Below are 112,399 nucleotides of genomic sequence, written 5' to 3'. Positions count from 1 at the left end.
TCGGCCTGGCATTTGTGGGCTTGGACTTTACGGATTACCTCAAGAGGCTCAAAGACACGATCCGGGCCATGAAGATCGGCAACTCCGGGTACTTCTATGTGCTCGATGCACGCCCGGGCGCCAACTACGGCAACCTTATCGTGCACCCCGCATCGGAAGGCAAAAACATTCTGGATTCCAAGGACCCGGACGGACGGGAGTTCATCAAGGACATCCTTGAGCAAAAGTCCGGGACTATCCGCTACCCGTGGATCAATGCCAGCATGGGCGAAACCAAAGCACGCGAAAAAGTGGTGGCATTCACCTTCCTGAAGCCTTGGAACTGGGTAGTTGCGGGCGGTACCTATGTGGATGAATACACCAGCGAAGTCCGCTCAGTACGAAACATCTTTGCGATGTCGGGGCTGGTGGTGGTCGTCTTCACGGCCATGGTTCTGTTCTACATGGTCAAGCGCACAGTGACCCAGCCTTTGAAAGAGGTGCAAAGCGCCGCGAGCCGTATTGCCGGTGGTGACCTTACAGTGCAACTGAGCAAACGCAGCAATGACGAAATCGGCCAAATGGTGGATGCCATCAATCAGATTGGTTCAGGACTGGCCAGCGTGGTCGAGTCCGTGCGGGAGGGCTCAGAAAGCGTGGCCAATGCCAGCTCAGAAATTGCCCAAGGTAACCAGGATCTGTCCATGCGCACCGAGCAGCAGGCGAGTGCTTTGCAGCAAACCGCTAGCAGCATGGCCACCCTGAGTGGTACGGTGAGCCACAACGTGGACAACGCGAAGCAAGCGAACCAGTTGGCCATCAGCGCGTCGGATGTAGCCATGCGCGGCGGACAGGTGATGGAGCAGGTGGTGGAGACCATGAAGGGCATCAACCAGTCTTCCGCCCGCATTGCCGACATCATCGGCGTGATCGACGGGATTGCCTTCCAGACCAACATCCTCGCACTCAATGCGGCGGTGGAGGCAGCCCGGGCCGGCGAGCAGGGGCGTGGATTTGCCGTGGTGGCCAGCGAGGTGAGGTCATTGGCGGGCCGAAGTGCAGAGGCCGCCAAAGAAATCAAAACCCTGATCAGCGACAGCGTTGGCCGCGTGGAGCAGGGCACGCAACTGGTCAATCAAGCGGGCGAGACCATGACCGAGGTGGTGGCATCCATTCGCCGGGTGAACGACATCATGGGCGAGATCACAGCGGCCAGTTCAGAACAAAGCAGCGGGGTCAGTCAGGTCAGCGAGGCGGTCAACCAGATGGACCAGACCACCCAGCAAAACGCTGCGCTGGTCGAAGAAATGGCCGCTGCCGCGAGCAGCCTGCGCACCCAGGCCGGGGAGCTGGTGAACACGGTCTCGGTGTTCCGCACCGGCAGCGGAGACGGCAGTGCGTCCCCGCGTCTACTTGCGCATTAAGGTGCTCTTGCCAAAAAGCGACTCGATCAGGTCCACCGCCACCTCCGCGGTACGGTTGCGCTCATCCAGCGCGGGGTTGAGCTCAAACACATCGAGGCTGGCCATGCGACCGGTGTCGGCAATCATCTCCATGCACAGCTGCGCTTCGCGGTAGGTGGGCCCCCCGCGTACGGTGGTACCCACGCCGGGGGCGATGTCGGGGTCCAGAAAGTCCACGTCAAAACTCACATGCAAGTGGGTGTTGCTGTCAATCAGGGCCAAGGCCAGCTCCATCGCGGCGCGCATGCCCATCTCATCGATGTAACGCATGTCAAAGACCTCCAGGTCCTGCTCATGCACAAAGCGCTTTTCGCCCTCGTCCACGCTGCGGATGCCGATCTGGCGCACCCATTTGGGCGAGATGGCGGGCACCTGCCCGCCGATCTCAATCAGCTCTAGCGGCCCGAAGCCACACAGACAGGCCACCGGCATGCCGTGGATATTGCCGCTGGGCGTGAGCGTGTTGGTGTTGAAGTCAGCGTGGGCGTCCAGCCACAGCACCCGCAGTTTTTTGCCGGTATCGCGGCAGTGACGTGCCACCGCGCTGATGGACCCTATTCCCAGGCAGTGGTCCCCGCCCAGCACGATGGGCAGTCGGCCGTCCTGCAGCTCGGCGTACACCGCGTCATGCAGGCTGCGGTTCCAGGCAGTCACTTCGGGCAGGTGGCGGTAGCCGTTTACCGGCGGTTGCCAAGGGTTACTCGGGCCGCTCAGGTTGCCCTTGTCCAGCACCTCCAGACCGTGGCTTTGCAGCACGCTGGTGATGTTGGCCACGCGCAGGGCTTCCGGGCCCATGCTGGCGCCACGGCTGCCCGCGCCGATGTCGGTAGGTGCACCTATCAGGCTGATCTTGTGGTTCATGGTGTTTGCAACTGGAATACGGGGAGTCGCTCGCCCACCAGCAGGCCGCGTGCGTTGCGGATTTCGGCGGCTCGCCAGGGTTTCAGTGCGGCGCGTTGTACATCATCCAGCCAACCCAGTTGGTCCAGCACCTCGACGCTGGCGGCAAACAGGGCGGGTTTGTTGCCGTCAATGATCTTGAGTGCAAATGCCTCGCCACGACTTTTGCTGCCGACCACCTGCACACCGTCGGCCCCGACCTTGCTGACCCAGTCGCCCCGGCCCACGCGCATAAAGTCCAGGTCGTTGCGGCCGGTACCGCTCACCATCTCGGGGTAGGCTGTCATGGCCTCGCTCAGAAGGGCAAAGCTGGTACCAAACTCCGGGTCTTGTGCGCCACTGGCCAAGCGTGCATAACCACGCGCCAGCTTGGAGAGGGGCATGGCGAAGTTGGGGGCGGAGCAGCCGTCGATGCCTCGCGGCATGTCTTGTACATCCATGCCCACTGCGCGTGCCACATCGCGGGCGATGGCCTGCTGCAAAGGGTGCTCAGGTGCGGTGTAGTCGTCCAGTGGCAGGTCATGCTGCTCGCAGTACGCCACAAAACCCGCATGCTTGCCGCTGCAGTTGTTATGGGCCTCGGTGTAGGTGGCGCCTTCGGGCGCGCCCTTGTCAAAGTAGCTGAAGAGCAGCGGCACATGGCAGCCGCAACGCAAGGTTTTGTAGCTGTGCCCGGCCTTGGCCAGCATGCTGTTGGCGGCATCCACATGCATGGCTTCGCCGTTGTGGCTGGCGCAGAGCAGCGCGTTCTCGGCCTGGCTGAAGCCGAACTGGGCAGGCCCGCCGGCTTCCACAAAAGGCAAGGCTTGCAAGGCCTTGAGCGTGGAACGGGTGAAGGTCACCAGATGCGGGTCGCCGGCAAAAGCTTTGAGGCTGCCGGCGCGGTCGGTCACGGCGACGGCGCCGAAGTGCAAACATTCGGGCGTGCCGCCACGGGTGAGTTGGATCAGGGGTGTGAGGTTCAAGGGCGTTGCTCTCCTATGCAGAGCGTAGCCGAATTCGCTTCCACAGGCCCACACCCTGTCTATACTGAAACGCTATTGCCACTGCCAACATTTGCATAGCCCATGCTGACACCCGAACAGAAAACCCGCTACGCGCAGGACGGCTACATCATCCTGTCCGATTTCAAGCCTGCTGCCGAGATTGCTGCCTTGCGCGCGCGGGCCGAGGCCATCGTCGAGGCCTTTGACCCCGCTGAGAGCAAGACGATCTTCACCACCAACGATCAGGTGCGCAAGGTGGACCGCTACTTCCTGGACTCCGCCGAGCGCATCAGCTGTTTCTTTGAGGAAGAGGCGTTCGGTCCCGATGGTGAACTGCGCCAAGCCAAAGCCCTGTCGATCAACAAAATCGGCCACGCCATGCACGACCAGGACCCGGTGTTCGAGGCCTTTTCGCATGGCCCGGCGCTGGCGGAGGTCGCCGCGGATGTGGGGCTCACCCGCCCGCAGGTGTGGCAGTCCATGTACATCTTCAAGCAGCCCGGTATCGGCGGTGAAGTGGGCTGGCACCAGGACGCCACCTTTTTTGACACCACGCCCATCAGCGTGACCACCTTCTGGTTCGCACTGGAAGACGCCACCCTGTCCAATGGTTGCTTGTGGACCGAACCCGGTGGTCACCGTGGCCCCCGGGGGGTGCTGCGCGAGCGCTTTGAGCGCCATGGCGATGTGGTCACCATGAACAAACTCGATGCCACCCCGTGGCCTGCCAGCAATGTGAATGCAATTCCACTGGAGGTAAAGGCCGGTGCGCTGGTGGTGTTCCACGGGCTGTTGCCGCACTACAGCGCGCCCAACCGATCTGCGGTTTCGCGCCATGCCTACACCCTGCATGTGACGGACGCTGGCACCGAGTACGCCGCCACCAACTGGCTGCAACGGAATGCAAATCAGCCGGTACGCGGTTTCTTGATCTGATTGCTATGAATTGGATAGCTGCTAGCGCATATTACATGGGCGCTAGTGGCTTATTTGTTGCCTGAAGTTCGGCGGGGCGTATCCAAGGCTATAGGGGGCTGGGGTCTACAAACTGTTGCATTCAGCGGGCTTTTTCTGCTTTTCAAGCCGGCAGGCTTGTGCCACAGTGGGGCCCTGAGTGTGTCGGGAGTGCGCCATGAAAGCCCTAGCCTTCGCGTTCCTAAGCTGTGCCGTGCTGGCGGGGCCTGCGTGCGCCCAGGAGCTGATTTCACTCACGCGCCTGCCATCCGGTGCAGCGCCCTCCCTCCATCAGTCGGACCGCAACCTCTTGGCCAAGTCGGACTCCGACCGCAAATCCATCGAAGCGACCCTGCAGAACACCCTGGTGGCATATGACACCCGCCACGACGGGGCCCGGAAAAAACTGGGTGTGGCACTGACTTCATTCAGCAGCATCCCCTTGGAACTGGCCTACGACCCCAACGGCAAAAACCTGATGGCCCAATGGCGTTCGGTGTACACCACCGCCGCGGGACAGTCCTTTCAGTACCAGGCCTTTGTGGGCGAGTCCGGCACCATCAACTTCGTGATCAGCTCGAAGTTCTGATGGCGATCCCCATCGGCGGTCAGCGGAAAAACAAGGGCATCAGCAGCGACGCCAGCACCACTTGCAGGCCCAGCGCCAGCCCCGCGTAGGCGCCGGCATCCGCATTCACCTGGAGCGCGCGTGCCGCGCCTATGCCGTGCGAGGCGGTGCCCAGCGCAAAGCCGCGTGCGGCCCAGCCGCTGCCACTGTAGGGAAGGCGGAGCAGGCCAAAAATGAGCTTGCCGCTCAGTGCCCCGATCAGGCCGGTGAGCACGGCAAACACGGCTGACAGCGCAGGAATACCACCTATCTTTTCAGCGATGCCCATCGCCACGGGCGCAGTCACGGACTTGGGCGCCATGGACAGCAGCACATCGCCGGGCAAACCCAGGGCCCAGCCCAATGCCAGTGCGGATCCGCAGGCCGCCGTGCCGCCGACCAAGGCGGCCACGAGCAAACGCCCCCAACGTTTTTGCACTTCGGCCCTGCGTTGCCACAGGGGCCAGCCCAAGGCAACGACCGCCGGTCCCAGCAAAAAGTGGATGAACTGCGCACCCGAGAAGTACCCTGGGTAGCTCACCCCGGTGGCCAGCAAGAGGCAGGCTAGGGTGAACACGCTCCAGAGTACCGGGTTGGCCCAAGCGGCTTGGCCGGTGCGCTGGTACACAGCGTGCGCCAGCACATAGGTCACCAGGGTGGCCGTCAAGCCGAAGAGTGGTGTGGCCGACAGGTAGACCCACAGAGCCACTACCTCAGCCATGGGGAGCCTCGTCTTCTATGTCCCGGCGGCTCAGGGTGTACAGGGTCAGTGCCGTGACGGCAAGACCTATCCAGGTGGACAGCACCAGCACCACCAGCATGCGCCCGCCATACTGGCTGAGCAGGGCCAAGTGGGTCATGACGCCCACCCCGACCGGTATGAATAAAAGCGAGAGATGACTGAGCAGAAAGTCCGCGCACTGGCTGACGGGCTCACGCACCAGGGGCCACCGAAGGGCCGGAATCAGCAAGACCATGCCGACCACCGGGCCAGGAAACGGCAGGTGCAGACCGCGGGCCAGCAACTCACCGGCGCTTTGCAGCGCCAGGAGCCAGGCCAAGCCGCGCAAGCCTTGCATGGCGGCTAGAACCGGGGCAGGTCCGGGTGCTTGATCTTGCCGCCGCGCACCAGTTCCTTGCCGTACTCCGCGCAGCGGTGCAGGGTTGGAATGACCTTGCCGGGGTTGAGCAGGCCCTTGGGGTCGAACGCCTCTTTGAGGGCGAACATCTGGGCGTTCTCCTGGGCGCTGAACTGCACGCACATGCTGTTGAGCTTTTCCACGCCCACGCCATGCTCGCCGGTCACGGTGCCGCCCATGGCGACGCTGGTTTCCAGAATTTCGGCGCCAAACAGCTCGCAGCGGTGCAGTTGGTCAGGGTCATTCGCATCGAACAAGATCAGCGGGTGCAGGTTGCCGTCCCCGGCGTGGAACACGTTGGCACAGCGCAGCTGGTATTTCTTCTCCATTTCTGCAATGGCCAGCAGGATGTCGGCCAGCCGGGCGCGGGGAATGGTGCTGTCCATGCACATGTAGTCGGGGCTGATGCGGCCGCTGGCGGGGAACGCGTTTTTGCGCCCGCTCCAGAAGCGCAGGCGCTCGGCCTCGCTGTTGCTCACCGCAATGCCGGTGGCACCGGCGGCGCGCAGCACTTCGCTCATGCGGCCGATTTCTTCTTCCACCTCTTCGGGCGTGCCGTCGCTCTCGCACAGCAGAATGGCTTCCGCGCTCAGGTCGTAGCCCGCATGCACAAAGTCTTCCACGGCGGCGGTCATGGGCTTGTCCATCATTTCCAGCCCAGCGGGGATGATGCCGGCGGCGATCACCGCAGCCACCGCATCGCCCGCTTTGCGCAGGTCGTCAAAGCTGGCCATGATGCAGCGGGCCAGCTGGGGCTTGGGCACCAGCTTGACAGTGACCTCGGTGGTCACGGCCAGCATGCCCTCGCTGCCGACTACCACGCTCATCAGGTCGTAGCCGGGGGCGTCGAGCGCGTCGCCACCAAATTCGATGGGCGCGCCTTCCATGGTGAAGCCGCGCACCTTGAGCACGTTGTGCAGCGTCAGGCCGTATTTCAGGCAGTGCACGCCACCGGAGTTCTCGGCCACGTTGCCGCCAATGGTGCAGGCAATCTGGCTGCTGGGGTCCGGCGCGTAATACAGCCCATAAGGCGCGGCCGCTTCGCTGATAGCCAGGTTGCGCACGCCGCACTGCACCACCGCCGTGCGGCTGCGTTTGTCTACTTTCAGAATCTTGTTGAACTTGGCCAGAGAGAGTGTGACCCCCATGGCATGGGGCATGGCACCACCGGACAGGCCGGTGCCCGCGCCGCGAGCCACCACCGGCACATTCAAGCCATGGCACACCCGCAGCACCGCAGCCACTTGGTCTTCGGTTTCCGGCAGGGCCACCAGCAAGGGGCGCTGGCGGTAGGCAGTCAGGCCGTCGCACTCATAGGGCGTAGTGTCTTCCGTCTGGTAGAGCAGCGCATGCTTAGGCAAATAAGCCTCTAGCGCCGGCAGAATCAGCGCGAGCAGCTCTCTTTTTTGTAGCATTTCCCGGGCGATTGGATCAAGTGGGGCGTTCATGGGGGAGTCCGGTGCTGAATGGGCAATGACGGAAAGCCCCACTCTAAAAGAAAGCGAAGCCTCGTGGTGTGAAGAAACTTGCAGCGCTGCGTGAAAAAGGGCTAGTCAAAGGCCGCTGGGGCGACTAACCCACGGCTTTTTTGAGCCACTCGGCAAAGGCCGCCACTTCCCAGCGGTCCATGGCGCCGGTGCGCCAGCACAGGTAGTGCGCGTGGGGGCTGGGTGCATTGTGGGCATACAGCCGCACCAGCGAGCCGTTGTCCAGCCAAGGCGAACCCAGCTTCAGGCGGATCAGGCCCACGCCCATGCCGGCGGCGGCACCATCGCACATGAGGCCGATGTCGTTGAACTGCGAACCCTCTACAGGCTCCGGCCAGTCCAGCCCGTTGGCGGCAAACCAGGTGCGCCAGGGCTCCAGCGGGCTGCGCAAAAGGGGCAGGTTGGCCAGGTCTTGCGGGGTTTCGAACGGGCCGTGTTCCCGTACAAAAGCGGGTGAAGCCAGGGGCGTGATCTCGTCTTTCATCAGGCACACATGCTCCATGTCGGCATAGCGGCCTGCGCCGAAGCGCACCATCAGGTCGGCATCTTCAGCCACCACGTCGAGCAGGGGAATGGACACCTGCAGTGTCAGGTCGATCTCGGGGTAGGCGTCGGTGAACTGGCGTAGGCGCGGAATCAGGATGGAGCGCGAAAACGTGGGCGTGACCGCCAGGCGCAGCTTGCGCTTGCCCGGTGCCGCAGCGGCGCTGGGAAACTTCTGCAGGATGGTGAGTCCTTCACGCACATGGGCCAGGTATTCGCTGCCCTCGGTGGTCAGCGAAAAGTCCGCGCGGCCGAACAGCTTGGTACCGATGATTTGCTCCAGCTGCCGCACCCGGTGGCTCACGGCGCTGGGGGTGACAAAGAGCTCTTCTGCCGCCAGGGTGACCGAGCGCAGGCGCGCCAGGGCTTCAAAGGTCAACAGGCACTGAATCGGGGGGATGCGGGAGGCACTCATGGCGGGGATGATGCCACTGAACTCTCCCGCCCTTCCAGACGGAGTTACCCCGTGTGCTCAGAGGTAGGTCGAGGCCAAGCCACCATCCACCGGGATGTTGACACCACTCACCCAGCGCGCTGCGTCGCTGCACAGCCAGGCAATGACCGAGGCCACTTCATCCGGGAACGCCGGACGTGCCATGCGGTGGGCATCGGCCTGCACACGGTCTGCGCCCAGCATGGTGACGAAATCTCCGAGGATGGGCGTGAACACCGGTCCCGGAGCCACGCAGTTCATCCGCACCCCGGTTTTCAGGAACCACTCTTGCGACTGCACCGTGTTCCACACAATGAGGGCTTCCTTGAAGTACTGGTAGCAGGTCTCCTGGGGTACCGGATTTTTTTCTAACCACTTGGCCCCCGCGTCAAAGCCTTGGACTGCGGCCAGCGCTTTGTGAACATCCAGCCGCAGCGGCCATTCGGCCCCGAGAATGGACGCCACGTTGACGATGCTGCCGCCACGAGGGATACGGGGCAAGACCTGCTCCGTCAAGTGGCGCAAGCCCAGATAGTTCACCCGCGCCACCAGATCGCGATCGGCGGTACCGGGCACGCCGGCGATGTTGCAGAGTGCGTCGATCTGCGCCGGCAACTGGGCCACTGCGGCATCGATGCCAGCCACGGTGCTCAGGTCCGCTTTGACAAAGCCCTCCATCGAAATGCTGGCGTCATTGCGGTCTACGCCGATCACTTGGGCGCCTTCAAAACGGGCCAGTCGCGCGACTTCGGCCCCGATGCCGGACGACACGCCGGTCACGACTATGGTTTTTCCGTGCAAGTTCATCATGCTCTCCAGGTGTTCAAAACGGGTAGGCGGTGGCGTGGTCTTTGATGGTGACCCACTGCCACTGGGTGTATTCCTCCCAGTCAGCCGGGCCGCCCACACTGGTGCCGTTGCCGGCAATGCCGGGGCCGCCGAAAGGGTTGACGCATTCGTCGTTCACCGTCTGGTCGTTGATGTGGACCATGCCGGACTTGAGCTGGCGGCCCACCGCCATGGCGCGGCCGACCGATGCAGAAATCACTGCGGACGCCAAGCTGCCTTGGTGCTGGTTGGCCAGCGCAACGGCTTCCGCATCGCTGCGGTAGCTGATGATGTTGGCCACCGGGCCGAAGGTCTCTTCGTCAAACACCCGCATGCCGGGGCGTACACCGGAAAGCACGGTGGGCTGGTAGAACAGGCCGTCAAACGTACCGCCGGCCTCCAGTTTGGCGCCAGCGGCAATGCTGTCTTGTACGATTTGGTGAATGCGATCGCGCTGTTTGGCATCGATCACCGGGCCCAGTGCCACCTGGCCGCTGGCACCGTTGCCGACTGGCAGGTGCGTTGCCTTGGCCACCATCTTTTCAATCAGGCCTTGCACCATGCTCTCGTGCACCAGAATCCGGTTGGAGGCCATGCAAATCTGCCCCTGGTGGAAGAACGCGCCCCAGGCCGCATTGCTGGCCGCGATGTCGAGGTCTGCGTCATCCAGAATGACCAGGGCATTGCTGCCGCCCAGCTCAAGCGACACCTTCTTCAAATGGCGGCCGGCCAGCTCGCCGATGCGTCGCCCCACTGCGGGGGAGCCGGTGAAGGCAATCATGGGCACTAGCGGGTCGGTGACCAGCGCTTCGCCGGCCTCCGCATCGCCCGGTAGCACTTGCAACAGCCCGGCGGGCAGACCGGCTTGGGCGAATACGCTGGCAAGCATCAAGCCGCCGCTCACAGGCGTGCGGGTGTCCGGCTTGATGATCACGGCATTGCCGGCCGCCAGGGCGGGTGCCACGGCGCGAATGGCCAAAATCAGGGGGAAGTTGAAGGGCGAGATCACGCCCACCACCCCATGCGGTACGCGGCGCGCCAGGCTGGTGCGGCCGTGCTGGCTGGGCAGCACCTGGCCTTGGGCTTGCAAAGGCATGCCGGCTGCCAAGTTGCACAGCAGGGCCGCTTCCCGGATTTCATGCTGGCCCTTGGGCAGGATGCCGCCCGTCTCGCGGGCGACGAACAGTGCCAGGGTGTCAAAGTGTTTTTCAAACAGGCTCGCAGCGCGGCGGAAAATGTCGGCTTTTTCGCGGGGATGTACGCTCACCCACTGGGCCTGTGCGGCGGCAGCCACCGCTGTGGCGTTGGCAACGTCTGCGGCATTGGCGATACCTACAGTGCACAACACCTCGCCCGTGGCGGGCTCCATCACTTGGCGTACACCGTGGCCGAGTGCAGCCGGAGGGGTGGCCGAAAAATCCAGCCAAGCATTGGTCTCAGTCGTTCCCATGGGAAAGCATCCTTTCAATCGGTTGATCAATTCGCCACTTCGCGAGTGGTTGATCCATGAATTGCAAGGCGCAGACCACCGGTGGATGTGCACTGCACCGAAGTGCAATGTCGCTACCCGGATTTCATTCGGGAGTTACGGACTTTCCCTAGGTGCGGCTTTGGCACTTGGCAAAGGGTTAACCCCTGCCGAGAAATTGCTCAAATGATTAAATAATATAACTAAATTTCACCATTTGATCATTCAAAAACGCCATGCCATCCAGGGCTTCACGTATCTCACTCGCGGATGTTGCACGGGCTACCGGCAGTGTGTTGGGGCAGTCTGCGCAGGTGCCCACCCCCGCGTTCGGTGACGGCTTTGCCAGCTCCTCCGTCAGCGGCGATGCGCACCCGAATCTGGCCGACATCAGTGAATGTTTGTTTTTCTCGCCCGGTGACGGTCGCATCTGGCTGCAAGACCAGCGCGTGGTGCTGATGCACTCCGAGGCGCTAGGCTCGCTGCGCCGCGAGATGGTAGACAGCCTCGGCCTCAAGCAAGCGCGCGGCTTGTTCACCCGCGCGGGCTATGTGAGTGGTGCTCGTGATGCGCAGCTGGTGCGCAAGCAATGGCCCGACGCGGAGCCCCTGGCCTCTGCGATTGCCGGAACCCGCCTGCACGCGCTGGAGGGCATGGTGCAGGTGGAGCTGGTGCATGTGGCTTATGACGCCAAGACCGGCAGCTACGAGGGTGAGTTCCTGTGGCACAACTCCAGTGAAGACGATGAGCACATTGCGGCTTATGGGGTCGGCGGGTCACCCGCCTGCTGGATGCAAGTGGGCTACGCCACCGGCTATGTGAGCACGCTGTTCGGGCGCCTGATTGTGTTTCGGGAGCTTGAATGCCGTTCCATGGGGGATGCGCATTGCCGCGTGGTGGGCAAATCCGCCCATCAGTGGGATGGCGTGGAAGAGGACCTTCGCTACCTGAATGCCCACGAGTTCGTGGATGTGGCCGCATACGACCAAGCCGGGGAAGAGGCTGCCGATTTGCCCAGCCCGGAGCGCAGCGCAGGCGATGCCATGGTGGGCGCGTCTTCAGCCTTCAAGGCGGCTTGCCAGCAGCTCAGTCGGGTGGCCCGGACGTCGGCCACCGTGTTGTTTACCGGTGAGTCCGGTGTGGGCAAAGAAAAGTTCGCCAGCATGCTGCACCGGATCAGTCCACGCGCGAAGCAGCCATTCATTGCGGTGAACTGCGCGGCCATTCCGGAAACCCTGATCGAGTCAGAACTCTTCGGGGTAGAGCGGGGCGCCTTCACCGGCGCTAGTGTGGCGAGGCCCGGCCGGTTCGAGCGTGCCAGTGGCGGCACCTTGTTTCTGGATGAGATCGCCACCCTGAGTTTTGTGGCCCAAGGCAAGCTCTTGCGCGCCCTGCAGGAGGGCCAGATTGAACGCGTGGGCGGCACCCGCAGCATCGCGGTCGACGTGCGGGTGGTGGCTGCTACCAACGAGGCGCTGCGCGAGGCGGTGCGCAAAGGGACATTCCGGGAGGATTTGTTTTTCCGGCTGAATGTGGTGCCCATCCATCTTCCACCCTTGCGTGAACGCCGGGACGACATCCCACTGCTGATGAACCATTTTCTCCACCATTACCGCCGCAAACACGATTGCGATGTCAAAGGCTTCAGCCAGGTGGCCGTGCGTCACCTGCTGAACTATGACTTTCCGGGGAATATCCGCGAACTGCAAAACCTGGTGGAGCGTGCCGTGATCCTCGCGGACGCGGGGGGGCTGATTGACGTCCACCATCTTTTCACCGGCGGGGAGGTTCATCGCGCGGAGGTACTGACCTTGCACGCTGCCGCCGCAAGCGGAGTGTTGAATTTGGCGGGCAAAGCAGCCGCTGCGGCGCAAGCGCCATCTGCCCCACGTGCCATGTCTCTGGATCAAACGGAGCAGTCACTGCTCCAGAAGGCCATTGCTGCCTCAGGGGGCAATTTGTCGGCCGCAGCACGGCTACTCCATACCAGCCGCGCCAAACTCGCCTATCGGGCACGAAAGCATGGGCTGGTCTGAGGGGGGCCTGCGCAGCTGCCAGCTTGCGGCAAGGTTCACCCGTTAGGATTCAGCATCTTCCGCAATACGTCAGATGTGCCCCGGCATTCCAAATGCTCTCTTTTTGATAGCTTTCCGCGCACATTTAGCGGGCGCCAGACCCTGATTAAGCACTCAATCCTTTGAAGAAAAACGCTACCACTGCCCCGTCAGCCGCCGCCAAACCCAAGGCAGTGCCGACCCGCGTGCGCAAAGTTGCTGTGCCTGAGGCTGCTCCGGTAGAACCTGTAGACACAAGCTATTTGCGTACGCTGGTGGGCTACAACGCCCGCCGCGCGTCCCTTGCGATCATCGAGTCATTTATGGTGCGCATGGCGCCCTATGACCTGAAGGTAGTGGACTTCTCGGTGCTCTCGCTGGTCGCCCACAACCCGGGCATCACCTCTCGCCAGTTGTGTGCAGCGCTCAGCGTGCTACCGCCCAACCTCGTGGGTTTGATCGCGACACTGGAGCGCCGGGGCCTGATTGAGCGGCTGCCGCACCCGAGTGACGGCCGGGCCATGGGGGTGCACCTCACGCCCCAGGGGGTAGAGCTGATGGTGCAGGCTGAGCAAACGGCCTTCGACCTGGAGATGGATGCCACCTCCCGTTTGACGGATGCCGAGCGCAAAACCCTGATCCGTCTGCTGCAAAAGGTCTACACCCCGGCCGACTGAGCGGCGCTTTACTCGCCGGCTACCGCGGTGGGGTCCAGGCGCAGCAAACGCACCGCGTTGTCTTTCAGGATGCCGGGCATCACCTCGGGCTTGAAGCCCGCTTCCTGGAAGTCTTTCATCCAGCGCTCCGGGGTGATGAGCGGGTAGTCCGAGCCAAACAATACGCGGTCTTTGAGCAAGGTGTTGGCGTATTGCACCAGTTGCTTGGGAAAGTATTTGGGGCTCCAGCCCGACAGGTCGATCCAGACGTTCGGCTTGTGGGTGGCCACACTCAAGGCCTCGTCTTGCCAGGGGAAGCTGGGGTGGGCCATGACGATCTGCATGTCCGGAAAATCAATAGCTACATCGTCCAGGTGCATGGGGTTGCTGTACTCCAGACGCAGTCCGCCGCCACAGCGCATGCCGCTGCCGATGCCACTGTGGCCGGTGTGAAAAATGGCCGGCATGCCGTATTCGGCAATCACTTCATAGATGGGCCAGGCCATCTTGTCGTAGGGGTGATAGGCCTGCACCGTGGGGTGGAACTTGAAGCCCTTGATGCCGTGCTCCTCGATCAGCTTGCGCGCCTCGCGCGCGCCCATCTTGCCTTTGTGCGGGTCGATGCTGGCAAAGGCGGTCATCATGTCGCTATTGGCTTTGGCGGCTTCGGCAATCTCTTCGTTGGGAATGCGGCGGCGGCCCATTTTGGACTCCGCGTCTACGGTGAACATGACCAAGCCGATTTTCTGTTCCCGGTAATACGCCACGGTTTCCGCAATCGTGGGGCGTCGCCCGTTCTTGAAATATTTGTCGGCGGCCCGGTCGTATTCCTCGCCGTAGTTGTCAAACGGGTTCCAGCAACTCACTTCCGCGTGGGTGTGGATATCGATGGCGCGCAGGTTTTTGTAGTCCATGGTTGTCTCCTGTGGGTTGTCTTCGGACGCACGGAGGCAGCCTCCCTCATGGCGGTCTTCCGGGGAAGAGAGTCGAGGGAAACTACCTAGAAAAAGAGCTTTCAAGTGTCTTGATTTGGTTATTAACTATAACCAAAATTGCGCCATGATGAAAACTTTTATGCAACACCCCGATATCCATTTCGAACGCCTCGGTGAGAAACAAGAAGTGGCGGTGATCCGCCTGACCCGCGGTGCCAAGCGCAACGCCCTGAACGACGGACTCATCCTCGCATTGCGGGATCTGTTCGAAAACATGCCCGAGGGCGTGCGCGCCGCGGTGATCGCCGGCGAGGGCCCGCATTTCTGTGCAGGCCTGGACTTGAGTGAACTCAAAGAGCGGGACGCCGGCCAGGGCTTGCACCATTCCCGCATGTGGCACGCCGCGCTGGAGCGTGTGCAATACGGGCCCGTTCCTGTCATCGCAGCTCTGCAAGGTGCTGTGGTGGGCGGAGGCTTGGAGTTGGCAAGCGCTTGCCACATTCGTGTTGCGGATGCATCCACGTTCTATGCCTTGCCGGAAGGTTCCCGCGGCATTTTTGTGGGCGGCGGCGGTGCGGTGCGCATTCCCAAATTGATCGGTGCGGCCCGCATGACCGACATGATGCTCACCGGCCGTGTGTACAACGCGCAGGATGGGGAGCGCATTGGTCTTGCGCAATACTTGGTGCCGGAAGGTGCTGCCTTCGACAAGGCGCTGGAGCTGGCGGTACGCGTGGCGCAAAACGCACCCCTGACGAACTACGCCTTGATGCACGCCTTGCCGCGCATTGCAGAGCAGCCGGCCGACCAGGGTTTCTTCACCGAGGCCATGATGGCGGCCATCGCCCAGAGCGCACCGGAAGCCAAGACACGGTTGAATGACTTTCTGGAGGGGCGCGCCGCCAAGGTGCGCAAGCAGGACTGAGGTCATGAGCGACATGCAACTCCCCACCATCCGCTACCGCGCCACCAAGTTTGGCGTCACTCGCATTACGGTGACAGATGGCGCCCCCGGTGTTCGCTATCTGCAGGCTGATTTGGCATTGGGTGCCTACGCCCGCCGGATAGCCGACTACCTCGTGCATTGGGCAGAGACCACACCGGACCAGACCTTTCTGGCCCGACGCCAGCAGTTGCCGGATGGCACGACCGGCGAATGGCAGCACATCACCTATGCCCAAGCGCTCGCAAGTGCCCGCAGCATCGGGCAGGCGCTGTTGGACCGGGGCTTGAGCGCTGAGCGCCCTGTCGTCATCCTCAGCGAAAACAGTCTGGAGCACGCCATGATGGCCTTGGGTTGCTTGTATGCCGGGGTACCCTACTGTCCGGTGTCTCCCGCCTATGCCACCCTGAGCCAGGACTACGAAAAGCTGCGCCATGTGATGGATACCCTGACCCCGGGGCTGGTATTCGTGGCGGATGCCACTCGCTATGGCGCGGGAGTTGCCGCCACCGTCGATCCGGATGTTGAGGTGGTGGCTGCAGCCGGGCACCTGCAAGGGCGGGATGCAACCTCTTACGCCTCCTTGTTGGTCACACCAGCCACGCCTGCCATCGATGCGGCCATGCATGCCACCGGCCCAGGAACCATCGTCAAGTTCTTGTTCACTAGCGGTTCCACCAAGCTGCCCAAACCGGTCATCAACACGCAGCGCATGTGGTGTGCCAACCTGCAGCAGATTTCCTTGTCCTTGCCCGTTTTTGCCGAAGCACCACCTGTCTTGTTGGACTGGCTGCCCTGGAACCACACCTTCGGGGGCAACCACAACTTCGGGCTCACGCTACAGCATGGCGGCACCCTCTACATCGACGACGGCAAGCCCACCGCGGCCCTGATCGGGGAGACGCTGCGCAACCTGCGCGAGATTGCGCCGACGGTGTACTTCAACGTGCCCACCGGCTTCGAGATGATTGCATCTGCCATGGAGTCGGATGCGACATTGCGCACGACCCTGCTGTCGCGCCTTAAGGTGTTTTTCTATTCCGGTGCAGGTTTGTCCCAGGCCGTGTGGGACAAGTTGCATGCCATCGAAGAGTCTGCCATCGGCGAGCGGATTGTGATGGCCACCGGGCTGGGCATGACCGAGTCTTCGCCCTCTGCCATGTTCGTCAACAGCCCGGATGTGGCGTCCGGCGACATCGGCGTGCCGGTGCCCGGCATGACGCTCAAACTGGTGGATGTGGATGGAAAAACCGAGGTGCGCTACCGCGGACCCAACGTGACCCCGGGCTACTGGCGCTCCGATGCGGCTACGCGGGATGCGTTTGATGAGGAAGGCTATTTGTGCACCGGGGATGCGGTGAAGTGGATCAGCGAGGCTGATATTCACCGGGGCCTGCGTTTTGACGGCCGGATCGCGGAGGACTTCAAGCTCTCTACGGGCACGTTTGTGAGCGTGGGGCCCATGCGCGCCAAGATCGTGGTGTCGGGTGCTCCCTACATCCAGGATGCGGTGATTACCGGACTGAACCGCAAAGAGGTCGGTGCCTTGCTTTTCCTGTCCGCGGCCTGCCGCGATGTAGCCAACCTGCCTGCAGATGCTCCCTGGGCTGATGTGGTTCAAAGTGCCGCAGTACGCCAGCGCATAGAAGCCATCGTCGACCAGCTGGCCCGTGAGGCCACTGGCAGTGCAAGCCGCGTCGCCCGCGTGCTTTTAATGGTGGAGCCACCTTCCGCAGAAAAGGGCGAGATCACTGACAAGGGCTCCCTGAACCAGCGCGCGGTGCTGAAACATCGTCACGCACTGGTCGAAGGCCTGCACGACGACACCCTCCCTTTCATCATCAAGCCCACGGTCTGAGCGCGTAGCGTCGAAGGAACACACATGAACATTCAAGGGCAAACCGCACTGGTGACCGGTGCAGCATCGGGTTTGGGGGAGGCGACTGCCCGTGAACTGGCGAGACTGGGAGCGAGAGTCGCCGTGCTGGACATTAATGAGGCACAAGCAGAAGCCGTGGCGTCCGCGATCAGGGCAGAGTTCGGGGAAGACCGAGCCATCGCGCTGCGCTGCGACATCACGCAGACCGATAGTGCGCAAGCCGCCCTTGCCGCATCGGAGCAAGCACTGGGTGCTGCCCGCATCCTCATGAATGTGGCCGGCATCGGCAGCGCCAAGCGCGTGGTCCAACGGGATGGAACAGCAGCGCCCCTAGAGGACTTTGCGCGTGTGGTCTCTATCAACCTCATTGGCGCCTACAACATCAGTCGCTTGTTCGCAGCAGCGTGTAGCAAATTGACGCCTCTGGAGAACGGCGAGCGTGGCGTGATGATGTTCACGGCATCCGTGGCGGCTTTTGACGGGCAGGTGGGCCAGCAGGCCTACAGCGCGTCCAAGGGCGGTCTGGTCGGTATGACGCTGCCCATGGCCCGAGACCTCGCGCAGCACGCGATCCGGGTGTGCACGGTGGCGCCGGGCTTGTTTGCCACCCCCTTGATGAAGGAGTTGCCGGAAGCCGTGCAGCAGTCCCTCGCGGCCAGCATTCCCTTTCCGCCACGTCTGGGCAAACCACAAGAGTTCGCCGAGTTGGCCTGCCACATCGTGACCAATGGACACCTCAATGGCGAAGTGATCCGGCTCGATGGCGCATTGCGCATGGCCCCGCGCTGAGCACCGCTACATCTTTCCCTCAGCAACCTGCAAACCAAAAATAGGAGACAACCATGTTCACTCGCAGGCAACTCATCCAGGCCTTGGGCAGCAGCGCTGCTTTGGGCGCGCTATATCCACTCACCGCGCAAGCGCAGGTAGACCAAGTCAAGGTGTACTTCGGCTTCCCGCCGGGCAGTTCCGGCGACACGGTAGCCCGCCGTGTAGCTGAGAAATGGGCGGGAACCCCGTTTAGCAAAAACGCAGGCATTGTGGAAAACAAACCCGGCGCTGGCGGACGCATCGCCTTGGAGGCTCTCAAGAACGCGCCCGCTGATGGATCAGTGCTGGCGCTGTCACAGGTGTCGGCCCTGGCGAGCTATCCGCACATCTTCAACAAGATGCCTTATGCAGACAAGGACTTCGCACCTGTCTCCATCGCAGCCATCATGCACCATGGGCTGGCGGTCGGCCCCATGGTGCCTGCCAATGTCAAAACGGTGAAGGATTTTCTGGCATGGGCCAAGGCCAACCCGAAAGATGCGAGTTATGGATCACCCGGTGCCGGTTCCACACCGCATTTCATCGGGGCATTGCTGGGCATCAACAGTGGGGTAGAGCTCCGGCATGTGCCTTACCGTGGTTCAGTGCCCGGGGTTACCGATCTGGTGGGTGGGCAGGTAGCTGCCATGGTGACGCCCCATGGCGACTACCTGGCCAACTACAAGGCCGGCAAATTGCGGATCCTGGGTACTTCCGGCCCCAATCGCTCACCTTACGCACCTGAAGTGCCCACATTCGCAGAGCAGGGCTTCCCGGAGCTCACGACAGAAGAATGGTTCGGCTTCTATGCCCCCGCCAATACCCCCAAGCCGGTCGTAATGGCCGCCAATGCAGCCATCAATGCCGCGTTGAAGGAAAAATCGGTGATCGAAAGTCTTGCATTGGTAGGCTTGATTCCCCGCGGCTCCACACCCGAAGAACAGGCGCGCTGGCAAAAGGCAGAGTTCGATACTTGGGGGCCGCTGATCAAAAAAATCGGATTTACCGCTGATTCTTGAGACGCCAACAAGGCTAATTGGTACTTTTTCCTCTGTCGAGCGCCAAGCAGGCACCGTCTGCTGCGCCTAGGGGGAAACGCTCTATGGAGAAAAAGAAGCGTCAGTAGAATGGCCCTCTTTTTCTCTCGGGAGCCCCCCTGTGTCCGACGCCCTCGCTGTACTCCCGCAATACCTTCTCCCCAAAAAAGCACTGACCGCCTTTGCAGGGGTGATTGCCGGTGCACGGGGCGGCAAAGCCACCACGGCACTGATCCGCTGGTTCATCGGGAAATACAAGGTAAACATGGCCGAAGCGGCCAACCCCGATCCCGCGGCCTACCCCACATTCAACGAATTCTTCACGCGGGCCCTGAAACCGGGTGCCCGTCCGCTGGCCAACGTGCCTTTTGTGTGTCCTGTGGATGGCGCCATCAGCCAGTTCGGCGCGATCGACAAAGACCAAATTTTTCAAGCCAAAGGTCATCGCTACAGCAGCACCGCACTGGTCGGAGGCGATGCCCAATTGGCGGCGCAGTTTGACAACGGAACTTTCGCCACCATCTATCTGAGCCCACGGGACTACCACCGCATTCACATGCCGTGTGATGGTGAGTTACGCCGCATGATCTATGTGCCGGGCGATTTGTTCTCGGTCAACCCCACGACTGCGCGTGGCGTGCCGGGCTTGTTTGCCCGCAACGAGCGAGTGGTGTGCGTGTTTGATTCACCTTATGGCGAATTTGTGCTGACCCTGGTCGGCGCCACCGTGGTGGGCAGCATGGCTACCACCTGGCACGGGGTGGTGAATCCTCCGCGCTTGCCGCAGGTGACCGAGTGGCGCTATGACGCTGGCAAGGTAGTGTTGAAACAGGGCGAAGAGATGGGCCGGTTCTTGCTTGGATCGACCGTGGTCTTGCTGTTCCGCAAGGACGCACTGAATTTCAATCCGGATTGGGCGCCGGCCAAACCTGTACAGCTGGGTGAAAGTATGGGTATTTAGGCGAGCAAAAGGGGCTGAAATTCAGTATCCTGAGTTTTTTGAAACCCCAAAGAGGGAAAGTATGAATAACGTTGCCATCGTGAACGAATCACCCGTTTCCGTCGTTGGAGAGAGTGGCGTCCCCGAGCCCGCGCCGTATCAGCGCACTCGCATCACCGCGCTGGAAAACATGACGGTGCGCTCCAGCTTGTGGCTCGCATTCGCCAGTGTGTTGTTGGGGGCGGTGGTCATTGGCGTGTTTTCCCTGTTCCAAATGGGCCGCTTGAATGCGTCCACCAAGGCCATTTATGAACAGGAATACGCAGCCGGCCAAGCTGCCGAAGAGGCGCGCGGCCTGATCTTACGTGCTAGTCGCGCCCAGACCCAGTTGCTAACAGCCACCACTGCGGCTGAACGCAACACCTTGGGTGCCGCCATTGAAACCAGCCTGGGTGATATTGCAAAGCGCTTGGACATCATCAAGGGCTTGTCGACCTCTGAGGAAACCATTGCAACCAGCCAGGAATTGATTGAGGCCATGGGCAAGTGGGCTAAACGTCAAAGCGCCTATATCGCTCTCGTGAAGGAGCAACCGCTGGACTTGATGCAGATGAGCACCGACGTTCCTACCGAAGACGCCCGTTTGCTCAATGATACCCGCAAACTGGAAAAACTGGTCGATACCTTGGTGGAGCAGCGCGCACAGTCTGCCAAGGCCACCATTGAAAATGCCGGCCAGATCTACAAGTCCTCCCAGATGTGGGTGGTCGGCATCATGGTGCTGCTGCTGATTCTGTCGCTGGTCATCAGCGCGTGGGTTACGGGGCGCCTCTCCCGCCAACTGGGCGGTGAACCAGCTTACGCCAAGTCCATTGCCAGCCGGATCGCGGATGGCGATCTGACGATGCAAATCCAGCTCGCACCCAAAGATAACGACAGTTTGCTCTATTCGCTGCGTGACATGCAGATGAAGTTGTCTGACACCATGCGTGACATTGCAGACAGCTCCAAGCAAGTGGCGAATGCCTCACGCGAGATCTCCATGGGGAACCTGGACTTGTCACAGCGGACGGAGCAACAAAGTGCATCGCTCGAAAAAACAAGCACCAATGTGGAGCAAATGGCTGCGCTTACCCGGCGCTATGCAGAAAGCGCTGCGGAGGCTGCACAACTTTCCGGCAATGCCAGCCGCTCAGCCCGTTTGGGTGGCGAAGTAGTCGCTGACGTCGTCAGCACCATGGAGAAGATCAGCAAGAGCACCCAGGCCATCCACGGCAACATCAGTGTGATCGAGGGCATTGCGTTCCAGACCAATATCCTGGCGCTCAATGCAGCGGTCGAGGCTGCACACGCCGGGGAGCAGGGGCGTGGTTTCGCGGTGGTGGCGCAAGAGGTGCGCTCGCTCGCGGAACGCAGTGCCAAGGCGGCCCGTGAAATCAATGCACTGATCGAAGAGTCCACGCGCCAAGTGAAAGAAGGTGCAGAGCTGGCGAGCAAAGCCGGCCAGACCATCAGTGAAATGGCGGACACCGTTCAACAAACCAGCGCGGTGATGGAAGAAATTTCCGGTGCCTCGGCCCAGCAGAGCCACGGAATTGAAGAGATCAACCGGGCGGTCGCGCAGTTGGACGACAGCACCCAGCAGAACGCTGCACTGGTCGAAGAAGCTGCCGCCGCAGCGCAATCGCTGGATGAACAGGCGCAGTCTCTGGATCAGCTGGTCGGGCGCTTCCACTTGCGCAGTTAAGCCCACCGTAGGTATCAACAAAAACGGCGGCCTTGGGCCGCCGTTTTTGCATCCGATGATTCCTTACCGGAAGATCACGGTCTTGTGGCCATTCAAGAGCACGCGGTGTTCGCTATGCCATTTGACTGCGCGAGCCAGCACCTGGCTTTCGGTGTCGCGGCCCAGTGTGGTCAGGTCTTCCACGGTACGGCTGTGGTCCACGCGGGCAACGTCCTGCTCAATGATGGGACCCTCATCCAAGTCTGCCGTCACGTAATGGGCGGTTGCACCAATCAACTTCACACCGCGGTCATGGGCCTGGTAGTAGGGCTTGGCGCCTTTGAAGCTGGGCAGAAAGCTGTGGTGGATGTTGATGGCGCGGCCGTTTAGTTGCCGGCACATGTTGTCGCTGAGGATTTGCATGTAGCGGGCCAAAACCACCAGTTCTGCACCTTCTGCTTCAATGATTTCCAGCTGTTTGGCTTCGGCCTGTTCTTTGGTGGCTGCAGTCACCGGAATGTGGTGGAAGGGCACGTTGTAGCTGGCGGCGAGTTGGTAAAACTCGCGGTGGTTGGACACGATGGCCCGGATGTCCAAGGGCAGCAGGCCGCTCTTCCAGCGGAATAGCAAGTCATTCAGGCAATGGCCTTCTTTGCTGACCATGATGACCGTGCGCATGGGCTGCGCCACGGACTGCAGGTTCCACTGGAGCTTGAGAGGTTCGGCAAAAGTGCCCAGTTGGGACTTCAGCTCTGCGTGACTCATTTGACTGCAGCTGAATTGCACCCGCATGAAAAACAGGCCCGTGTCGTGGTCGTTGTACTGGGCTGCTTCTTCAATGTTGCCACCGCGTTCCAGCAAAAAACCCGAAACAGCGTGGACAAGCCCCAAGCGGTCGGGGCAGGAAAACGTAAGGATGTAGGTCTGGCTCATCCCCCGATTGTCGCAGTTCCTCGCAACGGGGGCAGGCCGTGAGCCGCTTGCCCGTTCAGTGCACCTGGACAGGCGTCTGCGCGAGCTCGGCGTACTGTTCGAGCGTGTCTTCCACCTCTTCCTGGGTCGGAGTATTCACCTGCCAGGCCATGATGTGTTGCTGAAAGAGTTCGGCCCATGAGCCGTCCAGGTACACCTCTTTGTTGGAGCGTTTGTCCACGATTTCAAAGCCATGGCGGGCCAGGCTGGGTACGCCCAGAGGATAGCGCTCGGTTTTTTCCGGTGCCTGATCCTCGGCTTCGCCGTTGGCGAGCATGTGCGTGACGGAGAAAGAATCGGATTCGTAGAGCGTATGCATAGGTGATTTCAGAGAGATGATCCGTAAATAGATGCCATCTGCACCGATTCAAGAGTAGCAGCAAAAATGCGTGTCCGTGCAAATCTCAACGGTTATGGCTATTTGCCCACACTAAATCCAGGTAATCGCCGTTGGATTCCGTAATGCGGATGCGAACCGGCAAAAACTGCAAATTCGGTGCGTACCAGAGCTCCAGTCTTTGTTTGCGTTCTGCACTGGGTTCATGCGTGAACTTGATGGCCGATACAGGCCCGTTAGCAAGCTTGACCATTTCCGGAGCGCCCGCTTTGAAGGTCCATTGCTCGGCATAGCGGTCCCCGATGGCCTGCAGGCTGATGCTTTTCCCTGCAGCACCCTGTGCGCTGTTGCCCGCCAGCAAGCTGGCCAATTGCATAAACACACTCAGCTGATCCTGGGCGCCGGCCTGTAAGAGCGCATCGGGGGTTCCCTCGCTGAAGGAAATCCGTCCGGCGCTGCGCTGAAAGCGTGCATTGATTTCAGATTGCCCCAGGCGCTTGCTGGTGAACTTGTCAGGCTCCAGGCCGCGCTCCGTCAAGGTGCCTTGACTGGTCCACGCCTGAAGGGTGAGGCCGAATTTGCGGATCAGCAATTGCGATTGGTAGGTCTTGCCGTCGTGTGACCAGACTAACTCGGCCGTGCCGGTGTAAGCGGATGAGATCACGCCCTCTACGTCGTAGGCCATGCGAACCGGGGCCGGCGCCTTGTGGGTCATAGCGACATCCGTGGCTGCCGTTTGTGCGGCCAGCGGCGAGCAGGTAAAGGCGAAAGCCATTGCCCATGCTGCAAGTGGTTTTGTCAGACCAAGTTGGATTCTCTGTGTCATGCTTATTGGGGGATTTGGCTGTCTGTCCAAACCATGTCCAGCACATTGCCGTTGGGTTCGGACAGCCGGATGTGGGCAGGCAAGTAGGCCAGTTGAGGCGCGAGCCAGATTTCGGCTTTGGTGCTGTAGTCGCCGGTCGCCTCACGGGTCAGTTTGATGGCCTGCATGTTGCCGCCTGGCACTGTGACGCGCTCTTCGGGCGACACCACAAACATCCAGCTTTCTGCCTGCCGGGGGCCTATGGTCTGGAACGATAGGGTGTCACCGGCGGTCAGCCGGCTGGGTTCGCCCGCCCAGAGGCTGGCAAGTTGTATGAATACGCTCAAATAGTCCTGCGCCCCCGGCAGCAAAGGGGCCGGCTCCGAATTGGCGCTGAAAATCACCCTGCCCTCATCGCGCACAAAGTGGGATGCCACCTCTGCCCTGCGGAAGCCTTTTTCACCAAAGCGTACCGGTGCCAAGCCGGCGGCTGTCAGTGCGCCTTTGCTTGTCCATTGGCGCAAGTTGATCAAAAACTTGGTTACCACCAGACTGGCTTGGTAGTTCTCGCCGTCATGCTTCCAGGTGATGGCCGCGCCCACCACATTTTGTTGACCATCGCTCATGCCAAACACGTCGTAATTCAATACCACGGGCGGGGGGAAGGCAAACCGGGGCAATCGGTCGCTGCTGGCTACCGGTTCCGCGACCGGAGGCGCCGGTTCTGCCGGTGGTGCAAGCGTCGCGCTTTCTGTGGCAGGGTGATTAACGGGCGGAGGGTCTGCCGCCGTGCCGGATGATTGCGATTCAGGCACCAATGCCGGCTGTACCGGTCCGCCCTCTGCTGTCCCGTTGGGTTGCGTGGGAACGGATTTCACCGCAGGGGCGGTGGGCTCCGGTGCCGACGGAACGGGCGGCGGTTGTGGTGCCGGACTATCCTGCGGGGCCGCAATCATGCGGGTACTTAGGGGGGCTACCGTTTCACCGGCACTATCGGACTCACCCGGCCATAACCCGAGCCGAAAACCGCCGAGCAGCCACCAATGCAAGGCGAGCACAGCCGCCAGCACCGCCATAAAGCTTCGCAAGGACAGAAGGGTCAAAGATGGGCGCAAAGGAGTCCCGGATAAAGCCGCAGCCATGTTCCATAGAACGCAAAAGGCCAGTGTACGGTAGACACTTGTAACCGTCTGGCGCCCAAACCCAGCGAAAATGCCGGCATGAAACTCGCAACCTATCAGGACGGTTCCCGTGATGGCCAGCTGGTCGTCGTCTCCCGGGATCTGAGCCAGGCGCATTACGCCACCCACATAGCCAACCGCCTGCAACAGGTGCTGGACGACTGGAACTACCTTTCCCCCGCGCTGCAAGACATCTACCACCAGCTCAACCAGGGTAGGGCGCGACATGCATTTCCGTTTGACCCTGCGCAATGCATGGCACCTTTGCCGCGTGCTTACCAGTGGCTAGACGGCTCGGCCTACCTCAATCATGTGGAGCTGGTGCGTCAGGCACGGGGTGCTGACATGCCCGAGAGTGCCCAGACCGACCCCTTGATGTACCAGGGTGGCAGCGACGACCTCGCCGGGCCTCATGCAGAGATCGTTTGCGCCAGCGAGTCATGGGGCGTGGACTTCGAAGCTGAGTTGGCAGTGATCACAGGCGACGTACCCATGGGTTGCGCGTCGGACCGCGCGCTGGACGCTGTGCGCCTGCTGGCCTTGGTCAACGACGTGACCCTGCGTAATCTGGTGCCGGATGAACTGGCCAAGGGTTTCGGCTTTGTAAAAAGCAAACCTGCCACCGCGTTTGCCCCGGTGGTCGTCACACCCGATGAGCTGGGCGAGGCTTGGGCACGTGGCCGGGTGCACCTGCCGGTGCAATGCGTCTGGAACGGTCGCAAGGTCGGCATGTGCGAGGCCGGAAGCGACATGCACTTTCACTTCGGTCAATTGATTGCCCATGCGGCCAAAACCCGCCGTTTGCGGGCAGGCACCATTGTCGGTTCCGGCACCGTCAGCAACAAAGGCGTGGCCCGCAAGAACCGCACGGAATGGCCCCATGGCTACAGCTGCATTGCGGAAAAGCGCGCGATGGAAACCCTGCAGGATGGCCAGCCCAGCACTGAGTACATGAAGTTCGGTGACACCATCCGCATCGAAGTCAAAGGCCGGGACGGAGGCAGCGTGTTCGGCGCTATCCATCAGGAAGTGGTGCCTCTGGACGTGCGGTCCCGCGGTACCGCGGCCCCATCCGTTCCCGAGGCCGGTCCGGCCCAAGACGTGACCCCTTAATTTGCCCATGGCGCCCGTATTGATTGCGCGAGCAGCTCTACTTTTAATAGCAAATCATGTCTGATTCCTCTTTTGAACTGCAAAGCGAGCACGCTTGCTTTGGTGGTGTGCAACGGTTTTACAAACACATGTCCGAGGAAATCGGCCTGCCCATGCGGTTCGGGGTGTTTCTGCCGCCGCAAGCGTCCGTAGGCCCGGTGCCTGCGCTGGTGTACCTGGCCGGCCTGACCTGTACCGAAGAAACCTTTGCCTTCAAGGCGAGTGCCCAGCGCTTGGCTGCCGAGCTGGGGCTGGCGCTCATCACCCCGGACACCAGCCCGCGTGGTGCGGGGCTGGTGGGCGAGGCGGACCATTGGGACTTCGGAGTGGGCGCCGGCTTTTACCTTGACGCCACGCGAGCGCCCTGGAGCGGGCACTGGTGCATGGAGAGCTACCTGATCAAAGAGTTGCTGCCGCACATTGCGCGCGACCTGCCCGTGGATGCGGCCCGGCTGGGGCTGTTCGGCCACTCCATGGGCGGGCATGGCGCATTGACGCTGGCCCAGCGGCACCCCGGTGTGTTTCAGACCCTGTCTGCCTTTGCCCCCATTTGTGCGCCTACCCAGTGCCCTTGGGGCAAAAAAGCGTTCACCGGCTATTTCGGTCAGGACGAGAGCCTGTGGGCGGCTCATGACGCAGTGGCCTTGATGGAGGCGCAAACCAGTGCGCCATTCCCTGGCGGCATTCTGGTGGACCAGGGGCTGGCGGACAAGTTTTTGGAGGAGCAGTTGCACCCGCACCTGCTGGAAGCGGCCTGCGCCAAGGCCGGGCAGCCGCTCACGTTACGGCGCCATGCGGGCTACGACCATGGCTACTATTTCATCAGCACCTTCATGGACGACCACCTGCGCCATCATGCGCGGGGACTCGGGCTGACGAGTTAAGCGGCAGCGTCAGGTGGCAGCCGCCACCTGCTGCACAAAAGTCTTGATGCCGCGCAGCATCATCTCAATGGCCACAGACACCAGCACCAAGCCCATCAACCGCTCGGCAGCGACCACCAGACGGTCGCCGATGATGCGCTGAATCCGCTCTGCCGACACCAGCACGACGGCGCTGACCAGCATGGTGACGCACAGCGCGCCTATCCACTCCATGCGGCGGTCCGGTTGCTGGGATACCAGCAGCAGCACGGTCGCCAGCGCAGAGGGGCCCGCCACCGCTGGAATGGCAAGGGGGACAATCAGCGGTTCGGTCTTGATCTCTGTCTCTGCGGTGGCGGCCGGCGGGAACACCATGCGCAGGGCAATCAAAAACAGGATCACGCCGCCGCCGATCTGCAAGGACAGTTCGCTCAGGTTCATGACCCGCAAAAAGCTCTCGCCCACAAACATGAAGGTGAGGAGCAGCGTGAATGCGATCAGAATTTCCCGCAGGATTACCTTGGGCCGGCGCTCAGGTGCTACATGCTTGAGCGCGTTGGCAAAAATCGGGATGTTGCCGACCGGGTCGGTAATCAGGATCAGCAGGATGGTCGCAGAGGCGAAGGTGTAATTCATCATGGCGCGTAACGCCGGTGTTGGCGGCGTGTTCGGGAGAGAGCGGCAGAGAATACCAGCCCGCTGACCCGGCATGCATGGACCTCAGGCGTCTTCCAGCGCGCTTTGGCAGTCCATGCAGCGCTCAGCGTCCGGGGTGGCGCGCAGCCGGTCTTCAGGGATGGTGGTGCCGCAGGCCACGAAATGGCCGTAAGTGCCGGTCTCCACGCGCTGCAGCGCGGCATCGATGCGACGCAGTTCGGCCGTTTCGTGCTCGTCCAGTGCCAGCTCCAAGTCGCGCTCGGTGTTGGCCTGGGCGGGCGTATCTTCGTGCCCGCTGAAATGCGCCGCCGAGGCCAAAGCCCGGCTGGGTTCGCCTCCGCGCAGTTGGTTCAGGCGGGCGCGCAAGGCATCGCGTTGCTGGAGCAGTTGTTTCTGGTAGCTGTGAAGGTCGGGGTGTGTCATGGTGTTTCCTGTGGTTTGCACCTGTCATGTTCTACCTTCGGGATACAAAAGCTTTGATGCGGGTCAAGTTCCGGGCGATGACCGGGGGCGCGCTCGTCGGCTCGTCCATAATCGCCCTCCATGGCCTCCCTCCAATCCCTGCGCGAAGCACGCTCCATCGTCCGTTGGATGCTGGTGTTGTTTGCTTTGTCCATCGGGGTAGCGGTGGCGGCCCCTGCGGTTAACCCGCAGGCATTGACGCTGATTTGCACGACCGCAGGCAAGGTCACATTCGTCGCCGAATCGGTCGGCGGCAACGCAGACAGCGCACCCTCGGGCATGCAGACCCACGCGCTGGACTGCGTCTTGTGCCTGCCCGCCGGCGCACTGCCGGTGGCTATGGCGGCGCTGCATGCCGGCCCGGCAGCGCGTAGCCCGCAACCGGCAGCGCTGCCCGAGCGTGTTCCGGTCCGCTTCGCCAACGCAGCATCTGCCCGCGGCCCGCCTGCGCAAGTCTGAGCGCCGCTGACAGCGCTTGGCGCTGGCTGTGCGGTCGCGTCAGTTTTTTCTTCTTTTCCGGATTTTGTATTTCTGCTCTGGTGCGCCTGTACGTAGCGGCCGGGCGATTGTTTTGAGGTTGTCATGAATCGTTTTGCTATGCAATTGATAGCTGTTTGCGCAATTTCCATGAGCGCTAGCGCCGCTTTTTCTCATGTAACGCTGGAGGACCAGGCTGCGGCAGCAGGTGCCGGCTATCGGGGGGTACTGCGCGTGGGCCATGGCTGTGCCGGCGCGCCCACCACATCCATCACGGTCACCATCCCTGCGGGATTTAACGGCGCGCAGCCCTTGGTGAAAGCCGGTTGGACGGTGAGCACCAAGGTCGGCAAGCTGGACCAACCCTATGAAATGCACGGCACCAAGTACACCGAAGGCGTGCAGGAAATCACCTGGACTGCTAAGGGCGCTGAGAACGCATTGCCTGACGCATTTGCCGATGAATTCGTGTTCCGCGGCACCACGCCCAAAATGCCCGGTACCCTGTGGTTCAAGGTCGTGCAAGCTTGCGACAAAGGCACTAACGCCTGGGTCGAGATTCCTGCTGCCGGGCAGGATGCCCACAGCCTGAAGTCTCCCGCCGCCCGTTTGGATGTGCTGGACGTTCAGGCCTCCGGCGGTCACGCCCATTGATTTTTTACGAGGAGTTTTTATGACTTTTTCCCGTTCGACCTTGTCGGCCGCCTTGGCTGCCGGACTCTCTGTGATGGCCTCGGGCGCTTGGGCCCAAGCCGTGGATGTACAAAACGCCTGGGCCCGCGCCACCGTGCAGGGCCAAAAGGCGACTGGTGCCTTCATGACGCTGAAAGCGTCGACGGACGCCAAACTGGTGAGCGTGAGCTCGCCCGTGGCGGGGGTTGCCGAGGTGCACGAGATGAAGATGGAAGGCGATGTCATGAAAATGCGCGCCTTCGCCGCGGGTCTGGACTTGCCGGCGGGCAAGTCCGTTGAGCTCAAGCCCGGCGGGTACCACATCATGCTGATGGACCTGAAATTGCCTCTGCAAAAAGACACCACCATTCCGCTCACCCTGACGTTCAAAGACGCCAAGGGCGTGGAGACCAAGAAAGAGCTCAAGGTAGCGGTGTCTCAGACAGCACCTGCTGGTTCGGCTCCTGCAGCTTCGCACGGCGAGCACAAGCATTAAGCCGTAAAACCTGCGCAAACACGCTGCTCAGCCGCCGCAGCTTGGAGTAAGCTGTGCGCAGGGCCCTTTGTGCAAGCCTTTAGGAGCATTTATGAGCGATTCAGACACCTCCGGTTTCGGCAAATTCGTTCCCGGGTTTGACTTTCTGCAGAACCTGGCCAAGGGCGCCAGCACCAGCATCCCCCAGATGCCTAACTTGGGCAACTGGGTGGCGCCCACCTTGAATGTGGAAGAGCTGGACAAGCGGATTGAAGAGCTCAAAAACGTGCACTTCTGGCTGGAGCAAAACTCCCGCGCGCTAGGCGCCACCATCCAGGCGCTGGAGGTCCAGAAAATGACGCTGGCCACCCTGAAGGGCATGAATTTCAACATCGGTGACATGGCCAACGCGATCAAGCTCAAAGCCGCGGATTCGGTCTACAGCGGCGTGCAAAAAGCCACCGAAAAAGCCGCGGCGACGGCCAAGACCATCAGTGATGTTGCCACCGGCAAGTCAGACGACAAGGCTGCCAAAACCACGGCGACCCCATCGCTGGTGGACCCGCTGCAGCTCTGGGGTTCGCTCACTCAGCAGTTCCAGAACATTGCTGCCAGCGCCTTGAAAGAAGCCACCAGCAAGACGGCCGCCGACATCACCAAAAACATGGCCACCGGTCTGGCCAAAGACGCCATCAAGACGGCCAAGGCGGCAACCAAAAAGGCAGTGGCCAAGCGGGCGGCGCCCCGCAAAGCGCCTGCCAAGAAATCAACCGGCCGTTAGCGCCCAACCCCTTTCCGGACGGCATTTTCGCCACCTCTCATGCGAATGTTTCCTTATGCCCATGCCACGCATCCGCAGTGGCAGATGGCTGCTGCTTTGGTGCTCGCGCAGCTGCGGGCTCAAATGGCCTTGGCTGACTATGCGGCCAACCCGACGCTGGCATTGCTGTATGTCACGGACCATTACGCCGCGCATGCCAAAGACATCCTGGAGCACCTGAGTGGCGAGCTGCCCTTGGTTACCGATTGGTCCGGCACCGTGGGGGTGGGAATTGCGAGCAACAACGTGGAATATTTCGACGAGCCCGCCATGGCCGTGATGCTGATGGATGTGCCGTCTGACCAGTACCGGGTGTTTTCAGGGGTAGCGCCTTTGGGCCTGGGCTTTGAGGCCCACACAGCACTGGTGCATGCCGATGGCAGCACGATTGAGTTGGCAGAGCTGGTCCGCGAGATGGCCGGGCGCACCAGTGCAGGCTACCTGTTCGGGGGGCTCACCAGCAGTCGTGGCGACAGCGTGCAGTTTGCCGTGGCGGCAGACGGCAACCTGAGTGGGCATGGGTCCGCTAGCGGCGTGTTTTCGGGTGGCTTGAGCGGGGTTGCTTTCTCGGAAGACGTGGCTTTGGTGTCGCGTGTCACACAAGGTTGCAGCCCGGTATCCAAGGCGCGCACGGTGACCGATGCTGACCACAACGTGGTGGTAACGCTGGACGGAGAGCCTGCGCTGGACGTCATGCTGCGCGACCTCCAAATTTCGCTTGACCAGCCCCAGGAGGCTCTGGAGGTGGTTCGTGCCACCTTGGTGGCATTGGCGGAGCCTGCGCAGGACAAAGCCCCGGGCATGGTGCGCAACACCGGGAATCTGGGCAGCGAGGTGACGGTGCGCCACATCATCGGGCTGGACCCGGGGCGCCGCGGTATTGCCGTGGCCGAGGTGGTGGAGCCCGGTGCGCAGTTGGCCCTCTGCAAGCGCAACCGGGAGGCTGCCAGAGCCGATCTGGTGCGCATTTGTGCCGAAATCCGCGAAGAACTGGAGCCCCAGGAGCTGAGCCTTGAATTGGCGGTCGCCCTGCAGCCCGATGAGGCTCAGGCTGCCCCGCACCCCGCTCGGCGCATTGCCGGCGCGGTGTATGTGAGCTGCTCGGGCCGTGGTGGCCCTCACTTTGGCAGCGCAAGTGCCGAAATGCAGATAGTGCGCCGCGCTTTGGGCGATGTGCCGCTGGTCGGGTTTTTTGCCGCCGGGGAGATTGCGGCCGACCACGTCTATGGGTATACGGGTGTTTTAACTGTTTTTACTGAATAACATAAAAAATCATTATTCGGGTTATATTTGGCCTTTATGGCTGGCCGACTTGGAGACACGCATGGGTAACTTGAAAATCAGCACTCGCCTGTACGCAGGCTTCTCCTTACTGATCGCTGTCATGGTGGGGATCGTGTCGGTGGCATTCGTGGAAATGAATTCTTTACGTGCAGCCTCCAACGAGATTGCAACAAATGCTTTGCCGAGTGTGCAGGAAACAAACAGGCTCAATACGCTGATTTCTGATTTCCGTATTCTCGAAATGCAACATGCGCTGTCGATTGAGGAGGGTGCCAAGCAAGATTTGGAAAAGCGGCTGGACAAGACCCAGGAAGCCATCAAGGAAGCGAGAGCGCGTTACGAGCCTCTGATCAGCAGCCCCGAAGAGCGGGCAGGGTACGAGGAGTTCAACAAATACCGCAAGCTCTACCTCGACTTGCACAAAGACATCAAGGACTATTCGCGCCGTAATGACGCTGTTGGCGCTGCCATGCTCCTGGAATCCGAATCCAAGGCCATGTTTGAGCGCTCGGGCGCGGCACTTGAAAAGCTGATTGACATGAACCGAAAAGGTGCCGATGAGTCTGCAGCTCAAGCGGAGCGGGCGTATCACACTGGGCGCAATGTGTTGCTGGGCTCTTTGGTCGCGGCTGTGCTGCTCGCGGTATTCGCTGCTACTTACATCACCCGCTCCATCACCAAACCTCTGGACGACGCATTGACAGTGGCTACCAGTGTGGCGGCAGGTGATTTGACAGGCCGCATTGAAAGCCAGAGCAACGATGAGGTGGGCAAGCTCTTGCAGGCCATGCGGGGCATGCAGGAGAGCTTGGTCCGGGTCGTATCGCAAGTGCGAAACGGGTCTGACAGTGTGTCCAACGCCAGCGCTGAAATTGCCCAGGGCAACAATGACCTGAGTGCCCGCACCGAACAACAAGCCAGCGCTCTGGAAGAAACCGCGGCCAGCATGGAAGAGCTGAACTCCGCCGTGAAGCAGAACGCGGACAACGCCCGCCAAGCCAACCAATTGGCCATGAATGCCTCCACGGTCGCGGTGCAGGGCGGCGAAGTGGTGGGTGAAGTGGTAAACACCATGAAAGGCATCAACGAGGCGAGCCGCAAGATCAGCGACATCATCAGCGTGATCGATGGCATCGCCTTCCAAACCAATATTCTGGCCTTGAATGCAGCGGTGGAAGCCGCACGTGCCGGGGAGCAGGGCCGTGGCTTTGCGGTGGTAGCCACTGAGGTCCGCTCACTCGCAGGCCGCAGCGCTGAAGCTGCCAAAGAAATCAAGAGCCTGATCAACGCCAGCGTAGAGCGCGTGGAGCAGGGCACTGCTTTGGTCGACAAGGCCGGTGAAACCATGACCGAAGTGGTCAGCAGCATCCGCCGGGTGACTGACATCATGGGCGAAATCAGCGCGGCCAGCAACGAGCAAAGTGCCGGTGTGGCGCAGGTGGGTGAGGCGGTCGCCTCTATGGACCAGACCACCCAGCAAAACGCTGCTCTGGTGGAAGAAATGGCCGCCGCAGCCAGCAGCCTGAAGAGCCAGGCCCAAGACCTGGTGCAAGTGGTGTCGGTCTTCAAACTCACGGCCGGTCAGGAGCCCAGCAAGGCGGCTGCACCCGTCCTGACAGCGTCGGTGCCCAAAGCCATCAGCAAGCCTGCGGCCGCCCCGGCTGCAAAGCCTGCCGCTTCATTACCTCCGGCCACCAAAGCGCCGGCTCCGTCCCCTGCCTCCAAGGTGGCCTCGCTTCCCAAGCCGGCACCGCGGGTAACGCCAGCAGGCGGGGACGATGACTGGGAAACCTTTTGACGCCAGACCCGGTTCAGTTCTTGTGGGTTTGGTCGAAATTACGTAAATTGATATCGTTTTTCATACAAATGCGCGTTGGAAGCGTTAGCCACCGAGGAAACACATGAACCTGAACCGTCTGGGCATTCGCGCACGCATCACCTTGGGCCTGGCCATCATTCTGGCGCTGGCCATTCTGAGCGCGGCCAACTCGCTCTACCGCAATGTGTCGGTGAAGTTTGAGTCGGGCGAAGTAGCCACCTCCTGGATTCCGGCCATTGAGAACCTCGGCAATATGAAGGGCTACGTGGCAGACCACTACCTGCTGGTCAGCGACCGTGTGGGTGGGCGTGATCTGGAAGACGCAGCCGCCTTCAAAAAGCGCTTGAAAGAGAACGGCGAAGCTTTGACCAAGGCCACCGAGGTGTATGCCGCGACTCTGCTTACGTACGAGGCTGGAGACCCTCAGGCGGATGCGGAAAAAGCGCTTTTTGCGGACTACCAGGCCAAGCGTGACACGTATTTCAAGGTGGTCAGCGTGGGACTGGATGCGGTGGAGGGTGCTGGCGGCGCGGAAGAAATGCTGACTTTGGCGCGCAAAGACTTTGCCGAAAAAGCACCAGCGGCATTCCATCAGGCCTACGCGGCGATGGAGAAAATCCTCAAGTTCAACCTGGACGGCACCGCCAATGCGGCCCTCAAGGTGAAAGATACAGTGGCATCGGCAGAGCGCGCGATGTTGGGCGCCCTGTTGGTTATTGTGGTCGTGGGCTTGGCGCTCATTTGGATTATTCCCACCAGCGTGATCCAGCCGGTACGTCAGGCCATGGAACTCGCCGGCCGCATTGCCGATGGCGACTTGAGCGGCCAGGTGTTGACCAAAGGCTCGGACGAGCTGGGGCGGTTGTTGAGCAGTCTGGAGCAAATGCAGTCCAAGCTGGCTCATGTGGTGTCCCGCGTTCGGGAAGGCTCCGAATCCGTCGCCACCGCCAGCGCCGAAATCGCCCAAGGCAACAACGACCTCTCCGCCCGCACCGAACAACAAGCCAGCGCTCTGGAAGAAACCGCAGCGTCCATGGAAGAACTCGGCTCCACCGTCAAACAAAACGCCGACTCCGCCCGCCAGGCCAATCAGCTGGCCATGAATGCCTCTACCGTGGCTATTCAAGGTGGAGAAGTCGTCGGCCAGGTCGTGGAGACCATGAAAGGCATCAATGAGTCCAGCCGAAGAATTGCAGACATCATCAGCGTCATTGACGGCATTGCCTTCCAGACCAACATCCTGGCCCTGAATGCAGCCGTAGAAGCCGCTAGAGCAGGAGAACAAGGCCGGGGCTTTGCCGTGGTGGCATCCGAAGTCCGTAGCTTGGCAGGACGCAGTGCCGAAGCCGCCAAAGAAATCAAAACCCTGATCAACGCCAGCGTAGAGCGGGTAGAGCAAGGCAGTAGTCTGGTAGACAAAGCTGGTGAAACCATGACCGAAGTGGTCAGCAGCATCCGGCGGGTGACAGACATCATGGGAGAAATCAGTGCCGCCAGCTCAGAACAGAGTGCCGGAGTCTCTCAGGTTGGAGAAGCAGTCACCCAGATGGACCAGGCTACCCAGCAGAACGCCGCCCTGGTGGAAGAGATGGCAGCGGCTGCCAGCAGCCTGAAGAGTCAGGCCCATGATCTGGTGCAGGTGGTGGCAACCTTCAAGCTGTGAGCAGAATCAGGCTCCAATCGGGCTCTGGCGCGCGTTTAGTATGCGCGAGCAGCTACGAAATAAATAGCAAAATAAAACGGGGCCTGATGGCCCCGTTTTATTTTCTGCAAGCGTTCGGGCGCTACTTACACCCCGCGTGCCCGGTCGGCGTGGAACTGCTGCACGAATGCGCCAAAGCGGCCTGCGTCCAGCGCGTCGCGCACTTCCTGCATCAGGTTCAGGTAGTAGTGCAGGTTGTGCACGCTGGCCAGCATGGGGCCCAGCATTTCGCCGCAGCGGTCCAAGTGGTGCAGGTAGGCTCTGGAGAAGCCTTCGCGTCCGCCGTTGGCCCATGACAGCCCTGACGAACCGGCACAGGCGTAGCAGGTGCAGGTCACGTCCAGTGGCTGCTCGTCGCTCTTGTGGCGGGCGTTGCGGATCTTCAGGTCGCCATAGCGGCTGAACAGGGTGCCGTTGCGCGCGTTACGGGTGGGCATCACGCAGTCGAACATGTCGATGCCGTTTTGGACGCCGGCAATCAGGTCTTCTGGCGTGCCCACGCCCATCAGGTAGTGGGGCTTGTGCTTGGGCAGCTTGGGGCCGATGTGCTTCAGGACGCGCATCATGTCGTCCTTGGGCTCGCCCACCGACAGGCCACCCACGGCAATGCCGGGGAAGTCCAGCGCTTCCAGTCCCGCCAGCGATTCGTCACGCAGGTGCTCAAACATGCCACCCTGCACGATGCCGAAGAGCGCGTTGGGGTTGTTCAGCCGGGCGAACTCGTCCTGGCAGCGCTTGGCCCACCTCAAACTCAACTCCATGGAGCTGCGGGCCTCGCGCTCGGTGGTGATCTGGCCTTTGGTTTTGGGCTCCACCGACAAATAGGGCGTGCACTCGTCGAACTGCATCACGATGTCGGAGTTCAGCGTGGTCTGGATCTGCATGCTGATCTCGGGCGTCAGGAACAGCTTGTCGCCGTTCACAGGAGAAGCGAACTTCACGCCTTCTTCGGAAATCTTGCGCATTTCACCGAGGCTCCAGACCTGAAAGCCGCCGCTGTCGGTGAGGATGGGCTTGTCCCATTTTTCGAACTGGTGGAGGCCGCCGAACTTTTGCACCACGTCCAGGCCGGGACGCATCCACAGATGGAAGGTGTTGCCCAGAATGATCTGGGCATTCATGTCATGCAGGCTGCGCGGCATCACGCCCTTGACGGTGCCGTAGGTGCCCACGGGCATGAAGATGGGGGTTTCGACCACGCCGTGGTTCAGCGTGAGGCGCCCGCGGCGGGCGTGACTGCCCAGGTAGCTGCCATCGGCACTGGCGGGGTCGTTTGTAAGCAAATCAAATTTCAGCATAGGTATATTGTCGGTGAAGCGCTCCGCAGAGAGCCAAGTCCACGTTGGAGAACTCTCATATGTCCTGGTTCCAGTCCGTCGCAGTCCGCAGTTTTCTAATTGCGTTTGTCGCCACCCATATCCCTTTGCTGTGTCTGATTGCGCTGGTAACGCTGAAGCCTGCGTGGCTGACCCCTGTGGGCGTGTTGGCGGCCACGCTGGTCGCCACCCTGCTCGCTACTACTTTGGTGCTGCTGGTGCTGTGGCGCATGTTCCGACCTTTGCGCGATGCGGCGGACGGGCTGCAAGCCCTGATGACTAAAGGTATCCCTCTGCGCTTGCGTGCAGGGGGTGAAGATGAGATCGCTCGCCTCGTACGGGTCTTGACACAAGCGCTGGCACACATGGACCGGAGCCGTTTACCCTTGTTGCAGTCAGGCGCCAACCAGTTGGAAACCCGTGCCGCCGCATTGCGGCACCGGGGCGGTGAGTGATTGCAGCAACTGGTGCTGCTGGAGATCGACGGGTGGGCAGACATCTGCGCTGAAGCCGACCTTGAATATCTGGAGGAGCTGCAAATGGCCCTGGCGGAACACCTGCATGGCGTGCTAGAAAAAGCGGAGCTCTTGATGCCGTGGGGCCAGGGGCGGGTGCTGCTTGCATTGGCTCCGGTGTACGGCAACGCCTACGAAAGGGTAACTGCCATGTGCCAGCCCTTTGTGATGCCCGGCGAATTTCGAAGATTTCACTGCAGCGCGGTAATCGAATCCCGCTCCGGCACTAGCGTTGGCTCGGCCAGCGCCCTGCAGCGCTTGGAGCAAAAGCTCTTCGGCTTGCGGCAGCAGGGGCTGGTGCGGCAGGTGGTCTAGCTTTCAGCCAGGGCGGCGAGTCAGCAGCATGGAGTCGCCATAGCTGAAGAAGCGGTAGCCTCTGGCGATGGCGTCGCGGTACAGGCCCATCACATAGTCGTAACCCGTGAAGGCGCTCACCAGCATCATGAGGCTGCTTTTGGGCAGGTGGAAGTTGGTCACCAGTACATCAACCAGCTTGAAGTCAAAACCGGGCGTGATGAAGATGTTGGTGTCGCCACTGGATACACCTGTTTTGGCCCAGCTCTCCAGGGTGCGCACACTGGTGGTGCCCACCGCGACGATGCGCCCGCCCCGTGCCTTGCAAGCAGCAATGGCTTCTTGAGTCTCCAGCGGCACGTTGTACCACTCGCTGTGCATCTGGTGCTCGGCGATGTTCTCGGTCTTGACCGGCTGAAAAGTGCCTGCGCCCACGTGCAGCGTCACGTGCGCGCGCTCCACGCCCATGGCGTCTAACTGGGCAAACACCCCTTCGTCAAAATGCAAGGCGGCGGTCGGAGCGGCCACAGCGCCGGGGTTCTTGGCAAACACCGTCTGGTAGCGTTGCACATCCTCCGGTGAGTCGCTGTGGGTGATGTAGGGCGGCAGGGGCACATGGCCGTGGCGCTCCATCAGGGTGTAGGGGTCGTCGCCGCGGTCGTTGCTGAGCACAAAACGGTAGATGGGCCCGTCCACGTTGGGCCAGCGGCCCAGCAGGGTGGCGCTGAGGCCGTCTTCCTGGCCGGGGGCACAGGTCATCTTGATGGTGGCGCCCACCTCAGGTTTTTTGCTGACGCGCATGTGGGCAGCCACCTGGTTGCCGCCCAGCACGCGCTCAATCAGCAGCTCCACCTTGCCGCCGGTGGACTTTTCCCCATAGAGCCGGGCATTGATGACCTTGGTGTCGTTGAACACCAGCAAGTCACCTGCACGCAGCAGGCCGGGCAAGTCTTTGAAGATGCGGTCTACAGACACATCGCCTGTGCCGTCCAGAAGGCGGGAGGCACTGCGTTCTGCGGCGGGGTGTTGGGCAATCAGCGCTTCGGGAAGCTCAAAATCGAAATCGCTGAGGGTGAAGACGCGTTGCGCGTCAGGGGAAGGCAAAGACATGGTGCTTGAGGGCCGGACAGGCCCGTTCCAAGGAATAAGAAAGGCAGTGATTTTCCCACAGGCGGACTTCACCCCTGCGCACTGGCTCGCTCAGGCCTGCAACGTGAGTTCGCGGTAGTGACACAGCGCTTCGGTGGTGAGCTTCACATAGGCCTGCTCGTTGGCGGCAATGTGTCGCTCCATCCACCCCGCGCCGGCGGGTGTTTCCTGCAGCCAGATCCGGTGTTTGCCGAATCCCGGCTGCACATGGCTCAGCGGGCCGGTGATGGCCAGGGCATCAAAAGGCCCCCACAGGAAAGACGGAGCTTCCTCGCCATGCCATGCATAGCCATTGGCCTGCGCGTACAAGTGGTTATGGCCGAAGGTCAGGTCAATCAACTCTGTGGGCTCGCTATGGGTGGACTCTATCCAGCAATGGTAGGCGCCCCCTGCCTCTAAACCGAAGGCGTGGTCTTCGTTCATCACAATGAGTTCGCCATCGCCAGCGTCAATAGCCGCAAGCCCGGCCACGGGCCGGTAGTCTCTTCCGGAGGCAATGCTTGCCAGGTTGGAGCCCACCACCGCAAATGCGTGGCACAGAGAGTAAAAATTGTGGGGAAACCAGTGGCATACGCTGTGCCGCACGCTAGCGGCCACGGCTTCTTGCCATCGCCGCTCATGTTCAGTGCGATCGGTGCCTGCCGGTCGTGGAGCTTCTGTTGCGCACAAAGAAAAGGCCATGCCGTGTTATCGGCATGGCCTTGGGCTTCTGAAACCGCCGCTGCGCTATCAGTTACTCCACTTTGGCGCCCGATGCCTGCACGATGCCCTTCCACTTGGCGTAGTCGGCTTTCAGCAGGTTGCCGAATTGCTCGGGCTTCATGGCCTGAGGCTCCGCTCCTTGGGCGTGGATGGCTTCTTTGAATTCAGGCTTGGCCAGCAGCTCGTTGACCTTGCTGTTCATCAGCGTGACCACATTGGCAGGTGTGCCGGCCGGCATGAAGAGGCCGTACCAGGTGCTCACATCAAAGTCCTTGTAGCCCGACTCGGCCACGGTAGGCACATCGGGCAGCGAGGTGCTGCGGGCCGCAGACGTCACCGCCAGTGCGCGCAGTTTGCCTGCCTTGATCTGGGCGATTGCGGATGGCACAGAGGACACCAACAAATCCACATTACCTGCCAGCGCGTCCATCAGTGCAGGGTTGGAGCCTTTGTAGGGGATGTGGCGGATGTCGACCTTGGCGGCCTTTTCGAACAGGTTGCCGGCAAGGTGAATGGTGGTGCCGTTGCCGGGCGAGCCGTAGGTGATGGTGTCGGGCGCTGCTTTGGCGGCTGCCACCACATCGGCCAGTGTCTTGAACCTGGAGTTGGCTGCCGTTGCGATCACTACGGGGGTATAGGCCACGTGGGCCACGGGTACCAGGTCTTTGGTCGGGTCCCAGGGCAGGTTGCCGTACAGCCAAGGGGCCACGACCAGGTTGTCTTTCTGGCCCATAACCATGTCATACCCTGTGGGTGCCGCCTTGATGGCTTCGGCAATGCCGATAGTGCCGCCGGCACCCGCCTTGTTGTCGGGCACTACGGTCCACTGGAAGTTTTCGGTCAGCTTGCTGGCGACCAGGCGGGACAGGATGTCGGTGCCGCCTCCGGGCGGGAAGGGGATGACCAGCCGGATAGGCTTGGAAGGGTACGCAGCGGTTTGGGCGTAGCTGGGGGCGCTGGCAGCGCCGCCTAGCAGGGTGGCCACGACGGTCAGCGGTGCAATCCATTTTTTCATGGGGTCTCCTTAGGGGTGGGCCTGCGTTGGCAGGCAAACACCCCAGTGTAGTGCGGCACAATGCGCCCATGCCTGACGCCAAGCCCAAAACCGAGTTGCAAAAAGCCCTCGAAAAGCTGGGACTGCGCCGGGACATCGACCTGGCTTTGCACCTGCCGCTGCGCTACGAGGATGAAACCCGCATCGTCAAGCTCATCGACGTGCGCGATAGCACTCCGGTCCAGATTGAAGCCACGGTCACCCACCAGGAAGTGACCTACCGGCCGCGCCGCCAGCTCATCGTGACCGTGGACGACGGCACCGACACCTGCACCCTGCGTTTCTTCAGCTTCTATGGCTCGCAGCAAAAGGCGCTCGCGGTAGGCAACAAGGTGCGGGTGCGCGGAGAGGTCAAAGGCGGGTTTCTGGGGCGCACCATGCTGCACCCGACTTTCAAAGCCGCCGGGGGTGATCTGCCGACCGCGCTCACACCGGTCTACCCCACGGTGGCAGGCCTGCCCCAGGCTTACTTGCGCAAGGCGGTGCTCTCCGGCCTGGCGCGCGCCGATTTGAGCGATACCTTTGCGCCCGGCGATCTGGAATGGTTGCAACACCGCTCGCCTCAAAAAGGTCAAAAGCCCTTGTGGACATTGCGTGATGCGCTACAGTTTTTGCACCACCCCACGCCGGATGTCTCCATCGATACCCTGATGGACCACAGTCACCCGGCCTGGCAACGGCTCAAGGCCGAAGAATTGTTGGCCCAGCAAATCAGCCAGTTGCAAAGCCGGCGTGAACGCGCCAGCCTCAAGGCTCCTCAGCTCCAAGCGGAGGAAGGCGGCACTTTGCATGCACGGCTGCTGGCAGCGCTGCCTTTTGGCCTCACGAATGCGCAGCAACGCGTGGGTGAAGAGATTGCCAGGGACATGGCGCGCCGCATTCCCATGCACCGTTTGCTGCAAGGTGACGTAGGCGCCGGCAAGACCGTGGTGGCAGCGTTGGCTGCCGCCATTTGCATGGATGCGGGCTGGCAGTGCGCCCTGATGGCGCCCACCGAGATATTGGCGGAACAACACTTCCGCAAGCTGCTGGGCTGGCTGGAGCCCTTGGGCATTACCACCGCCTGGCTCACCGGTACCCAAAAGGCCAAGGAGCGGCGGGCCATGCTGGCTTTGATCGAGAGTGGTGAGGCGCAGCTCGTGGTGGGCACCCACGCCATCATCCAGGACAAGGTGAAGTTCAAGAACCTGGCCCTGGCCATCATCGATGAGCAGCACCGCTTCGGCGTGGCGCAACGCTTGGCCCTGCGCAACAAATTGCACCACGAGGATATGGAGCCGCATTTGCTCATGATGACGGCGACGCCTATCCCGCGCACGCTGGCGATGAGCTACTACGCAGACCTCGACGTATCCACCCTGGACGAGCTGCCCCCCGGGCGCACACCCATCGTCACCAAAGTGGTCAACGACGCGCGGCGTGACGAAGTGATTGAGCGCATCCGCGCCCAGATCAGCCAAGGCCGGCAGGTCTATTGGGTCTGCCCGCTGATTGAAGAGAGCGAGGCCCTGGACCTGACTAATGCCACGCAGACCCATGCCGACTTGGCGGAAGCTCTGCAAGGCGCCACCCGCGCAGACGGTCAGCCGGTGCTGATCGGGCTGCTGCACTCGCGCATGCATGTGGATGACAAAAAGGCCGTCATGGGCGCGTTCACCGCGGGGCTGATGTCGGTGCTGGTAAGCACGACGGTCATTGAAGTGGGGGTGGATGTACCCAATGCCTCGCTGATGGTGATTGAACATGCCGAGCGTTTCGGCCTCAGCCAGCTGCACCAGTTGCGCGGGCGGGTAGGGCGGGGCGCTGCGGCATCGGCCTGTGTGCTGCTGTATTCCACCGGCGACGCCCCACGACTGGGCGAAGCAGCGCGGGAGCGGCTGAAGGCCATGGCCGAGACCAATGACGGATTTGAGATTGCCCGGCGAGACCTGGAGATCCGTGGCCCCGGTGAGTTTCTGGGCGCCCGCCAGAGCGGCGAGGCCATGCTGCGCTTTGCGGACCTGGCCACCGACACCGAGCTGCTGGACTGGGCCAAAGTCGAGGCCCCTATGCTGCTCGATACCTACCCGCACCTTGCGGCCAAGCACGTGGCCCGCTGGTTGGGTGGGAAAGCAGAATTTCTCAAGGCCTGAATGGAATCAGGCGACGGCCCCCGTCGAATATGCGTGGATAGCTATCGAAATAGTAGCAAGCATGTGCAGCAAAGCGTATTGACATGGTGCATCCAGGCATGGAAACATGCGGGGTGGCCATGAAGTGGAGGCGGGATGGCATGAGCTACTGGACGAGATGGTGCCCTGTGTGGGCAATGCTGATGTGCGGAGCTTTGCAGGCGGGTGCCATGGCAGCTACCTGCAACAAGTCCGTCCGCTGGTATGACGACGGTGCTTACTCCTATCGCGGTGCCGACGGGCAGCCTACCGGCTTCTATGTGGAGTTGGTGCGCGAGGCACTGCGTCGCATGGATTGCGCTGCACAGTGGCAGGAGATGCCCTGGGCGCGCGGCCTGGTGGAGCTGGAGGCCGGCAAACTGGATATCCTGCCCGGCGCCCGCAAAACGCCGGAGCGTGAGAAGTTTGCGTATTTCTCCAGACCGGTCAACCGCTCTCCCAATGTGCTGTTCATGAGCAAGGCGGCGAGCCAGCGCTTTGCCTTCACCCGCCTGGCGGACATGGTGGGCACGGACTTCAGATTGGGCATCCAGCTTGGCGTGGCGTACGGGGCCGAATATGACGAACTCATCAAGAACCCGGACTTTCTTGCCCGCACGCAGCCACTGACCTCCCGCCGCAGTGCCTGGGGCCTGCTGCAAATGGGGCGTCTGGACGGGCTGATTTCTGACGAGGTCAGTGCCTGGGTGGAGTTGCAGAACCTGGGGCTGAGCAACGCCGTGGTCAAGACGCGTGTGGTGACTTCGGATGACCCCGGACTGCTCGCTTTGAGCCGACTGAGCAACACGCCGGAGTTTGTGGCGACCTTGGACCGAACGTTGCAGGCCATGATGAACGACGGCAGCTACAAGCGTATCCGGGAGCGATTTGTGCCTTGCGTGACGTCTGCGGAAACGCAGGCGTGCCGCTGAGTCGCCGCAGTCCGATTAACATCGCCGGATGAGTGGACACATGGATTGGATTTGGTGGAGCTTGGGCACAGTGTTTGTGCTTTCGTTGGGTGCCTATCTGTACGCCGAACTGCAGGCCTTCTGGTTGCGCACCACGGTATCCAAAATTCCTGGCGGCCAGCGCTTTGAAGCCCATGGATTCAGCGTGGACATGCTCAAGGGAGCCGGAAAAGTACGCGTCAAGGCCCGCAAGGCCCATTACAGCCAAAAGGCCAACGACAAGCAGACCGCCATGGAAAAGACCGGTCCGCTGGACGTGACTTTTGATGCCCTGGGTTTGCGCATTGAGCTATCGCGCATGGTGCGCACCATCAACAACCCCAAACCCGGGCAGGATCCGACCTTGCCCACCGGTTGGCACAGCATGGCCTTTCAGGCCACCGAAGAAGACGCGGTATTGCGTCTGGACCATGTGCCCACCAAAGTGGCGGACCAGTTCATCGGCTTTGCCAAGCAGATCCAGGTCTGGGTCGAGCGTCTTGAGCACCAACGTACCGCCCGGCTGGAGGCCGAAGAGGCAGCCAAGCGGGAAGCCGAAGAGGCTGCAGCCATCCGCGCGGCCGCCAAAGCCAAGGGTAAAGCTGTGGCGATGCCGCCCGAAGAGCAGATCGCCCAATGGCGTCGGGTGGCCGGATTCACTGGTACCAACAGCGAGATCGGTCTGGACGGCAAAGGCGGCATCGAATGGTTCATTGACCTGGATGCCACCGGGCGCATCACCCTGCACTCCGGCAAGCAAACGGCCCACACGACCCTCAGGGGGGCGACTATCACCTCTTTGGGCGGTGAGCTTGAAATCAATGTGCTGGACGCGGACGGTAACCAGGATCCGCATTCCTTCCGCGTGCTCAAGAACATGCCGCCGGACGTGCGGCGCGCATGGAAAGAGCGTTTGGAGATGCTGCGCGACAGTCTCAAGCGGAGCAGCGCCGTCACGACCTGAAGGCGTCATCCCGGGCCGCTATAGTGGAGCGCTTTGCAGTGGCGTCCGCGCCCGTTTTTCCCATTTATGGTTTCTCGTTTTCTCATGCGCTGGAACGCGCTGTCCGGCAACACCCGCGGCGTGATGCTGGTGGTTCTGGCCATGTTCTGCTGGTCGGTGCTGGATGCCTGCAACAAGCAGTTGATGGCCCAAGGCATCCTGCCCAAGCAGGTCTTGTTTTTGCAGGCGACGGTGGTGCTGGCCATGTTGGTGCCGGTGTGGATCGCTACCCGTGGGCGGGTGGTGCGCACCCGTCAGCCCTGGCTTCACATGCTGCGGGCCTGTTTCATCGTGACCTCCGCCTGGTGTGCGGCGTATGCGGTGTCGCATCTGCCGCTGGCGGAAGCCAGTGCGTTTTTGATGACGGGCTCGCTGTTTATGCTGCCTTTGGGTGTTTTCTTCCTGGGCGAGAAGCCGCACTGGTTGCGCTGGACCGGCGTGGCCGTGGGCTTTGGCGGGGTGCTGGTGATTTTGCAACCGGGGGCAGAGGCCTTCCGTCCCGCGGCTCTGGTGGCCTTGTTCGGCGCCTTGATGGAGTCCATGCTGGGTATTGTGCTCAAGAAGTACTCCGGCTCCGAGCATCCGATTGCGGTGCTCACCTGGAGCCAGGTTGCGTGCTGGCTGACCTTTGGCCTGTTCACCGGATTTGACTTGCCTGCGGTGTCCAGCCATTTGTGGCCGCTGTTGCCCTTGGTGGGCGTGGCTGCAGCGGGCATTTACCTGGGCTACTTTTTCGCCTACCGCGCGGGCGACGCCTCGGCGGTAGAGGCGGGCAGCTTTTCTCTCTTGCTCTTCAGCCCAGCGCTGGGCGCGGCATTTTTCAGCGAAACACCGGATGCCGCGTTCTGGGGCGGGGCGGGTTTGCTGGTGTGTGGCATTGCTTTGGTCATCATAGAACCCCAAGGGCATGCTCATTGATTCAGGCTATCGGCCGTGGCATCATGGTTGACACGGAGGGAATGCTGTCATGACGCTCACAGAACTCAAATACATCGTCGCCGTCGCCCGCGAGCGGCACTTTGGCAAAGCGGCGGACGCCTGCTTCGTTTCGCAACCCACGCTGTCGGTGGCAGTCAAAAAACTCGAAGAGGAGCTGGACGTGAAGCTCTTCGAGCGCAGCGCGAACGAAGTGAGCGTGACGCCCCTGGGCGAAGAAATCGTGCGCCAAGCCCAAAGCGTGCTGGAGCAGGCGGCCAATATCAAGGACATCGCCAAGCGTGGCAAGGACCCGCTGGCCGGGCCCTTGAAGCTCGGCGTGATCTACACCATCGCTCCCTATTTGCTGCCGGCCCTGGTGCGCCAGGTGATCACCAAAAGCCCGCAGATGCCGCTGGTGCTGCAGGAGAACTTCACCGTCAAGCTGCTGGAAATGCTGCGCACCGGCGAGATCGATTGCGCCATTCTGGCGGAGCCTTTTCCCGACACCGGATTGGCGCTGGCCCCGCTGTATGACGAGCCCTTTTATGCCGCCGTGCCCTCCAGCCATGCATTGGCGCAGCAGGCCTCGGTGACCGCTGAGCAACTCAAGAATGAGACCATGCTGCTGCTGGGCAACGGCCATTGCTTCCGTGACCACGTGCTCGAAGTCTGCCCCGAGTTCGCCCGCTTCTCTAGCGATGCCGAGGGCATTCGCAAGAGCTTTGAAGGTTCGTCGCTGGAGACCATCAAGCACATGGTCGCGGCCGGCATGGGCATTACCCTGGTTCCGCGGCTGAGTGTTCCCAAAGAGGCGCTGGAGTCCAAAAAGCGGGGCGTCGAGACTAGCTTTGTGAAGTACCTGCCGGTACTGGACACCCGCTCCGATGGCAGCAGCCTGCCGCCTCCCACCCGCCGTGTGGTGCTGGCTTGGCGCCGCAGTTTTACCCGCTATGAGGCGATTGCCGCATTGCGCAATGCCATTTACAGCTGTGAACTGCCGGGGGTGAGCAGGCTCTCCTGATTTTGAGTAAGAAGTGCTGCTAGCGCTCTTGGAATTTGCGCAAGTAGCTATGAAATTGATAGTAATTCTGTGCATAACAAACTTCGCCTCTACCTTGACCTGATCCGCTGGAACCGGCCCGCCGGTTGGTTGCTGTTGCTCTGGCCCACGCTGTCGGCCCTCTGGCTGGCGGCTGGCGGTTTTCCGGGTTGGCACCTCATCGTCGTGTTCACCTTGGGCACCATCCTCATGCGCAGCGCGGGCTGTTGTGTGAATGACGTGGCCGACCGCGAATTCGACAAGCACGTCAAACGCACGGCACAGCGCCCCGTCACGAGTGGGCGGATTTCCAGCCGCGAGGCCTTGGCCGTGGGGGCGGTTCTGGCGCTGGCGGCCTTTGGCCTGGTGCTCACTACCAATGCAGTGACGATCGCATGGTCCTTCGCGGCGCTGGCGGTGGCGCTGGTGTATCCGTATGCCAAGCGGTATGTGGCCATGCCGCAGGCGGTGCTGGGGGTGGCATTCAGCTTCGGCATTCCCATGGCCTATGCGGCAGTGCGCGCTGACATCCCGTGGCAGGCCTGGGCTTTGCTGGTGGGCAATCTGTTTTGGGTGCTGGCGTATGACACCGAATACGCCATGGTGGACCGTGACGATGACTTGCGCATAGGCATCAAGACATCCGCCATCACACTGGGGCGTTGGGACGTGATGGCAGTCATGGTGTTTTACGGTGTGTATCTGCTGGCCTGGACCTTGCTGGTGGTGCCCGGTCTGAAGGCGCCCTGGGGCTGGTGGCTGGGCGTGCTTGTGGCCATGGCCCAGGTGGTGTGGCACGGCACGTTGATCAAGGACCGCTCCAGGGAAGGGTGCTTCAAAGCCTTCCGCCTCAACCATTGGGTGGGATTTTCGGTGTTCGCCGGCACGGTGCTGGGCACCGGTTTGTCTTAGTTTTTGCTGGGCCTGCCTATGAAAACCCCCACACCTGCTCCCCGTGTCCCGCCGGCCTCTGCGTTGAAGGCTGAATGGAATACGCTGGAGTTCCACAGGCGGCGGCTCCAACAGGTGGCCGGCGGCACTTTGGCGGCTTTGGTGCCGATAGGCCTGTCCTACGCTGCGGTGGGCAAATGGCCTATCGCCATGGCCTTCATGGCAGGGGTCCTGGGCACCGCGTTTGGCTGGTGGTATGGCCTGAAGCACCAGTCCCAACGGGGGTTTGCCGTAATCATGTGGGCCGTGTGGGCGACGGTGTCTTGCCTGATGTGGCTCAGCGATGCTCTGCGCGATGTGGCCTTGCTGGCCTATCCGCTGATCTTGATCATGGCCGGGCTTTTGGTCGGGCGCCGGGTGTTCCTCCAGTTGCTGGCGGCCATGCTGCTCTTTGCCACCGTGATGACCCTGGCGACCGAAGTGCTGGGTTGGCGGCATAACACCCGCAACAACACCGAGTTGGAGTTGCTGAGGGACGTGTGGGTCATGTTGTTGGCAGGTGCGTACGCCGTCTGGGGCACGGTGTCTGACAGGCGCAAGATGGCGGAAGCTCTGGAGGTCCAGATAGAAGGCTACCGCCAATCGCAGGCGCATTTGACGTATCTGTCCCAGCACGATGCGCTCACCGGGCTGCCCAACCGCAGCCTGGGGCGCCACCAGATGGAGGTCGCGATTGAGCAGGCGCGGCTGCGTCAGGGGCAGGTGGCTTTGATGTTTGTGGACTTGGATAACTTCAAATCCATCAATGACACGGTAGGGCATATGGCCGGCGACCAGTTCTTGCAGCAGATCGCCCAACGTTTGAGGGCGGCCGTGCGCGCGTCAGACATCGTGATGCGGCAAAGCGGGGACGAGTTTCTGGTGGGCTTGCTGGATGTCCCGGACAGTGTTGCGGTCCGCCGCGCTGCTGACGAGGTTCTGGCGCATCTGGGTGGGGTTTACCGGGTTCAGGGAACCGAAATATCGAGTTCCTGTTCCATCGGTTTGGCAATCTATCCCTCAGACGGGGGCGACTTTGAGACACTTTTGCGCCATGCGGACTTGGCCATGTACAAGGCCAAACAAGCCGGGCGCAACAGCTACCGGTTCTTTGACCTGACCATGCAGGACGATATGAGCGCGAGCCCGCGGCTGGTCGCTGAGCTGCAAACGGCACTGGCCCGCCATGAATTCGTGCTGCATTACCAGCCGGTGGTGGATATGCGCGATCGGCGTCTGCTGGGTTGCGAGGCGCTGATTCGCTGGCAGCATCCACAACGCGGTTTGTTGGGGCCTGCTGAATTCATTGAAGCCGCAGAGCGTTCTGGCTTGATTGTGGAATTGGGGCGTTGGGTTTTGGTGGAGTCCTGCCGGCAGATCGCACTGTGGCAGCGCGCGGGGCAGCCCCTCATCGTTGCGGTGAATATTTCACCCGTCCAGTTTCATCGCGGTGGGCTGGAGGGGGCGGTCCAACAGGCGCTGAGCGCATCCGGCTTGCCCGCGCATTGTCTGGAACTGGAGATTACCGAGTCCGTATTGATGGGGGATGCGGCGACACTGGCGGACACCATCCACAGCCTGAAGGCATTGGGCGTGTCGCTCGCCATTGATGACTTCGGTACGGGTTATTCAAACTTGGGCTACTTGCAACGGTTTGCCACTGACAAAATCAAAATCGATCAGTCTTTTGTGCGGGGCATGCTTGCAGACCCCGGACAACAGGCTATCGTTGCAGCCATCGTTCAAATGGGCGCGAGCTTGCAGATGGTTCCGCATGCTGAAGGGGTGGAGACGGAAGGGGCTCGCGATATGTTGCTCGCTATCGGTTGCGCTACCGGGCAGGGCTATCACTTTGGACGCCCCGTGCCACCTGAGAGTTTTGCCGCAAGCTACTTGCAAAGCCTGATGTAAAAAACCCGGCCACTGGCCGGGTTGTCGGTTGTTGTTCAGCGGGATTACTTGGCGCTCAGGCACTCTTTCATGAAGGCTTTGCGCTCGTCGCCCTTTTTGTCTTTGGCGTCGGCGTTGCAGGTTTTCATTTTGTTTTGTTGTGCTGTCTTGCCGTCTTCAGCGGCTGCAGGCTTGGCACTCAGGCACTCTTTCATGAAGGCTTTGCGCTCGTCGCCCTTTTTGTCTTTGGCTTCCGCATTGCAAGTCTTCATTTTGCTCTGTTGTGCGGTGGGTGCCTTGTCATCTGCAGCGTGCGCGCCGCCCACTGCCAGAGCCAGACCCAAAGCCATGAGAGAGATCAGTTGCTTCATTTGTAGTCCTGTGTGAAAAAGTTGGCAGAGACCTGCCGTTGCAGAAATCCCGGAAAGGGAACCTCAGCATACAACGGCCCGATGACGGTCTGCGATGACAAAGTCACAGAAACAGCGGTTTTCCGTGGCCCGTAAAATCCACGGATGCTTACTGTCAAAAACGAACTTCTGCAGGCGCTGGCCGCCTGCCTGGAAAAACTTTCACCCGGCGCTGGCCCCAAGGCCGCCTTTGAGTCGCCCAAAGTTGCCGCCCATGGCGACTTCGCCACCACCGCTGCGATGCAGCTGGCCAAGCCGCTGAAAATGAACCCTCGCCAGCTTGCAGAAACTCTGCGCGGCGAATTGCTGGCCACACCGGTGTACCAACAGTGGGTACAGGACATCGAAATCGCCGGCCCCGGCTTCATCAACATACGCCTCAAACCTGCTGCCAAGCAGGAGGTGGTGCGTGAGGTGCTGGGACAGGGCGCACGTTTCGGCTACCAGCCTGAGAGCGGCAAGCCGGTATTGGTGGAGTTTGTGTCTGCCAACCCCACCGGTCCCTTGCACGTGGGCCACGGCCGTCAGGCCGCGCTGGGCGATGCCATTTGTAACCTGTTTGCCAGCCAGGGCTACAAGGTACACCGAGAGTTCTACTACAACGATGCGGGTGTACAAATCGACACGCTAACCAAAAGCACCCAGTTGCGTGCCAAGGGCTTCAAGCCCGGCGACAGCTGCTGGCCTACTGACCCCGACAATCCGGAGAGCAAGGCCTTCTACAACGGTGACTACATTGCCGACATTGCCGAAGCCTTCAAGGCCAAGGCCTCCATCAAGGCCGATGACCGCGAGTTCACCGCCAATGGTGATGTGGATGACTACGACAACATCCGCCAATTCGCCGTGGCCTACCTGCGCAATGAGCAGGACAAGGACCTGCAGGCCTTCAACCTTCACTTTGACCAGTACTATCTGGAATCCAGCCTATATACCAGCGGTCGGGTAGAAGCCGCTGTCAATAAACTGGTCGCCAACGGCAAGACATACGAGCAGGACGGCGCGCTCTGGCTCAGGAGCACCGACTACGGCGATGACAAAGACCGCGTCATGCGCAAAAAGGACGGCAGCTACACCTACTTTGTGCCGGACGTGGCCTACCACATCGCCAAGTGGGAGCGCGGTTTTGCCAAGGTCGTCAACATCCAGGGCACCGATCACCACGGCACTATCGCCCGCGTGCGCGCGGGATTGCAAGCGGCCGATGTGGGCATTCCCCAGGGCTACCCCGACTACGTGCTGCACACCATGGTGCGCGTGGTGCGCGGGGGCGAAGAAGTCAAGATCAGCAAGCGCGCGGGCAGCTATGTGACCTTACGTGACTTGATTGAATGGACCAGCAAGGACGCCGTGCGCTTCTTCCTGCTGAGCCGCAAGCCCGACACCGAGTACACCTTCGATGTGGATTTGGCCGTGCAGAAGAACAATGACAATCCCGTCTATTACGTGCAGTACGCCCATGCGCGCATCTGTTCGGTGCTGGCAAGCTGGGGTGGCGATGTGGCTGTACTCAAGGGGGTGGACCTCTCGGCATTGGAAAGTCCCCAAGCACAGGCCTTGATGCTGCTGTTGGCCAAGTTCCCCGAAATGCTGACCGCCGCAACAGACGGCGAGGCTCCGCACGATGTGACCTTCTACTTGCGCGAACTGGCCGCCAGCTACCACAGCTACTACGATGCCGAGCGCATCCTGGTGGATGATGCGTCGGTCAAGTTGGCCCGCCTCGCGCTGGTCGCGGCGACTGCGCAAGTGCTGCACAATGGGCTGGCCGTGCTGGGCGTGAGTGCCCCGCAAAAGATGTAATTCCTTCAAAGAAAGCAAGGCATGAAGAACGAGCGTGGCGGGACCCTGGTCGGGTTCATCGTGGGCGTGGTGGTGGGATTGGGCGCCGCTCTGGCGGTGGCGGTGTACGTCACCAAGGTGCCGGTGCCTTTCATGAACAAGAGCCAAAGCCGCAGTGCGGACCAGGATGCGGCTGAAGCCCAGAAGAACAAAAACTGGGATCCGAACGCGCCCATGTATGGCAAGAATCCAGCGCCGGCAGTGCCTGTGGCTACCGTGCCCGGCACGCCTGCTTCGGGTGCCAAAGCCGCGGGCAAGGTGGTAGAGGCCAAGCCTGAAGCAAAAGCCGATCCGAAAGCGGACGCCAAGGCAGACCCCAAAGCTGCAGCGAAGCCGGATGCGAAGGCCGACGCCAAGGCCTCCGCCGACCCACTGGGTGACTTGGCCAAGGCCAAAGCTGGTGCGGCGGATGGCGATGTGTTTACCTACTGGGTGCAGGTCGGGTCTTTCCGCTCTGCAGAAGATGCAGAAAGCCAGCGCGCCAAGTTGTCACTGAGTGGCATCGAGACCAAGATCTCGGAGCGGGAGCTCTCCGGCAAGCAGGTTTTCCGCGTACGCGTAGGCCCCTTCGACAAGAAGGAAGATGCCGACAAAGCCAAGGAAAAAATGGACAAGGCCGGCTTGGAAACGGCGCTGGTTCGCGTTCAACGCTGAGTCTTTCCCGGAACTTTCGGCGGTGGGTCCACTCACACCGCCTCTATGGAGTCTTTTGAAATGAAACGTCGCGCATTCACTCACATGGCCACGGGCGCCGCTCTGGTCGCTTCCACGGCTTGGTCTCCCCGGGTTCAGGCCCAAGCCAAGAAGCCCCAAGCGGGAACCGATTACTTGCCGCTGGACCCCCGCGCACCGACCGAAGCCCCCACTGGCAAGATCGAAGTGGTCGAGTTCTTCTGGTACAACTGCCCGCACTGCAATGCGTTTGAGCCCCTGTTGCAGGGCTGGATCAAAACCCTGCCGAAAGACGTGTCCTTCCGTCGCGCGCCGGTTGCATTCCAGGAAAGCTTCGTACCTCAGCAGCGCCTGTACTACACCTTGGAAGCCATGGGCTTGGTGGAGAAATTACACGCCAAAGTGTTCAACGCCATTCACAACGAAAAACAAAACCTTGCCCGACCGGAAGCCATCCTGGAATGGGTGGCTCAGCAAGGCGTGGACAAGGACAAGTTCGTGGCGCAGTACAACTCCTTTACGGTAGCCACCAAGGCAGGTAAAGCAGCCCAGTTGCAGAACGCTTACAAGGTGGAAGGCGTGCCAGCTTTGGGTATTGCCGGTCGTTTCTACACCGATGGTTCTCTCGCCGGCAATATGCCCCGCGCATTGCAAGTGGTGGAGTCCCTGGTCGCTGACGTTCGCGCCGGCCGCGGTTGATGCGACGGCGGCGGTTCGGCTTTGCGCCTGACCGCCGCACACCACCAAAGGCGGGGCTAGAATGAATTTCCTTATCTTTGCGTCAAGGGGTTCGTTCAATGTCGAGTCAGAAATTCCGTCTGGTTACCCGTAGCGATTTCGATGGGCTGGTATGCGCCGTCCTGCTTAACGAGCTGGACTTGATAGACGACATCAAGTTCGTTCACCCCAAAGATATGCAAGACGGCAAGGTAGAGGTGTCCAACCGCGACATCACCACCAACCTGCCTTATGTGCCGGGTGTGCACCTGGCGTTTGACCACCACGAATCCGAGACCATTCGCAACACCGGCGAACGCCCGAACCACATCATCCTGCCGCATGCGGACTCTGCTGCCCGCGTGGTGTACGACCACTATGGCGGTGCCAGCCGCTTTCCCGCGCGCTTTCACGACATGATGGAAGCGGTAGACAAGGGCGACTCTGCGCGTTTCAGCCATGACGAGATCATGAACCCTAGCGGTTGGGTGCTCCTGAACTATCTGATGGATTCGCGCACAGGCTTGGGTCGCTTCCGCGAGTTCCGCGTCAGCAATTACCAGCTGATGATGGATTTGATTCAGTACTGCCGTAACCATGGCATCGACGAAATTCTGCAGTTGCCGGACGTGGTGGAGCGCGTGGAGCTGTATTTCGAGCATGCCGAAAAGGCCAAGGAGCAGCTGCAGCGCTGCTCCACGGTCCATGGCAACCTTCTGGTGCTGGACTTGCGCAATGAAGAAACCATCTACGCCGTGAACCGTTTCATGGTTTATGCATTGTTCCCGCAGACCAATATTTCCATCCACGTGCTCTGGGGTTTGCAGAAGCAAAACACCGTGTTTGCCACCGGCAAGTCCATCACCAACCGCAGTTCCAACACCCATATCGGGGAGCTCATGCTGAGTTACGGCGGAGGCGGCCATGCCAATGCGGGAACCTGCCAGGTCGACAACGCGCAGGCCGCTGATGTGCTTCAAGCACTGATCAGCAAAATTAACGCCGACGGTTGAGCGCACCAAGGGCATGAAGCCTGAAGCGCTCGGTACAATGCAGCGAGCGCTCTTCGAGCAAGTTTCGTGCCCTTATGAAAAAAATCCTGTTGTCCTTGTCAGTCCTGCTGGCCCTGTGCGGTGTGGCGGAGGGTATTCGGGCCGAAAAGGCTGATCGCAACAAACCGATGAACGTGGAGTCGGACGCGTTGCGGTACGACGACCTCAAGCAGGTCAGTGTGTTTTCCGGCAATGTAGTGCTCACCAAGGGCTCCATCCTGATTCGTGGCGCCCAAATCGAGGTGCGACAAGACCCTGAGGGCTATCAATATGGTCTGGTGACCGGAGCTCCCGGCAAGCAGGCTTTCTTCCGCCAGAAGCGGGACGGGTTGGATGAGTTCATCGAGGGCGAGGGGGACACCATTGAGTACGACGGCAAGGCCGATACTGTGCGCTTCATCCAAAAAGCCCAGATGCGCCGCTTGCGGGGGGCGACGGTGGCCGACGAGGTGACCGGTGCGGTCATCATGTACGAAAACCTGACGGACCGTTTTACCGTAGATGGCACCCCCAAGACAGCGGCTGCACCCGCAGGTCGTGTGCGTGCCATGCTGACCCCCAAGGCCGATCCGGTCACGACGCCACCCGCCGCAGGTACGGTGCTCAAGCCCACGACCCAGATTGAGAAAGCTGTTCCGTGAACGCAGCAGTACCCGATACCCCGGACAGCGCTACCGGGCGGCTTGAGGCCCGCCACCTTCAGAAGTTTTACGGCAAGCGGCAGGTCGTCAAAGATGTTTCTATGGCAGTGCGCACCGGTGAAGTGGTGGGCTTGCTGGGCCCCAACGGTGCCGGCAAAACGACCTCGTTTTACATGATTGTGGGTCTGCTGCGCGCCAGCGCAGGCGACATCACCATTGACGGCCAGAGCATCGAGCACATGCCGATCCACCGGCGCGCCCGCTTGGGGCTCGGCTACCTGCCGCAAGAAGCCTCCATCTTCCGCAAGCTCAATGTGGAAGACAACGTGCGTGCGGTGCTGGAACTGCAGCGTGATGATGCCGGTGCGCCTTTGAAGCCGGCTGAGATCGAGCGCCGGCTTACCGATTTGCTGCAAGAGCTCCGTGTCGAGCATTTGCGGGAGTCTCCGTCGCTGGCCCTTTCCGGTGGCGAGCGCCGTCGGGTGGAAATAGCCCGCGCGCTGGCGACAAGGCCGCGTTTCATCCTGCTCGATGAGCCTTTTGCAGGTATCGACCCGATTGCGGTGATCGAGATTCAACGCATCATCAATTTCCTGAAGGCACGAGGCATTGGCGTGCTCATCACCGACCATAACGTGCGCGAAACGCTGGGTATTTGCGACCACGCCTACATCATCAGCGACGGGCACGTGCTGGCCGAAGGCACTCCGGCCGATATCGTGAACAACGCCGATGTCCGCCGTGTCTACCTCGGCGAAAACTTCAAGATGTGACCATGACCCCCACGCTCCACTGCTGTGCGGGTCGCTGCCCCCCAAGGGGGCAAATTTGCCTTGGGGCGGCCCTGCGGCAAATTGCCGCTCTCTCCGATGACAGGCTTGTTTTGACATGAAGCAAGGATTGTCTTTACGCGTCTCGCAGCATCTGGCGCTCACCCCGCAGCTGCAACAATCCATCCGCTTGCTGCAACTCTCCACGCTGGAGCTCAGCCAGGAGGTGGAGCAGATGCTGGACGAAAACCCCTTCCTGGAGCTCACCGAAGAGCGTGCTGAGCGGGAAGACTTTGGCCTGGATGCGGTGGATGCACCGGTGAGTGATGGAGACCGTCTATCCGAAGAGGCTGACTTTGCTCCTCATTCGATAGCTGACTACGCAAGCAGTACAAGCGCTAGCAGCTCGAATGAGGATGAGACGACTCCGCTGTCCGGCAGCGATGAACCCGACTGGGAGGGCGACGGCACCACTGAGATGACCCCCGACGACGGCGAATGGGGTGTGGATGCCAAAGCCAAAACCAACAACCTGGACGACGACGAGCAGAAGGATGCGACCGAACTGGCACGTTCGGGCGAGTCTTTGCAGTCCTTTCTGCACCGCCAAGCCGCCGCTTTGCGCTTGAGCGCCGAGGATGCGGCCGCACTGCGCTTCCTGATCGAGTCCCTCAACGACGACGGCTACCTGGAAGACCCGCTGGCCGAGCTAGCCCAGAGTCTGCACCCTGCCGACGAAGAGCAGCTCCACGAACTGGTGCACCACTTCACTGTGGCATTGGGCCTGCTTCACAGCCTGGAACCGGTCGGTGTCGGTGCGCGTGACTTGGGTGAATGTTTGCGCTTGCAACTGCGGGCATTGCTGACCACCGCGGATGAAGATGGCGAATTGGATCGCACTGAGGTACTGCAGGTGGCTTTGGCCATTTGCAAGCAACCCATGGAACTGCTGGCCCGTCGCGACATCAAGCGCCTCGTGCAAGCAGGTGTGGGTAGCGATGCTCTGGTGCGCGAGGCCATTGCACTCATAGCCCGTCTGGAGCCCAAGCCCGGCCGCCGCTTTATGGATGTGGAGCGCAATATCGTCGTGCCTGATGTGCTGGTGGTGCCCATCGGCAAGGTGGGCGGAATGCCCAAATTCCGGGTGCAACTGAATCCGGATGTGATGCCGCGCCTCAAGGTGCACGACATTTACGCCAATGTGCTGCGCAACCACAAAGCCAGCTCCAGCCACGCCGGTCTGCAGCAGCGCCTGCAGGAGGCGCGCTGGTTTATCAAGAACATCCAACAGCGCTTTGACACCATCCTGCGCGTGAGCACAGCGATTGTGGAGCGTCAAAAAAACTTCTTCACCCATGGCGAACTGGCCATGCGCCCGCTGGTGCTGCGCGAAATTGCAGACGAACTGGGCTTGCATGAATCCACCATCAGCCGGGTGACCACTGCCAAATACATGGCGACGCCCTTCGGCACGTTTGAGTTGAAGTACTTCTTCGGCTCCGGCCTGGGCACTGAGTCTGGCGGCAACGCCTCCAGCACGGCGGTGCGGGCGCTGATCAAGCAGTTCATCGCTTCCGAGAGCCCGAAAAAGCCCTTGAGCGACAACCAGATTTCCGACATGCTCAAAGAGCAGGGCATTGAATGCGCCCGGCGCACCGTGGCCAAATACCGCGAGGGCCTGAAGATTGCCCCCGCCTCACTCCGCAAAGCGCTATGAACCAATTGACTCTCTTTCTCCCCTGCGCCGCCGGCGTGGAGGAATATCTGGCGCCGGAGATTTTGCAGATCACCGGCTTACCACCCGGCTGCATCACCAAGCAGCGCGGGGGCGTGGCCGTGCGCACCGGGTTTGAGCATGCGATGCTGCTCAACCTGTACAGCCGCTTGGCCCAGCGGGTGTTGGTGCTGGTGTCGTACACCGAATACCGCAGCGAGCAGGACCTGTACCGCGCCGCCATGCAAGTGGCGTGGGAGCGCTGGTTCACTCCGCGCGAAAGTATCAAGGTGGAAGTCACTGCCCAGCACAGCCCGCTCACCTCGCTGAACTTTGCGGCGCTCAAAGTGAAGGACGCCGTGTGCGACCGCTTTCGCGAAGTGGCGGGCGGTGTGCGGCCGGACGTGAATACCCAATGGCCCGATGTGCGCATTTACGCCCACCTGACCACCGATGCCTGCTCGCTCTACATCGACACTTCCGGCGAACCGTTGTTCAAGCGGGGCTGGCGTGAAGACAAGGGCGATGCGCCACTCAAAGAAACCCTGGCGGCCGCCATGATCGCTGCCAGCGGCTGGGCATCGGGTGACGACGATTTACTGCCTTTGTACGACCCTTGCTGCGGTAGCGGCACCGTTGTCATTGAAGCTGCGCAGATTGCCTGCAACATCGCAGCCGGCTCCCAGCGCCGGTTTGCGTTTGAGAAGTACAAGCCCTTCCGCTCCGAGGAATGGGCTGCTATGAAAAAAGAAGCTGCTGACGCTGTTGTGAAGCCGGAGCCAGGCCAGAAAGCCTTGATTTACGGCAGTGATGTGTCTTTCCGGATGGTCGACTTTGCTGAACGGAATGCGCAGCGCGCCGGGGTGGCCGATGTGATCGAATTCCGCGGCGGTGATGCTTTGCAGCGTATGCCCCCGATTGATGTGAGCGAGACCGGTGGTGGCGTGATGGTCATCAACCCGCCGTACGGCGAGCGTATCGGCATAGGCGGCGTGGCGGGTGAGGGCGAAGGTGCCCGTTTCGGCGCCCGCGAGCTGGCAGAGGCGGACGACGGCGTGGACTTCTTCAACCAGCTGGCCAGCCACTGGAAAAAGAACTACAGTGGATGGACCGCCTGGATGCTCACTCCCGACCTCAAGCTGCCCAGCAAAATGCGCCTCAAAGAGTCCCGTCGAGTGCCCATGTGGAACGGCCCGCTGGAGTGCCGTCTGTTCAAGTTCGACATGGTCAAGGGCCGACTCGCCAAACCTGCTGCTTCCCAATCACATGACTGAGCCGGTGCCCGGCATCGTGCTGGACACCAACATCGTGCTCGATGTCTTGGTGTTCAAAGACCCCTTGACCTTGCCGCTGCGTCAGGCCCTGGAGGCTGGCCAGCTCCGATGGCTGTCCACCGATGCCATGCGCCAAGAGCTGGCACGAGTGCTGAGCTATCCCCAAATCGCCAAGCGTTTGGCCTTCTATGGGCTGGAGCCACGCGAGGTGTTGGCGGCGCGTGATGCCTGGGTGCACACCGTGGACCCCGCGCCCAAAGCCCCTGTCACTTGCAAAGACCCGGACGACCAGCGCTTTATCGACCTGGCCGTGGCCCACCAATGCCTGGTGCTGAGCAAGGACCACGCAGTACTTTGTATGGCAAAACGCCTTCTGGCGCTCGGTGCCTCTGCGCGAGCCGCTATCTTTTAAATAGCGAGCTATGAGGTTTGGAATCCGCCGGGAGAAGGGGATGCCACTTGCGGTAGGGCGATCCGAATATGGGTGCCGCTCCCTTCTTCGCTTTCAATGCCAATGTGCCCGCCCATTACATTGCTGACCAGGTTGTAGACGATGTACATCCCCAAGCCGCTTCCACCGCGACCTAGTTTGGTGGTGTAGAACGGCTCGAAAATATGGGGCAGGTTGGATGCCGGAATGCCCCGTCCGTTGTCTGCGTAATGCAGCATCACCATGGCTCCTTCCAGACGCGCCTCGATGGAGATGCGTCCCCTGTCCTTGCCGTCGAATCCGTGATGGATGGAGTTGCTTAGCAAATTGGTCAGAACTTGCTCTAGCGGGCCGGGGTAGCTGTCGAGTTCCAAATCCGCGGCGATATCCAGACGGACCTCATGATCATGAGACTTGAACATGGGTCTGGCGGTGTGCAGCACCTCCTCCACCACAGCCAGTAGCTGGAATCTGCGACGCCTACTACTGGTTTGGTCCACAGCGACTTCCTTGAAGTCATTGATCAACTTGGCTGCACGGCTCGCATTGCGCTCAATCAGCTGGCTGGCTTCTTCGATGCGTTGTGCCCCCTTCTCGACCTCCGAACGTCGCGCGGTACCGGAGAGCAGTCTCTGGCTGAAAGCGCCGGCCTCTTCCGTGAGTGTGGAGGCTACCGCCATCACATTGCCGATCGGAGTGTTGAGTTCGTGCGCGACGCCTGCGACCAGGCTGCCCAAGGCTGCGAGTTTTTCACTTTGCACCAATTGGCCCATGGCACGTTGCAGCTCCTGATTGCGAGCCTCCACCCGGGCTTCCAGCTCGCGATTGAGATCCTGCAAATTGGTTTGGATGCGCTTGAGCTGGGTGACATCAATCAGGGTCTCAATGGCACCGCTGATCTTGCCGTCGGCATCTCTGAGGGGGGCCGCACAAAACCGGCCCCACATGCCTTTGGTTCCGTCATGGTTGCTGAAATAGTCTTCGCCTTCCAGTGCACCCGGCAGGTCGGTGCTGGGGCGCAGCTTGGACGGGTAGTGTCGGGCCAGTACCAGAGGGTCGGCGCCATCCACCAGCAGATTGACCAGGGTGGGGCGTGGAGTCTTGTAGATGCCCCGCCAACTATCGGTGGTGCCCACCACCTCGCTTGCGGGTACTCCGGTCAACCGGGTCATTTGCGGATTCCAGAATGTGACTCGGTGATCTGCATCAATCGCAAACACAGCGATGGGCAGGTTCTCATAGATCTGTCGGATGCGATGTTCGAGCTCACGGGCCCGCTGCTCTGCCTGCTTGCGGTCACTGATGTCCCGGACGGTAGACACGGTACGAACGCGGTTCCCCATTTCCATGCGCACCATTGAGATTTCGGACCAGAACTGGCTGCCATCTTTGCGCCGTTGGTGCCACTCAAAGACTTGTTGGCCGGTTTCCAATACGCGGGCAAAGCGCTCCTGAACCGCCTGTTCGGTGAACTCCCCCCCGAGGGCCGTCAATTCAAGGGGCTGCAGAAGACGGGCCTCTGCGGGCGTGTAGCCGAACAAGGCTTCGAAGCGTGGATTGATATCCACCACCCGGCCACTGGCGACATCCCGCACGATCATGGCGTCGGGGCTGTGGTCGAACAGTTCGCGGTACTTCTTTTCGCTGGCACGAATGGCCCGTATGGCCGCTTTGCGGCTGTACATCCCGTAGATCAACAAACCGATGATGATCAGCAAACTGCTGAAGAGTGCCAGCAGCCATGCACGGTGAGGGCGCAGGTCATCCCATGGGTCAGTGGGCCGGTTGAGCAGGACCGCATTGGCCGGCAGCCGATCCAGGGGAATGCCCCAGCGCTCCATTTGTTGGAAGTCGAAAGTGGCTTTTCCCGGAACCGCAGACATGGGTAAGGGCACGCTGATACTGCCGGTCATCAGTTGCTGTGCCAAACGTCCAACAGCTTGTCCTTGTTCGATGCCGGAAACGAGATAGCCGCCAAGAATGCCTGGACGCATGGCCACATCACGGGTCACGGCTACCGGCGCGTTCGACGCATGGGCCCACAAATCCGCAGTCTCCTCGTGCGAGAAGCGCGTGCCTCTGGCGTCTTTGTTGAACGGCAGTGCAAATACCAAATCGTTCGCCGTCAACAGGCCGAGCTTTGCTTGGATGGTTTCTGCATTCAGGCCGGTCAAAAACTCCACTTGCAAGCCGGCAAGCGGCCGGATCACTTCGCGCAAGGTCTCCACCTGGGCCAGGCTGGTGCGGCTCTGGTCATGTATCACGACAAGGCGGCGGGTTTGGGGGCGGAGCTTGAGCACCAGCTCCAAGCTGTCTGCAACATCGAGGTCATCAAACACGCCACCGACATTGTTCATCTGCGCCAACGCAGGGCGCCGGCTGATGGCCACCCCCGAAAACAGCACTGCGACGCGGGGGAAGTGCTTGTCTCTGAGGCGCAAGGCCATGTCCAGACCATCGTCATCGGCAGCCAGGATAAGGGCAGGCGGCAGCGCTCCCATCTTGGCGAGCAGCAGGCTTTCGAACTGCTGGTAATACCGCTCACTGGGGGCTGTGCGTTTGGTATCGAGATATTCCACCTGCAGGTCTATAGTGGGCTGCAACGGTGCCAGCTCTTGCCGTACCCCTTCGATCTGCGCATCACTCCACGCCATCCCCTGGTGGTAGGAGGCAATTAGCAGAACCCGCGTGCCTTCAGCATGGAGCGAAGGCGTCCAGATCAACGTTGCCGCAAACAACCAACACCATACGAAGCCCTTCATGTGGGAGGGAAGTCGGCGCGGGCGATATCGCGGAGTCATGCAGTCAGGGGAAAGATCTTCGGTAAAGTGCTTTACACCTTAATCCGACCGCATCGCAAAACTGTCTGCGCTTGCACGTGGCCAAGTCTGGCGATAGATCAGAGGCAACCCGGCCGTCTGGCCGTCGAGTAAGGCTCCGCTGGGCAACTGGGTCAGGATCAATTGCGCAAGAGAGCGTACTTTATTGCCACCAGAGCGACGCACGATGTGGTGGGCAGTGATCTCATTCGGGTGGTGCACCCCCACCGCCTGCACCATTTCTTTGAGAGCAAACAGGGTTTGTTGATGAAAGTTGTAGACCCGGTCCGCCTTGTCGGGTACCACCAGACTTTGCTGACGCAGCGGGTCCTGCGTGGTCACTCCGGTCGGGCAATGGCCGGTGTGGCAATGTTGGGCCTGGATGCACCCCAGCGCGAACATAAATCCCCGGGCGCTGTTGCACCAATCTGCACCCAATGCCATCAGGCGCGCGATGTCAAACGCGCTCACCACTTTGCCGGCAACGCCGACCTTGATGCGTTCGCGCAGGCCCGCGCCCCGCAGGGTGTTGTGCACCAGCAGCAGGCCTTCCTGCACCGGCGCGCCTACGTGGTCGGTGAACTCCAGGGGGGCAGCACCGGTGCCACCCTCGGCCCCATCCACAACGATGAAGTCGGGTGTGATGCCGGTTTCCAGCATCGCCTTGACCATGGCAAACCACTCCCACGGATGGCCTATGCACAGCTTCATGCCGGTGGGCTTGCCACCCGAGAGCTCACGCAGGCGGGCAATGAACTGCATCATCTCGATGGGCGTGGAAAACGCGCTGTGCGAGGCTGGTGAAATGCAGTCCACCCCGACCGGCACGCCACGCGCTTCGGCAATTTCAGGCGTTACCTTGGGGCCCGGCAGCATGCCGCCGTGCCCGGGCTTGGCGCCCTGGCTGAGCTTGAGCTCAATCATTTTGACCTGCGGATCGCGAGCGTTGGCGGCGAACTTGTCGGCATTGAAGGTGCCATCCTCATTCCGGCAGCCGAAGTAACCGGAGGCTACCTCCCAGATGAGGTCACCCCCGTGAACCCGGTGGTGGGCTGAGATGGAGCCCTCGCCCGTGTCGTGCGCAAAGTTACCGCGTTTGGCGCCCTTGTTTAACGCCAGGATCGCGTTGGCGCTCAAGGCGCCGAAGCTCATGGCGGAGATGTTGAACACGCTGGCCGAGTAAGGCTGCGCAGTACCTTCCCCGATAGTGATACGGAAATCGTGTAAGGCAATCTTGGTCGGAGCCACAGAATGGTTGACCCATTCATAGCCTTCGGCATGCACATCGAGTTGGGTGCCGAAGGGGCGTTTGTCAGGCTCGCCCTTGGCCCGCTGGTAGACGAGTGAGCGCTGGGAGCGGGAGAAGGGTGTTGCTTCGTTGTCGCTCTCGATGAAGTACTGCCGGATTTCTGGGCGGACAAACTCCAGCATGAAACGCAGGTGCCCGATGATGGGGTAGTTGCGCAGGATGGAGCGCTTGGTCTGGCGAAGGTCATACACCCCGACCCCGACCAGGATGGCCGCTAGCATGAAGACGCCCAAGCCCGCACCGAACACCAGCAGGCTGAACACACTGAGCAGCAGGGCAAAAACGCTCAAACCCATCACGGTATAGCGGATGGGAAAGACAGCATTCAAAGTGTTAAGCATCGCGGAGTCTCCTTCGGAGAGACAATACCAGCCTGCACTCTCTTTGCACAGCTTATGACTACCAATATCTCCACCGATGCGTCCACAGACGCGCCCGCGCACGTCGATGGGTCTTTGACCCCCCAGGAATTTGATGAAATTGACAGCATACTGGACGACCTGCGCACCCGCCATGAAGAAATTCCTCAGTGGGAGTTCTGCGAAGGTTTCATGGCCGCACTGGTGGTCTGCCGCCGTCCGATTGCTGCTGAGGAGTACTTCCCTGTTCTGTTGGACATGGAAGTTCCCGAAGCAGGCGAAGCCGGTGGTTTTGCCGATCCAGCCCAGGCTGCGCGCTTCCTGGAGCTCTGGACCCGCCGTTGGAATGACATCGTGCGCGGCCTCGGCGTCGAGATCCAAGGCTTGGACGATGAGAACGCCTACCACCCTGAGGTGATGGATGTGCGCGGCGCTGTCGCCGGCTTGTCGGAAGAAGACCGCGCGGCTATGGCCGGCGAAGACCTGCCCTCATTCGGCCAGGTCTGGGCGCTAGGATTCATGTTTGCCGTCGAATCCTGGCCCGAAGAATGGGCCGCGCCCCGCGACAAGGAGGCTGAGAAATGGCTGGACGCTTCGCTGCAGTCCATCGTTGCGCTCACCGAAGATGACACCGATGAGCCCACCATTGCCGTGTTTGATGACAACGGCCCCGCCAGTGTGAGCCAGCGCCGCATTAACGATTTTTCGGATGCCGTTTGGGCGGTGTATGACTTGCGCGAGCTGTGGCGCAATTTCGGCCCGCGCGTTGAGACCATCCGCAAAGAAGCAGAGCCCGGCCGCAATGACCCTTGCCATTGCGGGAGTGGCAAGAAGTACAAAAAGTGTCACGGCGCCTGAAGGCGTTTCCCCAAAGAGAAAGCCCGCGTTAAGCGGGCTTTTCAATTTGCGATGCGTGCTTAGAACTTGTAGCCTACGCCCAAGGTGAGGACACCAGTTTGGTTCTTAAATGTTCCTACAGAGGTTTTCTTGTCGTCATATTTGTTGAAGACATACTCACCTTGGAAAAAAACATTCTTGTTGGTGAAATAACGTGCACCGATTCCATATCCGATACCGGAGATATCTGCGGAAGTCCCACTCAGGTCTGCCTTGGCTGTGATGGAGGCAATCTTTCCGTAAATCAAAGTTTGATCGTTGATAGCAACTCCGGGTGCAATAAACACGCTGTTTGCATTTTGCAGCTTGGCATTGGAGGCAATATCAAAGTCATTCAATGCAAGGCTTGCACCCAGCCCGACAACAAAAGCGCTACCGACACTGAAGTCGTATTGAGCGATAACACCGACGTTGCCACGGGATGCGTCCACTTTGTTTGCCAACTCTGCAGAGTTGTTGTTCGCATTTACTGCGGCAGTGACGCTGAAACCTTGAAAGTTCTTGGCTTGAGCAAATGCTTGAGGTGCGACCAAAGTTGCAGCGGCTGCAGTGGCAGCGATCAAAAGTTTTTTCATGGATTTCTCTTTGGAAGTTGAAGTCCTGCTTCCTCCCGAAAGCAGGTGGACAAATTCTACGCGGTCGCAAGTTGCCTATTTTGGTTTGCATGTATTCACCAAGGCAGAGGTGTGCCGTCATGGTTAAAAAATCCGCCGCTGTCCCCCGCCGCTAATCCCTCCAGAACATCCAGCAAGCGCACGGCGGCCTGGTCTGGAGCGCGCACCTCCAAGCCCGATTTGGCGAATGGCGATGAGAGCCCGGTGTCTACGGTCCCGGGGTGCAGTGCAATGCAGATCGCCTGCGGGTTGCGCCGCTTGAGTTCGATGGCGGCGGTATGCACCAGCTGATTGAGTGCGGCCTTGCTGGCGCGGTAGCTGTACCACCCGCCCAACCGGTTGTCGCCAATGCTCCCTACCTTGGCGGACAGGGTGGCGAAAACGCTTTTTCCGTCCCGCGCCAGCAGTGGCAAAAAGTGTTTCATGAGCAACGCAGGGCCTATCGCATTGATGGCAAAACTGTGTGCCATGTGGGCGGCGTCCAGTTGCTGCCAACTCTTCTCCGGTGCCCATACTTCGTTGTGCAGAAAACCGGTGGCATCCAGCACCAGCCGCACGGGCATGCCGGAATCTTGAATTGCCTGTGCCGAGGCGCGGATGCTGCCCTCATCCAACAGGTCCCACGCAGGCCTTGAGTTCCGCCCCAGGCACCGTACCGCGTCGAACCGGCTGGACGCCTCCAGGCTGCGAACCAGCGCGGCTCCGATGCCGCCACTGGCGCCCATCACGATAGCGACACCGCCGCTTGGCAAGCTGTTGAGTGCGCCGCATTCAGCCATGAAAGAACTCCTTCAGGTAGCGTGCTGTCTCATCCGGCAGCTCCTCGGGGATGAAGTGGCCTGCGGGCAGTGCCGCTCCACTGACCGTGGCCGCGCATTGGGCCTGCCACAGCGCCATCGGGTCAAAGAGGCGGTTCACCACACCGCGCTCGCCCCAAAGCACTAAGGTGTTGCAGGCAATGCGTCCTGCCCCGTCGGGAAGCTCCCTGCTGGTACGGTCGTGTTCGAGGTCCATGCTGGCGCTGGCCCGGTAGTCCTCGCACATGCTGTGCACCGTGCCCGGCAACAGAAAGCACCGCTCGTATTCCGCCATGGCCTGCGGCTCAATGAAGGTGGTACCCGTGCCTCCCCAGCCGCCCAGCTTGGTGTGCAGGTAGGGCAGGGGTGCGCCCAGAATCATGGTCTCGGGCAAAGGAGTGGGCTGAATCAGGTGGAACCAGTGGTAGTAAGCACTTGCATAAGCAAAATCGGTGGCCGCATACATGTCCAATGTGGGAGCGATGTCGATCACACACAGGCCTTGCACCCGTTCCGGGTGGTCTACCGCCAGCCGGTGGGCGACGCGCCCGCCCCGGTCATGCCCGCAGACCCCGAACCGTTCAAGGCCCAATGCATCCATCACGGCCACCATGTCGGCGGCCAGCGTGCGTTTGCTGTAGTTGCTGTGGTCCGGCAGACCGGCAGGTTTGCCCGAATCGCCGTATCCACGCAAATCCGGCATCACCAGATAGAAATCTTGCGCCAGCTGCTGGGCCACCCGTTGCCACAGCACATGGGTTTGCGGGAAGCCGTGCAAAAGCAGCAGCGCGGGCCTGTTTCCCGGCAATTCCACAGGCACCCGGGCGTGGATGTGCACTCCGTTGACCTCGAAATCGCGTTGCTTAAAACCGTCAAACCATGGCATGGGAATCTCCGAAAGCGGGCAAAACCGTGACCAAGGCTACGTGATTTGTAAAGCAGGGCTTGTCCCGCGTGCAATAGCCACAGGCCGCACTATGATGATCCGAAAATACACACAGGCATGACGTCGATGGGCCGCTCCGGATTTCAACTGCAAGCTTTCCGCACCAAGATGGGTGCCGCGCTGCTTGCCTTGGCTTGCGCATGTGCGCCTGCTGCCGCCCAGGTGCTGCGACTGGCAACGGGTGAGCTACCTCCCTATGCCACCCAGGAGCGGCCAGACCAAGGTATTGCCCTGGACATCGTCCGGCGTGCCTTCGCCTTGGAAGGCTTGGAGGTGGAGTACACCTTCAAACCCTGGACCCGCACGCTGGAGGAGTCACGCGCCGGTTTGTGGGACGCCACGGCCTATTGGGGCCGCAACCCCGAGCGGGACAAAGGTTTTCTGATCAGTGACAACGTGCTGACCGAACAGTGGGTGCTGGTGTATCGCCAGGCAGCCTTCAAGGACGCCCCGTTCGACTGGAAGGTGCTCTCCGACTTGAAGGATTTGCGGATTGGCGTGGTGCAGTCGTACACCTATACACCGGAGTTCTGGGCCATGCACAAAGCGGGCACTCTGAAGACCGTGGTCGCGCCCGACGACATCGCCAACTTGCGCTTGTTGATTGGCGGGCGACTGGATCTGGTGCCGATGGAGCGCAACGTGGCCTGCTACTTGATGCAGCACCATTTCATGGACAGCGAAGTGCAGGACCTGCGTGCCCATCCCCGGCTCTTTGCACCGAACTTCACGACCCATGTAATGTTCAGCGACAAGCTGCCCGACAGCGCGGCGCGCTTGCAAGCCTTCAACCGCGGCCTGCGCGCTTTGAAGCGCACCGCGGTATACGCCGAAAAACTCAACTGGCCCGGTTGCCGCTTGAATGCCATGGCGCAAGGGCCTGAACGCACCGCACCTAAGCTCAGACGCTGAAGCGGCATCTCAATTTGGAGGGGTGAGCAGCTCCATCAGCCTTGTTAGGCTGTGGTGCACGGTTGCAGCGCGGACCGCGGCGCGGTCGCCATCAAAGCGCTGCATGTCGCTCCACACACCATCGGGCGTGGCCCAGCCGAACCAGACCGTGCCCACCGGCTTGTCCGGGGTTCCTCCGCTGGGGCCGGCTATGCCGGTGACTGAGAGGGCCACTTGGGCCCTTGAGTGTTGCAAGGCGCCGCTGGCCATGGCTCGTGCTACCGGCTCGCTCACCGCGCCATGGGTGGCAATCAGTTCAGCGGGAACGCCCAGCATGTCGGACTTGGCTTCGTTGGAATAGGTCACAAAGCCGCGCTCAAACCAGGCACTTGACCCCGCGAAGTCGGTGCAGACAGCAGCAATCATGCCGCCAGTGCAGCTCTCGGCAGTAGCCAGCATCCATTGGCGTTTCAGCATCAAATCGGCCAATGGCGCTGATGGAATATGCGCGAGCAGCTCCTGATTTGATAGCGGATGATTGGGTGTTGCGCTCACGCAAACCTCCAGATGGCAATCACCATCAGCGTGCAGCCGGCGGCCACCAGGTCGTCGAGCATGATGCCCCAGCCAGCCTTGGTCCAGGCATGGCGGTCGGTGTCGGCCTGCAGGCCGTGGAAGAGCCGGTCGGCCCAGCCTACCGGGCCGGGTTTGGCCGCGTCAAAGTAGCGGAACAGGCCGAATGCCAGCGCCTGCCCCACCAGTGAGGTCGGTGTGACCAGCCAAAGCACCAGCCAGAAGGCCACGATCTCGTCGATCACGATGTTGCCCGGGTCCAGCACGCCCATGTGGCGTGCGGTCACGGTGCTGGCCCACCAGCCCACCGGAATGCTCAGGGCAATCAGCACGCCCCAGCCGAATTCGCCCAGCCACTGCGACAGTGCAATAAATGCCACCCAGGCCCACAGGGTGCCCGAGGTGCCGGGTGCAATGCGCGACAGGCCAGAGCCCAAGCCGAACGCAATCACATGCGCCGGGTGGGAGAACATGAATTGGGCGGTGGGCCCCGCCGGTTTGCGCGGGCGGGGTGGGTATAGCAATTCGCCGGTTCTGGTGTCGACGGGGATCAGGGTGACAGGTTCGCTCATGCCCCGATTATTCAACGGCGCAGGCGGTGTGCACTCAATCGTGCAGCGACTTCAGAAATTGCTGCAGCTCCGGCGTTTGCGGATTGCCGAACAGCTCTGCCGGTGGCCCCATTTCATGCACACGCCCCTGGTGCATGAAGATCACCCGGTTCGAGACGCGGCGCGCGAAGTTCATCTCGTGCGTCACCATCAGCAGGGTCATGCCTTCCTGCGCCAGTGTTTCCACCACGCGTAGCACCTCGCCCACCAGTTCGGGGTCCAGGGCGCTGGTGATCTCGTCGCACAGCAACACTGCGGGTTCCATGGCCAGCGCGCGGGCAATCGCCACGCGCTGTTGCTGCCCGCCGGAGAGCTGGTCGGCAAAGGCATCGAACTTCTCCGCCAAGCCCACGCGCTCCAGCAGGGCGCGGGCATGGGCCTCGCCGCTGGCCGTGTCTTTGGCTTTTACCAAGCTGGGCGCGAGCATGATGTTCTTGCCCACGGTGAGGTGCGGGAAGAGGTTGAAGCCCTGAAAGATCATGCCCACCCGCTGGCGCAGGGCGCGCATGGCGACGGCACTTTTGTGGAGCAGGGGTTTGCCGTCTACCGTGAGCTCGCCGGCCTGGAATTCTTCCAGGCCGTTGATGCAACGCAGCAGGGTGCTTTTGCCTGAGCCGCTTTTGCCGATGATGGCGATGACCTCGCCGGGCTCCACTTGCAAGTCGATGCCCTTGAGCACCTCGTTGCTGCCATAGGATTTGCGCAGGGCGCGGATATCAACGATGGGCATGTAACTTTCTCTCCAAAGATTTGGCGTACAGGCTCACCGGGTAGCACAGCACGAAATACATCAGCGCAACGCAGCTGAACACCAGAAACGGGCTGAAGGTAGCGTTGGCAATGGTCTTGCCCACCTTGGTCAGCTCCATGAAGCCGATCACCGAGGCTAGTGCCGTGCCCTTGATGACCTGCACCAGAAAACCCACGGTAGGCGCCACCGAAATCTTGAAGGCTTGGGGCAGGATGATGTAGCGCAGCTGCTCGGCAAAGTTCAGCGCCAGGCTTTGCGACGCCTCCCACTGGCCGCGCGGAATGGACTCCACACTGCCGCGCCAAATCTCGGTCAGGAAGGCGCTGGCATACAGCGTGAGCCCCATGCCTGCCGCTACCCACGGCGAGGTGTTGATGCCGAAGAGGCCCAAGCCGTAGTACGCGAGGAACAGCTGCACCAGCAGCGGCACGCCCTGGAAGAGCTGCACATAGCAGCTCACGAATACGGTGGCGCCCGGCAATTTGCTCAAACGCAGCATGAGCAAGAGCAGCCCGACCACACCGCCGCCGATGAAGGCGATCAGCGAGAGCCCCACCGTCCAGCGCAGGGCCAGCAGCAGGTTGCGAAAAATGTCCCAGAGGGAAAAGTCCACCATGGCTCAGCGCCTCCCGAACACAAAGGTGGCGCCCAGCCAATTGAGCACATGGCGCACCACAAAGGACAGCAACAAATACACCGCGCCCACCACCATGAAAGCCTCAAACGAGCGGAAGTTGTTGCTCTGGATCAGGTCGGCCGCGTAGCTCAATTCCTTGGTGGAAATCTGCCCGCACACCGAGGAGCCCAGCATCACGATCACCACCTGGCTGACCAGGCTGGGCCAGATTTTTTTCAGGGCCGGTGGCAGCACCACGTAGGTGAAGGTTTGCAGACGATTGAGCGCCAGGCTCACCGCCGCTTCAATCTGCCCCTTGGGCGTAGCTTCCAGCCCGGCACGGATGATCTCGGTGGCATAAGCCGCGAGGTTGATCACCATGGCAATGAAGGACGCTGTTTCCGCCGACAGCTTGAAGCCCGCTGCCGGCAGCCCAAAGAAGATAAAAAACAGTTGCACGATGAAGGGCGTGTTGCGGATCAGCTCCACATACCCACCCACCACCGCTTGCAGCCAGCGCGGTGCATGGTCCGCGCCGAAGCCGCGTGCCCGCACCCATGCGCAGCCTACGCCCAGGGCGGTACCCGCCACCACGGCCACGGCCGTGAGTGCCAGGGTCCAGCCCACACCGGTGAGCAGCAGCGGCCACTCGGCCAAAACTGCCCCGAAGTCGAGTTGAATGCGCATGGAATGCTCGCGTCAGTTGCGTCAGGCCTTACAGGGGCAACTCACCCAGACCGCGACCCAGCCATTTTTTGGCCATGGCTTCGAGTTCGCCACTCTTTTTGGCGTCGGCAATGATTTCGTTCACTTTGGCCTTGAGCTTGTCTTCACCCTTGGCGATACCGATGAAGTTGGGGCTGTCTTTGAGCAGCAGCTTGTACTCGGCAGACAGCTGCGGGTTCTTGGTCATCATGTTGCCGGCCACCGATGCGCCCAGGGCCACGAACTGCACCTGGCCGGCGGTGAAGGCGGCGATGGTGGCGTTGTTGTCTTCAAAGCGTTTGGTGTCCACTCCTGTCGGGGCCACTTTGCCCAGCTCCTGGTCTTCCATGGCGCCGCGGGTCACGCCCACTGACTTGCCAGCCAGATCCGCAAAGCTCTTGACGGGGATGTTTTTGGGGCCGAACACCGCCTGGAAGAAGGGGGAGTAGGCGGACGAGAAGTCGATCACTTTTTCGCGGTCCGGGTTCTTGCCCAAAGTGGCAATCACCAGGTCGGCTTTTTTGGTTTGCAGAGCGGGAATGCGGCTTGCGCTCACCACCACCACCAGCTCCACCGGCACGCCCAGTTTTTTGCCGATGAGGTTGGCCATGTCAATGTCGAGGCCCATAGGTTTGAGGTCGGTGCCTACAAAGCCGTAAGGCGCAGAGTCGGTCTGCACGGCGACCTTGAGCACCTTGGCTTTCAGGATGTCGTCCAGCGCAGTTTGCGCTTGCACGCCGGAGACGGCCAGCAAGGCGCCGGCGGCCAGCGCCAGGGCGAAAGTGCGTTTGTTCAAGGGGAAGGTCATAGCAGGGCTCCAAGGTAGGTTGAGGGGGAGGAAGAGGATTTGTCTGCACGGCTTGTATGCAAGCCCTGTGCCAAACGCACCGGTTTGGCCTTGCTGCTTTCGCTCACGGGGCTGAGCGCACTGCGCAATTCGGCCAGCGGGTCCTCGGCAGCGGGCTGCAGGCGCAGGGCGTCTTGCACGTGGCCGATGTGTTGTTGCATGAGTTGTTCTGCGAGCACCCAGTCGGACTTCTCCAGTGCTTCCACAATGCGCCCGTGCTCTGCACATGAATGGGCAGCATCGTGGGATGACTGGTAGAGCATGGCGATCAAGGTGGTGCGCGCAGTGAAGTCGCGCAAGGTGTCGGCCAGCAGGCTGTTGCCCAGGCATTCGGCCAGGCACACATGGAAGTCGCCCAGCAAGTAGCTGCGCAGCCCCACATCGGTGCCTTTCACGGCCGCCTGCTCGGTTTTGATGTGCGCTTTGAGGGTTTTGATGGCCGCTTTGCTCACCGCGGTGGTGCAGCGGATCAGGCCCATCTCGATCACGCGGCGGGCCTCAAATGCCTCGCGCGCTTCGCTCAGCGAGGGCTCAATCACATACCAGCCCCGGCGGCTGCTGACGGTCACAATGCCGCGCGCCGCCAGGCGGGTCAGCGCCTCGCGGACTATGGTGCGGCTGCAGTCAAACACCATGGCCAGTTGCTGCTCGCCCAGGCGTGCGCCGGGGGCCAGCTTCTGGGCCATGATGGCTTCAATGATGCGGGAACTGATGTCGGATGCGTTGGCCATAGTGCATCTCGTACAGCAGATTCCGTGCCACTGGTATACAAGCTCTGTGCACCATGGCAGGGAGATAGGTGCACAGGAGCGGGGCTAGGCCTCCCTATCCCGGTGCCAAAAGTGCCTTAGGACATGCCGGCAATCCACTCCGCCCAGTAATCGATACAGGCGCGGATTTTCGGCAAGCGGTGCCGCTCCTGCAGCATCACCGCGAAGATGGGAACCCGGCCACCGTCGAAATGCGTTTGCAGCAAGGGCACCAGTTCGCCAGAGCGCACCATGGGTGCTGCCATCAGGTCATTCAGGCGGGCGATACCTACCCCATGGCGCACCAGGCTGAGCACTACTGCGGTGTTGTCGGTACGGGTGTGGCCGGGCACCGTCAGTGCCGCGGTAGTGATGCCTCCAGCGCGAGTCCATCGGTTCAGGCTGGGGCTGGCGCTATTGGCGATCAGGTGATGGCGGTTGAGGTCGTCCGGGTGCTGCGGTGTGCCACAGCGCGCCAGATAAGCGGGGGCGGCATAGAGGCTGCGGCCGTGTTCTCCGATTTTTCGCGCCACCAGGGTGTCGCTGTTCGGGCTGCCGGTGCGGATGGCAATGTCAATGCCGTCGCGGGCCATGTCAGCAACGCGGTCGTCGGCATTGATGTCGAGGTGCAAGGCCGGGTAACGGTCATACAAGCCCTGCAGGCTTGGTGCAATGACACATTCGGCCAGCAAGGGGCTTACGCTGACACGCACCCAGCCACTGGGCCCGCTGAGCTTGCCGCTGAGCTCGCTGTCCAGCTCGGCGGTGGTCTCCAGCAGGCGCTGACCATAAGAGAGCAGGGTGTCGCCTTCGTCGGTCAGGCTCAGGCCGTGGGTAGTGCGGTGCAGAAGGCGCACACCGCAGGCCGCCTCCAACCGGGTCAGTGCACGGGTGACCTGGCTCACCGGCACATTGCGCTCGCGGGCCGCGGCCGACAGGGTGCCCAGCTTGGCGATGCGGGTGAACAGGGCGACGTCATCGAGTTGGAGTTGCATGGCGCGATTGTGCCGGTGCACGCATTGGTTTTGCAAATAGTGCAAAACCAATAACGCTTTAGCGCGGTTTCCGACAGTTGGTGTTCTCCATAAAGTTCAAACCATCGCAACAAGACCTGAACCTACCGGAGTCCACCATGTACCCAGCCGCCCCTGACAGCACTGCAATCGCTCAACTCCACGACCACGCCCGTCGGGAAGCCCGTCGCCTGCGCCGCGAAGCGGTGAATGAGTTCTGGTGCAACGCTGCCCGCCTGATGGCGCACCAGGTCCGCCGCCTTACCCATTCCACCCCAACCACCACCCAGAAAGCCTGACCATGCCAACTTTGCAACTCAAAGTCTCGCCACTTCAAAACCCATCTCGCTATCGCGCACTGGCCGAAGCGCTGACGCGCATCACTGCCGAGGAATTAGGTAAATGTGCGGAGGTCACGGCGGTGGTCATCGACGATGTGCCCGCCGCGCGGTGGCACGTGGGGGGTACCGATGTGCAGCGCCCTACTGCGATGCTGGAGATCAGCATCACCCAAGGCACCAATACGGCGGCGCAGAAGGCGGCATTTATTGAACGCGCATTCGCCGAGCTGGAGGCCCAACTCGGCCACGGGCAAGGGCTGGAGCCTGCCAGCTATGTGATCGTGCGGGAAATGCCGGCCAGCGACTGGGGATACGGCGGGCAGACCCAAGCCGCCCGCGCACTTGCCAAAACCTCTGGCGCTCAGGCCATCGCCATGTGACCCACGGGGTAGAGCGCGCAGCGGATCACCTGCTCGTTCTCCACGGGCAGGCCTTGCAGCAGGGTGGCCAAGCTGTGGCCCTCGGCGCGGGACACAAAGCCGCTGCGGGTGTAAATGCCGTCGGGCTGCGACCAAACCCACTGGACTTCGCCGCCATCCACCACTTCGAACCCATCCGCACTGGCCACATGCAAATCCAGACGGAATGACTTGCCGGTGAGGTAGGAGCCCGCTTGCGAGAGGATTTGCACCCCGCCTTCGCTGATGTCCAGTATCAGCGCGGCAATCGCATCGGGCTTGTCCGCATCGCGGAATACAAAGTAAGACGCTGTCTGGGTCCCGGTACCGAGGCGGAAATAGGTGGCGCGGGTGTGGACGCGTTGTTCAGACACTGCCATGGCAAAACCTCTTCAAAAAAATGCGATGACGCCCATCCTGCGGGAGGCGCGTTGCAGGAATATGACGACATTCAGGTGACGCAGCTTTTGCAGCCTGCTGACACCACGGTGTCAGCAGTACCCCCGCACCATCAGCACCTTCATTCACTTTGCAGGAGCATGTCATGCGCAACGCCATCAGCTGGTTCGAAATTCCCACCACCCGTCTGGACGCCGCCCAGGCTTTTTATGAGTCTGTGCTGGGTCACCCCATGCGCCGCGAATCCATGGGCCCCAGTGAGGGTGCGGTCTTTGCCTACGACCCGCAGTCCGGCACCGGCGGCGCCTTGATGCAAGGGCCCACGGCACCCGCGCTGTCCAGTGGCGGAACGCTGGTGTATCTGGACGCATCGCCCTCGCTGGATGCGGCACTGGCCCGCGTGCTGACACAAGGCGGCGCGATTGCACTGCCCCGCACCGCCTTGCCGCCGGGCATGGGCTACTTCGCCCACATCACCGATCTGGACGGCAACCGCGTCGGCCTGCACGCAGAGGCCTGAGCCATGGCCGCGCGCAAGAACTGGATTGCCGTGGCCTGCGCGGCGCACGCCCGCAGGGGCTGCGCCCAAGCCGGGCAGGGCTATATGCAGGTCTGCCACGGCAAGAGCGCACCCCTGCGGCGTGTGGCGCCAGGCGACCGGGTGGTGTACTACAGCCCCACCGTCACCATGGGCGGCAAAGACAAGCTGCAGGCTTTTGTGTCCATGGGCCTGGTGGAGCAGGGGGTGGTGTATCCCTTCGACATGGGCGGCGGCTTCGTGCCGTTCCGGCGCGATGTGGCGTATGTGCCGGCTCTGGAGGCGCCTATCGCACCGTTGCTGGACGCTTTGGAGTTTGTGGAGGACCGCAGCCGCTGGGGCTATAAGTTCCGGTTCGGGCTGTTCGCGGTGAGCGACGCCGATATGCTGCGGATTGCACACGCCATGCAAGTCGACGTTGATTTGCTATGTTTTTAGGAGCTGCTTGCGCAGATTCTATGGGCGCTAGGCAGTGGTTTCATGCAAAACGCTGAAACACCAGCTTGCCTGCGGCCGACGCCGCGCAGCTCGCCACACATCCCCAGGCCATGTCCAGCATCGCCAGGCTCACCGGCCAGCCTTTGAGCGTGGCCAGGTTGGTGAGGTCGTAGGTGGCATAGGCCACGAGTCCGAAAAGTGCCGCGTGCAACAAGGTAACGGACCAGCCGTCTGTCACCCCCCGGGGTGCCACCACAAACACCAGCAAGCCCACCGGGTACAGCGCATAAAAGAGGGCCGCTACGCCCCAGCGCGGTTGCTCCGCCATCAGGTGGCAGATGCCTTCCTGGTACATGGACTTGGCCAGCCCGCCGATCCACAGCACGTCCAGCATCAGGAGCACAAGGGCCGTGGCTGCATAGGTGGCGAGGTATTTGTTCATGTCGCAAGCTTACTCAAAGCCGGATTGAAGCGTCGGTGCGGTAGTCGGCGCTATGGTTTTGGTAGCTGCCCGCGCAGGTATCATGGGCGCTAACCCCCAAAACACTCTCAAGTTCATGCGTCGCGCCGACCGTCTGTTTCAAATCGTCCAGCTCATCCGGGGGCGGCGGCTGACTACTGCCGCGTTTCTGGCGCAGCGGCTGGAAGTGTCGGAGCGCACGGTGTACCGCGATGTGGCCGACCTGCAGCACCAGGGCGTGCCCATCGAAGGCGAGGCCGGCGTGGGCTACCGCTTGGGGCAAGGCTTTGAGTTGCCGCCGCTGATGTTCACCGCCGACGAAGCCCGCGCCCTGGTGGCCTCCGTGCGCATGGCACAGGTCTGGCAGGACCCGGTGTTGGCCCGCAGCAGCCAGGTGGCGCTGGGCAAGATTCTGTCGGTGTTGCCACCCGCTGCGCGCACGGCGGCGCAGAGCATGGCGGTGTACGCGCCGCCGGTGGGTCTGGCGCCCGAAGTACAGGTCACCTTGCAAACCTTGCGCGAAGCGGCGCAGGCCCAGCGCAGGGTGCGGGCTGACTACCGGGATGCAGGCGGCAGCTCCAGCCAAAGAACCCTGCGGCCTTTGGGCTGTTTCTACTGGGGCGCCGTGTGGACCCTAGCCGCCTGGTGCGAAACCCGGCAGGCCTTCCGCAGCTTCCGCTTGGACCGCATGCAGCAGGTGCATGTGCTGGAAGGCACTGCGGGCCGGTTCGAGGATGAACCGGGCCGCACCTTGGCCGACTACCTGCGTTCCGCCGCGCCACCCGGGGTGCCTGCCCGGTTGAAGCAGGACAGCTAGCGCTACCGAGCTTCTCCGTCAGCGCAGAGACGGTTTCAGGCGGCCTGTTTGGGAATGTGCCGTCCCCGGTTGCACGTGCCATGGCTGATAGCCAGGTTTTCCAGGTGACTGCTGCCCCCCTCGCTTTGCGGGCGGATGTGTTCCAGCGTGGCGTCTTCCGGCGCTACGTGCTCGCCACAGACCCAGCAAGGTACTTGCCCGTGCAGTTGGCGGGCTACGGTGTTGTAAATCTTGGTGCGGGTCAGGGCAAGACGGCTCATGGGCGAAAGTTTTACAGGGCAAATGTTCAGCGGTGGACGGTTGGGTTTGCGGCTTCGCGCTGGGCCCCGTGTAATCAGGTCATAGCAGCATTTTGCGTTGGAGCTATGAGTATCAACCCCGTCCTGGCCACCGTGTTGGAGATTCTGGCAGACGCCCAGAGTCTGATGGGCAATGCCTTGTCCATCACCTGGGATGTCACCAAGTCGCAAGAAAGCTACCTCAGCCGTGGACCTTCCTGGCAGGGCCTCCATGCACCTGTCCATGAGTTGTTCAGCAAGGGCAGCCGCCTGAAGCTGATGGAGCTGTCCCCGGCCTTGTCCCGCGAATTCCAGTTGGCGCTGCAAAAGCGCTTCCAGGTCTCGCTCGGCATGGTTCGGAGTGACCCGCCGCCCTCGCGCCGTAACAGCAACCCCGGCGACTGGCGCCTGGAGGGTGAAATGCAACTCTCCGGCGACCTGGAGATGGTCCGCAAGGTCCGTACCGGCCGCATCGTGACAGTGCTGGAGAGCACCTGTGGTCCGGAGCTGGAAGTGATGGTCGGTTTGCAGATCGAATGCCTGCGTTTTTACAAGGCGCCCAGCAATCCCTTCAGTGCCGAGAACTTTGCGGTGGCCTTGTTGCAGGCGCTGGAAACCGCCATTCCGGATGACCAGCAGCAACAAGTTCTGCTGCAGGTCATGGTGCCCTCGTTTGCACAAGCGTTGAAGTCGGCTTTGCGGCATTACGCCAAGTCCATGTCACGCAAATTGCAAAGCCTGGCCCCCGTGGTGGAGCGCGATGGCAGGTGGCACCCGGAGCGCAGGGATGAACAGTTTGAACCCACAGTGCCGGCAGGCCTGTGAACAGGAATTGATGAAGAGAGTGATGTATGTCTGATTGGTTGTCCAAAGTACAAAAATGGTTCGGTGCTGGAAAAGCAACAGCGGCATTGCGGGTGATGAATCTTCTTGCAGAGCGGGCCCTGGAGCCGGTGTACCAACCCATGGTCGATTTGCGAAGCGGTGTGATCCTGGGCCACGAGGCGCTGGTGCGTGCCCCCCGCCGGATGGCTGAGACCAGTTTTGAAGACCTGCTGGAGGCCGCGCATCAGGAGCGCTGCCTGAAGAACTTCGAGCTGGCCTGTTTGGAGCTCTCCATGGAGCGCTGGATGGCCGAGAACGGCAAAGGCCAATTGATTGTGAATTTCAGCGCACAAACCTTGGTGCAGCTGCAAGAGTCGGACGCCGTGGGCATGTTGCTCCACCTGATGCGCAAGCACCAGATGTCACCTCGCCGCATGGGGCTGGACCTTGCCGGCTACACCCGTATTCCCAAGCTGGATGTGCTGGTCGAGGCCTTGCGTCCCTTGCGCGACGCCGGTGTCACGATCGCCTTGGACAACTTCAAGGCGTCTGAGAACAGCATGAAGGCCTGGGCCAAAGTTCTGCCCAATGTGGTGAAAATGGCGCCCCGTTGGACCCACAACATTGCCGTCGACGGTGAGCAAAGCCGCGTGGTGCGCAGCTTGGTGCGACTGACGCGCAACCACAACGCCCTTCTGGTCGCCAAGTCGGTGGAGAGCGAGGTGGAATTGCGCACCATGAAGAACCTCGGTGTGGACATGGCCCAAGGCTTTTTCTTGGGCAGCCCCGCCACCGAGCCGGTGCGCTCTCTCAATCTGCGCGCGCGGGACGTGTTGCAAACGGTGGAGGAGACGCGTCCACCGGAGCTGATCAAAGTACCGGCGCGCCCGCCCGCCTTGGAAACGCGCTACTCCCTCTTGTCCTGAACACGCCACTACCAACGTGGCACCCAGAGCGGCCTGGTTTCAGGCCGCGTCCAGCGTGCGGAGCAACTCCAGCAGTTCCTGGATGCTGGCGTTCAGCTTGTTCACACTGTCTTCCCGCTGGCTGCGCGCAAAGGCGTGCCAGGTGTGAATCGACAGGATCTCCAGCTTGCCGTACGACAGCTTGAGCCAGCCGTGCTGCGCGAGTTGCTGCACGTACTCGGAAAACAGGGTGCGCGACACCCCGCATAACGAGGCCAGGGTGTTCTGCGGGATAGGGATTTCCACACCCTCACCAAAGCCTATGGTGGGCGGCCGGTCTGAGCGGTAGGCCAAGGCTTCTGCGAACTGCGCCAAGCCCATGACAACGCGCATGCACGGGTTGCCCAGCTTCATCAGGGTGAGTGTTTCCGACGTTTTCTGCACCCGCCAAGCCATGAGCTTGGCGACAAAGCGCGCGAAGTTGGGTTCGGTCACAAACAGCTGGTCGAACTGGGCGGCAGGTAGCGTCAGCACCTCCGTGGCCGTGAGGCACACATAGTCCGCAAAACTGGGCTTGCGGTTGATGATGGACTGTTCCCCGAACCAGGCGCCACGCCCGTAGACAGAAATCGGCGTGGACTCGGAGTTGGTGGTCGGTACAGACGCAGAGACCAGTCCTTGAATGATGAACATCCAATGCTTGATCTCGTTGCCCTTGGTCCACAGCCGCTTGCCGGCGTCGAAGGCTTGCACCTTGACCATGGGGGCGGTTTGCAAAGCCAACGCATCCGACAAGCCCAGCCGTTTGAGCTGCTTGAATACATAGCCGTTGGCTGCCGGGGTATCGGTGGGCACTTGCGCTCCAAAGTGGTTCTACACATAAAGCCACGACAGCTTTCGCACGCGGCCAGATATTGTCAAACAAAGACTTGTGTAGACCAAGGCACAAAGTCGCGTTTACTGACTTTTACACGGGTGCACAGTGCATTACGTCGCGAAATGGTCAAAGCTGGCCCACGGTCCGTGCAGGGCAGACCCGTCCGGCGCTTTGACGGTCACACCGGGGTCCCGAACGATGCGGCCAATGCGGGTGACACGGGTACCGCAGCCTGTGGCCGCGGATTCAACTTGCAGGCGACTTTCCAGCGCTGCGGTGAACACCAGCTCATAGTCGTCCCCGCCGCTCAGTACATAGCGAAGCGCGGTGCTGTCAGCCTGTGAATGTGGATCAAAAGTGCCGCTGGCGCCCGTGATATGTGCGCGAGCAGCTAGCAAATTGATAGCATCCAGTGCCTCCAGTTCTGCGCCGACACGGCTGCGCTCCAGGATGTGACCCAGGTCGCCCAACAGGCCGTCACTGACATCGGCTGCTGCGGTGGCGATGCCGCGCAAGGCCTGCCCGAGTGCCACGCGGGGGGTGGGCTGTTCGAGCCGTTGGCGTGCTAGGGCCAATGCTTCGGCGGGCAACTGGTCGCGGCCCCAGAGGCAATGAAGCGCGAGGGCCGCGTCGCCCAAGGTGCCGCTGACCCAGATGTCATCCCCCGCGCGGGCACCACTGCGCAACAGTGCCTGGCCGGGCGGGGTTTCTCCGAAGACCGTGATGCAAATATTGAGCGGGCCGCGTGTGGTGTCGCCGCCGACCAGTGGGCAATGGTGTGCATCGGCCAACGCAAACAGGCCTTGCGAGAAACCTTGTAGCCACGCCGGGTCTGCATCGGGCAGGCTGAGTGCGAGGGTAAAGCCTACAGGCCTTGCGCCACAGGCCGCAAGGTCGCTCAGGTTGACGGCGAGCGCCTTGTGGCCCAGGGTGCGCGGGTTCACATCGGCAAAGAAGTGCCGGCCGCTGACCAGCATGTCGCTGCTGATGGCCCACTGCATGCCGGGGGTGGGTTGCAGCAGGGCGCAGTCATCCCCGATACCGAGTACGACCTGCGTGGGCAAGGGGTGCTGGCTGCGCTCGAAGTAGCGCGCGATCAGCGCAAATTCGCCGAGGTCGCTCATTCTTTGGCGGGCCACAAAAAGCTCATCGGGGCCTGCCGCACGCGTTGCCAGATGCTGCTGCGGATGCGCGACCGGTCAATGCCCGACACGTTGTGCGCTTGCAGCGCCACCCGGAACGCCAGGTAAAAACTCACGCCCACATTGAGCAAGCCGATCATCGGAATGCTGGCCACGGCCCACCACAGGGCCGGGTTGCGCACGACGTCCCAGCCCAATGCAGCACAGGCGGCGCCCAGTTGCCCGGCAGACAGGGTGACGTGGCGCACGTCCAGTGCCGGGCCGACAAAAGCCAGAATGGCGGGCACCAAGCCGAGCATCATGCCCAGCGAGATGTTGGCGGCCAATCCCGAGATGTGGTGCCGCATGAAGTGCGCCCACCGGTCTGCACGCGCGGCGCCCAGCCATGCGGTGATGCGCGGGTTGTAGCGGATGGCCGAATCCAGCCGGTGCAGCACAAACCAGTTTTCCACCCAGCCCGCGACGATGCTGCTGGAAAACAAGAGCACGCCGGTGAAGGCGGCAAACAACAGCGAGGGCCCGAGCAAGGTGAGGGAGTGCAGCACGTAGTCGGCCTTCTCCGGGGTAAGCATGGGCGCGCCGGTCACCAGCAGGAGCACCGCAGACAGCAGGACCGCAGCCGGAAACACGACCGCCACGTTGCCGATGACCGCTGCCACCTGGGAGCGCACCAGGTGCGTCACCTCATCCACAAAGGCTTGCAGGGCTTGGGAGTCTGAGATGTCTTTCAGCTTGGCGGCCATGGCAGGCGCTGTCATGGCGGGCTGCTTGGTGGCCAGCGTGAAATGCAGCATCTGGATCAGCACAAAGCTGGCGGCGTACATCACCCCGGACCAGAACCCGTACCAGAAAGCCGACAGGCCCAGTGCCATGATGCCGAACTTCATGGCGGTGGTCAGCGCAGTCAGCGCCCCTCCGCCTGCAGCATGGCCCAGCATGGCGCGGTACTCGGCGCGGGTGCGGGTGATGTAGTGCTCTCCGGTCTCCGAGCTGCGCTCGGCCACTTTGGCCGCAAGCAGTGAAGAGTTGGACGAAATGAGGGCCCCTACACTGCGCTGCTCCTGACCCACGCTGGCCAGGTGCGAGAGCAGGCGGGCGGTGGCGACGTGCTGGGTGTCTTCCAGCAGGCAGTCCAGCAGGGCGCGGACCCGCAACACGCGTTCGCGCAACTGCCGCAGACGGAACACCAGATCGACCGAAATGCCATGGGCATCCAGGTGGGTGTACACCGTGGTGGCCGCATGGCGACAGGCGTCGAGTTGGCTGCGGAAATGCAACACGGCGTCAGAGGTATCTCCGCCTTGCAACCAGGTGTCCAGCACCCGGTCCAAATCGCTGGCCAGCGTATGGAATGGGCTGCCGTCCCGCAGAGGGCTGCTCATGCGCAGGCGCATTTCCTGTGAGAAGCCTGTGGCGCGAATCTGGCTGGTACAAAAGGTCAGGGCATGCAGCAAGGTGTGTTGCCACACGGTGACCGGGCGTAAGGCCTTGGGTGCGCCAGCCCTTGTGGCTGGCACGCTGAGCAGAGCCGCCAGGCGGCTCAGAGTGTCTGCTGGGAGTGCCGCAATCCAGCGGGCGTCCCGCGGATCGTTGAGCACCAGCGCAAAGAGTTCGGATGCGTCCTGGGTTTCCGGGGTGGCGGGCAGCAATTTGCGGTTGAGGCGCTCCACCAGTTCGCTCATAAAGGCGTTGCGCGAGCCGAAACCGTAATCCGAAAGCAGGGTGCTGCCGTCCACAGAGCCCAGCAGCTCCGCCCACCACGCGCGCAATTGCTGCGTGGTTTCAGGCCGGGCCTCCAACACATCCAGCAACAAGGCTACGCGCGCGACAGCGGGCTCAGGCGTTTGCTCCGGGCCATGCACCCAAGCCAGCAGGCAGATCAACCAGATGTGACGCTCTACGGCCGGTGCGGGCGTGGCCAGTTGCTCCAGCAGGGCCGACAGGTCAACACGTGCCATGCGGGGCTTCAATGCAGCGTGCGCGGGCCATCCGCATCACTCAGGGCGTCCAGAACGAACATGGGAATGTCGGTATCGAATTTTTCGCCGTCCTCGGCTACGCAAAAAAAGCTGCCGTGCATGGTGCCTGTGGGGGTGCGCAAGCGGGTTCCACTGGTGTATTCAAAAGACTGGCCGGGCTTGAGCAGGGGTTGCTGGCCCACCACGCCCAAGCCTTTGACGCGTTCGGTGTGGCCGGTGGCGTCATTCACATTCCAGGTGCGGGAGATCAATTGCGCCGTCACTTCGCCGATATTGGTGATGGTGATGGTGTACGCGAAGACATACAGGTCCTCATGCGGGGCGGATTGCTCCGCCAGATATTGGGGTTTGACTTCCACCAGGAATGCGTATTTGGCCATCCGGCAATGCTACCTGCGAAAATGTGCATTTCGAAATACCCCCAAAAACCCGAAACCCCTCCCTGGACGTCGTTGTCATGACCTACCGTATTGCCCCCTCCATCCTCTCTGCCGACTTTGCCCGACTGGGTGAAGAAGTCAAAAACGTGATCGCCGCCGGCGCGGATTGGATTCACTTTGATGTGATGGACAACCACTATGTGCCCAACCTGACTTTCGGTCCCATGATTTGCAGCGCCTTGAAGCCCCATGCCAAGACCGCCGAGGGGGGCGCCGTGCCGATTGATGTGCACTTGATGATTTCTCCGGTAGACGCGCTGGCGGCCAGCTTTGCCGAAGCAGGTGCGGACTACATCAGCTTTCACCCCGATGCCTCCGGCCATGTGCACCGCAGTGTGCAGGCCATCAAGTCCAAGGGCGTGAAGGCCGGTCTGGTGTTCAACCCCGCCGAGCCCCTGGATGTGCTGGACTGGGTGATCGACGATATTGACCTTATCCTCATCATGAGCGTCAACCCTGGCTTCGGCGGCCAGAGCTTTATTGACTCGGCCCTGCGCAAGGTCGAGGCAGCCCGCAAGCGCATTGAGGCTAGCGGCAAAGACATTCGCCTTGAAGTGGACGGCGGCATCAAAACCGACAATATCCGACGCGTGGCCGATGCGGGCGCAGACACCTTCGTGGCGGGCAGCGCCATTTTCGGCAAACCGGACTACAAGTCGGTGGTGGACGCCATGCGCGTTGCGCTGGCGGGCTGAACACAGCCTGGCACCTTGACACGGAGCACTATTTGGACCAGCCCCCAACCAAGACCTTGCAGCTGAAGGACCAGTTCGGCAGTCCCTGGTTGGGCGGGCGTAACTCCCATGTTCGGGTCCGGGTGGCGATGTATGGTGTGTTGCTGCTCCTGTTGGTCCTGGGGTCTCTGAGGGGCATACTGGCCCAGCACTGGCAAGAAACCCGGCAACTCGACATAGAGGTCATGCAGTCGGTGGCAGAGCAGGTGACAACCACTCAGCGGCTGGGACTGTTGATTGAAGCCCTGCATGGCCGGTTGGACGCGCCAGCGCGCAGAGAGGCTGTCGGCTCGGCGGCGCTGCTTTTGCGCAAAGAGGCGCAGAGCTTCGACGAGCTGTTGAATCGCCAGGCGGCGCTGGAACCGATGGCGTCCGATGCGGTGCTCTCTGCGCTGGCAGCCTGGCGCGCCGACCGAGAAGTACTGTGGCCTTTGCTGGAGAGGTGGGGAGCGGCCTCGGCAGATCAGTCCGGAGCTCAGGGCGCCTTGCTGGTGGAGATGGAGCGTGTTGTTCAACGCGTTTCGACTTCTGTGTACGACTTGAGCCGAATGGTGCAACAGGACGTAGAGCAGCGGAGCAGAAGATTGATCTCCACGATCTGGACCATCGTGGGGGGAATTGCCGCCTTGGGCGTATTGCTTGCGGTGGGGGTGGTGGAGCCCACAGCGCGCGGGGTGCGGCGCCAGTACGAAGCCATGTCCAGCCAGGCGGAACGTTTGAAACGGCTGGCGATGGTGGCCGAGCTGAGCTCCAATGCGATTGCCATCACTGACAGCGTGCACCGGGTGGTCTGGATCAACGAGGCATTCAGCAACCTGACCGGCTATTCCCCGGACCAGTCTCGGGGGCGTCGCATCGGCACCTTGCTGAAGGCGCGCAGCGCCGACCCGACCCATTTCACCGAGTTCACTGAAGCGCTGGCGCAAGGGCGAGGCATCAAACGCGAAGTGCGCGTGATCACCAAGAGTGCCGAATTGGGATGGGTGCTGGTGGACATGCAACCTATCCGCGATGAAGATGGCACCATGTCCGGTTGGGTTCTGGTCGCGACCGACCTCACGGCAGTGCGTACACAGCAAGAGATCCTGTCCTTGGCGGTGTCCGGCGCCGGCTTGGGCATTTGGCACTGGGATTTGGTCGATGACAGCGTGGGATGGAATGCGCGCATGCAGCAGATCCTAGGATATCCGGACGGTGCCTTGATGCCTCGTTCCGCGACCTGGTTGAGTTTGATCCACCCCGATGATGTGCAGGCTTGGAAGCATTCCCTGCGCCAGCATTTGCGGGATGAGTCCAATGAGCACCGCCTCTCGGTGCGTCTGCGCCACCATTCCGGGCGTTGGGTGTGGGTCCTGTTCGCAGGTCGTGCAGCAGACCGGTCTGTGCAGGGGCGCGTGTTGCGCTTGGCCGGCGTGGCCATGGATGTGAATGCCCAAAAGGCGCTGGAGCAGCAGCTTCGTACCGCAGCACGCACTGACGACTTGACTGCGCTGCCCAATCGCACGGTCATGGTGGAGTTGATCCGTGCAGCATTGGCGCGTCGCCACTTGGAGCCCGGCTATCACTTTGCGGTGCTGTTCATGGACTTTGACCGTTTCAAGCAGGTCAACGACACCCTGGGTCACACCGTAGGCGATGCTTTGCTGCGCCAGATTGCCCGCCGCCTGGAGGACAGCCTGAGGCCCGGAGATAGTTTTGCCCACAGTGGGGACTTTGACAAGGTAGCCGCCCGCATCGGGGGGGATGAGTTCGTGGTCCTGCTTGACGATATCCGTGGTGATCTGGACGCCATTCACGTCGCCGGCCGCCTCCTCGATGTGCTGGCTGCGCCGTATGTGTTGGACGGACACCGGGTGACATCCACCGTGAGCATCGGCATCGTGACCAGCACCCACACCGAAGATGACGCGGACAGCGTGCTGCGGGACGCAGACATCGCCATGTATGAGGCCAAGCGAAGCGGCCGTGCACGCTATGTAGTGTTCGATCCGCTGATGCGTTCGCAGGTGAGTGACTCTGTTTCTTTGGAGAACGACTTGCGTCAGGCGCTGGACAACCGCGAAATGCGGGTGGTCTATCAACCGTTGGTTCATTTGCCGGGGCATCAGTTAGCCGGTGTGGAGGCCTTGGTGCGCTGGCAGCACCCGGTGCGCGGCGCGGTTTCGCCGGTGGACTTCATTCCCTTGGCGGAGGCGTGCGGTGTGATTGCCGCACTCGGGAAGTTTGTGTTGGAAACAGCCTGCCAGACGTTTGCGCAATTGCAGCGCGACCTGGGGTCTGCCGCGCCGCCCAGCATGTCTGTGAACCTTTCCCGCGCACAGTTGAGGGAGCCCGGCCTGGTAGACATGGTGCGTGACGCTCTTCGCAGCGCAGATATGGAGCCCCAGCAGTTGGTATTGGAAGTGACCGAGAGCTTGGCCGCCCAGGATGCGCTGGTGCAGACCACCTTGCAGGAACTACGAGCCATGGGAGTAGCACTGTCACTGGATGACTTTGGAACCGGCTACTCGTCGCTCGCCTGCCTGCATGAGTTGCCGGTAAGTTCCATCAAGATCGACCGTTCATTCGTCAACCTGCTCGACAAGAGTGACTACCACCGTGTATTGATTGAAGCCACCTTGCGGGTGGCCGCGACCTTGAAGTTGGGTACGGTGGCAGAAGGCATTGAAACCGCGGAACAGGCTACCGAGATGGCCGCGATGGGCTGCCAAAAGGGCCAGGGTTACTGGTTCGGGCGCCCCATGGACGTCGAAGCGCTGGTGGCCTGGATACAAGCCCGACAACCCCTGGAGAAAATTGCGTGAGCGAAATGTCATGCTGGCCCCGCACTGCGCTGGACGCCGTCATCGTCGATCTGGACGGCACCATGGTCGACACCTTGGGTGATTTTGTGCAGGCTTTGCAGCGCATGCTGGCCGATTTGCCGGAGCCCTTCCATACATTCACCGTCCATCAAGACTTGGTGGAGAAAATGGTCGGCAAGGGCTCTGAGCACTTGATAAAAAGCCTGCTGGCGCACATCGATAGTGCGCAGGCTGCTATGGAAAGTGTAGCGCTTTACGAATCGGCATGGGCGGCCTATCAGCGCCACTATGTGGAAGTGAATGGCCTTTATTCCAAGGTGTACCCTGGCGTGGTGCGAGGTTTGGATGCCTGGAAGCAGCAGGGCTTGAAGATGGTGTGTGTCACCAACAAGCCCACCGCGTTTGCCAAAACCTTGCTGGCCGACAAAGGCCTCGCAGGCTATTTCAGTCTTGTGGTCGGTGGCGATGCCGTAGAACGCAAAAAACCCGACCCCATGCCTTTGCTGTTCGCTTGTGAACAGATGGACGTAGTCCCTGCGCGCACCCTGATGGTGGGTGACTCCAGCAATGACGCCCAAGCCGCCCGCGCTGCCGGCTGCCCGGTGCTGCTGGTGAGCTACGGTTACAACCATGGCCAGCCTGTCCACGCCGTGGATGCTGACGCTGTGGTCGACAGCCTCGCGGACTTCCGCTGGGCTTAAAAAGTCTCCCAATCATCATCCCCGCCCGCAGGCGTCACGCGGCTGCTGGTCTTGGGGGGTGAGATGGCCTGAGCTGTCAGCACCGGCGGAGCTTTTGCCGGTGAGGCTGCCGGTTTGGCGGCTGGCTTGGGGGCAGTTTTGGCGGAATTTGCTGCAGCTGCTGCCCTGCGCTCGGGCCCCGCAAAGTTCAACTTCTGGGGTGGGTTGGAGCGCACGGCTGCTTTGGGCAAGGGGCTTGCCAACGCGTGACTGCCTCCGCCGGTCGAACTGTTGCCACTTGTGACGCTTGTACCTGAATAGCCGCCGTGGTTCTCGTTGCCCAGCTTGAACACCGCCACCACCTGCACCAGATCATGGGCCTGACTCTTCAGGCTGCTGGCAGCCGCTGCCATCTCTTCCACCAAGGCAGCGTTTTGTTGCGTGGCCTGGTCCATCTGGGTGACTGCTTCTCCCACTTGGGAAACACCTGCACTCTGTTCTGAGCTGGCGGCGCTGATTTCTCCCATGATGTCGGTCACCCGGCGGATGCTGCTGACCACTTCGGTCATGGTTTCACCGGCTTTGTCTACCAGGCTACTTCCCTGCTCTACCCGCTCTACGCTGGCGTTGATCAGGCTCTTGATTTCTTTGGCGGCTTCGGCACTGCGTCCTGCCAGCGATCGGACTTCAGAGGCTACGACGGCAAAGCCACGGCCTTGTTCTCCGGCCCGGGCGGCCTCAACAGCGGCGTTCAGGGCCAGGATGTTGGTCTGGAAGGCAATGCCGTCAATGACGCTGATGATGTCTGCAATTCTGCGGCTGGATTCATTGATGCCTTTCATGGTCTCCACGACTTGACCAACGACTTCTCCGCCTTGAATAGCCACGGTAGAGGCATTCATGGCCAGTTGATTGGCCTGGCGGGCGGAGTCGGCGTTTTGTTTGACGGTGGAGCCGAGTTCTTCCATGGACGCTGCGGTTTCTTCCAGAGCGCTGGCTTGTTGTTCGGTGCGGGCGGAGAGGTCGTTGTTGCCTTGGGCGATTTCGGCGCTGGCGGTGGCGACTGCGTCAGCGCTGCTTTTCACGGCGCGCACTGTGTTGCTGAAGCTGCGCTGCATGACTTCCATGGACCTCAGCAATTGAATGGTTTCATCGCTGCCCGCGGGGTGAATCTCGGTATGCAGATGGCCTTCAGAAAGCGCATTTGCAATCGAAGCGGCATGGGCAATCGGCTGTGAGAGCTCGCGAGCCAGGAATACTGCACCGCCTACAAGCAACAGCGTTGAAAGAACCCAGGCGATCAGCACCTGTGTTCTGGAACTGATGACCTTGGCGTGCGATTCTGTCCGGGCTGCCGCTACGCCTTTTTCGATTCCGTCTGCTTGGTGGGCCATCTGGTCTTCAAGCTTGCCGAAGGCCACCTGAAATCCATCGATAGCGGTGCCCGCAGCGGCTAAATCCTTGGCCGCTAGTTCTTGCGCTTTTCGGGCCGCAGCAATGTATTCCTGCACCATCGGCTTGGTTGTTTGCAGCATGGCTTTGACGTCTGGGGGCAGCGGCTTTTCTTCCAATTGTGCGATGGCGTCGTTGAAAGTCTTGGCATGTTCTTCCAAGTCCTTACTGGCCTCGGCAATTTGATTGGCGTTCTGGGTGGTCGCACCCTGCACCAGCAACAGTACATCGCCGCGTATTGCGTCGTGCATCATGTCGGCCTCCTGGCTGTTCTGGAGCGCGCTGGACATGGCCTCTGACGCATCGATGGCGCCGGACAGTCTGTCAGTCTGCAATAGACCGATCCCACCGACCAGTCCCGACGCCAAAATGCCAACCAATCCCAGCGCAATGATTTGGTGTTTGAGCTTCATGGATGTCCCTGCTGATACAAAAATTAAGTGACGAAAGCCATCGATCGCATCAGGTCTTCGCCGGTTTCGAAGACGGAGCCCATTTCCGGCAAGCCCTTGGCCCGTTGTTGCAGTCCGGCTGTTGCACCATTTTTATGGACTGCCATGGTGTGTGGTTCGTTTCGATGGGCAACTTCCGCCATCGAACGCTCTACGACGGGAGTGATGGGGGGGGCAATGCCGTCGATCACAAAGGGAATATCGGCGATATCGCCGGAAGATAAATGGGGCATGTGCGTGCTTTTCGTCGCTGAATCAACCGCAGTCGCAACTCCGGCCCCACCTGAGCGCTTGAGGATGTCTTCCGTCATCCCAAAAGCAGCGTCGACGGGCCAAAGACAAAGCCGATTGCTCGTTCCACACTCAGTTCCATTCATGCTCCCTTGTTTTCATGAATTTTCAACTTGTGCTGCGCAATCTACAGGGAAGCCCGGCTTTTGTCATCATTTGTCTCTATGAGGCCACCGGTAGAGCGCAAAAAAGGCCGGCATGTTGCCATGCCGGCCTGTGAGGCTTGGAGTAAATCGGGTTACTTCTGACCCAGCAAAGCTTCTTTCAGTTTGAAGTCTGCAGGTGATGGGCCGAACCAGATGGACATGATGGCTTTGAAAAACTCGGGTTCCTTAAAGGGTTCACCCTGAACTTTGCCTTTGGCCGTCACCACCATGCCGGTGCCGGGAATCCAGTCGAGGTGGATGACGTCGCCGGGCAAGAGCGCCTTGTTGACGGTAAAGATGTCGCCCATGCGGATCAGGCCGGGTACGAGCTTGGACATTTCATTCTTGGGCACGTTGTCTTCGACGCCACGTGTGAGCAATTTACCGAAGGGGCCGGCCTCGATCTCGCGCAAAAAGGTCATGCTCAGGCGTTTGGGGCCGGGGGCTGCAATCAACTCATCGAGGGAACTGACTTTTTGGGTGGTGTGCAGTTCTGCGACATAGACTTTGAAAATGGCTTTGTAACGGATGCCAGCTCCGTTGAGTTGCAACTTGCTGCCTGCCAGCGTGATGTTGTCTTCTATTTTGACGCCATTGATATCGGGCGCCGCCATGACGGAGAGGCTGGTGCAAAGGGTGAGCAAACCGGCGAGGAGTGAGTGTTTCAATGTCATGGGGCACCTTAAATAGAACGACCGTTCTTTTTTTTGTGAGAAGCGCATTGTGCGGGTGCGCGGGCAAAAGCACATCAGGGTTTTTGCGGGTAACGTGGTTTTCGGGCCATTTCCGCGTCTGGCGTGTTTGCTACACTGTGCCCATGTTTATCCACCACATCAGCAGAACAGGTTTGAGCGACCGGGGAGCCTGGCCCTGGCGTACCTTGTCTGTTGTGCCTGGGCTCTGATACCTGCCGGTCGCTCCTAGCGGCCAACGCGCACGGTTTGTGAGCTTTGCGCGGTCAAGTGGCACGGATTCCCCTCCGATCTATTGCGCGCACCTTTTTCCGGGTTTGTGGCCTTGCCCGCAAGCCCCCGTGAATAGATTGTTTGAGAGGCGTCGCCCCCCGATGACTGAATCTGAATTTCTGGCCCTGCAAGCGCAAGGCTACAACCGCATCCCGCTGAGCACCCAGGCTTTTGCGGATCTGGAAACCCCACTTTCTGTGTACCTCAAGCTGGCCCGCAATGCCGGCGACGCCGAACCCGCTGCCAACAGCTTTCTGCTGGAGTCGGTGGTGGGCGGCGAGCGTTTTGGCCGCTACAGCTTTATCGGCCTGCCTGCGCGCACCTTGGTGCGTGCCAGCGGATTCGGTGCGGCGGCCTGCACAGAGGTAGTGACTGAGGGTGTGGTGGTGGAAACCTCGGCACTCAACCCGCTGGACTTCATTGCCCAATATCAGCGGCGTTTCAAGGTGGCCTTGCAGCCCGGCATGCCGCGCTTTTGCGGTGGCCTGGCGGGCTACTTCGGGTACGACGCTGTCCGATACATCGAGAAAAAGCTGCAGGACAGTTGCCCGCCCGATGAGTTGGGCACGCCCGATATTCTGCTTTTGCAGTGCGAAGAGTTGGCGGTGATCGATAACCTGTCCGGCAAGCTGCACCTAATGGTGTACGTGGACCCGGCTTTGCCCGGTGCCTATGCCGCAGGCCAAGCGCGCTTGGCCGAGCTGCGTGCCAAGCTGGCGCAGGCCGTAAGCGCGCCGGATATCAAGCCTTCGCAAAGCTTTGAAGCCCAGCGTGACTTCGCCAAGGCGGACTACATCGCCGCCGTGGAACGTGCCAAAGAGCTGATTGCCGGTGGCGACTTCATGCAGGTGCAGGTGGGCCAGCGCATCAAAAAGCGCTACACCGCCTCGCCGCTCAGCCTGTACCGCGCCCTGCGTACCCTGAACCCCAGCCCGTACATGTACTTCTACAACTTCGGGGATTTCCAGGTGGTAGGCGCTTCCCCTGAAATCTTGGTGCGGCAAGAACAAATCACCGCAGGCGACAAGCCCGGCACCAAAGTCACCATCCGCCCCCTGGCCGGCACGCGCCCGCGCGGCGCCACGCCCGAGCTGGACAAGGCCGCCGAAGTCGAGCTGATCAACGACCCCAAAGAGCGTGCCGAGCACGTGATGCTGATCGACCTGGCCCGCAACGACATTGGCCGCATTGCCGAAATCGGCTCGGTCAAGGTGACGGACGCTTTCATCGTCGAGCGGTACAGCCACGTGATGCATATCGTGAGCAACGTAGAGGGAACCTTGAACGCCGGCATGACCAGCATGGATGTGCTCAAAGCCACGTTCCCTGCGGGCACGCTGACCGGCGCGCCCAAGGTGCACGCCATGGAACTGATTGACCAGCTGGAGCCTACCAAGCGCGGCATTTACGGCGGCGCTTGCGGTTACCTGAGCTACGCGGGCGATATGGACGTGGCGATTGCCATCCGTACCGGCATCATCAAGAACGAAACCTTGTATGTGCAAGCCGCCGCCGGTGTGGTGGCCGACAGCGTGCCTGAACTGGAGTGGAAAGAAACCGAAGCCAAGGCGCGTGCACTGCTGCGTGCCGCCGAGCTGGTGGAGGAGGGTCTGCAATGATCACCGCCAACAAAGCACAACATTGCGAGACCATGGCCGAAGTGCGCAGCCACATCGACGCGCTGGATGAGCGCATTACCGCCTTGCTGGTGGAACGCACCGGCTACATGACACAAGCTGCCCGCATCAAGCAGGATGCGAGCAAGGTTCACGACCAGGAACGCATTGAATTCATCGCCGCCCGCGTGCGCCGCATGGCGGCAGAGCAGGGTGGCCAGCCTGAGGTGGTGGAAGCCGCTTACCGCGCCCTGATGGACGCATCCATTGCATTTGAGCGCCGGGAGTTTGCCCGTTTGCGCCAAGGAGAAACAGTATGAAGCTCGTGATGATCGACAACTACGATTCGTTCACCTTCAACATCGTCCAGTACTTCGGCGAGTTGGGCGCAGAGGTGGAGGTATTCCGCAACGACGAAATCACGCTAGCAGGCATTGCCGCCCGCGGCGCCGACCGGCTGGTCATTTCGCCCGGCCCATGCTCGCCCAATGAAGCGGGCATTTCGGTACCCGCCATTCGCCACTTCATGGGCAAGCTGCCGATTCTGGGCGTCTGCCTGGGTCACCAGAGCATTGGTGCGGCCTTGGGCGGCAAGATCATCCGTGCGCAGGAGCTGATGCACGGCAAGACCAGCGTCATCACCACCACGCAAGAAGGCGTTTTTGCCGGCCTGCCCGAGAAATTCACCGTGAACCGCTACCACTCACTGGCCATTGAGCGGGCCACTTGTCCGCATGAGCTGGCAGTCACTGCGTGGACGGATGATGGCGAAATCATGGGGGTGCGCCACAAGAACCTGCCGCACGCCGTGCGCATGGAGGGGGTGCAGTTCCATCCGGAAAGCATCCTCACGGAGCATGGCCACGCCATGCTGAAGAACTTTTTGCAATAAACCGGTAGGCGGGTAGCTATTCTTTTGATAGCTGTCTGCGCATATCCAACGGGCGCCAGAGGCTGAAATGACCACTATTGTTGATTTGCGCAGTGACACCGTCACCCGCCCTACCGCCGCCATGCGGGAGGCCATGTTTGCCGCTCCGCTGGGCGACGATGTGTTCGGGGATGACCCCAGCGTCAACGCGCTTCAAGACAAAGTCGCCGCCCTCCTGGGTTTCGAAGCGGCCTTGTTCATGCCTACCGGGACCCAAAGCAATTTGTGCGCTTTGATGGCGCACTGTGGACGGGGGGACGAATACATCGTCGGCCAGCTGGCGCACACCTACCGTTATGAAGGTGGCGGTGCCGCGGTGCTGGGCAGCATTCAGCCGCAGCCCCTGGCGCAGGACGCCGGCGGCCAGATGGCATTGGCCGACATCGCCGCCGCCATCAAGCCCGACGACTGCCACTTCGCACGCACCCGCTTGCTGTGCCTGGAAAACACCTGGAATGGCAATCCCATGCCGGTCAGCTACCTGGAGCAGGCCACCGGGCTGGCGCGGGAACGCGGGCTGGCGGTGCACCTGGACGGCGCACGGCTGTTCAATGCGGCAGTGGCCACGGCGAAGGCCGGGGAGTCCGTCCTTCAATCAGCCAGGCGTATTGCCGGCTACTTTGACAGCGTCTCGGTGTGCTTCAGCAAAGGGCTGGGCGCGCCGGTGGGCTCGGCCCTGTGCGGCAGCCGTGAGCTGATCGCCCGTGCCCACCGCGTCCGCAAAATGGCCGGGGGCGGTATGCGCCAGGCCGGCTTTTTGGCTGCAGCTGCGAGCTATGCGCTGGATCATCACCTGGACCGATTGGCCGACGATCACGATTTGGCGCAAAGCCTGGCCACCGGCTTGCAGGGTATTGCCGGCCTGCACGTGCGATCTGCGCAGACCAATATCGTCTTTGTAGACGTGGCGGATGGGCGTGGCCCGGATTTGCTGGCGTTCCTCAAGGCGCGCGGCGTGTTGGCCACCGGCCTCATCGGCCTGCGCTTTGTGACGCATCTGGATGTGGATGCTGCTGGTATTGACCGTGCGATTGCCGGCATCCACGAGTTCTTTGCCCACGCCACTCCGGTGGCAGGTGCTGCGGTCAGTCGCGGCGCCGCGGTGTACTGAGGGGCAGCGGGCGATGTGGGCTGAACTGGGGATTGAACACTTGGGGCTCTTCGTGCTGTCCGGCTGGCTGCTCAACCTCACACCCGGGCCCGATGTGTTGTACATCGTGAGCCACGCTTTGCGCAGCGGGGTGCGTGCGGGTATCGTGGCGGCGTTCGGCATTACCGCAGGTTGCTTTGTGCACATTGTGGCGGCCGGCTTGGGCGTGAGTGCCTTGCTGGCCACCTCGGCGATGGCTTTCACCGTGCTCAAGTGGGTGGGGGCTGCGTATCTGGTGTTCATGGGCCTACGCATGCTTACGTCCAAAACCCAGCCTGCTATCGATTTGGAAGCTGCTAGCGCAGATTCCACGGGCGCTGGAGGCCTGAAAGCCATATTTTTTCGTGGCTTTCTGACCAATGCCCTCAACCCCAAGGTCGCACTGTTCTTTCTGGCCTTTGTGCCGCAGTTCATCACTCCGGGCGCCAGTCACCCGACGCTGGCTTTCTTGGTGCTGGGGGTGCTGTTCAACGTCAATGCCATCCCCATCAACATTGGCTACGCCGTCTTGGCAGGCTGGGCGGCGCAGCGAACCGCGCTGGTTCAACAAGGCATGCACTGGCTGGACCGTGTGGCTGGCGCCTTGTTTGTAGGATTCGGAATCAAACTGGCGCGCACCGCCGCGCCCGAGCTTTAAGGAGACGCCATGCCCCACACCGTCAAAATAACCCCCCAAGAGGCGCTGCAGCGCACCATTGAACACCGTGAAATCTTTCACGATGAAATGCTGCACCTGATGCGCCAGATCATGTCCGGCGAGATGTCGCCCGTCATGATGGCCGCCCTCATCACCGGCTTGCGGGTCAAGAAGGAAACTATCGGCGAAATCACGGCCGCCGCGCAGGTGATGCGCGAGTTCTCCACCAAAGTGGAGGTGGCCGACAAAACCAACTTGGTAGACATTGTGGGTACGGGCGGCGACGGCAGCCATACCTTCAACATCTCGACCTGCAGCATGTTTGTCGCCGCGGCGGCGGGTGCCAAGGTCAGCAAGCACGGCGGGCGCAGCGTCAGCAGCAAGAGCGGCAGCGCCGATGTGCTCGAAGCGCTGGGCCTGAACATCAACTTGAAACCCGACCAGATCGCCCACTGCATTGCCGAGCAGGGCATCGGCTTCATGTTCGCGCCCAACCACCACCCCGCCATGAAAAACGTGGCCCCGGTGCGCAAGGAGATGGGCGTGCGTACCATCTTCAACATCCTGGGGCCGCTGACCAACCCGGCTGGAGCGCCCAACATCCTGATGGGCGTGTTTCACGCCGATCTGGTGGGTATCCAGGTGCGGGCCTTGCAGCGCCTGGGTGCGGAACACGCGATCGTGGTGTACGGCCGTGACGGTATGGACGAAGTGAGCCTGGGCGCCGGCACACTGGTCGGCGAGCTCAAGAATGGCGAAATCCGCGAGTACGAGATCCACCCCGAAGATTTCGGCATGGTCATGGCCAGCAACCGTGCCCTCAAGGTGGAAACCGCTGAAGACTCCAAAGCCATGTTGATGGGCGTGCTCAATAATCAGCCCGGCCCGGCCAAAGACATTGTGACGCTGAATGCCGGCGTCGCCCTGTATGCCGCCAATGTGGCGGAAAGCATGGAAGCTGGCATAGCACTTGCGCGTGCAGCTATTGAATCAGGAGCGGCCAAGGCCAAGCTCGACGCACTGGTGGCCCTCTCCAGCCGCTTGGCGAACTAACTATCAGGACCCCCCATGAGCGACATTCTCGACAAAATCGTAGCCGTCAAGCACCAGGAAGTGGCGGCTGCCAAGAACCGCAAATCGCTGGAATTCGTGCGTGCGGACGCCGAGTCCCGCGTGCTGACGCGTGACTTTGTGGGCGCCCTGCGCGCCAAGATCGCCGCCGGCAAGCCGGCTGTGATTGCCGAGGTCAAGAAGGCCAGCCCGTCCAAAGGCGTGATCCGCGCCGACTTTATCCCTGCAGACATTGCCCAGAGCTATGCCGAGCATGGTGCAGCTTGCCTCTCGGTGCTGACCGACGTGCAGTTTTTCCAGGGTGAGGTGGATTACCTCAAACAGGCCCGCGCCAGCTGCCAGTTGCCGGTGCTGCGCAAGGACTTCATGGTGGATCCGTATCAAATTTACGAGTCCCGCTCCATGGGAGCCGACGCCATTCTGCTTATTGCAGCGTGCCTGGACGATGCGCAAATGAAAGATCTCGAAGCGATTGCCTTTGGGTTGGATATGGCGGTACTGGTGGAAGTGCATGACCAAGAGGAGCTGGAGCGAGCCTTGAAGCTCAAGACCCCTTTGCTGGGCATCAATAACCGCAACCTCAAGACGTTTGATGTGACGCTGGACACCACGCTGACGCTGCGCTCCATGGTGCCCGCCGACAAACTGCTGGTGACGGAAAGCGGCATCCATACCCGGGACGACGTGCTCCGCATGGGTGCGGCAGGGGTGAATGCATTTCTGGTGGGCGAGGCCTTCATGCGTGCGCCGGAGCCCGGTGAAGCGCTGGCCGCCTTGTTTGGCTGAGGTATGCAGCTCTCCTTGCTGGTCGGTGAGTCGGATCCTGCTGCAAACGGGCAGCGCGCTAGCCAGTTGCGGTCTGCCGATCCCGATCAGTGGCCGGTTGACCCGAGCTGGGAGAGTGTCAAGAACGCATTTTTTCGGAGCGCGCAGGGCCAAGCGTTGTGTGCACGTTTGCAGCGCAGGCTGGATGAGGGGGCTGTGATTTTCCCGCCTGAGCCCTTGCGGGCGCTGTCCCTCACGGCCTTGGGTGATGTGCGGGTAGTCATCCTCGGGCAGGACCCCTACCACGGACATGGCCAGGCGGAGGGTTTGGCCTTTTCGGTGGCGCAGGGCGTTGCAGTTCCGCCGTCCCTTCGCAATATCTTCAAAGAGCTTGCGCGGGAGGGTGAAGCAGCGGTCACCCTGTTTCCTGTGACGGCAGGTAGTTTGCAGCCTTGGGCGCAACGGGGCGTGTTGCTCTTGAATACCTGCTTGACGGTCGAAGAGGCGCAGCCGGCCAGCCATTCCAAGTGGGGCTGGGAGGTGTTTACCGATATGGTCATCCGCGAGGTCTCCGACCAGACGCCGGGTGTGGTTTTTATGCTGTGGGGCGCACATGCGCAGGCAAAGCAGGCCTTGATAGACCCTGAAAAACACTTGGTCTTGTGTGCGAATCATCCATCCCCGCTCTCGGCGTCACGGCCGCCGGCCCCATTTATCGGGTGCGGCCATTTCGCCCAAGCAAGCCGTTGGTTGCAAGCTGGAATTCGGGATTGAAATCGACGGCATAACCAATTCTGAATTGCCAGCGATTGCAAAAAACTTTGGGGGCAGGTGACAAGTGCCCCATAAAGCTGGCATAATCCGAGGCTCACCTTGGAGAGGTGGCCGAGTGGTTAATGGCAGCAGACTGTAAATCTGCCCTCTTACGAGTACGCTGGTTCGAATCCAGCCCTCTCCACCAGTGACATAAAAGACTGTTAGATTGGCGGGCCTGCGCGGGGTTCGTATAGTGGTAATACCTTAGCCTTCCAAGCTAAAGCGAGGAGTTCGATTCTCCTACCCCGCTCCATTGTCTTGATGTTGCTGTAATTAGGTAAAGTTTTTAAGGTTTGCGAAAGCAGGCCTTTGCCCTTTTGGCTCAGTGGTAGAGCACTCCCTTGGTAAGGGAGAGGTCGCGGGTCCGATTCCCGCAAAGGGCACCAATTTGGCGTTGCCGCTGGCATGCTTGTGATGGCGGTAGTACGGCGATAGATAGTTATTTGTTTGAACCTATTACTTTTCGGAGCTAAGCATGGCAAAAGAAAAATTCACCCGTACCAAGCCCCACGTGAACGTGGGCACGATTGGTCACGTGGACCACGGCAAGACAACCCTGACAGCTGCTATCACCACCGTGTTGGCTGCCAAGTTCGGCGGATCTGCCAAGGCTTACGACCAGATCGACGCTGCTCCTGAAGAAAAAGCACGCGGTATTACCATCAACACCGCTCACGTCGAATACGAAACCGCCAACCGCCACTACGCTCACGTGGACTGCCCCGGCCACGCTGACTATGTGAAGAACATGATCACAGGCGCAGCCCAAATGGACGGCGCTATTCTGGTGTGCTCCGCTGCTGACGGCCCCATGCCACAAACCCGCGAGCACATCCTGTTGGCTCGCCAAGTGGGTGTTCCTTACATCATCGTGTTCCTGAACAAGTGCGACATGGTCGATGACGAAGAATTGCTCGAACTGGTGGAAATGGAAGTTCGCGAACTCCTGTCCAAGTACGAATTCCCCGGCGACGACACTCCCATCGTGCGTGGTTCCGCCAAGTTGGCCATGGAAGGCGACAAGGGCGCTCTGGGCGAAGAAGCCATCATGAAGCTGGCTGACGCACTGGACACCTACATCCCCACCCCTGAGCGTGCAGTCGACGGCGCATTCCTGATGCCCGTGGAAGACGTGTTCTCCATCTCCGGTCGTGGTACCGTGGTGACAGGTCGCGTGGAGCGCGGCATCATCAAGGTCGGCGAAGAAATCGAAATCGTCGGTATCAAAGACACCCAGAAGACCACCTGCACAGGTGTGGAAATGTTCCGCAAGCTGCTCGACCAAGGTCAAGCTGGCGACAACGTCGGTATCCTGTTGCGCGGCACCAAGCGTGAAGACGTCGAGCGCGGCCAAGTGCTGTGCAAGCCCGGCTCCATCAAGCCCCACACCCACTTCACCGGCGAAATCTACGTTCTGTCCAAGGACGAAGGCGGCCGTCACACTCCTTTCTTCAACAACTACCGTCCCCAGTTCTACTTCCGTACCACGGACGTGACCGGTGCGATCGAGTTGCCTGAAGGCAAAGAAATGGTGATGCCTGGTGACAACGTGTCCATCACTGTGAAATTGATCAACCCCATCGCCATGGAAGAAGGCCTGCGTTTCGCTATTCGCGAAGGTGGTCGTACCGTGGGCGCTGGCGTGGTTGCCAAGATCATCGCGTAAAGGAAGTCTGTAGGGGTATAGCTCAATTGGCAGAGCGTCGGTCTCCAAAACCGAAGGTTGTAGGTTCGATTCCTACTGCCCCTGCCACCGGAAGCAAGGTCGGTGGATGAAAAAAGAGCCCGCTACGGTGTAGCGGGCTTCAGCGTCTTAAGGTCGCTGAAACTGAATGCAAGCAAACGCGAAAAAGAAACATGGCTTCGACACAAATTGAAACGGTCAACACCGGCGCAGACAAGTTTAAGCTTGGTGCGGCGGTTGCATTGCTTTTGGCGGCGCTGGCGGCCTTCTATCTGCTGGGCAAACAAGGCCAAGTGGTGCAATGGGGTGCATTGATTGTGGGTCTTGCCTTGGCGGCTGGTGCATTCTTTTCTTCAGAACCCGGTCGTCAACTGATTGCATTCGGTCGCGACGCATGGCGCGAAGTGAAAAAAGTAGTCTGGCCTGCCCGGAAAGAGGCGATTCAGATTACCGCGTATGTCTTTGGATTTGTGCTGATCATGGCGGTGTTCTTGTGGTTGACTGACAAGACGCTCGAATGGCTCTTTTACGACTTGATCCTGGGATGGAAGAAATAATGACTGACGATGTGCTCGTTCCCACGGTGGAAGCTACTGCGTCTGCTGCACCTGCCAACCCGGATTTGCGTTGGTATGTGGTGCATGCGTACTCCGGCATGGAGAAGGCTGTTGAGCGCAACATCTTGGAGCGTATCCAGCGTGCTGGTATGCAGTCCAAATTCGGACGCATTCTCGTGCCGATGGAAGAGGTTGTTGAAGTCAAAAACGGCCAAAAGAAAACCACCGAGCGCAAGTTTTTCCCCGGTTATGTCTTGGTCGAGATGGTCATGGATGACGATACTTGGCACTTGGTGAAGCACACCAACAAGGTAACCGGTTTCGTGGGTGGTGCGAAGAATCGCCCGGCCCCGATCTCCGAAGCTGAAGTGATGAAGATCGTCAATCAGATGCAGGAGGGTACTGACAAGCCCCGTCACAAGATTGAGTTCGTGGTTGGAGAGTTTGTGCGGGTGAAGGAAGGTCCTTTCACGGACTTCAATGGTTCCGTGGAAGATGTGAATTACGAGAAGAGCAAAGTGCGGGTGTCTGTCACGATCTTCGGTCGTTCTACTCCTGTGGAGTTGGAGTTCTCGCAGATCGAGAAAACCTAAGGCAAATTTCGCGGCTGTAAGGCTGCAGCGCATCGTGTTTTTATCGACTCGACACGGTGCAAGATAGAGAGTCGTTAACCCCGGGAAGCCGTAGGCGAATGGTTCGCTGAAAGCGCTATACCCGCAAGGAGAAATCATGGCGAAAAAAATCGTCGGCTTCATCAAGCTGCAAGTGCCAGCTGGCAAGGCCAACCCATCCCCACCCATCGGTCCAGCATTGGGTCAACGTGGTTTGAACATCATGGAGTTCTGCAAGGCGTTTAATGCCCAGACCCAAGGTGTTGAACCTGGTCTGCCACTGCCTGTGGTGATCACAGCTTTTGCTGACAAGAGTTTCACCTTTGTTATCAAGACCCCACCTGCGACCGTCTTGATCAAGAAGGCCATCAAGTTGGACAAGGGTTCTTCCCGTCCTCACGTTGACAAGGTTGGCAAGATCACTCGTGCCCAGCTCGAAGAAATTGCAAAAACCAAAATGAAAGACATGACTGCTGCTGATCTGGATGCCGCAGTTCGTACGATCGCTGGTTCTGCCCGTTCCATGGGCGTGAATGTGGAGGGCGTGTAAATGTCCAAGTTGACCAAAAAGCAAAAAGCCCAAGTTGGCAAAATCGACAGCAACAAGCTGTACGCACTGTCTGATGCATTGGGTTTGGTAAAGGAATTTGCCAACGCCAAGTTCGATGAGTCCATCGACGTAGCAGTGCAACTCGGTATCGACGCCAAGAAGTCTGACCAGGTGGTTCGTGGTGCTGTCGTGCTGCCCAACGGCACAGGTAAAACAAAGCGTGTCGCTGTGTTTGCTCAAGGTGCCAAGGCTGAGGAAGCCAAGGCAGCAGGTGCTGACGTTGTTGGTATGGACGATTTGGCTGCCATGGTCAAGGCTGGCGACATGCCGTTTGACGTTGTGATCGCAGCGCCTGATGCTATGCGTATCGTTGGTACTTTGGGTCAAATCTTGGGCCCACGTGGTCTGATGCCTAACCCCAAGGTAGGTACTGTGACTCCTGACGTCGCTACTGCTGTCAAGAATGCAAAAGCTGGTCAAGTCCAGTTCCGCGTTGACAAAGCCGGTATTGTGCACAGCACCATTGGCCGTCGTTCCTTTGAGGCTGCCCAGCTTCAAGGTAACTTGGCCGCATTGGTTGATGCCTTGAACAAGGCAAAGCCAGCTTCCAGCAAGGGTCTGTACCTGCGCAAAGTGGCTGTGTCTTCTACCATGGGTGTGGGCGTGCGCGTGGACATTCAGTCCATCGCGGCGTAATCGTGAATTTGAGGTGCCTGTAATGGGTGCCTCGATGTGGTGGGCTGGCGTGACTTTCGGGAAACGGCAGGCCATCCAAGACCGTTGGTGTGCAGCTCGCTGCACTTAATAAATCAACCAACGCAGATGGCGATCCCGCTGCAGATGGAATGAATATTCTGTTAACAGTTGGTCGCTGCAATGTGGAGCACAAGCGACGCAAGTCGCAAAGTGCATTTAAAGGAGTAGACCTTGAGTCTGAATCGCAGTGAGAAAGAAGCGGTCATCAGTGATGTGACCGGCCTCGCCGCTAAAGCTCAAACGCTCGTGATCGCGGAATACCGCGGCATCACGGTCGCTGACATGACCAAACTGCGCAACACCGCGCGCAGCGCTGGCGTGAGCCTGAGCGTGTTGAAAAACACCCTTGCCCGTCGTGCTGTGGCAGGTAGCAGCTTTGAAGTTGTGTCTGACCAGATGACCGGTCCTCTGATCTACGGCTTTTCCGAAGACGCAGTAGCTGCCGCTAAGGTAGTTGCAGAGTTCGCGAAGACCAACGACAAGTTGGTTATCCGTGCTGGTGCGTACGGCGGCAAGGCTCTTGACGTGAACGGCGTGAAGCAATTGGCAAGCATCCCTTCGAAGGAAGTGTTGTTGGCTCAATTGTTGGGCTTGATGCAGTCCCCCATTTCCCGCACAGCACGCGTGCTGGCGGCTTTGGCGGAACAGCGTGGCGCAGGCGCAGCAGAAGCTGCTCCCGCAGAGGCAGCCGCAGCGTAATCGCTGCCTGTCTGTAGTAACCAATATTGTTAGGAAATCAAAATGGCATTCGATAAAGACGCATTTTTGTCCGCTTTGGACAGCATGACAGTCATGGAACTCAACGACCTGGTGAAAGCCATCGAAGAGAAGTTTGGCGTGAGCGCTGCTGCGATGGCTGCTCCTGCTGCCGGTGGCGCAGCTGGTGGCGCAGCTGCTGCTGAAGAAAAGACCGAATTCAACGTGGTCCTGACTGAAGCCGGCGCAAACAAAGTGTCCGTGATTAAGGCTGTGCGCGAAATCACAGGTCTGGGCTTGAAAGAAGCCAAGGATCTGGTTGACGGCGCGCCCAAGGCAGTCAAGGAAGGCATTTCCAAAGCTGACGCTGAAGCCGCTAAGAAGAAGCTGGAAGAAGCTGGCGCTAAGGTCGAACTCAAGTAATCGACCGCTTCGCATGGGCTGGAGGTTCCAAAAGGGCCTCCAGCCTTTGCCGCTTGTAGGTGGCGTAATTAGTGTGCACTGGAAAACAGTTGGTTTACTGTTTTCCAGTGTCTTCTGATCCGACTGCAGAAGATGCCTTGGTTCGGGTTGCGTGCAATGCGCGACCGTCCGCCAATGATTGGTAGTGGCCAATCACCAAGCCTGTTGAGAGTGGTGCTCAACGCGACAGTCGCCTAGGACCCCCAGGATTCCTCAGCCTTTGCCCGGAGATCTAATGGCTTACACATACACAGAACGCAAGCGAATTCGCAAAAACTTCGGTAGTCGCGATAGCGTGCTCGAGATTCCCTATCTGCTCCAGATGCAAAAAGATGCGTACACCGCATTTTTGCAAGCGGACGTAGCCCCCAAGAAGCGCACCAATGAAGGCTTGCAAGCCGCCTTTGAAGCCGCCTTCCCCATCGTTTCTCACAACGGCTTTGTGGAAATGAAGTACCTCGAGTACAACTTGGCTAAGCCTGCGTTTGATGTCCGTGAATGCCAGACCCGTGGCCTGACTTACGCGTCCGCCGTCCGCGCCAAAGTGCAATTGATCATTTATGACCGCGAGTCCTCGACGGGTCAGAACAAGGTGGTCAAGGAAGTCAAAGAGCAAGAGGTCTACATGGGCGAAGTGCCCCTGATGACTGGCAAAGGCTCTTTCATCATCAACGGTACCGAGCGCGTCATCGTCTCCCAGTTGCACCGTTCGCCTGGCGTGTTCTTCGAGCACGACAAGGGCAAGACCCACAGCTCGGGCAAGTTGCTGTTCTCTGCACGCATCATCCCTTATCGCGGATCCTGGCTCGACTTTGAGTTTGACCCCAAAGACCTGCTGTACTTCCGTGTAGACCGTCGCCGGAAGATGCCGGTCACGATTCTGCTCAAGGCGATCGGCCTGAACAACGAGTCCATCCTCGCCAACTTCTTTGTCAATGACAACTTCCGCTTGATGGATAGTGGCGCACAAATGGAATTTGTGGCCGAACGTCTGCGTGGTGAAGTGGCACGTTTTGACATCACCGACAAGTCTGGAAAAGTGGTGGTGGCCAAAGACAAGCGCGTTACTGCGCGCCATACCCGTGAGCTGGAGCAATCTGGTACATCGCATATCAGCGTGCCTGAAGACTTCCTGATTGGCCGTGTGGTTGCACGCAATGTGGTGGACGGTGATACCGGCGAAATCGTGGCCAAGGCCAACGAAGAGTTGACCGAAGCCTTGCTGAAGAAGCTGCGTACCGCAGGCATCCAAGACCTGGCTTGCATCTATACCAATGAGTTGGACCAAGGCGCTTACATTTCGCAAACTCTGCGCACCGACGAAACGGTGGATGAGTTCGCAGCGCGCGTCGCCATCTACCGCATGATGCGTCCTGGCGAGCCGCCTACGGAAGATGCAGTCCAAGCGCTGTTCCAACGCTTGTTCTACAACCCCGATACCTACGACTTGTCGCGCGTAGGCCGTATGAAGTTCAACGCCAAGATGGGGCGCTCAGAATCTACCGGCCCTATGGTGCTGACCAACGAAGACATTCTGGCTGTTGTCAAGATTCTGGTGGATCTGCGCAATGGCCGTGGTGACGTCGATGACATCGACCACTTGGGTAACCGCCGCGTGCGTTGCGTGGGCGAATTGGCTGAAAACCAATACCGCACAGGTTTGGCGCGTATCGAAAAAGCCGTGAAAGAGCGCTTGGGTCAAGCAGAGCAAGAGCCCCTGATGCCGCATGACCTGATCAACAGCAAGCCGATTTCAGCCGCCCTGAAGGAGTTCTTCGGTGCGTCGCAGCTGTCCCAGTTCATGGACCAAACCAACCCGCTGGCAGAGATCACCCACAAGCGCCGTGTATCGGCCCTTGGCCCTGGTGGTTTGACCCGCGAACGCGCTGGCTTCGAGGTGCGAGACGTGCACGTGACCCACTACGGTCGCGTGTGCCCTATCGAAACTCCCGAAGGTCCCAACATCGGTCTGATCAACTCTTTGGCGCTGTACGCACGGCTGAACGAGTACGGTTTCATCGAGACACCGTATCGCCGTGTGGTGGACAGCAAAGTCACCAACGAGATCGACTATCTGTCGGCGATCGAAGAAGGTAAGTACGTCATTGCCCAAGCCAACGCGGCACTGGACAAGGACGGTACGTTGACTGGCGACTTGGTGTCCGCCCGTGAAAAGGGTGAATCCATTCTGGTGAGCGCTGACCGTGTCCAATATATGGACGTTTCGCCTGCCCAGATCGTTTCGGTGGCTGCTTCCCTGGTTCCGTTCCTGGAACACGATGACGCCAACCGCGCTTTGATGGGTGCCAACATGTCGCGCCAAGCTGTGCCCGTGTTGCGTCCTGAAAAACCGATGGTGGGTACCGGTATCGAGCGCGTAGCCGCTGTCGACTCCGGCACCGTGGTGACTGCGACCCGTGGCGGTATCGTTGATTACGTGGATGCAACCCGCGTCGTGATCCGCGTGAACGATGCTGAAGCGCAAGCTGGCGAAGTCGGTGTGGATATCTACAACCTCATCAAGTACCAGCGTTCTAACCAAAACACCAACATCCACCAGCGTCCTATCGTCAAGAAGGGCGACAAGCTTTCCAAGGGTGATGTGATTGCCGACGGTGCTTCGACCGATTTGGGCGAAATCGCCATTGGTCAGAACATGTTGGTCGCTTTCATGCCGTGGAACGGTTACAACTTCGAAGATTCGATCTTGATCAGCGAGCGCGTAGTGGCCGAAGACCGCTACACCTCCATCCACATCGAAGAACTCGTCGTGATGGCGCGTGACACCAAGTTGGGCGCGGAAGAAATCACCCGCGATATTCCCAACTTGAGCGAGCAGCAACTCAACCGTCTGGACGAGTCCGGCATCATTTATGTGGGTGCGGAAGTCCTGCCGGGTGACACTTTGGTTGGCAAGGTCACACCTAAGGGCGAGACCACCCTCACGCCGGAGGAAAAGCTTTTGCGAGCCATCTTCGGTGAGAAGGCTAGCGACGTGAAGGACACTTCCTTGCGCGTGGATCAGGGCAGCTCCGGTACTGTGATCGACGTGCAAGTATTTACCCGTGAGGGCATTCAGCGTGACCGCCGTGCGCAGCAGATCATTGATGATGAACTCAAGCGCTTCCGACTGGACCTGAACGACCAGCTGCGTATCGTGGAAGCGGATGCTTTTGACCGTATAGAAAAGCTGTTGATCGGCAAAGTGGCCAACGGCGGCCCGCAAAAGCTGGCCAAGGGTACCAAACTCGACAAAGCTTACCTGACTTCCGTGGAAAAGTTCCACTGGTTTGATATTCGTCCAGCGGATGAAGAGGTCGCCAGCCAGCTCGAGAGCATCAAAAATTCCTTGGAGCAAACCCGCCACAGCTTTGACTTGGCTTTTGAAGAAAAGCGCAAGAAATTGACGCAAGGCGACGAGTTGCCCGCAGGTGTCTTGAAGATGGTGAAGGTCTACATCGCTGTCAAGCGTCGCTTGCAGCCTGGTGACAAGATGGCCGGCCGTCACGGCAACAAGGGCGTGGTCTCCAAGATCACGCCTGTCGAAGACATGCCTTACCTGGCAGACGGCACACCGGTGGACATCGTGTTGAATCCCTTGGGTGTTCCATCACGTATGAACATTGGCCAGGTGTTGGAAGTGCACTTGGGCTGGGCTGGCAAGGGCTTGGGTCAGCGCATTGGCGACATGCTGCAACATGAAGCGGCAGCTTCGGAAATCCGCGGATTCCTGGAGCAGGTCTATAACAGCACCGGTCGTAAGGAAGACTTGGCTCAGTTGTCGGATGCAGAGGTCCAAGAAATGGCCAAGGAGCTTACCAGTGGCGTTCCGTTCGCGTCCCCCGTGTTTGATGGCGCGACCGAAAAAGAAATCGGTGACATGCTCCAACTGGCCTATCCGGACGAGGTGGCAAAAGCCAAGGGCCTGACAGCGAGCCGTACACAAGCGCAGTTGTATGACGGACGCACCGGTGATGCATTTGAGCGCACTACGACTGTCGGCTATATGCACTACCTGAAGCTCCACCACTTGGTGGACGACAAAATGCACGCCCGCTCTACCGGTCCATACAGTTTGGTGACCCAACAACCTCTGGGCGGTAAGGCCCAGTTTGGTGGCCAGCGATTCGGTGAAATGGAAGTGTGGGCGTTGGAGGCTTATGGTGCTTCCTACGTGCTGCAGGAAATGCTGACGGTCAAGTCCGATGACGTGCAGGGTCGTACCAAGGTGTACGAAAACATCGTCAAGGGCGAACACTCTATTGAAGCCGGCATGCCGGAATCGTTCAATGTGCTGGTCAAGGAAATCCGTTCCTTGGGCATCGACATTGAGCTGGATCGTTCTTAAAGACAAGGGAAAGAGTCACATGAAATCTTTACTCGACCTGTTCAAGCAGTTCACGCCCGATGAGCATTTTGATGCCATCAAGATTGGCATGGCGTCGCCCGAAAAAATCCGCTCCTGGTCTTTCGGCGAAGTCAAAAAACCCGAAACTATCAACTACCGCACCTTCAAGCCTGAGCGTGACGGCCTGTTCTGCGCGAAGATTTTCGGACCCATCAAGGACTACGAATGCCTGTGCGGCAAGTACAAGCGCCTGAAGCACCGCGGTGTGATTTGCGAAAAGTGCGGTGTTGAAGTCACACAAACCAAAGTGCGTCGCGAACGCATGGGTCATATCGACCTGGCTGCTCCTTGTGCGCATATCTGGTTCCTGAAGTCCCTGCCAAGCCGTTTGGGCTTGGTATTGGACATGACACTGCGTGACATTGAACGCGTGTTGTATTTCGAAGCGTACGTGGTGACCGACCCCGGCATGACCCCGCTGAAGAAGTACAGCATCATGTCCGAGGACGACTTTGACGCTAAATTCCAGGAATACGGTGACGAGTTCACCGCCAAGATGGGCGCAGAAGGTATCAAGGACTTGCTGGAGAGCATCGACATCGATGGCTCCATCGAGAAGCTGCGCAACGACCTGACCGGTTCTGAGCTGAAGATCAAGAAGAACGCCAAGCGCCTCAAGGTGCTGGAAGCCTTCAAGAAATCCGGTATCAAGCCTGAGTGGATGGTGTTGGATGTGCTGCCCGTGCTGCCGCCGGATCTGCGTCCCTTGGTTCCTCTGGACGGCGGCCGTTTTGCGACCTCCGACTTGAATGATCTGTACCGCCGCGTGATCAACCGCAATAGCCGTCTGCGCCGTTTGCTGGAGTTGAAGGCGCCCGAAATCATCGCCCGCAACGAAAAGCGGATGCTGCAAGAGGCCGTGGACAGTCTGCTGGACAACGGCCGTCGCGGCAAGGCTATGACAGGCGCCAACAAGCGCGCACTGAAGTCTTTGGCCGACATGATCAAGGGCAAGAGCGGTCGCTTCCGTCAGAACTTGCTGGGCAAGCGCGTGGATTACTCCGGTCGTTCCGTGATTACCGTAGGTCCAACCCTTAAATTGCACCAGTGCGGTCTGCCCAAGCTGATGGCCTTGGAGTTGTTCAAGCCCTTCATCTTCGCGCGCCTGGAAGCCATGGGCATTGCGACCACCATCAAGGCTGCCAAGAAGGAAGTCGAATCCGGCACCCCCGTGGTGTGGGACATTCTGGAAGAGGTCATCAAAGAGCACCCCGTGATGCTGAACCGTGCGCCCACGCTGCACCGTTTGGGTATTCAAGCTTTTGAGCCTATCCTGATTGAAGGCAAGGCCATCCAGTTGCACCCTCTCGTTTGCGCGGCCTTCAACGCCGACTTCGACGGTGACCAGATGGCTGTTCACGTACCACTGTCGGTGGAAGCACAAATGGAAGCACGCACTTTGATGCTTGCGTCCAACAACGTGCTGTTTCCCGCGAACGGCGAGCCATCCATTGTTCCTTCCCAAGACGTGGTGTTGGGCTTGTACTACACGACACGTGAACGTATCAACGGCAAAGGAGAAGGCTTGGTGTTCGCGGACACCGGGGAGGTCCAGCGCGCCTTCGATGCGGGTCAAGTGGAGTTGAATGCCCGCATCAACGTGCGTCTGACCGAGTGGACCAAAAACAAGGAGACTGGCGAGTTCGTGCCAGAAACCAAGTTGTGGGAAACCACTGCAGGCCGTGCCTTGTTGTCTGAAATCCTGCCTAAGGGTCTGCCTTTCGCGAACATCAACAAAGCGCTGAAGAAGAAGGAGATTTCCAAGCTCATCAACGTGTCCTTCCGCAAGTGCGGATTGAAGGAAACCGTAGTGTTTGCGGACAAGTTGTTGCAAAGCGGCTTCCGTTTGGCCACCAAGGCCGGTATTTCGATCTGTATCGACGATATGTTGGTGCCATCTGAAAAGCACGACATCATCGGTCGTGCCCAGAAGGAAGTGAAGGAAATCGAGCAACAGTACGTCTCTGGTCTGGTGACGGCAGGAGAGCGCTATAACAAGGTAGTGGACATCTGGGGCAAGTCGGGTGACGAAGTGTCCAAGGTGATGATGGCGAAGTTGTCCAAAGAAAAGGTCACCGATCGTCACGGCAATCAAGTCGACCAGGAGTCCTTCAACTCCATCTACATGATGGCGGACTCCGGTGCCCGCGGCTCTGCTGCCCAAATCCGTCAGGTGGCCGGTATGCGGGGTCTGATGGCCAAGCCTGATGGCTCCATCATTGAAACGCCTATTACCGCGAACTTCCGCGAAGGTCTGAACGTGTTGGAGTACTTCATCTCCACGCACGGGGCCCGTAAGGGTCTTGCCGATACTGCGTTGAAGACAGCGAACTCCGGTTATTTGACACGCCGTCTGGTTGATGTGACCCAGGACTTGGTGGTGACAGAGCAGGATTGCGGTACCCACGAAGGTTCGTTGATGCGAGCTATTGTGGAAGGTGGTGAGGTGATCGAGTCCTTGCGTGACCGTGTCCTTGGCCGCACCGCTGCTGACGATGTATTGCATCCAGAAACCCGCGCTGTCCTGCTGAATGCTGGAGACATGCTGGAAGAAGACGAAATTGAAATGCTGGAGGCGGCTGGCGTCGACGAAGTCAAGGTTCGCACTGCATTGACCTGCGAAACACGTTTCGGTATTTGTGCCAAGTGCTACGGACGCGACTTGGGTCGTGGTGGTTTGATCAATGGCGGCGAAGCCGTCGGTGTGATTGCGGCGCAGTCTATTGGTGAGCCTGGTACCCAGCTGACCATGCGTACCTTCCACATCGGTGGTGCCGCTTCCCGTGCTGCTATCGCTTCCAGCGTGGAAGCGAAGTCCAACGGCAATATTGGCTTCAACGCCACGATGCGTTACGTCACGAACAGCAAGGGCGAATTGGTAGTGATTGCCCGCTCAGGTGAAATCATCATTCATGATGAACATGGCCGTGAGCGCGAGCGTCATAAGGTTCCGTACGGTGCTGTACTGACTGTCAAGGCAGACCAGACCGTCAAGGCGGGCGCAATCCTTGCAAATTGGGACCCATTGACTCGACCCATCATTACCGAGTTCGCTGGTAAAGCCCACTTCGAAAACGTCGAAGAAGGCCTGACTGTTGCAAAGCAAGTGGACGAAGTGACTGGTTTGTCTACGCTGGTTGTAATCGATCCAAAGCGTCGTGGCGCTGCCAAGGTGGTTCGTCCACAAGTGAAGCTGATCGATGCGTCTGGCCATGAAGTCAAGATTCCCGGTACCGATCACTCGGTGACCATCGGCTTCCCCGTAGGTGCGTTGGTTCAAGTGCGCGACGGCCAAGATGTTGGCCCCGGTGAAGTGCTGGCCCGTATTCCGATCGAGGGTCAAAAGACCCGCGACATTACGGGTGGTTTGCCACGTGTGGCCGAGTTGTTCGAGGCCCGTTCACCCAAGGACAAGGGTGTGCTGGCCGAAGTGACCGGTACGGTGTCTTTCGGCAAGGAAACCAAAGGCAAGGTCCGGTTGCAGATCACCGATCCGGAAGGCAAGGTCTGGGAAGAGCTTGTGCCCAAAGAAAAGAACATTCTGGTGCACGAAGGCCAGGTGGTCAACAAGGGCGAGTCCGTGGTTGATGGTCCGGCAGATCCGCAGGACATCTTGCGTTTGCTCGGTTCGGAAGAATTGGCTCGCTATATCGTGGACGAAGTCCAAGATGTGTACCGCTTGCAAGGCGTGAAGATCAACGACAAGCACATTGAAGTGATTGTGCGCCAGATGCTGCGTCGAGTGGTCGTCGAAAACGCAGGTGACTCTGGCTACATCAACGGTGAGCAGGTCGAGCGCTCCGAGATGCTCAATACCAATGACGCTTTGCGTGCAGAAGGCAAGATTCCGGCAACATATACCAATTTGTTGTTGGGGATTACCAAAGCGTCCTTGTCTACCGACAGTTTCATCTCCGCTGCGTCGTTCCAAGAAACGACCCGCGTGTTGACCGAAGCCGCCATCATGGGCAAGCGCGACGAGTTGCGTGGACTGAAGGAAAACGTGATCGTCGGCCGTTTGATTCCAGCGGGTACCGGGTTGGCTTACCACGAAGCTCGCAAGGTTCGCGAAACCATGGACGACGCAGAGCGTCGTGCCATTGCTGAAGCAGAGGCGGCTGAATTGGCAGGCACTGCAGATCTGACGGAAGATGCTGCGGCCGGGGATGACTCAGCGGCCGAATAAGCCAAGAGCCTGACCTAAAGCGCCCCAAGTTGCATGCAGCTTGGGGCGTTTTTTTTGGAATTCGAACGGCTGGATTAGAAAGGGACGAGATGGACACATCCATCTGGCTATGGCTTGCTGTGGCTTTAACCGTTTTTTGGCTTGTTGGACTCTACAACCGCTTGATGAGACTCCGCTCCCGTGCGTTGGAGGTCCTCACAGCATTGGAAAGGCAGCTGAGGTCCTCGTTGACGCTGCTGGAGACTTTCGCGCAATCAGCGCAAATGACCGCTTTGACAGCTACGAATAGTCAAAAAGACATTGCGGCTGAATGGATGGCAGTCGTTCGTGCAGCACAGGTGGTCGAAGCAATTTGGTACACCCCGCGAAAAAACACACTCAGTCCACGTGCTCAGCAAAAGCGTTCAAAGAGTCTGTCTGAGCTCCAAAGTGCGTGGGATTCGTGGGCCAACACCCCACCGGACCTTGCTGGTGCCCCAGTGCCGGAAGACATGCAAACAGAGTGGAGTGCGCTTCAAACCAAAGTCAAAGCCATTCAGGTCGCGCTGAATGTCATCATTGAAAGTTACAACGAAGCGATAGAGGAATATCCTGCCAAATGGGTAGCCGGCTGGATGGGATTCGAACCAAGCAGCAAGATCTAGGATGACGATGACAGAGAACGAAAGAACCCCGCCTTTGTGGCGACAATTGCAAGCGACCGTCGAGGTACTGAAAGAGGTAGCCGCCGGTGTGTCGGGCAGTGCCGCCATGGAACGCGTGCCTACC

The 112,399-nt window shown here is 60.4% G+C and carries 112 protein-coding genes and 4 tRNA genes (2 of these 116 running past the window's edge); 73 read left to right on the top strand and 43 right to left on the bottom strand.

Annotated features, from left to right (window positions below):
- Positions 1-1,403: the 3' portion of a methyl-accepting chemotaxis protein gene (locus RAN89_RS01165; protein WP_313867869.1), read on the top strand. It extends 604 nt beyond the left edge of the window; only the last 1,403 of its 2,007 coding nucleotides appear in the window; the start codon falls outside the window, past its left edge; the stop codon is at positions 1,401-1,403.
- Here RAN89_RS01165 and rocF read toward each other — a convergent pair.
- Entirely contained in the window at positions 1,389-2,303 is a 915-nt protein-coding gene (rocF, locus tag RAN89_RS01160) for an arginase (protein WP_313867868.1), read from the bottom strand. The genes RAN89_RS01165 and rocF overlap by 15 nt on opposite strands.
- Positions 2,300-3,307, bottom strand: a complete 1,008-nt coding sequence (locus RAN89_RS01155; protein ID WP_313867867.1) for an asparaginase — start codon at positions 3,305-3,307, stop codon at positions 2,300-2,302. Before RAN89_RS01155 ends, rocF begins: the two co-directional genes overlap by 4 nt.
- A 102-nt stretch (positions 3,308-3,409) precedes the next feature.
- Here RAN89_RS01155 and RAN89_RS01150 point away from each other — a divergent pair, with 102 nt between their 5' ends.
- Both RAN89_RS01150 and RAN89_RS01145 read left to right on the top strand, forming a co-directional pair.
- Positions 3,410-4,264 carry a phytanoyl-CoA dioxygenase family protein gene (locus RAN89_RS01150; protein WP_313867866.1) on the top strand — a complete coding sequence of 285 codons (855 nt, stop codon included), beginning with the start codon at positions 3,410-3,412 and terminating at the stop codon, positions 4,262-4,264.
- A gap of 196 nt (positions 4,265-4,460) precedes the next feature.
- Positions 4,461-4,871, top strand: a complete 411-nt coding sequence (locus RAN89_RS01145; protein ID WP_313867865.1) for a hypothetical protein — start codon at positions 4,461-4,463, stop codon at positions 4,869-4,871.
- 19 nt (positions 4,872-4,890) lie between these two features.
- On the opposite strand, the gene RAN89_RS01140 is transcribed toward RAN89_RS01145, so the two are convergent.
- The 6 genes from RAN89_RS01140 to RAN89_RS01115 form a co-directional block, all read right to left on the bottom strand.
- Entirely contained in the window at positions 4,891-5,610 is a 720-nt protein-coding gene (locus RAN89_RS01140; protein WP_313867864.1) for an LrgB family protein, read from the bottom strand.
- Entirely contained in the window at positions 5,603-5,968 is a 366-nt protein-coding gene (locus RAN89_RS01135; RefSeq protein ID WP_313867863.1) for a CidA/LrgA family protein, read from the bottom strand. Before RAN89_RS01135 ends, RAN89_RS01140 begins: the two co-directional genes overlap by 8 nt.
- A 5-nt stretch (positions 5,969-5,973) precedes the next feature.
- Complete coding sequence (locus RAN89_RS01130) at positions 5,974-7,476, bottom strand: FAD-linked oxidase C-terminal domain-containing protein (protein ID WP_313867862.1); 1,503 nt, start codon at positions 7,474-7,476, stop codon at positions 5,974-5,976.
- A 124-nt stretch (positions 7,477-7,600) separates the two neighbouring features.
- Complete coding sequence (locus tag RAN89_RS01125) at positions 7,601-8,473, bottom strand: LysR substrate-binding domain-containing protein (protein WP_087495381.1); 873 nt, start codon at positions 8,471-8,473, stop codon at positions 7,601-7,603.
- A gap of 57 nt (positions 8,474-8,530) precedes the next feature.
- Positions 8,531-9,298 carry a coniferyl-alcohol dehydrogenase gene (locus tag RAN89_RS01120; protein WP_313869321.1) on the bottom strand — a complete coding sequence of 256 codons (768 nt, stop codon included), beginning with the start codon at positions 9,296-9,298 and terminating at the stop codon, positions 8,531-8,533.
- Positions 9,299-9,314: 16 nt separating this feature from the next.
- Positions 9,315-10,769 (bottom strand): benzaldehyde dehydrogenase, encoded by a 1,455-nt coding sequence (locus tag RAN89_RS01115; RefSeq protein WP_313867861.1) that lies wholly within the window; start codon positions 10,767-10,769, stop codon positions 9,315-9,317.
- A 254-nt stretch (positions 10,770-11,023) separates the two neighbouring features.
- Here RAN89_RS01115 and RAN89_RS01110 point away from each other — a divergent pair, with 254 nt between their 5' ends.
- Together RAN89_RS01110 and RAN89_RS01105 are read left to right on the top strand one after the other, a co-directional pair.
- Entirely contained in the window at positions 11,024-12,823 is a 1,800-nt protein-coding gene (locus RAN89_RS01110) for a sigma 54-interacting transcriptional regulator (protein WP_313867860.1), read from the top strand.
- A 224-nt stretch (positions 12,824-13,047) separates the two neighbouring features.
- On the top strand, positions 13,048-13,518 hold the full coding sequence (locus RAN89_RS01105; protein ID WP_313869320.1) for a MarR family winged helix-turn-helix transcriptional regulator: 471 nt from the start codon (positions 13,048-13,050) through the stop codon (positions 13,516-13,518).
- A gap of 8 nt (positions 13,519-13,526) precedes the next feature.
- Here the strand turns inward: RAN89_RS01105 and RAN89_RS01100 are convergent, their stop codons facing one another.
- A complete protein-coding gene (locus RAN89_RS01100) occupies positions 13,527-14,411 on the bottom strand; it encodes an amidohydrolase family protein (protein ID WP_087495380.1) in 885 nt (294 codons plus the stop codon).
- 160 nt (positions 14,412-14,571) lie between these two features.
- On the opposite strand from RAN89_RS01100, the gene RAN89_RS01095 reads away from it, so the two are divergent.
- The 6 genes from RAN89_RS01095 (at position 14,572) to RAN89_RS01070 (ending at position 21,788) form a co-directional block, all read left to right on the top strand.
- On the top strand, positions 14,572-15,357 hold the full coding sequence (locus RAN89_RS01095; protein ID WP_313869319.1) for a crotonase/enoyl-CoA hydratase family protein: 786 nt from the start codon (positions 14,572-14,574) through the stop codon (positions 15,355-15,357).
- 4 nt (positions 15,358-15,361) lie between these two features.
- On the top strand, positions 15,362-17,233 hold the full coding sequence (locus RAN89_RS01090) for a feruloyl-CoA synthase (protein WP_313867859.1): 1,872 nt from the start codon (positions 15,362-15,364) through the stop codon (positions 17,231-17,233).
- Between the two features lie 24 nt (positions 17,234-17,257).
- The gene (locus tag RAN89_RS01085; protein ID WP_313867858.1) at positions 17,258-18,043 is read left to right on the top strand and encodes an SDR family NAD(P)-dependent oxidoreductase; all 786 of its coding nucleotides are present in this window, start codon (positions 17,258-17,260) and stop codon (positions 18,041-18,043) included.
- A gap of 53 nt (positions 18,044-18,096) precedes the next feature.
- Complete coding sequence (locus tag RAN89_RS01080; RefSeq protein WP_313867857.1) at positions 18,097-19,083, top strand: Bug family tripartite tricarboxylate transporter substrate binding protein; 987 nt, start codon at positions 18,097-18,099, stop codon at positions 19,081-19,083.
- A 139-nt stretch (positions 19,084-19,222) separates the two neighbouring features.
- The gene (asd, locus tag RAN89_RS01075; protein ID WP_313867856.1) at positions 19,223-20,062 is read left to right on the top strand and encodes an archaetidylserine decarboxylase; all 840 of its coding nucleotides are present in this window, start codon (positions 19,223-19,225) and stop codon (positions 20,060-20,062) included.
- Between the two features lie 61 nt (positions 20,063-20,123).
- The gene (locus RAN89_RS01070) at positions 20,124-21,788 is read left to right on the top strand and encodes a methyl-accepting chemotaxis protein (RefSeq protein WP_313867855.1); all 1,665 of its coding nucleotides are present in this window, start codon (positions 20,124-20,126) and stop codon (positions 21,786-21,788) included.
- Between the two features lie 63 nt (positions 21,789-21,851).
- On the opposite strand, the gene purU is transcribed toward RAN89_RS01070, so the two are convergent.
- The 4 genes from purU to RAN89_RS01050 all read right to left on the bottom strand — a co-directional run bounded on the left by purU (position 21,852) and on the right by RAN89_RS01050 (position 24,996).
- Positions 21,852-22,700, bottom strand: coding sequence for a formyltetrahydrofolate deformylase (purU, locus tag RAN89_RS01065; protein ID WP_313867854.1), 849 nt, complete (start codon positions 22,698-22,700; stop codon positions 21,852-21,854).
- A 55-nt stretch (positions 22,701-22,755) separates the two neighbouring features.
- The gene (locus tag RAN89_RS01060; RefSeq protein ID WP_087495373.1) at positions 22,756-23,058 is read right to left on the bottom strand and encodes a BTH_I0359 family protein; all 303 of its coding nucleotides are present in this window, start codon (positions 23,056-23,058) and stop codon (positions 22,756-22,758) included.
- Between the two features lie 85 nt (positions 23,059-23,143).
- Positions 23,144-23,851, bottom strand: a complete 708-nt coding sequence (locus RAN89_RS01055) for a DUF3108 domain-containing protein (protein WP_313867853.1) — start codon at positions 23,849-23,851, stop codon at positions 23,144-23,146.
- A 53-nt stretch (positions 23,852-23,904) separates the two neighbouring features.
- Positions 23,905-24,996 carry a DUF3108 domain-containing protein gene (locus RAN89_RS01050; RefSeq protein WP_313867852.1) on the bottom strand — a complete coding sequence of 364 codons (1,092 nt, stop codon included), beginning with the start codon at positions 24,994-24,996 and terminating at the stop codon, positions 23,905-23,907.
- A 105-nt stretch (positions 24,997-25,101) separates the two neighbouring features.
- Here RAN89_RS01050 and RAN89_RS01045 point away from each other — a divergent pair, with 105 nt between their 5' ends.
- Together RAN89_RS01045 and fghA are read left to right on the top strand one after the other, a co-directional pair.
- On the top strand, positions 25,102-26,175 hold the full coding sequence (locus tag RAN89_RS01045; protein ID WP_313867851.1) for a fumarylacetoacetate hydrolase family protein: 1,074 nt from the start codon (positions 25,102-25,104) through the stop codon (positions 26,173-26,175).
- A 56-nt stretch (positions 26,176-26,231) separates the two neighbouring features.
- Positions 26,232-27,098, top strand: coding sequence for an S-formylglutathione hydrolase (gene fghA / locus RAN89_RS01040; protein ID WP_313867850.1), 867 nt, complete (start codon positions 26,232-26,234; stop codon positions 27,096-27,098).
- 9 nt (positions 27,099-27,107) lie between these two features.
- On the opposite strand, the gene RAN89_RS01035 is transcribed toward fghA, so the two are convergent.
- Complete coding sequence (locus tag RAN89_RS01035; RefSeq protein ID WP_087497284.1) at positions 27,108-27,713, bottom strand: MarC family protein; 606 nt, start codon at positions 27,711-27,713, stop codon at positions 27,108-27,110.
- Between the two features lie 84 nt (positions 27,714-27,797).
- Positions 27,798-28,157 (bottom strand): TraR/DksA family transcriptional regulator, encoded by a 360-nt coding sequence (locus tag RAN89_RS01030; protein ID WP_313867849.1) that lies wholly within the window; start codon positions 28,155-28,157, stop codon positions 27,798-27,800.
- Positions 28,158-28,277: 120 nt separating this feature from the next.
- Here RAN89_RS01030 and RAN89_RS01025 point away from each other — a divergent pair, with 120 nt between their 5' ends.
- The 7 genes from RAN89_RS01025 to RAN89_RS00995 all read left to right on the top strand — a co-directional run bounded on the left by RAN89_RS01025 (position 28,278) and on the right by RAN89_RS00995 (position 35,406).
- A complete protein-coding gene (locus RAN89_RS01025) occupies positions 28,278-28,655 on the top strand; it encodes a DUF2946 family protein (RefSeq protein WP_313867848.1) in 378 nt (125 codons plus the stop codon).
- A 168-nt stretch (positions 28,656-28,823) separates the two neighbouring features.
- Positions 28,824-29,327 carry a YcnI family copper-binding membrane protein gene (locus RAN89_RS01020; protein ID WP_313867847.1) on the top strand — a complete coding sequence of 168 codons (504 nt, stop codon included), beginning with the start codon at positions 28,824-28,826 and terminating at the stop codon, positions 29,325-29,327.
- A gap of 19 nt (positions 29,328-29,346) precedes the next feature.
- Positions 29,347-29,841 carry a copper chaperone PCu(A)C gene (locus RAN89_RS01015; protein WP_313867846.1) on the top strand — a complete coding sequence of 165 codons (495 nt, stop codon included), beginning with the start codon at positions 29,347-29,349 and terminating at the stop codon, positions 29,839-29,841.
- Positions 29,842-29,932: 91 nt separating this feature from the next.
- Positions 29,933-30,601 carry a PhaM family polyhydroxyalkanoate granule multifunctional regulatory protein gene (locus tag RAN89_RS01010; protein WP_313867845.1) on the top strand — a complete coding sequence of 223 codons (669 nt, stop codon included), beginning with the start codon at positions 29,933-29,935 and terminating at the stop codon, positions 30,599-30,601.
- A gap of 39 nt (positions 30,602-30,640) precedes the next feature.
- Positions 30,641-31,903, top strand: a complete 1,263-nt coding sequence (locus RAN89_RS01005) for an FIST signal transduction protein (protein ID WP_313867844.1) — start codon at positions 30,641-30,643, stop codon at positions 31,901-31,903.
- A 61-nt stretch (positions 31,904-31,964) separates the two neighbouring features.
- Positions 31,965-33,722, top strand: coding sequence for a methyl-accepting chemotaxis protein (locus RAN89_RS01000; RefSeq protein ID WP_313867843.1), 1,758 nt, complete (start codon positions 31,965-31,967; stop codon positions 33,720-33,722).
- A gap of 103 nt (positions 33,723-33,825) precedes the next feature.
- The gene (locus tag RAN89_RS00995) at positions 33,826-35,406 is read left to right on the top strand and encodes a methyl-accepting chemotaxis protein (RefSeq protein WP_313867842.1); all 1,581 of its coding nucleotides are present in this window, start codon (positions 33,826-33,828) and stop codon (positions 35,404-35,406) included.
- Between the two features lie 125 nt (positions 35,407-35,531).
- Here RAN89_RS00995 and tgt read toward each other — a convergent pair whose 3' ends face one another.
- The gene (tgt, locus tag RAN89_RS00990; RefSeq protein WP_313867841.1) at positions 35,532-36,743 is read right to left on the bottom strand and encodes a tRNA guanosine(34) transglycosylase Tgt; all 1,212 of its coding nucleotides are present in this window, start codon (positions 36,741-36,743) and stop codon (positions 35,532-35,534) included.
- A gap of 59 nt (positions 36,744-36,802) precedes the next feature.
- Between tgt and RAN89_RS00985 the strand changes: the two genes are divergently transcribed.
- Positions 36,803-37,216: a hypothetical protein gene (locus RAN89_RS00985; protein ID WP_313867840.1), complete on the top strand. Its 414-nt coding sequence runs from the start codon at positions 36,803-36,805 to the stop codon at positions 37,214-37,216.
- On the top strand, positions 37,217-37,591 hold the full coding sequence (locus tag RAN89_RS00980; RefSeq protein ID WP_313867839.1) for a hypothetical protein: 375 nt from the start codon (positions 37,217-37,219) through the stop codon (positions 37,589-37,591).
- Positions 37,592-37,594: 3 nt separating this feature from the next.
- Here RAN89_RS00980 and queA read toward each other — a convergent pair whose 3' ends face one another.
- The 3 genes from queA to RAN89_RS00965 all read right to left on the bottom strand — a co-directional run bounded on the left by queA (position 37,595) and on the right by RAN89_RS00965 (position 40,436).
- Positions 37,595-38,680, bottom strand: coding sequence for a tRNA preQ1(34) S-adenosylmethionine ribosyltransferase-isomerase QueA (gene queA / locus RAN89_RS00975; RefSeq protein WP_313867838.1), 1,086 nt, complete (start codon positions 38,678-38,680; stop codon positions 37,595-37,597).
- Positions 38,681-38,770: 90 nt separating this feature from the next.
- The gene (locus RAN89_RS00970) at positions 38,771-39,400 is read right to left on the bottom strand and encodes a hypothetical protein (protein WP_313867837.1); all 630 of its coding nucleotides are present in this window, start codon (positions 39,398-39,400) and stop codon (positions 38,771-38,773) included.
- 52 nt (positions 39,401-39,452) lie between these two features.
- The gene (locus RAN89_RS00965) at positions 39,453-40,436 is read right to left on the bottom strand and encodes a Bug family tripartite tricarboxylate transporter substrate binding protein (protein WP_313867836.1); all 984 of its coding nucleotides are present in this window, start codon (positions 40,434-40,436) and stop codon (positions 39,453-39,455) included.
- Between the two features lie 68 nt (positions 40,437-40,504).
- On the opposite strand from RAN89_RS00965, the gene recG reads away from it, so the two are divergent.
- The 7 genes from recG to RAN89_RS00930 all read left to right on the top strand — a co-directional run bounded on the left by recG (position 40,505) and on the right by RAN89_RS00930 (position 49,376).
- Positions 40,505-42,607 carry an ATP-dependent DNA helicase RecG gene (recG, locus tag RAN89_RS00960; protein ID WP_313867835.1) on the top strand — a complete coding sequence of 701 codons (2,103 nt, stop codon included), beginning with the start codon at positions 40,505-40,507 and terminating at the stop codon, positions 42,605-42,607.
- 98 nt (positions 42,608-42,705) lie between these two features.
- Positions 42,706-43,557 carry a substrate-binding periplasmic protein gene (locus tag RAN89_RS00955; RefSeq protein WP_313867834.1) on the top strand — a complete coding sequence of 284 codons (852 nt, stop codon included), beginning with the start codon at positions 42,706-42,708 and terminating at the stop codon, positions 43,555-43,557.
- A 40-nt stretch (positions 43,558-43,597) separates the two neighbouring features.
- Positions 43,598-44,539, top strand: coding sequence for a hypothetical protein (locus RAN89_RS00950; RefSeq protein WP_313867833.1), 942 nt, complete (start codon positions 43,598-43,600; stop codon positions 44,537-44,539).
- A gap of 66 nt (positions 44,540-44,605) precedes the next feature.
- Positions 44,606-45,496, top strand: a complete 891-nt coding sequence (locus RAN89_RS00945) for a DMT family transporter (RefSeq protein WP_313867832.1) — start codon at positions 44,606-44,608, stop codon at positions 45,494-45,496.
- Positions 45,497-45,545: 49 nt separating this feature from the next.
- On the top strand, positions 45,546-46,517 hold the full coding sequence (locus tag RAN89_RS00940) for a LysR substrate-binding domain-containing protein (RefSeq protein ID WP_313867831.1): 972 nt from the start codon (positions 45,546-45,548) through the stop codon (positions 46,515-46,517).
- 69 nt (positions 46,518-46,586) lie between these two features.
- Positions 46,587-47,447 (top strand): 4-hydroxybenzoate octaprenyltransferase, encoded by an 861-nt coding sequence (ubiA, locus tag RAN89_RS00935; protein ID WP_313867830.1) that lies wholly within the window; start codon positions 46,587-46,589, stop codon positions 47,445-47,447.
- Between the two features lie 18 nt (positions 47,448-47,465).
- Positions 47,466-49,376, top strand: coding sequence for a putative bifunctional diguanylate cyclase/phosphodiesterase (locus RAN89_RS00930; RefSeq protein ID WP_313867829.1), 1,911 nt, complete (start codon positions 47,466-47,468; stop codon positions 49,374-49,376).
- A gap of 44 nt (positions 49,377-49,420) precedes the next feature.
- On the opposite strand, the gene RAN89_RS00925 is transcribed toward RAN89_RS00930, so the two are convergent.
- Entirely contained in the window at positions 49,421-49,726 is a 306-nt protein-coding gene (locus tag RAN89_RS00925; protein WP_313867828.1) for a PsiF family protein, read from the bottom strand.
- 144 nt (positions 49,727-49,870) lie between these two features.
- On the opposite strand from RAN89_RS00925, the gene argS reads away from it, so the two are divergent.
- From argS to RAN89_RS00880, 9 genes are all read left to right on the top strand, one after another.
- Positions 49,871-51,568, top strand: a complete 1,698-nt coding sequence (gene argS / locus RAN89_RS00920; protein ID WP_313867827.1) for an arginine--tRNA ligase — start codon at positions 49,871-49,873, stop codon at positions 51,566-51,568.
- A 21-nt stretch (positions 51,569-51,589) separates the two neighbouring features.
- A complete protein-coding gene (locus RAN89_RS00915) occupies positions 51,590-52,261 on the top strand; it encodes an SPOR domain-containing protein (protein ID WP_313867826.1) in 672 nt (223 codons plus the stop codon).
- A gap of 60 nt (positions 52,262-52,321) precedes the next feature.
- The gene (locus RAN89_RS00910) at positions 52,322-52,978 is read left to right on the top strand and encodes a thiol:disulfide interchange protein DsbA/DsbL (RefSeq protein ID WP_313867825.1); all 657 of its coding nucleotides are present in this window, start codon (positions 52,322-52,324) and stop codon (positions 52,976-52,978) included.
- A gap of 98 nt (positions 52,979-53,076) precedes the next feature.
- The gene (locus tag RAN89_RS00905; RefSeq protein WP_313867824.1) at positions 53,077-54,009 is read left to right on the top strand and encodes an exopolyphosphatase; all 933 of its coding nucleotides are present in this window, start codon (positions 53,077-53,079) and stop codon (positions 54,007-54,009) included.
- 74 nt (positions 54,010-54,083) lie between these two features.
- Entirely contained in the window at positions 54,084-54,689 is a 606-nt protein-coding gene (gene lptA / locus RAN89_RS00900; protein WP_313867823.1) for a lipopolysaccharide transport periplasmic protein LptA, read from the top strand.
- Positions 54,686-55,462 (top strand): LPS export ABC transporter ATP-binding protein, encoded by a 777-nt coding sequence (gene lptB, locus RAN89_RS00895; protein WP_313867822.1) that lies wholly within the window; start codon positions 54,686-54,688, stop codon positions 55,460-55,462. Before lptA ends, lptB begins: the two co-directional genes overlap by 4 nt.
- A 115-nt stretch (positions 55,463-55,577) precedes the next feature.
- Complete coding sequence (locus tag RAN89_RS00890) at positions 55,578-57,176, top strand: RNA polymerase factor sigma-54 (RefSeq protein ID WP_313867821.1); 1,599 nt, start codon at positions 55,578-55,580, stop codon at positions 57,174-57,176.
- Positions 57,173-58,447: a THUMP domain-containing class I SAM-dependent RNA methyltransferase gene (locus RAN89_RS00885; RefSeq protein ID WP_313867820.1), complete on the top strand. Its 1,275-nt coding sequence runs from the start codon at positions 57,173-57,175 to the stop codon at positions 58,445-58,447. Before RAN89_RS00890 ends, RAN89_RS00885 begins: the two co-directional genes overlap by 4 nt.
- Positions 58,440-58,859 (top strand): putative toxin-antitoxin system toxin component, PIN family, encoded by a 420-nt coding sequence (locus RAN89_RS00880; protein ID WP_313867819.1) that lies wholly within the window; start codon positions 58,440-58,442, stop codon positions 58,857-58,859. Before RAN89_RS00885 ends, RAN89_RS00880 begins: the two co-directional genes overlap by 8 nt.
- A gap of 8 nt (positions 58,860-58,867) precedes the next feature.
- On the opposite strand, the gene RAN89_RS00875 is transcribed toward RAN89_RS00880, so the two are convergent.
- Complete coding sequence (locus tag RAN89_RS00875) at positions 58,868-61,639, bottom strand: sensor histidine kinase (protein WP_313867818.1); 2,772 nt, start codon at positions 61,637-61,639, stop codon at positions 58,868-58,870.
- Between the two features lie 78 nt (positions 61,640-61,717).
- On the bottom strand, positions 61,718-63,346 hold the full coding sequence (locus RAN89_RS00870) for an FMN-binding glutamate synthase family protein (protein ID WP_313867817.1): 1,629 nt from the start codon (positions 63,344-63,346) through the stop codon (positions 61,718-61,720).
- 54 nt (positions 63,347-63,400) lie between these two features.
- Here RAN89_RS00870 and RAN89_RS00865 point away from each other — a divergent pair, with 54 nt between their 5' ends.
- A complete protein-coding gene (locus RAN89_RS00865; protein ID WP_313867816.1) occupies positions 63,401-64,222 on the top strand; it encodes a UPF0149 family protein in 822 nt (273 codons plus the stop codon).
- Positions 64,223-64,281: 59 nt separating this feature from the next.
- Here RAN89_RS00865 and RAN89_RS00860 read toward each other — a convergent pair whose 3' ends face one another.
- The 3 genes from RAN89_RS00860 to RAN89_RS00850 form a co-directional block, all read right to left on the bottom strand.
- Entirely contained in the window at positions 64,282-64,836 is a 555-nt protein-coding gene (locus RAN89_RS00860; RefSeq protein ID WP_313867815.1) for an outer membrane protein, read from the bottom strand.
- 95 nt (positions 64,837-64,931) lie between these two features.
- On the bottom strand, positions 64,932-65,654 hold the full coding sequence (locus tag RAN89_RS00855) for an SDR family NAD(P)-dependent oxidoreductase (RefSeq protein ID WP_313867814.1): 723 nt from the start codon (positions 65,652-65,654) through the stop codon (positions 64,932-64,934).
- Positions 65,647-66,558 carry an alpha/beta fold hydrolase gene (locus RAN89_RS00850; protein WP_313867813.1) on the bottom strand — a complete coding sequence of 304 codons (912 nt, stop codon included), beginning with the start codon at positions 66,556-66,558 and terminating at the stop codon, positions 65,647-65,649. Before RAN89_RS00850 ends, RAN89_RS00855 begins: the two co-directional genes overlap by 8 nt.
- Positions 66,559-66,675: 117 nt before the next feature.
- Here RAN89_RS00850 and RAN89_RS00845 point away from each other — a divergent pair, with 117 nt between their 5' ends.
- The gene (locus RAN89_RS00845; protein WP_313867812.1) at positions 66,676-67,530 is read left to right on the top strand and encodes a substrate-binding periplasmic protein; all 855 of its coding nucleotides are present in this window, start codon (positions 66,676-66,678) and stop codon (positions 67,528-67,530) included.
- A 9-nt stretch (positions 67,531-67,539) separates the two neighbouring features.
- Here RAN89_RS00845 and RAN89_RS00840 read toward each other — a convergent pair whose 3' ends face one another.
- From RAN89_RS00840 to RAN89_RS00805, 8 genes are all read right to left on the bottom strand, one after another.
- Positions 67,540-67,986, bottom strand: coding sequence for a CinA family protein (locus RAN89_RS00840; RefSeq protein ID WP_313869318.1), 447 nt, complete (start codon positions 67,984-67,986; stop codon positions 67,540-67,542).
- A gap of 74 nt (positions 67,987-68,060) precedes the next feature.
- Positions 68,061-68,555 carry a phosphatidylglycerophosphatase A family protein gene (locus RAN89_RS00835; protein WP_313869317.1) on the bottom strand — a complete coding sequence of 165 codons (495 nt, stop codon included), beginning with the start codon at positions 68,553-68,555 and terminating at the stop codon, positions 68,061-68,063.
- A gap of 133 nt (positions 68,556-68,688) precedes the next feature.
- Positions 68,689-69,423 (bottom strand): amino acid ABC transporter ATP-binding protein, encoded by a 735-nt coding sequence (locus tag RAN89_RS00830; protein WP_313867811.1) that lies wholly within the window; start codon positions 69,421-69,423, stop codon positions 68,689-68,691.
- Complete coding sequence (locus RAN89_RS00825) at positions 69,410-70,060, bottom strand: amino acid ABC transporter permease (RefSeq protein ID WP_087495326.1); 651 nt, start codon at positions 70,058-70,060, stop codon at positions 69,410-69,412. Before RAN89_RS00825 ends, RAN89_RS00830 begins: the two co-directional genes overlap by 14 nt.
- A gap of 3 nt (positions 70,061-70,063) precedes the next feature.
- Positions 70,064-70,747 carry an amino acid ABC transporter permease gene (locus RAN89_RS00820; protein WP_313867810.1) on the bottom strand — a complete coding sequence of 228 codons (684 nt, stop codon included), beginning with the start codon at positions 70,745-70,747 and terminating at the stop codon, positions 70,064-70,066.
- A gap of 28 nt (positions 70,748-70,775) precedes the next feature.
- On the bottom strand, positions 70,776-71,573 hold the full coding sequence (locus tag RAN89_RS00815) for a transporter substrate-binding domain-containing protein (RefSeq protein ID WP_313867809.1): 798 nt from the start codon (positions 71,571-71,573) through the stop codon (positions 70,776-70,778).
- Positions 71,570-72,343 carry a GntR family transcriptional regulator gene (locus RAN89_RS00810; protein ID WP_313867808.1) on the bottom strand — a complete coding sequence of 258 codons (774 nt, stop codon included), beginning with the start codon at positions 72,341-72,343 and terminating at the stop codon, positions 71,570-71,572. Before RAN89_RS00810 ends, RAN89_RS00815 begins: the two co-directional genes overlap by 4 nt.
- A gap of 116 nt (positions 72,344-72,459) precedes the next feature.
- Positions 72,460-73,356: a LysR family transcriptional regulator gene (locus RAN89_RS00805; protein ID WP_313867807.1), complete on the bottom strand. Its 897-nt coding sequence runs from the start codon at positions 73,354-73,356 to the stop codon at positions 72,460-72,462.
- A 137-nt stretch (positions 73,357-73,493) separates the two neighbouring features.
- Between RAN89_RS00805 and RAN89_RS00800 the strand changes: the two genes are divergently transcribed.
- Both RAN89_RS00800 and RAN89_RS00795 read left to right on the top strand, forming a co-directional pair.
- Positions 73,494-73,673, top strand: coding sequence for a hypothetical protein (locus RAN89_RS00800; RefSeq protein ID WP_313867806.1), 180 nt, complete (start codon positions 73,494-73,496; stop codon positions 73,671-73,673).
- Between the two features lie 2 nt (positions 73,674-73,675).
- Positions 73,676-74,095, top strand: coding sequence for a tautomerase family protein (locus RAN89_RS00795; RefSeq protein ID WP_313867805.1), 420 nt, complete (start codon positions 73,676-73,678; stop codon positions 74,093-74,095).
- Here RAN89_RS00795 and RAN89_RS00790 read toward each other — a convergent pair.
- Complete coding sequence (locus RAN89_RS00790; protein ID WP_313867804.1) at positions 74,077-74,493, bottom strand: PilZ domain-containing protein; 417 nt, start codon at positions 74,491-74,493, stop codon at positions 74,077-74,079. The two genes, RAN89_RS00795 and RAN89_RS00790, sit on opposite strands and share 19 nt — an antisense overlap.
- A 164-nt stretch (positions 74,494-74,657) precedes the next feature.
- On the opposite strand from RAN89_RS00790, the gene RAN89_RS00785 reads away from it, so the two are divergent.
- Both RAN89_RS00785 and RAN89_RS00780 read left to right on the top strand, forming a co-directional pair.
- A complete protein-coding gene (locus tag RAN89_RS00785) occupies positions 74,658-75,032 on the top strand; it encodes a VOC family protein (RefSeq protein WP_313867803.1) in 375 nt (124 codons plus the stop codon).
- A 3-nt stretch (positions 75,033-75,035) separates the two neighbouring features.
- Entirely contained in the window at positions 75,036-75,488 is a 453-nt protein-coding gene (locus RAN89_RS00780) for an EVE domain-containing protein (RefSeq protein ID WP_313867802.1), read from the top strand.
- Positions 75,489-75,528: 40 nt separating this feature from the next.
- Here RAN89_RS00780 and RAN89_RS00775 read toward each other — a convergent pair whose 3' ends face one another.
- Positions 75,529-75,930, bottom strand: coding sequence for a DUF2177 family protein (locus RAN89_RS00775; RefSeq protein WP_313867801.1), 402 nt, complete (start codon positions 75,928-75,930; stop codon positions 75,529-75,531).
- Positions 75,931-76,045: 115 nt separating this feature from the next.
- On the opposite strand from RAN89_RS00775, the gene RAN89_RS00770 reads away from it, so the two are divergent.
- Complete coding sequence (locus tag RAN89_RS00770) at positions 76,046-76,765, top strand: helix-turn-helix transcriptional regulator (protein ID WP_313869316.1); 720 nt, start codon at positions 76,046-76,048, stop codon at positions 76,763-76,765.
- Between the two features lie 35 nt (positions 76,766-76,800).
- Here RAN89_RS00770 and RAN89_RS00765 read toward each other — a convergent pair whose 3' ends face one another.
- Positions 76,801-77,025 (bottom strand): HNH endonuclease, encoded by a 225-nt coding sequence (locus RAN89_RS00765; RefSeq protein ID WP_313867800.1) that lies wholly within the window; start codon positions 77,023-77,025, stop codon positions 76,801-76,803.
- Positions 77,026-77,130: 105 nt separating this feature from the next.
- Here RAN89_RS00765 and RAN89_RS00760 point away from each other — a divergent pair, with 105 nt between their 5' ends.
- Together RAN89_RS00760 and RAN89_RS00755 are read left to right on the top strand one after the other, a co-directional pair.
- Positions 77,131-77,868 (top strand): hypothetical protein, encoded by a 738-nt coding sequence (locus tag RAN89_RS00760; RefSeq protein WP_313867799.1) that lies wholly within the window; start codon positions 77,131-77,133, stop codon positions 77,866-77,868.
- A gap of 26 nt (positions 77,869-77,894) precedes the next feature.
- Positions 77,895-78,794 (top strand): EAL domain-containing protein, encoded by a 900-nt coding sequence (locus RAN89_RS00755; protein WP_313867798.1) that lies wholly within the window; start codon positions 77,895-77,897, stop codon positions 78,792-78,794.
- Positions 78,795-78,833: 39 nt separating this feature from the next.
- On the opposite strand, the gene RAN89_RS00750 is transcribed toward RAN89_RS00755, so the two are convergent.
- From RAN89_RS00750 to apaG, 4 genes are all read right to left on the bottom strand, one after another.
- Positions 78,834-79,628, bottom strand: coding sequence for a Crp/Fnr family transcriptional regulator (locus RAN89_RS00750; protein ID WP_313867797.1), 795 nt, complete (start codon positions 79,626-79,628; stop codon positions 78,834-78,836).
- 132 nt (positions 79,629-79,760) lie between these two features.
- Entirely contained in the window at positions 79,761-80,774 is a 1,014-nt protein-coding gene (gene thiL / locus RAN89_RS00745) for a thiamine-phosphate kinase (protein WP_313867796.1), read from the bottom strand.
- A complete protein-coding gene (locus RAN89_RS00740) occupies positions 80,771-82,750 on the bottom strand; it encodes a site-specific recombinase (RefSeq protein WP_313867795.1) in 1,980 nt (659 codons plus the stop codon). Before RAN89_RS00740 ends, thiL begins: the two co-directional genes overlap by 4 nt.
- Positions 82,751-82,758: 8 nt before the next feature.
- Complete coding sequence (gene apaG, locus RAN89_RS00735; protein WP_313867794.1) at positions 82,759-83,151, bottom strand: Co2+/Mg2+ efflux protein ApaG; 393 nt, start codon at positions 83,149-83,151, stop codon at positions 82,759-82,761.
- A gap of 77 nt (positions 83,152-83,228) precedes the next feature.
- Here apaG and rpe point away from each other — a divergent pair, with 77 nt between their 5' ends.
- The 3 genes from rpe to RAN89_RS00720 are packed head-to-tail and all read left to right on the top strand — an operon-like array spanning position 83,229 to position 87,450.
- Positions 83,229-83,906, top strand: a complete 678-nt coding sequence (gene rpe / locus RAN89_RS00730) for a ribulose-phosphate 3-epimerase (protein ID WP_313867793.1) — start codon at positions 83,229-83,231, stop codon at positions 83,904-83,906.
- A gap of 32 nt (positions 83,907-83,938) precedes the next feature.
- Positions 83,939-86,749: a putative bifunctional diguanylate cyclase/phosphodiesterase gene (locus tag RAN89_RS00725; protein ID WP_313867792.1), complete on the top strand. Its 2,811-nt coding sequence runs from the start codon at positions 83,939-83,941 to the stop codon at positions 86,747-86,749.
- A 5-nt stretch (positions 86,750-86,754) separates the two neighbouring features.
- Complete coding sequence (locus tag RAN89_RS00720; protein WP_313869315.1) at positions 86,755-87,450, top strand: phosphoglycolate phosphatase; 696 nt, start codon at positions 86,755-86,757, stop codon at positions 87,448-87,450.
- Here the strand turns inward: RAN89_RS00720 and RAN89_RS00715 are convergent.
- From RAN89_RS00715 to RAN89_RS00705, 3 genes are all read right to left on the bottom strand, one after another.
- Positions 87,447-89,294 (bottom strand): methyl-accepting chemotaxis protein, encoded by a 1,848-nt coding sequence (locus RAN89_RS00715; protein WP_313867791.1) that lies wholly within the window; start codon positions 89,292-89,294, stop codon positions 87,447-87,449. The two genes, RAN89_RS00720 and RAN89_RS00715, sit on opposite strands and share 4 nt — an antisense overlap.
- Before the next feature lie 23 nt (positions 89,295-89,317).
- The gene (locus RAN89_RS00710; protein ID WP_313867790.1) at positions 89,318-89,644 is read right to left on the bottom strand and encodes a hypothetical protein; all 327 of its coding nucleotides are present in this window, start codon (positions 89,642-89,644) and stop codon (positions 89,318-89,320) included.
- A gap of 218 nt (positions 89,645-89,862) precedes the next feature.
- Positions 89,863-90,444, bottom strand: coding sequence for a chalcone isomerase family protein (locus RAN89_RS00705; protein ID WP_313867789.1), 582 nt, complete (start codon positions 90,442-90,444; stop codon positions 89,863-89,865).
- 392 nt (positions 90,445-90,836) lie between these two features.
- On the opposite strand from RAN89_RS00705, the gene RAN89_RS00700 reads away from it, so the two are divergent.
- The 23 genes from RAN89_RS00700 to rsmB all read left to right on the top strand — a co-directional run.
- Entirely contained in the window at positions 90,837-92,354 is a 1,518-nt protein-coding gene (locus tag RAN89_RS00700; RefSeq protein WP_313867788.1) for an anthranilate synthase component I family protein, read from the top strand.
- Complete coding sequence (locus RAN89_RS00695; RefSeq protein ID WP_313867787.1) at positions 92,351-92,671, top strand: chorismate mutase; 321 nt, start codon at positions 92,351-92,353, stop codon at positions 92,669-92,671. Before RAN89_RS00700 ends, RAN89_RS00695 begins: the two co-directional genes overlap by 4 nt.
- Positions 92,668-93,243: an anthranilate synthase component II gene (locus tag RAN89_RS00690; protein ID WP_313867786.1), complete on the top strand. Its 576-nt coding sequence runs from the start codon at positions 92,668-92,670 to the stop codon at positions 93,241-93,243. The genes RAN89_RS00695 and RAN89_RS00690 overlap by 4 nt, the downstream gene beginning before the upstream one ends.
- A gap of 67 nt (positions 93,244-93,310) precedes the next feature.
- The gene (gene ltaE, locus RAN89_RS00685; protein WP_313867785.1) at positions 93,311-94,393 is read left to right on the top strand and encodes a low-specificity L-threonine aldolase; all 1,083 of its coding nucleotides are present in this window, start codon (positions 93,311-93,313) and stop codon (positions 94,391-94,393) included.
- A gap of 13 nt (positions 94,394-94,406) precedes the next feature.
- Positions 94,407-95,069, top strand: coding sequence for a LysE family translocator (locus RAN89_RS00680; protein ID WP_313867784.1), 663 nt, complete (start codon positions 94,407-94,409; stop codon positions 95,067-95,069).
- 9 nt (positions 95,070-95,078) lie between these two features.
- Positions 95,079-96,122 carry an anthranilate phosphoribosyltransferase gene (trpD, locus tag RAN89_RS00675; RefSeq protein ID WP_313867783.1) on the top strand — a complete coding sequence of 348 codons (1,044 nt, stop codon included), beginning with the start codon at positions 95,079-95,081 and terminating at the stop codon, positions 96,120-96,122.
- 15 nt (positions 96,123-96,137) lie between these two features.
- Positions 96,138-96,926 carry an indole-3-glycerol phosphate synthase TrpC gene (gene trpC / locus RAN89_RS00670; protein WP_313867782.1) on the top strand — a complete coding sequence of 263 codons (789 nt, stop codon included), beginning with the start codon at positions 96,138-96,140 and terminating at the stop codon, positions 96,924-96,926.
- A 3-nt stretch (positions 96,927-96,929) separates the two neighbouring features.
- The gene (locus tag RAN89_RS00665; protein ID WP_313867781.1) at positions 96,930-97,679 is read left to right on the top strand and encodes a uracil-DNA glycosylase; all 750 of its coding nucleotides are present in this window, start codon (positions 96,930-96,932) and stop codon (positions 97,677-97,679) included.
- A gap of 101 nt (positions 97,680-97,780) precedes the next feature.
- Positions 97,781-97,866, top strand: a tRNA-Tyr gene (locus tag RAN89_RS00660).
- 34 nt (positions 97,867-97,900) lie between these two features.
- Positions 97,901-97,974: transfer RNA gene (locus RAN89_RS00655), tRNA-Gly, on the top strand.
- A gap of 58 nt (positions 97,975-98,032) precedes the next feature.
- Positions 98,033-98,107: transfer RNA gene (locus RAN89_RS00650), tRNA-Thr, on the top strand.
- 89 nt (positions 98,108-98,196) lie between these two features.
- Positions 98,197-99,387, top strand: coding sequence for an elongation factor Tu (tuf, locus tag RAN89_RS00645; RefSeq protein WP_313867780.1), 1,191 nt, complete (start codon positions 98,197-98,199; stop codon positions 99,385-99,387).
- A gap of 11 nt (positions 99,388-99,398) precedes the next feature.
- Positions 99,399-99,474 (top strand) — tRNA-Trp (locus tag RAN89_RS00640).
- A gap of 104 nt (positions 99,475-99,578) precedes the next feature.
- Positions 99,579-99,962, top strand: coding sequence for a preprotein translocase subunit SecE (gene secE, locus RAN89_RS00635; protein ID WP_313867779.1), 384 nt, complete (start codon positions 99,579-99,581; stop codon positions 99,960-99,962).
- Positions 99,962-100,555, top strand: a complete 594-nt coding sequence (gene nusG / locus RAN89_RS00630) for a transcription termination/antitermination protein NusG (RefSeq protein ID WP_087495290.1) — start codon at positions 99,962-99,964, stop codon at positions 100,553-100,555. The genes secE and nusG overlap by 1 nt, the downstream gene beginning before the upstream one ends.
- 136 nt (positions 100,556-100,691) lie before the next feature.
- Positions 100,692-101,123 carry a 50S ribosomal protein L11 gene (rplK, locus tag RAN89_RS00625; protein ID WP_087495289.1) on the top strand — a complete coding sequence of 144 codons (432 nt, stop codon included), beginning with the start codon at positions 100,692-100,694 and terminating at the stop codon, positions 101,121-101,123.
- The gene (rplA, locus tag RAN89_RS00620; protein ID WP_087495288.1) at positions 101,124-101,819 is read left to right on the top strand and encodes a 50S ribosomal protein L1; all 696 of its coding nucleotides are present in this window, start codon (positions 101,124-101,126) and stop codon (positions 101,817-101,819) included. It abuts the gene before it with no gap.
- 231 nt (positions 101,820-102,050) lie between these two features.
- Positions 102,051-102,578 carry a 50S ribosomal protein L10 gene (gene rplJ, locus RAN89_RS00615; protein WP_094475612.1) on the top strand — a complete coding sequence of 176 codons (528 nt, stop codon included), beginning with the start codon at positions 102,051-102,053 and terminating at the stop codon, positions 102,576-102,578.
- Between the two features lie 42 nt (positions 102,579-102,620).
- Positions 102,621-102,998 (top strand): 50S ribosomal protein L7/L12, encoded by a 378-nt coding sequence (gene rplL / locus RAN89_RS00610; protein ID WP_087495286.1) that lies wholly within the window; start codon positions 102,621-102,623, stop codon positions 102,996-102,998.
- Between the two features lie 274 nt (positions 102,999-103,272).
- Positions 103,273-107,385 (top strand): DNA-directed RNA polymerase subunit beta, encoded by a 4,113-nt coding sequence (gene rpoB, locus RAN89_RS00605; RefSeq protein ID WP_313867778.1) that lies wholly within the window; start codon positions 103,273-103,275, stop codon positions 107,383-107,385.
- 19 nt (positions 107,386-107,404) lie between these two features.
- A complete protein-coding gene (rpoC, locus tag RAN89_RS00600; protein ID WP_313867777.1) occupies positions 107,405-111,631 on the top strand; it encodes a DNA-directed RNA polymerase subunit beta' in 4,227 nt (1,408 codons plus the stop codon).
- A gap of 89 nt (positions 111,632-111,720) precedes the next feature.
- Positions 111,721-112,275 (top strand): LemA family protein, encoded by a 555-nt coding sequence (locus RAN89_RS00595; RefSeq protein ID WP_313867776.1) that lies wholly within the window; start codon positions 111,721-111,723, stop codon positions 112,273-112,275.
- Positions 112,276-112,282: 7 nt separating this feature from the next.
- Positions 112,283-112,399, top strand: the start of a protein-coding gene (rsmB, locus tag RAN89_RS00590; protein ID WP_313867775.1) for a 16S rRNA (cytosine(967)-C(5))-methyltransferase RsmB. The gene runs 1,209 nt beyond the window's last position; the window shows 117 of its 1,326 coding nt (coding positions 1-117); it begins with the start codon at positions 112,283-112,285; its stop codon lies beyond the right edge, outside the window.

The organism is Rhodoferax mekongensis (assembly GCF_032191775.1).
GTDB lineage: Bacteria > Pseudomonadota > Gammaproteobacteria > Burkholderiales > Burkholderiaceae_C > Allorhodoferax > Allorhodoferax mekongensis.
The sequence above is the reverse complement of the archived record's forward strand: the minus strand, read 5'-3'. Positions and strand labels throughout refer to the sequence as shown.

Coding starts and splice junctions, on each gene's coding strand:
- rocF (WP_313867868.1), bottom strand. CDS start 2,303: ATGAACCACAAGATCAGCCTGATAGGTGCACCTACCGACATCGGCGCG.
- RAN89_RS01150 (WP_313867866.1), top strand. CDS start 3,410: ATGCTGACACCCGAACAGAAAACCCGCTACGCGCAGGACGGCTACATC.
- RAN89_RS01145 (WP_313867865.1), top strand. CDS start 4,461: ATGAAAGCCCTAGCCTTCGCGTTCCTAAGCTGTGCCGTGCTGGCGGGG.
- RAN89_RS01140 (WP_313867864.1), bottom strand. CDS start 5,610: ATGGCTGAGGTAGTGGCTCTGTGGGTCTACCTGTCGGCCACACCACTC.
- RAN89_RS01135 (WP_313867863.1), bottom strand. CDS start 5,968: ATGCAAGGCTTGCGCGGCTTGGCCTGGCTCCTGGCGCTGCAAAGCGCC.
- RAN89_RS01130 (WP_313867862.1), bottom strand. CDS start 7,476: ATGAACGCCCCACTTGATCCAATCGCCCGGGAAATGCTACAAAAAAGA.
- RAN89_RS01125 (WP_087495381.1), bottom strand. CDS start 8,473: ATGAGTGCCTCCCGCATCCCCCCGATTCAGTGCCTGTTGACCTTTGAA.
- RAN89_RS01120 (WP_313869321.1), bottom strand. CDS start 9,298: ATGAACTTGCACGGAAAAACCATAGTCGTGACCGGCGTGTCGTCCGGC.
- RAN89_RS01115 (WP_313867861.1), bottom strand. CDS start 10,769: ATGGGAACGACTGAGACCAATGCTTGGCTGGATTTTTCGGCCACCCCT.
- RAN89_RS01110 (WP_313867860.1), top strand. CDS start 11,024: ATGCCATCCAGGGCTTCACGTATCTCACTCGCGGATGTTGCACGGGCT.
- RAN89_RS01100 (WP_087495380.1), bottom strand. CDS start 14,411: ATGGACTACAAAAACCTGCGCGCCATCGATATCCACACCCACGCGGAA.
- RAN89_RS01095 (WP_313869319.1), top strand. CDS start 14,572: ATGCAACACCCCGATATCCATTTCGAACGCCTCGGTGAGAAACAAGAA.
- RAN89_RS01090 (WP_313867859.1), top strand. CDS start 15,362: ATGAGCGACATGCAACTCCCCACCATCCGCTACCGCGCCACCAAGTTT.
- RAN89_RS01085 (WP_313867858.1), top strand. CDS start 17,258: ATGAACATTCAAGGGCAAACCGCACTGGTGACCGGTGCAGCATCGGGT.
- RAN89_RS01080 (WP_313867857.1), top strand. CDS start 18,097: ATGTTCACTCGCAGGCAACTCATCCAGGCCTTGGGCAGCAGCGCTGCT.
- RAN89_RS01070 (WP_313867855.1), top strand. CDS start 20,124: ATGAATAACGTTGCCATCGTGAACGAATCACCCGTTTCCGTCGTTGGA.
- purU (WP_313867854.1), bottom strand. CDS start 22,700: ATGAGCCAGACCTACATCCTTACGTTTTCCTGCCCCGACCGCTTGGGG.
- RAN89_RS01060 (WP_087495373.1), bottom strand. CDS start 23,058: ATGCATACGCTCTACGAATCCGATTCTTTCTCCGTCACGCACATGCTC.
- RAN89_RS01055 (WP_313867853.1), bottom strand. CDS start 23,851: ATGGCTTTCGCCTTTACCTGCTCGCCGCTGGCCGCACAAACGGCAGCC.
- RAN89_RS01045 (WP_313867851.1), top strand. CDS start 25,102: ATGAAACTCGCAACCTATCAGGACGGTTCCCGTGATGGCCAGCTGGTC.
- fghA (WP_313867850.1), top strand. CDS start 26,232: ATGTCTGATTCCTCTTTTGAACTGCAAAGCGAGCACGCTTGCTTTGGT.
- RAN89_RS01035 (WP_087497284.1), bottom strand. CDS start 27,713: ATGAATTACACCTTCGCCTCTGCGACCATCCTGCTGATCCTGATTACC.
- RAN89_RS01030 (WP_313867849.1), bottom strand. CDS start 28,157: ATGACACACCCCGACCTTCACAGCTACCAGAAACAACTGCTCCAGCAA.
- RAN89_RS01025 (WP_313867848.1), top strand. CDS start 28,278: ATGGCCTCCCTCCAATCCCTGCGCGAAGCACGCTCCATCGTCCGTTGG.
- RAN89_RS01020 (WP_313867847.1), top strand. CDS start 28,824: ATGAGCGCTAGCGCCGCTTTTTCTCATGTAACGCTGGAGGACCAGGCT.
- RAN89_RS01015 (WP_313867846.1), top strand. CDS start 29,347: ATGACTTTTTCCCGTTCGACCTTGTCGGCCGCCTTGGCTGCCGGACTC.
- RAN89_RS01010 (WP_313867845.1), top strand. CDS start 29,933: ATGAGCGATTCAGACACCTCCGGTTTCGGCAAATTCGTTCCCGGGTTT.
- RAN89_RS01005 (WP_313867844.1), top strand. CDS start 30,641: ATGCGAATGTTTCCTTATGCCCATGCCACGCATCCGCAGTGGCAGATG.
- RAN89_RS01000 (WP_313867843.1), top strand. CDS start 31,965: ATGGGTAACTTGAAAATCAGCACTCGCCTGTACGCAGGCTTCTCCTTA.
- RAN89_RS00995 (WP_313867842.1), top strand. CDS start 33,826: ATGAACCTGAACCGTCTGGGCATTCGCGCACGCATCACCTTGGGCCTG.
- tgt (WP_313867841.1), bottom strand. CDS start 36,743: ATGCTGAAATTTGATTTGCTTACAAACGACCCCGCCAGTGCCGATGGC.
- RAN89_RS00985 (WP_313867840.1), top strand. CDS start 36,803: ATGTCCTGGTTCCAGTCCGTCGCAGTCCGCAGTTTTCTAATTGCGTTT.
- queA (WP_313867838.1), bottom strand. CDS start 38,680: ATGTCTTTGCCTTCCCCTGACGCGCAACGCGTCTTCACCCTCAGCGAT.
- RAN89_RS00970 (WP_313867837.1), bottom strand. CDS start 39,400: ATGGCCTTTTCTTTGTGCGCAACAGAAGCTCCACGACCGGCAGGCACC.
- RAN89_RS00965 (WP_313867836.1), bottom strand. CDS start 40,436: ATGAAAAAATGGATTGCACCGCTGACCGTCGTGGCCACCCTGCTAGGC.
- recG (WP_313867835.1), top strand. CDS start 40,505: ATGCCTGACGCCAAGCCCAAAACCGAGTTGCAAAAAGCCCTCGAAAAG.
- RAN89_RS00955 (WP_313867834.1), top strand. CDS start 42,706: ATGGAAACATGCGGGGTGGCCATGAAGTGGAGGCGGGATGGCATGAGC.
- RAN89_RS00950 (WP_313867833.1), top strand. CDS start 43,598: ATGGATTGGATTTGGTGGAGCTTGGGCACAGTGTTTGTGCTTTCGTTG.
- RAN89_RS00945 (WP_313867832.1), top strand. CDS start 44,606: ATGGTTTCTCGTTTTCTCATGCGCTGGAACGCGCTGTCCGGCAACACC.
- RAN89_RS00940 (WP_313867831.1), top strand. CDS start 45,546: ATGACGCTCACAGAACTCAAATACATCGTCGCCGTCGCCCGCGAGCGG.
- RAN89_RS00930 (WP_313867829.1), top strand. CDS start 47,466: ATGAAAACCCCCACACCTGCTCCCCGTGTCCCGCCGGCCTCTGCGTTG.
- RAN89_RS00925 (WP_313867828.1), bottom strand. CDS start 49,726: ATGAAGCAACTGATCTCTCTCATGGCTTTGGGTCTGGCTCTGGCAGTG.
- argS (WP_313867827.1), top strand. CDS start 49,871: ATGCTTACTGTCAAAAACGAACTTCTGCAGGCGCTGGCCGCCTGCCTG.
- RAN89_RS00915 (WP_313867826.1), top strand. CDS start 51,590: ATGAAGAACGAGCGTGGCGGGACCCTGGTCGGGTTCATCGTGGGCGTG.
- RAN89_RS00910 (WP_313867825.1), top strand. CDS start 52,322: ATGAAACGTCGCGCATTCACTCACATGGCCACGGGCGCCGCTCTGGTC.
- RAN89_RS00905 (WP_313867824.1), top strand. CDS start 53,077: ATGTCGAGTCAGAAATTCCGTCTGGTTACCCGTAGCGATTTCGATGGG.
- lptA (WP_313867823.1), top strand. CDS start 54,084: ATGAAAAAAATCCTGTTGTCCTTGTCAGTCCTGCTGGCCCTGTGCGGT.
- RAN89_RS00890 (WP_313867821.1), top strand. CDS start 55,578: ATGAAGCAAGGATTGTCTTTACGCGTCTCGCAGCATCTGGCGCTCACC.
- RAN89_RS00885 (WP_313867820.1), top strand. CDS start 57,173: ATGAACCAATTGACTCTCTTTCTCCCCTGCGCCGCCGGCGTGGAGGAA.
- RAN89_RS00880 (WP_313867819.1), top strand. CDS start 58,440: ATGACTGAGCCGGTGCCCGGCATCGTGCTGGACACCAACATCGTGCTC.
- RAN89_RS00875 (WP_313867818.1), bottom strand. CDS start 61,639: ATGAAGGGCTTCGTATGGTGTTGGTTGTTTGCGGCAACGTTGATCTGG.
- RAN89_RS00870 (WP_313867817.1), bottom strand. CDS start 63,346: ATGCTTAACACTTTGAATGCTGTCTTTCCCATCCGCTATACCGTGATG.
- RAN89_RS00865 (WP_313867816.1), top strand. CDS start 63,401: ATGACTACCAATATCTCCACCGATGCGTCCACAGACGCGCCCGCGCAC.
- RAN89_RS00860 (WP_313867815.1), bottom strand. CDS start 64,836: ATGAAAAAACTTTTGATCGCTGCCACTGCAGCCGCTGCAACTTTGGTC.
- RAN89_RS00855 (WP_313867814.1), bottom strand. CDS start 65,654: ATGGCTGAATGCGGCGCACTCAACAGCTTGCCAAGCGGCGGTGTCGCT.
- RAN89_RS00850 (WP_313867813.1), bottom strand. CDS start 66,558: ATGCCATGGTTTGACGGTTTTAAGCAACGCGATTTCGAGGTCAACGGA.
- RAN89_RS00845 (WP_313867812.1), top strand. CDS start 66,676: ATGACGTCGATGGGCCGCTCCGGATTTCAACTGCAAGCTTTCCGCACC.
- RAN89_RS00840 (WP_313869318.1), bottom strand. CDS start 67,986: ATGCTGAAACGCCAATGGATGCTGGCTACTGCCGAGAGCTGCACTGGC.
- RAN89_RS00835 (WP_313869317.1), bottom strand. CDS start 68,555: ATGTTCTCCCACCCGGCGCATGTGATTGCGTTCGGCTTGGGCTCTGGC.
- RAN89_RS00830 (WP_313867811.1), bottom strand. CDS start 69,423: ATGCCCATCGTTGATATCCGCGCCCTGCGCAAATCCTATGGCAGCAAC.
- RAN89_RS00825 (WP_087495326.1), bottom strand. CDS start 70,060: ATGGTGGACTTTTCCCTCTGGGACATTTTTCGCAACCTGCTGCTGGCC.
- RAN89_RS00820 (WP_313867810.1), bottom strand. CDS start 70,747: ATGCGCATTCAACTCGACTTCGGGGCAGTTTTGGCCGAGTGGCCGCTG.
- RAN89_RS00815 (WP_313867809.1), bottom strand. CDS start 71,573: ATGACCTTCCCCTTGAACAAACGCACTTTCGCCCTGGCGCTGGCCGCC.
- RAN89_RS00810 (WP_313867808.1), bottom strand. CDS start 72,343: ATGGCCAACGCATCCGACATCAGTTCCCGCATCATTGAAGCCATCATG.
- RAN89_RS00805 (WP_313867807.1), bottom strand. CDS start 73,356: ATGCAACTCCAACTCGATGACGTCGCCCTGTTCACCCGCATCGCCAAG.
- RAN89_RS00800 (WP_313867806.1), top strand. CDS start 73,494: ATGTACCCAGCCGCCCCTGACAGCACTGCAATCGCTCAACTCCACGAC.
- RAN89_RS00795 (WP_313867805.1), top strand. CDS start 73,676: ATGCCAACTTTGCAACTCAAAGTCTCGCCACTTCAAAACCCATCTCGC.
- RAN89_RS00790 (WP_313867804.1), bottom strand. CDS start 74,493: ATGGCAGTGTCTGAACAACGCGTCCACACCCGCGCCACCTATTTCCGC.
- RAN89_RS00785 (WP_313867803.1), top strand. CDS start 74,658: ATGCGCAACGCCATCAGCTGGTTCGAAATTCCCACCACCCGTCTGGAC.
- RAN89_RS00780 (WP_313867802.1), top strand. CDS start 75,036: ATGGCCGCGCGCAAGAACTGGATTGCCGTGGCCTGCGCGGCGCACGCC.
- RAN89_RS00775 (WP_313867801.1), bottom strand. CDS start 75,930: ATGAACAAATACCTCGCCACCTATGCAGCCACGGCCCTTGTGCTCCTG.
- RAN89_RS00770 (WP_313869316.1), top strand. CDS start 76,046: ATGCGTCGCGCCGACCGTCTGTTTCAAATCGTCCAGCTCATCCGGGGG.
- RAN89_RS00765 (WP_313867800.1), bottom strand. CDS start 77,025: ATGAGCCGTCTTGCCCTGACCCGCACCAAGATTTACAACACCGTAGCC.
- RAN89_RS00760 (WP_313867799.1), top strand. CDS start 77,131: ATGAGTATCAACCCCGTCCTGGCCACCGTGTTGGAGATTCTGGCAGAC.
- RAN89_RS00755 (WP_313867798.1), top strand. CDS start 77,895: ATGTCTGATTGGTTGTCCAAAGTACAAAAATGGTTCGGTGCTGGAAAA.
- thiL (WP_313867796.1), bottom strand. CDS start 80,774: ATGAGCGACCTCGGCGAATTTGCGCTGATCGCGCGCTACTTCGAGCGC.
- RAN89_RS00740 (WP_313867795.1), bottom strand. CDS start 82,750: ATGGCACGTGTTGACCTGTCGGCCCTGCTGGAGCAACTGGCCACGCCC.
- apaG (WP_313867794.1), bottom strand. CDS start 83,151: ATGGCCAAATACGCATTCCTGGTGGAAGTCAAACCCCAATATCTGGCG.
- rpe (WP_313867793.1), top strand. CDS start 83,229: ATGACCTACCGTATTGCCCCCTCCATCCTCTCTGCCGACTTTGCCCGA.
- RAN89_RS00720 (WP_313869315.1), top strand. CDS start 86,755: ATGTCATGCTGGCCCCGCACTGCGCTGGACGCCGTCATCGTCGATCTG.
- RAN89_RS00715 (WP_313867791.1), bottom strand. CDS start 89,294: ATGAAGCTCAAACACCAAATCATTGCGCTGGGATTGGTTGGCATTTTG.
- RAN89_RS00710 (WP_313867790.1), bottom strand. CDS start 89,644: ATGACGGAAGACATCCTCAAGCGCTCAGGTGGGGCCGGAGTTGCGACT.
- RAN89_RS00705 (WP_313867789.1), bottom strand. CDS start 90,444: ATGACATTGAAACACTCACTCCTCGCCGGTTTGCTCACCCTTTGCACC.
- RAN89_RS00700 (WP_313867788.1), top strand. CDS start 90,837: ATGACTGAATCTGAATTTCTGGCCCTGCAAGCGCAAGGCTACAACCGC.
- RAN89_RS00695 (WP_313867787.1), top strand. CDS start 92,351: ATGATCACCGCCAACAAAGCACAACATTGCGAGACCATGGCCGAAGTG.
- RAN89_RS00690 (WP_313867786.1), top strand. CDS start 92,668: ATGAAGCTCGTGATGATCGACAACTACGATTCGTTCACCTTCAACATC.
- ltaE (WP_313867785.1), top strand. CDS start 93,311: ATGACCACTATTGTTGATTTGCGCAGTGACACCGTCACCCGCCCTACC.
- RAN89_RS00680 (WP_313867784.1), top strand. CDS start 94,407: ATGTGGGCTGAACTGGGGATTGAACACTTGGGGCTCTTCGTGCTGTCC.
- trpD (WP_313867783.1), top strand. CDS start 95,079: ATGCCCCACACCGTCAAAATAACCCCCCAAGAGGCGCTGCAGCGCACC.
- trpC (WP_313867782.1), top strand. CDS start 96,138: ATGAGCGACATTCTCGACAAAATCGTAGCCGTCAAGCACCAGGAAGTG.
- RAN89_RS00665 (WP_313867781.1), top strand. CDS start 96,930: ATGCAGCTCTCCTTGCTGGTCGGTGAGTCGGATCCTGCTGCAAACGGG.
- tuf (WP_313867780.1), top strand. CDS start 98,197: ATGGCAAAAGAAAAATTCACCCGTACCAAGCCCCACGTGAACGTGGGC.
- secE (WP_313867779.1), top strand. CDS start 99,579: ATGGCTTCGACACAAATTGAAACGGTCAACACCGGCGCAGACAAGTTT.
- nusG (WP_087495290.1), top strand. CDS start 99,962: ATGACTGACGATGTGCTCGTTCCCACGGTGGAAGCTACTGCGTCTGCT.
- rplK (WP_087495289.1), top strand. CDS start 100,692: ATGGCGAAAAAAATCGTCGGCTTCATCAAGCTGCAAGTGCCAGCTGGC.
- rplA (WP_087495288.1), top strand. CDS start 101,124: ATGTCCAAGTTGACCAAAAAGCAAAAAGCCCAAGTTGGCAAAATCGAC.
- rplL (WP_087495286.1), top strand. CDS start 102,621: ATGGCATTCGATAAAGACGCATTTTTGTCCGCTTTGGACAGCATGACA.
- rpoB (WP_313867778.1), top strand. CDS start 103,273: ATGGCTTACACATACACAGAACGCAAGCGAATTCGCAAAAACTTCGGT.
- rpoC (WP_313867777.1), top strand. CDS start 107,405: ATGAAATCTTTACTCGACCTGTTCAAGCAGTTCACGCCCGATGAGCAT.
- RAN89_RS00595 (WP_313867776.1), top strand. CDS start 111,721: ATGGACACATCCATCTGGCTATGGCTTGCTGTGGCTTTAACCGTTTTT.